The organism is Ruegeria sp. YTSC002 (assembly GCF_059609845.1).
In genome coordinates, this window is the sequence record NZ_JBXWML010000009.1 from 55,519 (window position 1) to 167,725 (window position 112,207).

Sequence of the window (112,207 nt, forward strand, 5' to 3'; positions counted from 1 at the left end):
GCGCGTTGCGGTGGAAACCGCCGCAACCCGCATAGCGCTGCGTTTTTAATCCCGAATCGTTCCGTTTCCGCGCACCAGATATTTGAAACTGGTCAACTGGGCGGCCCCCACCGGGCCGCGGGCATGCATTTTGCCCGTGGCGATACCGATCTCGGCGCCCATCCCGAACTCGCCACCATCGGCGAACTGAGTCGAAGCGTTGTGCATCAGGATCGCGCTATCGAGGCGCTCAAAGAAACGGGCTACGGCCGTGTCATCCTCGGTCATGATACAATCGGTATGGTTTGATCCGTATCGCTGGATATGCGCAATGGCAGCGTCGATATCAGCGACGGGCTTGGCCGCGATCACGCTGTCCAGAAACTCTTTTCCCCAATCCTCCGCCGTCGCGGAAACTGTGCCCTCGACCGCAAGTGTGCCTTCGGCGTGAACTTCGACCCCTGCTTTCAGCAGTGCGGCGATCACGTCACGCCCCAGCGTTTCGGCGATGTCCTGATGGATCAGCAGACATTCGGCAGCGCCGCAGATGCCGGTACGGCGCGTCTTGGCGTTCAGCACCACGTCCAGTGTTTTCTGCGGATCAGCACCCTTGTCGACATAGATGTGCACGATGCCTTCAAGATGCGCAAAGACAGGCACACGGGCCTCACGCTGGACCAGCCCGACCAACCCCTTGCCGCCGCGCGGAACGATGACGTCGACATAGTCGGTCAGGGTCAGCAATTCCTGAACCGCCGCGCGGTCACGTGTCGGCACCAGTTGAATCGCATCTTCCGGCAGATTGGCGGCCTTCAGCCCTTCAACCAGGCAGGCATGAATCGCGGTCGAAGAATGAAAACTCTCGGACCCTCCGCGCAGGATAACGGCATTTCCGGATTTCAGACACAGCGCGCCTGCGTCAGCGGTGACATTCGGGCGGCTTTCATAGATCACGCCGATCACACCCAGCGGGGTGCGTACGCGCTGAATATTCAATCCAGTCGGACGGTCCCATTCGGCCAGCACTTCGCCCACCGGATCGGTCTGATCAGCCACCGCCCGCAAACCATCGACCATGCCCTGAACACGCGCCTCATCCAGCATAAGGCGGTCCATCATCGCCGGGCTAAGGCCCTTCTCGCGGCCGAACTCCAGATCCTTCCGGTTGGCTTCGATGATCTGCGCCCGATTGGCCCAAACCGCGTCGGCTGCCGCAATCAGGGCGGCATGTTTGCGTTCAGAGCTTGCAAAAGCCAGATCGCGCGATGCCGCTTTGGCACGTTTTCCAAGATCAGCCATCAGAGCCGGAATGCTGTCGAAATCTTTCATGTCGCGTGCCTTTCAGGTCGTCTTTTTCAGTATCTACAGGGCCAGATCATCCCGGTGGATCAAGGCCGCACGGCCGGGATATCCAAGGGTCGCCTCGATCTCGGACGACTTGCGCCCCTTGATCGCGTCAGCCTCCTGCGCGGTGTAACGGCTGATTCCCTGCGCCAGCCGGCGAGCTTTGGGGTCAAGGATCGCGACGGGGTCGCCGCGCCCGAAATCGCCGGTCACTTCGACAATACCTGCGGGCAACAGGCTTTTGCCATTTGCCAGCGCGTTGGCAGCCCCTTCATCGATGGTGATTTCGCCACGCGGTTTCATTGCTGAAATCCAGCGTTTGCGCGCAGCATGCGGGTCCAGCGTTGCGGTAAACCACGTCGAATTCGCGCCATTTTCCAGCGTTTTCAGAGGGTTCAGAACCGATCCTTCCGTGATCGCCATCGCACAACCGCCCGCGGTGGCCATCTTGGCGGCCAGCAGCTTTGTCTTCATTCCGCCCTTAGACAGGCCAGAGCCCGCATCGCCCGCCATGGCTTCGATCTCGGGCGTGATCATGTCGATCGTTTCGAAACGCGTGGCCGAGGCGTCCTCGTTGGGGTTGCCCGAATAGAAGCCATCGACATCTGACAGCAGGATCAACTGATCCGCCCCGACCGTTACCGCGATTTGCGCGGCCAGACGATCGTTGTCGCCATACCGGATCTCATCCGTTGCCACGGTGTCGTTTTCGTTGACGATCGGTACGACACCCAAGCCCAGCAAAGTTTCCAGGGTCGCCCGTGAATTCAGATAGCGGCGACGATCCTCGCTGTCTTCCAATGTCACCAAAACCTGAGCCGTGGTAATCCCATGAGGCGTCAATGCCTCTTCATATGCACGCGCCAGACGAATTTGCCCGACGGCAGCGGCAGCTTGCGACTTTTCCAATGGCAATGTCGCCATGGACAGCCCCAAAACGCCGCGTCCCAGTGCAATAGATCCGGACGAGACAAGGATTACATCTGTCCCCTGCCCCTTGAGCCACGCGACATCCTGCGCCAACGAAAACAACCATTCATTGCGCAACTGGCCGGTTTCGCGATCAACCAGCAAAGCTGACCCGATTTTGACAACCAATCGGCGCGCAGAAGTCAGGGTTGCCAAGGCTGCGCCTCCTCAGCGGGTTTCTGACGAACACGATTGTCATCGATCTGGCCGCGCAACGCGCGCAGAACCTCGGTTACACCTTGATGAGCAACGCCGGACATCGTCATCACGGGGCCGCCAACGGCCTCTTCCAGTTCGGCTTTGGCCAGATCACGTTCTTCATCATCCAACGCATCAACCTTGTTCAGAACGGTGATCCGGGGTTTCTGGGCCAGTTCGCCGCCATAGGCCTCAAGCTCGTGAATAATCGTGCGGTAGTCATCGGCAACCGTTTCCGAGGTACCATCGACAAGATGCAGCAGCACGGCGCAGCGCTCGACATGACCAAGGAAGCGATCTCCGATCCCGCGCCCTTCATGGGCGCCTTCGATCAGGCCGGGGATGTCGGCCACCACGAATTCCACGTTGTCGACCCCCACGACACCCAGATTGGGGTGCAGCGTGGTAAACGGATAATCCGCGATCTTGGGCCGCGCGTTTGACGTGGCTGCAAGAAAGGTCGATTTGCCTGCATTCGGCATGCCCAGCAGTCCTACATCGGCAATCAGTTTCAGACGCAGCCAGATCGTACGGTCAATGCCTGCCTGCCCCGGATTTGCACGCCGGGGGGCCTGGTTGGTGGCCGATTTGAAGTGCAGGTTGCCGAAACCGCCATTGCCGCCCTTGGCCAGCAGAACACGCTGGCCCACTTCGGTCAGATCGCAGATGACGGTTTCCTCGTCTTCGTCCAGAATCTCGGTGCCGACGGGCACGCGCAGGACAATGTCATCACCGTCCTTGCCGGTACGTTGCTGCCCCCTGCCCGGCTGGCCGTTCTTGGCGAAGAAATGCTGTTGATAGCGGAAGTCGATCAGGGTGTTCAGCCCGTCCACGACCTCGACCCAGACGGAACCGCCCTTACCGCCGTCCCCGCCATCAGGGCCGCCGTATTCGATGTACTTTTCGCGTCGGAAGCTGACGCAGCCGCTACCGCCGGCCCCGGACCGGATGTAGACCTTTGCAAGATCGAGAAATTTCATGGTCTGTCCCCTACTGCAAAGGCCCCATCGGCCACAAGTCAGAGTTTTTTGCTGTACGTCCAGGTGGGCACATTCGCATCACGCGCCACCGAATAGCTTTCTGCATCGCCAAGATACTGGAACCCGCAATGAGTCAGGACCCGGGCCGAGGCCGGATTGTCCTGAAACACACTGGCAAACATCGTCGCGTTTTTCAGCGGGTTGGCATTTACCAGTGCTTCGACAGCCATAGAGGCAATGCCGGTATTCCAATAGATCGGCGCAACCCAATAGCCGACTTCGGACTGATTCCGATCCAGCCGTTTCAGCGTGATCAGACCAATCAGTTCCGGACCGCCGTCCTTGGTGGCATCCATGACCCAGACGTCCTCGTCCCGGTCCTCGGCCATCGAGCGCGTCACAAAGGCCTCGGTCGAGCCGGGGGCCAAAGGATGTGCGATACTGGTTGTCATACGTGCCACACGCTCATCACCGGCATAGTGCTCGATCAGCCCCATATCCGACCGACGCAGAGGACGCAGATCGAACCGCTCGGTTTCTATGACCGGCTGATTTATTATTGTTTCAAGTTTCATGGGTGTGTTCCTCCTCCGAACAACACGAAAAGTACGGACGCAACCGTAAGGCCTGCCAATGTCCACATCAGATATTTTTCAACGGGTCGTCCTTCAACCGCGTGGGCAATTCTATCGCCCGCAAAAGTCCAGATCGGATGAAGGATCACCTGGCAAAACAACAAACACAGAGCAATCGTAACCGTCGCTTCGAAACTGGGGGTGCCCGCAGCCACGAACCCGGTGAACCCGGCAATGATCATGGCCCAGGCCTTGGGGTTGAGCGGATGAACAATCAGCCCGGCCAGAAAGCCGGGCGCGTTCCCCTCAGCCTGCTGTCGCGACAACCGCGTGTTGGCAATCTTCCACGCCAGCCAAAAAATATAGGCCGCTGACGCGTATTTAAGCACCGTAAACACCGCGGGTGCCTGATCCGCGAGATGCAGCAACCCAAAACCGACCGGCCAAATGATCAGCTGCTTCCCAAGGATAACACCCCCGACAAAAGGCAACGCGGCGCGAAAGCCAAAACGCGCACCAGTACCCAGCAGGACCATGTTGGCCGGTCCCGGCGTGCCGACCTGGCTGGCGGCAAAAATCAGGAAACTGGTGGTTGCGACTGTCATCGGTTTGGTTGATCACGACTGCGTTAAAACGAAAAAGGGACCGGCACTTTGTGCCGGTCCCCCATGAATTTTTCTTAAACCTTCTGGGTTTCGGCTTACTCTGCGGCCTCCGCCACTGGCAGGACCGAAATGAAGGTGCGGTTCTTCAGTCCCTTGTGGAACTTCACGGCGCCATCGGTGGTTGCAAAGATGGTGTGATCCTTGCCCATACCGACGCCTTCGCCCGGCCAGAACTTGGTGCCGCGCTGACGCACGATGATGTTGCCTGCGATGGCGGCCTGACCACCATACAGTTTCACGCCAAGGCGACGACCCGCTGAGTCGCGGCCGTTACGGGAGGAACCGCCAGCTTTTTTATGTGCCATTCTCTCTCTCCTTAGCCTTTGGCCAGCTCTTTGGCCTGCTCAACCCATTCGGGTTTCACTTTGACCGTTTCGATAGCAGCAATCTGCTCGTCCGACAAGGCGGCCAGAGCGGCAAAGCTCTCGATTCCGGCTTCGGCAAGCTTCTTGGCAGCGGCAGGGCCGACGCCGTTCAGCTTGGTCAGATCGTTCGCAGCAGCAGCGGCAGGTGCCTCTGCCTTGGCTTCGGCTTTCTTGGCGGGCTTTGCAGCAGGTGCCGCTTCGCCAGCCGGAGCCGAACCGGTTGCAGCCTTGATGCCCGACTTGTCAGCGCCCGACGACAGGATGTCGGTGATCTTGACCAGTGTCAGCTTCTGACGGTGGCCAACGGTACGCTTCGAGCTGTGCTTACGACGACGCTTGACGAACTTGATGACCTTGTCACCTTTGATCTGTTCGATCACTTCGGCCTGAACGCCTGCGCCTTCGATGAACGGTGCGCCAACGACCGGAGCGTCGCCACCCAGCATCAGAACATCGTTGAATTGAACTTTTTCACCTGCGTCGGCAGCCAGCTTTTCAACGCGGAGGATATCACCCGCCTGAACCTTGTACTGCTTGCCGCCAGTCTTGAGGACCGCAAACATGCGTCTTTCCTTTGTCTAACCGCGTTCTGTGGTCCCCTTACGGGAGTTTCCGGCTCCAAGACACTTGAAAGCCACCTCGAACAGCGCGCCCTTTTCGGGCTGTGTGAATGACCATCAGGACATCCCAAGGGTCAAATAATAACGATACCCGGCGCGGAATACCGGCCGGGATGCGCGCTTATCCATGGATCGCCGGGAAAAGTCAACACCAAAGCGTCGTCAGAGATCAGACGCCCTGAGTGTCTGTGCGATCGCCCGCCCCAAACGGAAAGATATATCGTTGAACATGCGGTCAAAGCCGTCGAACAGCGCCTCATTCAGGGCGCGCCCGGTTTCGGTTCTGGAAAACGCGATATTCTCGCGCATCTGGGTCTCGTCCAGAGGCCGATAGGCCATCAGAAGAAAAGAATAAAGCCACGCCTCGGTTTCAGCTGCGCGGCTCTCTTTCTGTGACAGAAGTTCGGCCAGCAATTCATGATCGTCGCCTTGCGCGTCGATATCAAGACCCTGAAAGAAGCTGTAATCTGAACTCAGCGACCCCTGAACGTTCTTTTCGACAAGGTCATTGGCCTGGATGTACTCATCGACCAACTCGAACCGAGTCGAGTCGCGTTCAACGGACTCATAGGATTCACGGGCCATGTCCTCGATGGCCTGGTCCGACATCGCCTGCCGGGCCGAGTTTTCCAGCGACACGATCGTCTGACCAAGATCGCTTTCGAAAAACAGGATCGCCTGATCAAGCTGCGCAACTGAAAGACCTGCCTCAAAGGCATCCGTCAGGAATTGCTGCATCCAGACCGGGTCGTAGATATCTTTGACCTGCGCTTCAAAATACGCGCCGCCGGTATTGTCCAACAGCGTTTCGTCAAGTTCCTCGCGGTGCCCCTGCCCTTCCTGTACGAGAATTTCCATCACATGCGAAAGGTGCATGGCCTGCGCCAGCCGGTCGACCCTTTGATCGGCCAGCAATTGTGCGCCCCACAGAACAAACGCAATCGTCAGAAAAACGCGGTGCATCAAATATCCTGTGCGGGATGCAGCTCGGCCATTCGGGCCGCAAGAACTTCGAACCGCATGGCCATGATCTCGTATTGGATCGCGTTCAGCAATTCATACACTTCCTGCATCAGGGGTTGCTCCAGCGCCTCGACATACGAGTCGACATCCGCATCGGAAAAGTCCTGATAGGTATAAGCTGCGCCCGCAAGGCTGGACAGTTGCAGCGACTGGCGCATACCGGCTTCGTTCCGCTTCATCAGCGCACGCAATTCATCGGCATCCAGTTGCAGTTCGATGACACCTGATGCGCTGGCTGCCAGAAGAAAACGCACCTGAATTTCTTGCAGGGCCCGCACCGCGGTACCGGTCGAATCGATCGCGTTGTTCATGCGCTTGAAACTTTCGACCCGTTGCGATCCGTCCTTGATCAGGTCTGAAATGATTTTTTGACCTTCCAACTGCTTGGCTTCATCGTCCTCAAGCATATGCGAGGCGTTTTCGGCCTCGACCAGGCGCTGACCCAGGTCGGATGCATAAAAGTCTACCGCGTGCGTCAGCGCCTCATCACTCAGGGTTTGTTCCAGGATGGAAACCGCAGTCTCGTGCATGGCGCCAACATCAAAAACTTCGTCCGCCAGGCGGGCCCAGTCCGAGCCAAATCCCTCAGGGTCGATCCCCAGCATCTGAGGGGCGGACCTCGAGCTCAGCGCGATGCTTTCCAGGGCGACGTCAAACCCGGTTGTGGTCAGAAAGGCCTCTATCCGATCGCGGCTGGCGGCGGAAAGTTCCAAAGGGATCAGAACAAGCGCAAAGAGCGGGGCCAGAAACCAAAAGGCAGAGCGGCGTAGAAACTGTGTCATACCTATCAGACTAGGAGTTTTGCGCTGGCAGGCAACGGAAAAACCCCGGTTTCGCAAAATCCCGAATTTTCTGCTTGCACCCCTGCCCGTTCCTCACTAAATCCCCCCCTCACAGACCCCCGCGGAGAGGTGCCGGAGTGGTCGAACGGGGCGGTCTCGAAAACCGTTGTGGGTGCAAGCCCACCCAGGGTTCGAATCCCTGTCTCTCCGCCACTATCCCAATGCTGGCTCAATGCTGCCTTTTGGGTTCACGATAAACGCCTGAAAATTGGTTGCGCCTGCGGTCCTTTCCCGGCGGATCGCTGCCAAAACAGGGCGCGTCACCTTTGTGCAGGCGTGTTCTTGCCGCGTTTCCAGGGGCAATGAGCATAGCCCGGCTTATACTCTATTCTGCTGAGAATTATTGGGAATTCCCCTTTGTACCTGAGTTATTTTTGGCGCATCCCGGCGACACATTTTCCAAAGGAGACACACATGTCGCGTACTCTCATTCTTGCCATCGTCATCGCCGCAATTGGCGCTGGCGGGTATTTCTATCTGAATCAACCCGAACCCACACCCGCTGAGCGTTTGGAAACGGCGGCAGAAGACGCCGCCGAAGCGGTGACAGACGCGGCTTCATCCGCACAGGACGCTGCCTCTGACGCTGTTGATGCCGCGACCGAACAAGCCGCCGAAGCAGCTTCGTCGTTGGCGGATCAGGCAAGCGAAGCGGCGTCATCGGTTGCGGATCAGGCCGCTGACACCGCCCAGGAGGCCAGCGATCAGGTGGCCGCGCTGGCCGGTCAGGGGCAGGAGTTGCTGAACTCATGGATTCAGGAAGGCAAGCTGGACCCGACCAACTTCGACTATGATGGGATTATGGCATCCCTTCAGGACAGCACTCTGGCCACCGATCTGAAGGATCAGGCGATCAAGATTGTGAATGATATCAAGGACTCGCCTGAAACGATTGTTCAGAAAATTCAGGAACTGACCAACCTGCTGACCCAACAGTAGAGTTTTGAAGGCCGATCCACGGGTCGGCCTTTCCCAAGGGCGCATCTGCGCTGCCCCTACGTTAGGGCGTCGTTGAATTGACCTCCTTCGCGGCTTTTGATTGGCTGTGCCTGACAAACAGCCCGCACCTTGCCCGTACTATCGGGGGCTTTCCAGATATGGTGCGCGCTGTGCTTTAGCCATTTCAAGGATGACCCGATGACCGACCTGCCCCAGACAATGTTCGCCGCAATCCTGAAACATGACGGATATTCCGGCACGGCCACCGGACCGGCCATTGAAAACGCCGCCGACTGGTTGGAAGAAGCCGAGGTTCCCACGCCGGAACCCGGCCCGGGTCAGGTGCTGATCCGGTTGCGCGCGGCTTCGGTCAATCCGTCAGATCTGCATTTCATCAAGGGTGAATACGGGGAGCCGAGGGTCAAGGGATCCCCCGCCGGCTTTGAAGGATGCGGAGACGTCGTGGCCGCCGGCAAGGGCGCCGAAGCCCTGCAAGGGCAACGCGTCGCGTTTGTTGCTGCCGGATCGGGGGCCTGGGCGGAATATGTCGTTACGCAGATGCAGATGTGCATCCCGCTGCGCCCTGATATCTCGGACGATGATGGGGCTGCTCAAATCGTCAATCCAATGACGGCGATGGCCATGGTGGATATGGCCAAGGCCGACGGCGATGCCTTTGTCGTATCAGCCGCGACCAGCCAATTGGGCAAGCTGATGTGCAGCCTTGGCCGCGACCTGGGGTTGAAGCCGATCGCCTTGGTGCGCCGGGCCGAGACGACAGGGATGTTGAAAGACCTTGGCGCGGCCGAAGTGCTGGTGACAACCGATGAAGACGTTGTCGCCAAGTTTGCGGATCTGAGCGCGCAGCTGAAACCGCGCGTGTTTCTGGATGCCGTGACGGACCAGTTGTCTGAACAACTGTTCTGCGCCATGCCCAACCGGGCGCGCTGGATCAGTTATGGCAAGCTGTCTACCGAGGCGCCGACGCTGACGCAGACCGGTCAACTGATCTTCATGAGCAAGCGGATCGAAGGCTTCTGGCTGACAAACTGGATGATGTCGACCCCGCCCGCTGATCAGATGCGCGTCGTGGCCGAGGTTCAGGCCCGGTTTGCCGACGGGCGCTGGAAAACGGATGTTTCGGAACATCTTAGGCTGAAAAATCTTGTGCCAAATCTGGCGGATGCGCTGAAAAAGAGTGACGGCAAGGTGATTATCACGCCATAGTAGAACAAACCCGCGTCACCGCAGTATACGCGCGGGCAGAACGCGACACCGGCAAACCGGTCGAGGGAGGACAGTTTGGATAACGCACAGCTGCTGATCAGCGGACTGGCAAACGGGTGTGTCTATGGCCTGATCGCGCTTGGCTTTGTTCTGATCTACAAGGCGACCGAAGCGGTAAATTTCGCGCAGGGCGATTTCATGATGCTGGGGGCCTTTGTCACCATCGGCCTGACCAATACCGAGTACATGGGTCTGCCGTTCTGGCTGGCCCTGCCGATATCACTGGGGATCATGGGGGCATTGGGATATCTTCTGGATCGCCTGATCATCCGTCGCCTGTTTGGCGAAAGTCAGACAGCCGTTGTTATCCTGACCATCGCCCTGGGCTTTGTGATCCGTTTCGTGGCCGGATTGATCTGGGGGCACGAACCGCAAACACTGCAAAACCCGCTGGCGGGGAAAGATCTGCGCTTTGGCGGCCTTGTGCTGGGGCTGGAGGATGTCGCCGTGATCGTCGTGACCATCCTGCTGACATGGGGCCTTTACGTCTTTTTCAAACGCTCCAAACTTGGGCTGGCGATGCAGGGGGCGTCGCAGAACCAGCTGGCAGCGTATTACATGGGCGTACCTGTCAAGCGGGTTCAGGGGTTCATCTGGGCGCTGGCCGGTGTCGTTGCGGGGATTGCGGGCATTCTGTTCGCCGCCAAGGGCGCGGTGGATCCGACAACCGGATTGCTGGGCATCAAGGCATTTGCCGCCGCCGTTATCGGAGGTTTCGGAAGCCTGCCCGGTGCGTTGGCCGGTGGACTTATCGTCGGCGTGATCGAACCTTTTGCCAGCCGCTATATCGCGGCGGGTTACAGCCAGATCGCGCCATACGCCCTGCTGCTTGCCGTGCTGATCTTTCGCCCCAACGGGTTGTTCAGTCAGGTTCGGGTCAAAAAGGTCTGAGCCATGCGGATCGTCTTCAAAACCGACTACATGCAGGATATCCGCCCGTGGAAAGACCGCTATCAGCTTGTCCTGTATCTGATCCTTCTGACGGTTGTTGCCGTAGCCCCCTGGTGGCTTGACGAGTTCTATCTGGGTGAACTGACCAACGTCCTGATCTGGGCCATTGCCGGGTTGGGCCTGATGATCCTGACCGGGCATACAGGGCAAGTCAGTCTGGGCCACGCGGCCTTTCTGGCCTTTGGCTGCTATGCCAACGTCGCCCTGATAGAAGCCGGGGTGCCCTTTCTGGTTGCTTTCCCGCTGGCGGGCATTCTGACCGGGATAGCGGGCGTGACGGTCGCGATCCCTGCCCTGCGCCTGCATGGCATCTATCTGGCCATCTTCACCATGGCGCTTTCGATCCTGATGGACGACATCATCGTTCTGTCCGAACCCATCACCGGCGGTGTTGCGGGCAAGTATGTCGGCGGGGTCGAAATCTTCGGCCATCTGGTAGACCGCTGGGGAACGCCCGATCAGTTCTTCTGGCTGGTCCTGACCGTCGCCGTTCTGGTCACACTGGGATATATTAACCTGCTGCGCGCGCCTTTGGGCCGCAGCTTCATCGCTGTGCGCGACTCTGAGGTTTCGGCCCAGGCGATGGGAATCGATATCGCGCGGACAAAGATGATCTCTTTCGCCTTGTCCTGCGCGGTGACGGGATGGGCCGGGGCACTGATGGGGTTGTTCGCCGGAGCGTTCAACAACGAAACCTTCAGTGTTCTGATCTCGATCCAATTGTTGATGATGATCGTGATCGGTGGGCTTGGGTCGATCCACGGCGCGTTTCTGGGCGCGATCGTGATCGGGTTCCTGCCGCAGTTTCTGTCTATCTCAAAAGAATATGCCGGCGCTCTGTTCGGTGGCAGTACGGTGGCCATTCCGGGATTGGAGTTCGGCATCTTCGGCATGATCCTGATTGCCTTCATCCTGTTCGAACCCATGGGCATCTATGGCCGCTGGCTGAAAATCCGCACCTGGTTCGAGCTGTTCCCCTTCTATCGAAAGGACATGTTTAAACGGCAGAAGTCTTATCTCAAGACGGAGCGTCTGAGATGAGCTTGCTGGAGTTCGAAAATGTCACCCTCAAGTTCGGCGGCCTGACGGCGGTGGATGACCTGTCATTCGATGTTCGGGAAGGTGAGGTTTTCGCCATCGTCGGTCCAAACGGTGCGGGCAAGTCCACTGTTTTCAACCTGATTTCCCGGTTCTACGATCCCGTTGACGGGGCGATCCGGTTTGACGGGCATGATCTGCTTCAGGTCAAATCGTCCGGCGTCGCCGCCTATGGCGTGGCGCGGACCTTTCAGAATATCGAACTGTTCGAACACGCCACCGTTCTGCAAAACCTGCTGGTCGGGCGGCACCGCCACCGCAGGACAAACCTGATTTCCGAGATTCTGTTCACCCCGTCCGCAAAGCAACAGGAACTGGAAAACCGCGAGAAAGTGGAACGGATCATCGATTTTCTCGACCTGCAAGCCTATCGCGACAAGATGATATCCGGGCTGCCCTACGGCGTACGCAAAGTGGTTGAAGTTGCTCGCGCTTTGGCAACCGACCCCAAATTGCTGCTACTGGATGAGCCGGCCTCGGGGTTGTCCGTCGAAGAGACAACGGACATGCGTTGGTGGATCGATGATATCCGACGGCAGATGGGCATCACCGTTTTGATGGTAGAACATGACATGGGCCTGGTCTCGGGCGTGTCAGACCGGGTTCTGGCCATGGCAGATGGTGCCAAACTGGCGCTTGGAACCCCGGCCGAAGTTCAATCGCACCCGGCGGTGATTGAAGCTTATCTGGGGAAAGCCTCATGAGCGCGCCAATCCTGAAAATCCGAAATGTCGAAAGCTTCTACGGCCCGATAATGGCCATTCGTGGCGTTTCTCTGGATGTTCACGAAGGTGCGATTGTCTCGATTCTTGGCGCAAACGGTGCCGGCAAGACGACGTTGATGAAAACCGTCTCGGGTGTGATGGACCCGGAAAAAGGCACGATCACCTTTGATGGAGACGACATTCAGGGGGCCGAGCCGCATACCGTCGTCCAGCGCGGGATCGTGCATGTACCCGAAGGGCGCGAGGTGTTTCCCCTGCTCACCGTCGATGAAAACCTGAGCCTCGGCGCGTATACGCGATCGGACAAGGCGCTGATCGACCAGGATCGCGAGCTGGTTTTCAGTTACTTTCCCGTTCTGAAAGATCGCCGCACGCAAGAGGCCGGCACCCTGTCAGGTGGGCAGCAACAGATGCTGGCAATCGGACGTGGGCTGATGGCCCGCCCCCGCATCATGCTGCTGGATGAACCGTCATTGGGTCTGTCACCGCTTTTGGTGCAGGAAATATTCGCCATTCTGAAACGTCTGAACGAAGAACAGCATATGACAATGCTGCTGGTCGAACAGAACGCCAATGCTGCATTGGAACTGGCGCATCATGGTTACGTGATGGAGGTTGGGCGCATCGTCATGGACGGCGCTGCGGATGAGTTGCTGAAGTCCGAGGACATCCAGAACTTCTATCTAGGCGTGCGGGAAGAAGGCGCGCGCGAAAACCGCCGTTGGAAGCGCAAGAAGACGTGGAGGTAAGCAAGATGGATGCGACGCCCCTCGCCCCGCAGATCAGGATCAACGGCATTGAGCTTAATGCAACCCCCGGACAACGCCCGTTGCGCGTGGATGGGTGCACCACCATCAGTGCGCTGTTTCAAAGCCGTTGTGCGGAAATGGGGGATCGAACGGCCCATCGTGAAAAGGACTTGGGCATCTGGAAGTCATATTCCTGGGCCGACTACTGGCAGCACGCCAAGTGGATCGGGCTTGCCCTGCGAAAGCTGGGTTTGAAGCGCGGAGACGTTGTTTCGATCCTGTCCGAGGACCGCAAGGAATGGATGTGGTTCGACATGGGCATTCAGTGCGTCGGGGGCATTTCTTCTGGCGTCTACACCACGGATTCCGCCAATCAGTTGCAATATCTGGTCAACGACAGTGGCAGCAAGTTCCTGATCGTCGAGGACGAAGAACATCTGGACAAGTTTCTGGACGTCGAAAGCGAGGTTCCGGATCTGGTCAAGGTGATCATTCTGGAGGGCGAGGGCTTGCATGACCTGACCCATCCACGCTGCATGATGATCGGCGACCTTTACGCTTTGGGCCAGCGGGCCGAACAGGAAGATCCGGGGCGGTTCGAAGCCGAAATCGCACAGGCCAAACCTCAGGACACAGCTTTGCTCGTTTACACATCCGGCACCACCGGCCAACCCAAGGGTGCGATGTTGAGCCATGAAAACATCCTGGCCGGCATTGAGGCCGGTGCCTGGTCATTGCCAACACAGGCCAGTGACGAACAGCTGTGTTTTCTACCGCTCTGCCATATTCTGGAACGCGACGTGTCTGTCTATTACCCTCTGGCCGCCCGCTGCACCGTGAATTTCGCGGAAAGCCCCGAGACGGTGTTTGCAAATCTGCAAGAGGTCTCGCCTTCGACCTTCACGGCTGTGCCGAGAGTTTGGGAAAAGATCCATGCGCAGGTGCAAATCCTGGCGCAGGATGCAACGGCGCTGGGTCGAATGGCATACGGTCTTGCCCTGAAGGCCGGCGCGCGCCGGGCCGATTACGTGAGTTCGGGAAAACCCGTTCCCGCCGCCATCGCGGCCCGGTTCTGGTTCTGGGATCAGTTGGTTCTGAAGAATTTGCGCCGGATGCTGGGTTTGGACAAGCTGCGCCGGGGTGGCACGGGTGCCGCGCCTATCTCGGCGGATTTGTTGAAATGGTACTGGGCCATCGGAGTGCCGATCGTCGAGGGCTTCGGCATGACCGAAACGTCCGGCCTTGCCACACTCAACACCGTGGAAAGCAACAAGATAGGAACCATCGGCAAGGTCGTCCCGGGGTGCGATATCCGTATCTCGGACGAAGGTGAAATTCAGCTCAAGGGCATGAACATCTTTCAGGGCTATTGGCGCAACAACGCCAAGACGGCGGAAAGCTTTACCGCCGACGGCTGGCTGCGCACCGGCGATATGGGGCATATCGACGAGGACGGTTTTGTCACCATCACCGGCAGGTTGAAAGACATCATCATCACCGCCGGCGGCAAGAACATCACCCCGGCCGAAATCGAAAGCCGGCTGAAGTTCAGCCATTACATCTCGGACGCGGTGATCATCGGTGATCGGCGCAAATACCTCACGGCGCTGATCATGATCGATCAGGAAAATGTCGAGAAATATGCGCAGGACCAGAAAATCCCATTCTCGAACTTTGCTTCGCTCTGCGCCGCGGCCGAGGTGCGCGAACTGATCGGTGCCGAAGTGGCCGCGGTGAACAAGGAATTCGCACGGGTCGAACAGATCAAGGATTTTCGCCTGATCGACGTTCTGCTGACCGCCGAGGATGACGAGCTTACCGCCACGATGAAGCTGAAACGCGGCCTGGTCGAAAAGAAACACGGACATCTGATTGAAGACATGTACACTTAGCCAAAGAATTTTCGGGAGGAGAAAGATGAAGAAGTCACTCAAATGGCTGGCCGCAGCCACGGCGTTGACCGCCTCGGCAAGCATCGGTTCGGCTCAGACACAGGGCGTTACGGACGAAGAGATAGTCATTGGGTCCGTCAACGACCTGAGCGGCATCTTTGCCGCAGTGGGTGTTCCGGCAACCAAAGGTGCCAACGTGGTATTCGACCGCGTGAACGAAGCCGGTGGCATACACGGGCGCAAAATCCGCTATGTGGTCGAGGACAACGGCTATCAGATGCCGCGTGCGATGCAGGGCTACAACAAGCTGCTGAACCGCGACAAGGTGTTCGCCATGCTGCAATCGCTTGGCACGCCGATGAACATGGCCGGGTTCAAGCTGTTGGATCCCAAGGGTATTCCCAACGTTGCACCTCTGACCGCCGCGCGTCAGATGTTGCAGGAGCCGATGCGGAACAAGTTCACGTCTTTCTCGACCTACTATGATCAGGCGCGTATCGGTGTGAAATATCTGGCCGGCGAATTTGGATCAAAGACGGTCTGCACCATGTATCTGCCAACAGATTTCGGTGAAGAAATTCTTGAAGGCAGCAAGGCCGGCGCCGAAGAGGCCGGGATCGGTTTTGGATCTGAAACGACCCACAAGCCGGATGAGACGGATTTTGTCGGATCGCTCAGCAAGCTCAAGGAAGAAGGCTGCGATATCGTCACCATGGCGCTTGGGGTGCGTCAGGCGATCACCGTAGTTGGCACCGCCAAGAAGATGGGCCTGACGGACATGAAGTTCCTCGGCACTTCGGCCAGTTTCCTGACTGTCGTGGCACAGGTTCCGGGTGGGGTGACTGACGGGTTCTATGCGGCAGCCTCGTGGCAGGATCTGTGGGCGCGTGCAGATCAACCTGCCCCGGCGGCGTTTATCGAAGAATACAAGGCCGCCACGGGCGAAGACCCGGTTGGATTCGCCATGTTGGGCTATTCCGCCGCCGAAATGATGGTTAAAGCGCTTGAGGCCGCGGGCCCTGACCTGACGCATGACAGCTTTATCGAGGCGATGGAGTCACTGGACTATCAGGATGATCTGGTCGGCAACCATATTTCCTATGGCCCGGACGATCACCAGGGGGCGGATACGGTTTTCGTCAACGTCGTTGAAAACGGCGCGTGGAAGCTGGTTTACGAAGAATAAGATTTCCCGCAAAAACAATGCAAAAGGGCTCGCAATTGCGAGCCCTTTCTTTGTTGGGTTTTCCCGGCGAATTAACGCTTCGAGAACTGGAACGAACGGCGGGCTTTGCGCTTACCGAATTTCTTACGTTCCACAACGCGGCTGTCGCGGGTCAGGAAGCCAGCGGCTTTCAGGGCGCCGCGCAGGTTGGGATCGTACAGTTGCAGCGCTTTCGAGATGCCGTGCTTGACCGCACCGGCCTGACCGGTCAGGCCACCACCTTTGACGGTGGCGACAACGTCGAACTCGCCTTCGACACCAGCAACCTGGAACGGCTGGCGCAGGATCAGTTGCAGAACGGGACGTGCGAAATAGACGTCCTGATCCTTGCCGTTCACGGTGACCTTGCCGGAACCCGGCTTGATCCAGACGCGGGCAACAGCGTCTTTACGCTTGCCGGTGGCGTAGGAACGGCCCAGCTCGTCACGTACGGGTTCACGCACGATGACTTCTTCGGCCACGGTTTCAACGCCTGCGACGGCGCTCAGCTCTTCGAGAGTATTGATCTGATCAGCCATCGGTCATTAGCTCCGGGTGTTTTTCTTGTTCATGGACTTGACGTCCAGAACTTCGGGCGCTTGCGCCTCGTGGGGGTGCTCGGCACCGGCATAAACGCGCAGGTTGGTCATCTGCTTGCGCGACAGGCGGTTGCCCGGCAGCATGCGCTTGACCGCTTGGGTCACGACGCGTTCGGGATGTGCACCTTCCAGGATCTGCTGTTTGGTGCGCGACTTGATGCCGCCCGGGTGGCCAGTGTGCCAGTAGAAGTTCTCTTCGCGCTTCTTGCCGGTCATCTGGATCTTGTCAGCGTTGATCACGATGACGTTGTCGCCCATGTCCATGTTCGGGGTGAACGACGCTTTGTGCTTGCCACGCAGACGCATGGCGACGATCGAGGCAAGACGGCCCAGAACAACGCCCTCGGCGTCGATCAGGATCCATTTCTTGTCGATGTCTGCAGGTGTTGCAGAAAAGGTTTTCATGGCAGGATAGTCCTGTTTGATGTGAAAGACCGCCCCAAGCGAGGCGGCCCGAATTCGATGGATGCGTATCTAGACACCCACGATTGCCACGTCAAGCGACCTAATGCTAATTAAATACTCTTAAAACAATAACTTACAAAATAGGTATTATTTTACCCCATAATTCTGATGTGGAATTCTCCCAATTTCAACACTCTGATACACTAGATAGGAATTGATCGCGTCCAGCCACGGAGAGTTGCATGCAGGATTTGATGTACACAATTGAAAGCTACGTCGCCGCCTGGCAGGAAAAGTCCTCAGGAAAACGGTTTGAGTTCTTGACGCATTGTTTTGCAGAAAACGGTCGATATGTGGATCCAACAGCTGATGTTTCGGGGCGTGAGCGTTTGAATGCTCATATTGGAGAGATTCTTGAAAGCTCGAATGGGCGCGTTGAAATCACCAGCAGTCCGGTTTCGCACCACGATGTCGTTCACTTCACTTGGCATATGGTGGCGCCCGACGGCGCAATCATGGTGGCCGGGCATGATTTCATTCGATTGGACGAAGATGGAAAGATCGCTCATCTGGCCGGATTTTTTGGCGATCCGCCCCCGCTGACCTGAATGCTAGACGCTGATCTGTTCCGGTGGATTGTCCAGCAACGCGCGCAGCCTCAGCATTGCGTCTTCGAACCGTTCCAAAGAAACGTGACCATTCATGGCGATGCGTACTGCATTCGGCGCGCGCCCATCGCGCAGGGCAAATTCATCCGCTGATCTGAGTTGAATACCTTCTCGTTCGGCTGCGCGGCTGAACGCGGCAGAGCGCCACCCCGATGGCAGGTTCAGCCAGACAAAAGGCACGTCAGGAGCCCAGTTCAGATCGAACCCCCCCAGCGCATTGACGGCAATCCGGACATAGTCACCCATCCGCTTGCGCACATCCTGGGCAATTTGGCGGGTACGCGGGTCCGACAGCAGCAACCGCGTGAGTTCGGCCAGGGGTTGAGCCAAGCCAAAATACCCATATTCGGCAGATCGACGCAGATCGACACTGCGATCCTTTGGAGCAATGGCGAAACCCACGCGGAGCGCCGGTGTGAGTATCTTTGAAATGGACGACACGTGCCACCCTCGCTCGGGTGCAAGGGCGCGAAAGCTGGGTTCTTTGGCGTCCCCCATTCGATAGCAATCATCCTCAACGATCTGGACATCAAATTTCCGTGCGATCTCAACGATTTCTTTGCGTCTTTCCAAAGGCGTGTGTGTTGCGGTCGGGTTTTGAACTTCGGGTGACACGCATACCGCCTGCGCCGGGGTTTGGCGCAGAACATGTTCCATTGCTTCGGGATCGATACCCCATTTGTCCATCCGAATTCCGACCACCTCGGCGCGCATCAACTCTCCGGCACGACGGAAACCGGCGTAAGACAGGTCTTCAACCAAAACGACCGGCTTGGGCCCTTGCAGGATGGTTTGAAACACCAAGCATAGCCCATTCTGCCCCCCATGGGTCAGGACAATGTCATCATCGTTCAGTGGGCCCAGCGGAAGATCCGACAGCCAGTCAACCACAGCCTGTCGCATGGGCTGATACGCATCGCGTGTGGGGTAGTTCATGAATAATGCAGGATCGGATTGAGAGACTTTCTGCAAGCACTCGCGGATCAAGGACACCTGCCCCATATCCACCAGCCTGGGGCTGAACAGGCTGACATGGTGGGTGTTCTGCGCCTCGGCCAGATGAAGCTGCCGGGACCAGACATCATCCAGAATCGGAGATTTTGGCGGGGCTACGAATGTACCACGTCCGACCTCGGCTTGTAGCAACCCCTCATTGGTGAGAATCGTATAGGCGCGCGCGACAGTGCCGGGTGTAATTTGCAATCGATACGCCAGCTCCCGCACCGGTGGCAGTTTGGTGCCGATATCCAAAGTTTTGTTATCAATAGCTTTTCGTATTGTGTCGGCAACCAAAGTATACTTTGGCCCCTTGGACTTTGGCAGCGCGCTTGGCCAAATTGTATCCATTACAATTCTTCCTTTGCCTTTGACACAAATTCAAATGTATCAAACTTATGTACCAAGCAATACTGTTTTGTGTCAATACAATTTGAAAGGAATTCCGAGATGACACGCACAATGCACACCCCCGCCCTTCTGCTGCTGAACGACAGCCCACGGCTGCCTCTGCTCGCTGCTCTGGCCGTGCGGTTTGCGGCGGCGGTCACTCAATGGGAACGCCGCCGCCGCAGCCGCGTCAATCTGGGCTATCTGGATGACCGTCTGCTTCAGGACGTCGGGCTGACCCGCCATCAGGCTGGCCGGGAAACAAAGCGCTTTTTCTGGCAGCCCTGACTGATCCCCAGTCCCAATTTATTGGGACCTCTTCCTGGGCCGGGGCCTGTCCCCGGCCTTTTTTATCCGAAATTCGCGGCAGCAGACCCCGCCGGCGGCAGGGAATAGGTCATCGTTGCTCGCGCAACCGGAAGATCACTGCCTTCCGAGTACAAAAGCACATCCCCAACGGCCAGTGTTCTTCCCAGCTTCAACAGACGACAGGCCGCAATCATATCGGCGCCACCATCCGGTTTGCGCAGGAAATCAAAAGAACTGTTGGTGGTAACGGCCAATGACTGACGCCCTTTTCGTGCCAGAACCATCGCATAGACACTGACATCGGCAAGCCCGAACATCGACGGGCCTGACACCGTGCCTCCGGGGCGCAGGTGTTGGTCCTGAACCACAAGGCGCATGGTGATCGTGTCTTCGGTCAAGTCTTCGACGACGAAATCCTTGTGCACCTGAGGGAACACCTCTTTGAGGTATTGTGACAGTTCGTCCCGGTTCATTTCCAAAGCCATACTTCCCCTCCTGCTCTTGCCGACCTAGAGTTGGCCCAACTTGGGATCGGAGGGCAAGATGACAATTCTGGAACGTAACGACACTGGCGCGGTTGCAAGGCTTACGATGAACGCGCCGGACCGGCTGAACGCATTGAGTGACGAGATGCTGGCTGCGCTGCAAGCCGAGCTTGATGCACTGCGCGACGACAGCGCGATCCGGGCCGTGGTCCTGTCGGGGGCAGGAAAGGCGTTTTGTGCCGGGCATGATTTGAAACAGATGACGGCCGGACGCCAGTCGGAAGATGGCGGCAAGGCCTACTTTCAAGATCTCTTTTCCCGTTGCGCCCGGATGATGATGTCGATCCAATCCCTGCCGCAACCCGTTATCGCGCAAGTCCATGGCATTGCGACCGCCGCCGGGTGTCAGCTGGTTGCAACCTGCGACATGGCGGTGGCCGCGGAAGGTACACGGTTTGGCGTCAACGGGGTCAATATCGGCCTGTTCTGTTCCACGCCGATGGTGGCTCTCAGCCGCAACATCCCCAGAAAGCAGGCCTTTGAAATGCTGACCACCGGCGAGTTCATTTCAGCGGAACGCGCCGCCGACCTGGGCTTGGTAAACCGTGTCGTTCCTGAAGAGGCGCTGGAACAAGAAGCCAACGGGCTGGCGGAACTGGTCGCATCCAAGCTTGGCGTGGCCGTGAAGATCGGCAAGGAAGCGTTCTATCAACAGCTGCAAATGCCTTTGGATCAGGCTTATGCCTATACCGGAGACGCAATGGCGCAGAATATGTTGTACCGCGATACAGAAGAAGGCATTTCCGCCTTTATTGAAAAGCGCCCCCCGAATTGGACCCAATGACGCAATTGTTTTGAACATTTTTTGCCACTGTTTTCATTTTAGCACTTTCCAAAAGGGCAACTCTGTGGCAAAGCTGGGTCGAGGCTAAGGCCTCAGTACACTTTTGGGTCGCCGTGGGCGGAAGGTCCCTCCAGCTGGTCTCTCTCACCAGCGCTGACATTCCCGCAGCGGCGACCCCAAGACCCCTCCACCAGATCAATCACAAAAATACGGCAGTTGCGCCTGTCTGTGCCGTGTCCTATGTGGCTGCACATGACACAAGTTTTGCATATCGTGGGCGGTGGAATGGCCGGGTCCGAAGCGGCCTGGCAAGCCGCTGAAATGGGCGTTGACGTGATCATTCATGAAATGCGTCCCACCGTTGGCACCTTCGCACATCAGACAGGAAACCTGGCGGAAATGGTGTGTTCAAACTCATTCCGATCGGATGACGATGAACAGAATGCCGTCGGCCTGCTGCATTGGGAAATGCGGGCAGCCAATGGGTTGATCATGACCACAGCCTATGAACATCGCCTGCCGGCCGGTGGTGCGCTCGCCGTGGACCGCGACCCGTTTGCCGAAACGGTCACCGCAAAACTCCGCGCACATCCGCGTGTGACGGTAACAGACGAAGAAGTGACCACCCTTCCCGATGATGGGCAGTGGATCTTCGCGACCGGCCCTTTGACCTCACCCGCATTGGGGGAAGCCATCCGGGCTGAAACGGGATCGGACGCGCTGGCGTTCTTCGATGCGATCGCGCCCATTGTCTACGCCGACAGCATCGACATGAGCAAAGCGTGGATGCAATCCCGGTACGACAAAGGCGAGACCGAGGAAGAGCGCACGGCTTACCTGAACTGCCCGATGGACCGTGATCAATACGAGGCTTTCATCGACGCCCTTCTGGCTGCGGACAAAACCGAGTTTCACGAAGGTGAGACCGCAGGCTATTTTGATGGCTGTCTTCCGATTGAAGTCATGGCCGAACGCGGACGCGAGACCCTGCGCCACGGTCCGATGAAGCCGGTTGGGTTGACAAACCCTCATGCGCCTGACGTTAAACCTCATGCCGTTGTTCAGTTGCGGCGCGATAACGCATTGGGCACGTTGTTCAACATCGTAGGGTTCCAGACCAAGATGAAATACGGAGCCCAGACCGACGTGTTCCGCATGATCCCCGGTCTGGAAAACGCCAGCTTTGCCCGGCTGGGTGGCATCCACCGCAACACGTTCATCAACTCTCCCACCCTGCTTGATGCGCAGATGCGGTTGAAATCCAAGCCCAACATCCGCTTTGCCGGGCAGATTACGGGCGTCGAAGGCTATGTTGAAAGTGCCGCGATGGGATTGCTTGCCGGTCGCATGGCCGCCGCGGAAATACTGGGTCGTGACTTGCCCGAAGTGCCCAAGGACAGTGCAATGGGTGCGTTGATCCATCACATTACCGGCGGGGCCGAAGCCAAGACGTTTCAACCGATGAACGTAAACTTCGGCCTGTTCCGCCCCGTGGACGGTCTGAAAGGCGGGCGGCGCGGCCGGAAGGACCGGTACAAGGCCTATACCGATCGTGCCAAGACAGAATGGCAAACCTGGTTGGATCAATGCTGACTGGACGCGCGGCGTGATCTCGGCCTAGCATGCCGGGATGAGCGACAAGTTCCTGGACAGCACCTACAATCTCGACACGCCTGAAGACACTGAAACGCATTATCAGAACTGGGCCGCGACCTACGAAAAAGAGGTCGCGGAACAGGGATATGCAACCCCGGGACGGGTGGCCGCGGCTTTGTGGCAATTCCACCCTCACCCCCAAACGCCGATTCTGGACTTCGGCTGCGGAACGGGGCTTTCCGGTCTCGCCCTGCGGGCGGCGGGATTTGAGGTCATCGATGGTATCGACCCCACCCCCAAAATGCTGGAAGAGGCAGAGGCCAAGGGTGTTTACCGAACCCTGACCGGGTTTGACATCACCAAGCCAGCCCCGCTCAGGCCCGGAGCGTATTCGGTGATCACGGCCATCGGTGTCATCGGTCAGGGCGCGGCGCCGCCCGAGACATTCGACCTGTTGATGCATGCCTTGCCAAAAGGTGGGTTGTTGGCGTTTTCCCTGAACGACCATGCGCTGTCAGATCACAAATTCACCTGCCGCGTGACGGATTGGGTCGACATGGGTGCCGCACGTTTGCTATTTCGTGAATACGGGCCGCACTTGCCCGGCATCAACCTTAACTCTGACGTGTATGTATTAGAAAAAGCGTGACTTTCGTAACGCGTTTCGCGCCATCCCCAACTGGCCCGCTTCACCTTGGGCACGCCTATTCTGCGATGATCGCCAGCGACATGGCCAGATCCGAAAATGGACAGTTCTTGCTGCGCATCGAAGATATCGATCGGTCCCGCTCGCGTCCGCACTGGGAGGATCAGATCTACGATGACCTCAATTGGTTGGGGCTGACCTGGCCGGAACCGGTTCTGCGTCAATCAGATCGGCTGAGTATCTATGATCGCCCGTTGGATCGGTTGTGGAAAAAGGGTCTTCTGTATCCTTGCCTGTGCAATCGCAAAGATATTGCCGCCGCCGCAAGCGCGCCCCAGGAAGGCGCGCCCTTGCTTGGGCCAGACGGAATTATCTATCCCGGTACGTGCCGAAAAGCAAACCACGGTATAGACTTACGCCAGAAATCTCATCCAAGAGACCAAGTGTTGCGACTGGACGTTGCCAAAGCCTGTCGAACAATCCGCGATCCGGCCAGGTTCCAATTCTTAGAACTGGGCTCCGGCCCCGGTGGCGAAACAGGAACAATTGCTTTTACCCCGGATGAGATGGAAGCCAGTGTGGGCGATATCGTTCTGGCTCGCCGAGACATGGGCACGTCCTACCATTTGTCCGTCGTTCTTGACGACGCGGCCCAGGGGATCACCCGTGTGGTTCGCGGTCAGGATCTGTTCGAAGCCACCCGCATCCATGTTCTGCTTCAGGTGCTGTTGGATTTGCCTACACCCGAGTATTTCCACCACGATCTGGTCCGCGATGACGCCGGCAAACGGCTGGCGAAACGCGACGATGCGCGTGCGATAGCGAAATACCGGGCCGAAGGTGCCAGCCCGGCAGACATCCGGCACATGGTGGGGCTTTGATCTGGCTCGGTTACTCCATCGGGGCCATCAGTTCGGTCTCGGCCCCGTCCCGCACCGCAGTATAAAAGCACGTCCGGCGGTTGGTGTGACAGGCAGCACCGGTTTGACGCACCAGAACCAACAGGCAATCGCGGTCACAATCGATGCGGAAGTCCACCAGTTCCTGCACATGGCCCGAGGTTTCGCCCTTGATCCAGAAGGACTGACGCGAGCGTGACCAATAGGTCACCCTGCCCGTTTCCAGTGTCTTTTCAACGGCCTGCGCATTCATCCATGCCATCATCAGAACTTCACCCGACACCTCGTCCTGCGCAATTGCCGGAATCAGTCCCGCTTCGTTATATTTCAGAGTCGATGGATCAAACGCGACGGGGTGAGACATGACAAAAACCTTTTGCATCCGTTGGGCTGGCCACTATGTATGAGGAACACACGACGAGGGAAAGCCATGAGCGGCGAGAACGACCTGATCAAGCTGTATTCCGGACGCATTCTGGCGCTGGCGGCGGACATCCCGCATCTGGACCGGTTGGAAAACCCGGATGCAACGGTCAAGAAACGCGCGCCTCTTTGCGGCTCTACCGTGACGGTTGATCTGAAGGTTCAGGATGGTCGCGTCAGTGCCTTTGGACAGGACGTGAAGGCCTGTGCGTTGGGTCAGGCATCCGCTTCGTTGGTTGGCGACGCAATCATTGGCGCAACGCGTGCTCAGGTCGAAGCGGCGCGCGATCAGCTTGCTGCGATGTTGAAAAAGGATGGCCCCGCCCCGGATGCGCCCTTTGACGGTCTCGAGGTTCTGATGCCGGCGCGGGACTACAAGAACCGCCACGCGTCAATACTGCTGGCACTGGACGCCACTGCGGAAGCCATGGCGAAGGCGGAACAGGCCCATTGCGCCTGATTGTAGCTATTTGAGACAAACCCGTTTACCTTCCGCACAGATTTAAGGAGGGATGGGTATTGAATAATCTGCTTGAGCATTTCGTGACCCTTTGGGTCGTCATTGACCCAATTGGTACAATTCCCGTTTTCATTGCCGTCACTGCGGGGCTGGAGGCCGCCGCGCGTCGCAAGACAGCTTTGTTGGCATCGATAATAAGTGCCGGTGTTCTTTTGTTCTTCCTAGTGTTTGGGCAACTGCTGATCGAAGCGCTGGATATCGGTTTGAATTCATTTCAGGTCGCAGGCGGTATCATCCTGTTTCTGTTCGCTCTGACCATGATCTTTGGCGAAAGCAAACAGGAAATAGAACAGCGACAGGCTGAAGAAGATCAGGAAGACAAGTACCACAAGCAGAATCCCGCGATATTTCCTCTTGCCGTTCCATCTCTGGCTTCACCCGGTGCGATGCTGGCGGTCGTCATCCTGACGGACAACCATCGATACAGTGCGGTAGATCAAGGAATTACCGCGTTGGTCATGCTCTCGGTTCTGGTTGTTGCCTTTATTCTCATGCTTCTGGCGGAACCGATCATTCGCCTGATCGGCCATTCAGGAGCAGCGATCATCAGCCGTATCATGGGGATGATCCTGGCCTCGGTCGCGGTCAATTCGGTCCTGTCCGCATTGCTTGAGATTTTCAAAACCGGCCAGCTGTAAAAAAGCCGCCGCACCTTCCGGGCGAAAGGGCGGCGGCAGGCATTGCGTGTCTCGCGTGGGGTCCGGATTACCGCACGGGGCCGAGGCATGGCCCCTCAAGGGGTTTGGGACAGGCAGGTCACCCTTGACTGAAATGGGGATGACAGCGCGGTTTTTTCGGCACGAGATCGCAGGCAGAAAGGCTTAGAATCCAACCGGAAGGTGCAGGGCGACCATCAGGATCACGACCAGAGACATCACGCCCACGGCATCCTGTAGGATTGTCGATTGCGAGCGGCTGAATACAGTCTTGATCTGGGTCAGCATAGGGTCACCTCCGGTCAGAGTTTTAATCCTTTGTTGACCTTTTGTTCTCATATTTACCCGAGTCGGTAAAGAACTTTTTGAGAACATTTGTGAACTTTTTGGAACTTCCTGCCTAACCTACTGAAATCAAACGGATCGCCTGATCCTGTTTCATCAGCCACAAAACTACGCGCGCCGCGCGGCCCCGGTCCGAGGTCAGCTTGGGATCCGCATTCAGCAATGCCCGGGCATCGGATTGGGCCACGGCCATCAAGCCGGCCTGACGCTCCAGATCCGCAATCCGGAACTTCGGCAGACCGGACTGAGCGGTTCCGATCAGATCTCCGGCACCACGCATTTCCAGATCGGTTTCCGAGATACGGAACCCGTCTTCGGTTTCGCGCAGAACCTCCAACCGCTTACGTCCCCCCTCGCTGAGCGGTGGTTGATACATCAACAAACACGTCGATTCCGCATCACCACGGCCCACGCGACCGCGCAATTGATGCAGTTGGGCCAGACCAAAGATTTCGGCCCGTTCGATGACCATGATCGTGGCATTGGGCACGTTGACCCCCACTTCAATGACGGTCGTGGCCACAAGAACCTTGGTGGCCCCATTCTGGAATGCAGACATTGCCGCGTCTTTTTCGGCCGGCGGCATCTGCCCATGAACCAGCCCGACCACACCTTCGCCCAATATGGCACGCAAGCGTTTGAATCGTTCTTCAGCGGCCGTCAGGTCCGAAACCTCTGATTCATCGACCAAGGGGCAGACCCAATAGCACTGCCGCCCCTCATCGATCGCGCGACGCAGGTGGGATACGACCTCGTCCATGCGCTGCGTGCTGACTATCGCCGTCTTGATCGGTTTGCGCCCCGGCGGCTTTTCGTCCAGCACCGACACATCCATGTCGCCATATTGCGCCAGCGCCAGACTGCGTGGAATAGGTGTGGCGGTCATCACCAATACATCCGCGCCCTGCCCTTTTTCCGACAGCTCCATCCTCTGACGCACGCCAAACCGATGCTGTTCATCAACTATGGCCAAGCGCAGCGCTTTGAATTCAACATCACTCTGAAACACGGCATGGGTGCCGACCAGAATTTGGATATTGCCATTTTTCAAAGCCTCAAGCTTGGCGCGCCGCTCTGCGCCCTTGTCACGCCCGGTGAGCAGTTCCAGCACCACTCCGGCCTCTTCCGCCAGCGGGCGCAACCCTTCCAGATGTTGGCGAGCAAGGATCTCGGTCGGGGCCATCATCACGCCCTGTCCGCCTGCCTCGACCGCGATCAGAAGGGCCATGAAGGCCACCAATGTCTTGCCGGCCCCCACGTCACCCTGCAACAATCGGTTCATGCGGGCGTCCGATGCCATATCGGCCGCGATTTCCTCGATCGCGCGGCTTTGCGCGCTGGTCGGACGATAAGGAAGACTGGCCAACACCCTGGATTGCAACGCGCCTGTCCCTACGCTGACGACACCACGGGATTTCCGCTCTCGCTGACGCGCCAGAGCCAACGTCATCTGATGCGCGAACAGCTCGTCATAGGCCAGACGCTGACGCGCGGGCGCAAACGCTGAGACATCATCAGCCCCTTGAGGATTGTGACCGGCTCGAATTGCCGAAATCCAATCCGGCCAGTTTTGCTGTGCCATCTGCGCAGGGTCGATCCATTCCGCCAGCTCAGGCGCACGCGCCAACGCGCTGCGGCTGACCTTGAACGCCGTTTTCTGGGTCAACCCATGTGTCAGATGGTATACCGGTTCAAATTCCGGAATCTCACCGGCTTGCTCGACCGGCAACATATGATCCGGATGCACCATCTGAGCCATGCCGTCGAACAGCTCCAGTTTGCCCGAGATCAAACGGCGCGCGCCCTGAGGCAGCACTTTCTTCAGATAATCCCCGCGCGCGTGAAAGAACACCAGCTGAAAATCGGCCTGACTGTCTTCGACATGTACGCGGTAAGCGCCCCCCTTGTTGCGCGGCGGCCTGTGTGGGCCGACCGTTACTTCGACGGTCAACGTGGCGGGCAGATCGACGCCCTGAATGGTCTCTCGCCGACGTCGGTCGACGACGGCATAGGGCAAGCCGAACAGAACGTCGCGTGGGCTCTCAACGCCGGCCTGTTCCAGGACTTGCGCGGTTTTGGGGCCAACGCCCTCGAGTGTTTCCAGCCCCGCAAACAGCGGGAACAGCTGTTCCGGCCTCCCGCTCATGCGCCTTCGATCAGCTGCAACCAGCCATCCTCATCCAGGGTTTCGATACCCAGCTCTGCCGCTTTCCTGGCTTTCGAACCTGCACCGGGCCCGGCGACCAGAATATCGGTTTTCTTGCTGACGGAACCGGAAACCTTCGCACCCAACGCCTCGGCCCGGGCCTTGGCCTCGGCGCGGGTCATCTTTTCCAACGTCCCGGTGAACACAACCGTCTTGCCAGCCACCGGGCTGTCTGATGCCGGTGCATCAGGTGCGATTATTTTCAATTCCTTGCGCAACGTGTCGAACGCGCGCCTCTCTTCCACGTTCGAAAACGCATCGGAGAGAGACAGACCCAGCGTTGCGCCGATCCCGTCAATTCCGATCAATTCCGACCAGGCGGCATTGGCATCCGGCGGAACACACGCCGCAGCGATGGCAGCATCCCGCGCTTCCTTGACACGCGCCCGACGACCTTCTGCCAGCGCGGCCGCCCGTTCGGCATCTTCCGCCGCATCCGCTTTCCGCTGCGCCAGAGCTGCCGGGCGCGCGGTGTCCAGGGCTTGTGTCAGGGTCTCCCAATCGCGGTAATACAGCGCCAGATCGCGTGCTCCGACTTCACCTACATGTCGAATACCCAAAGCAAACAACAGGCGCGCAAACGGAATGGTCCGCTTTTCGTCGATCGCGGCAAACAGATTTCTGGCCGAGGTTTCCCCCCACCCATCCCGGTTTTTCAGCCGAGCCAGATTGGCCCTGTCACGCTGTTCCAATGTAAAGATATCCGCCGGAGTCTTTATCGGAAGGATCGGATCATCATAGAACATCTCGATCTGTTTCGCGCCAAGGCCTTCAATGTCAAACGCTTTGCGCGAGACGAAATGTTTCAGTTTTTCAACGGCCTGCGCGGGGCAAATCAAGCCACCGGTGCAGCGGCGGACCGCATCGCCTTCTTCGCGGATCGCCTCGCTTTGACATTCCGGACACCGTGTCGGAAAGACAAATGGCTGCGACCCAGGCGGGCGTTTGGACAGATCAACATCTGACAGTTTCGGAATCACATCCCCGGCGCGGTATACCTGAACCCAGTCACCGACACGTATATCCTTGCCATCGCGGATCGTGCCGCCCTTGGCATCACGTCCCGCGATATAGTCTTCGTTGTGCAATGTAGCGTTGGACACGACGACACCACCCACAGTCACTGGATGCAACCGGGCAACCGGGCTAAGCGCGCCTGTGCGACCGACCTGAATGTCGATCGCCTCCAGCCTCGTCCAGGCCAGTTCGGCCGGAAACTTGTGTGCGATCGCCCATCGCGGTGTGGTTGAGCGAAACCCCAAACGCGCCTGAAGCGACAGATCATTCACCTTGTAGACAACCCCGTCGATGTCATAGCCCAAGGTGGAACGTTGCGCTTCGATATCCCGGTAATGCTCCAACATCTCGTGCGTCGTTGCGCACAGACGGGTCAGCGGATTCGTCGAAAAACCAAGTGATTTAAGCCGCTCGATCGCCCCCATCTGCGAGTCGGACAATGGTTCCGAAACCTCTCCCCAGGCGTAAGCAAAGAAACGCAGTGGGCGCGAGCGCGTGATTTCCGGATCCAGTTGCCGCAAAGACCCCGCCGCCGCGTTTCTTGGATTGGCAAAGGGTTTGCCGCCTCGCTCGGCCTGCCGCGCGTTCAACGCCTCGAAATCCGCATGAGACATGTAAACCTCACCCCTGACTTCCAAAACCTCGGGCGCGTTTTGCAGGTGTTGCGGGATATCGGATACCGTGCGGGCATTGGCCGTTACATTTTCACCGACTTCACCATCTCCACGCGTCGCAGCCTGAACAAGCTGTCCGTTTTCATACCGCAATGACAGGGACAGGCCATCAATCTTGGGTTCGGCCGTGTAGGCAAGGCTTTCCCCAGAGCCAAGGCCCAGGTATTTCCGGATCGATCTGTCGAAATCTGCCACGTCCTCATCATCGAAAGCGTTGCCCAGCGACATCATGCGCACGGCGTGCGTGACTTTCGAAAAACCATCAGCAGGCTTTGCACCCACTTGATCCGTCGGGCTGTCGGGACGTTTGAGATGAGGGAAGCGCGCTTCTATCTCGGCATTGCTGCGTTTGAGAGCATCATAGTCGGCATCCGACATGTCAGGCGCGTCAGCCGTGTGATACAGCGTGTTCGCTTTCGACAATAGTTCGGCCAGACGTGCAAGTTCGGCACGTGCCTCATCTTCTGTCAGCTCGGATATGGAAATCGGTTTACTCATGGCCTCGCCCTGTCACGCGTACTTGGACCTCAGTGATAGGGCGAGGCCATGGCCAGGTCCAGACGTGCTGAGCCGTGAGTGCAATGTGCCGCCCTGGACCACCGGCGGCACTGGTGTTTCAAATCAGAGACCGACTGCCATCCGTGTTTCGTCCAGCGTGTTGCTTTGCGGATCTCGCAGCACATAGCCACGGCCCCAGACGGTTTCGATATAGTTCTCACCGCCGGTCGCATTGCTGAGCTTTTTGCGCAGTTTGCAGATGAACACATCGATAATTTTCAGCTCGGGTTCATCCATGCCGCCATAGAGGTGATTCAGAAACATTTCCTTGGTCAGAGTCGTCCCCTTGCGCAGGCTGAGCAGCTCGAGCATCTGGTATTCCTTGCCGGTCAAATGAACGGTCTTGCCATCCACTTCCACGGTTTTTGCATCAAGGTTCACCGCAATACGCCCTGTATGAATGATCGACTGCGAATGCCCTTTGGAACGGCGGATAATGGCATGGATGCGCGCCACCAGTTCTTCGCGATGGAAGGGCTTGGTCAGATAATCATCCGCACCAAATCCAAAGCCTTTGATCTTGCTTTCAGTATCATCAGCGCCGGACAGAATCAGAATCGGCGTTTCCACCCTTGCGATCCGCAACTGGCGCAGAACCTCATGCCCGTTCATGTCCGGCAGGTTCAGATCCAGCAAGATCAGGTCGTAATCATAGAGTTTCGCCAGATCGATTCCTTCTTCGCCAAGATCCGTCGCATAGACGTTCAGGTTCGCATGCGTCAGCATCAATTCGATGCTTTTGGACGTGGTCGGATCATCCTCGACTAGAAGTATGCGCATTTTTCACTGCTCCAATTCGGGTCAATAATTCCAATTGAAATTAAACCTGATCAAGAATGGTTAATCTGACGTTACCGTTGAATCATTTATTCACGCTCTCCTTTAGGTTGTCGATACTTTTTTAGCGCCGTCGCTTTCAACGCCTCGACGCCGTGTTCCGCGACCAAGGAAACCCAACCGTTGAATTCTTCGTCGCTCAGGCCGTATTTCTTTTTTGCGTCAGACAGGCTGATCAGCCCGTAAAGCACGCCGCGCACGACAAGAATTTTGCGTGACGCCACCCATCGCCTTGTGTTCGCCGGCGGTAAATCCGCATGCGTCAAAATGGATCCATCCGGCAGAGCAACAGACCTTGGCCCTTCAACTTTGTGCAAATACATCGCTTTACCCTTCTTGCTGCACCAAAGCTGACCTCAGCCTACTTAAAGTCGCGTGAAACCGCCCCTTGAGAGTGTGTAGAATTTTCTTATATTCTGCCGGTCTTTCTTAACCCGGACTGGAATCTGCAATGGCCCTCGATACCGAGACCCCGCTGAACTCGCTTGGCTTTGCCAAACCGCCCTCGGAAACGCGGGTCGTTGTGGCGATGTCGGGAGGCGTCGACAGTTCCGTTGTCGCGGCCTATCTGGCCGATCAGGGCTATGATGTGGTCGGTGTGACGTTGCAGCTTTATGACCACGGCGCGGCGTTGGCCAAGAAAGGTGCCTGTTGCGCTGGAATCGATATTCATGATGCGCGCCGCGTGGCGGAAGAGCGTGGATTTCCACATTACGTTCTGGATTACGAGAACATCTTCAAGGATGCCGTGATCGACGAGTTCGCAGACAGCTATCTGGCAGGCGCAACGCCGGTTCCCTGCATCCGCTGCAACGAGCGCGTGAAATTCAAGGATCTTCTGGAAACCGCCAAGGATCTCGAGGCAGACTGCATGGCTACCGGCCACTACATTCAGCGCAAGATGGGCGCCAACGGTCCGGAACTGCACAGCGCCGAAGACGCCAATCGCGATCAGTCCTATTTCCTGTTCTCGACCACACCCGAGCAACTGAACTTCCTGCGTTTCCCGCTGGGCCACCTGCCGTCAAAAGACGCAACCCGTGAGATGGCGGCGCAGTATGGGCTGTCCGTGGCGGACAAGCCCGACAGTCAGGATATCTGCTTCGTACCTGACGGCAACTATGCCAGCGTCATCGAAAAACTGCGCCCCGGAGCTGCGGAACCCGGCGAGATCGTTCACGCCGATGGCCGCGTTCTGGCGCAGCACAACGGTGTAATCCACTATACGATCGGGCAGCGTCGCGGTCTTGGCATCGGCGGCCTCAGCGAGCCGCTTTACGTCGTCAAACTGGACGTCGACAAAAAGCAGGTCGTTGTCGGCCCGAAAGAAATGCTGGCAACGCGCGTCGTTCCGGTGCGCGAGATCAACTGGCTGGGCGATGAACCCTTCACGTCACGCGATGAATGGCACCTGTCCGTCAAGGTCCGCTCGACCCGCCCGCCGCGCGAGGCGATCATTCGGCCGCTGTCGGACACCACGGCCGAGGTCGAACTGCTGACCCCCGAGGAAGGTATCTCGCCAGGGCAGGCCTGTGTGTTTTACGCGAACGAGGGCAGCCGCGTATTCGGCGGCGGCTGGATCTGGCGCGGGTATTAAGCTGAAACCGGTTTGACCTCGGGTTCGATCTGAATCTGCAATGCATCGTTGAACCGATTGAACGCACCGCACAAGGCGATGCGCCAGGTCAGTTCGACGATCTGAGCATCCGTGAACCATTCCCTCAGCTCCGCCACTTCGGCATCCCGCATACGGCCCGACCGGATCGTCACGGCTTTGGCATAGCGGACAACCGCCTTGTCACAGGCATCCAGTTCCAGATGATCCTCGACGTCTGGCAGACGCGCCGCACCTTCGGGGCTGAGACCCGCCACCGTCAGCAGCGGTGTGTGATGCGAGACGCAATAATCGCAGGCATTCAGTTTCGAAACCGTCACCATAGCCAGCTCCAACGCACGGCGCGGCAGGTTCTCCTGCTCTCGCAAGGTTGTCAGCATTCCCATGACATGGTTCAGAACCGGAGGGCAATACGCCGCAACGCGGGCCCAGTTGTCAAACGGACCATACGCGCCCAATGCTGCGTGGGATGCGCGCGCGTCGGCGGTCATGTCCTGATCCGACAAAGGGGGAATGCGGGTCATGTCGAAAGCTCCTTTTCTGGGTCACGATACTTTGGACCTGCGCCCCAGCAACAGACCTTGCAGGTCACATATGCGAGACGAAGCGCTCTCTTTGCCGGGTCACAACATATCGGTGGGAGAGTTGAAGAGAATATAGAGCCCGACGCAGACCATGATGTATGGCGCAATCCGATCTAGCCGGGCAACGCGTGGGCCAAGGCTTTTGGCGTGGGGCGCCCCCCATGCCGCAACAACAACCAGCAAGGCGGCTGCGCTGGCCGCACCGATCAACGCAACAACCCGATAGGACGGCGCCGAGTCGGCAAGCAGAGGGGTCATTACCGCAAAACTGTCTATCGAGAGGCTCAGGAAAAGCGTCACCACCGAAGTCACCGCCCCTTTTGACTCCGCACCTTCGGTGTCCGCCTCACGAAACTGATGCCAGATTCCGCGCAAGCCAAACACCAGCGGGACAAGGCCAAGATAGCCGATCCAAAACGGAAGGCCGCTCTGGTTCAGGCCCACGGCCACGGTCATGGCCAGGGAAAGTACGATCGTCTGAGCGACGGCAAAGCCCACGATCGCACGGCGCTGTTCCATCACCAGAATCAAGCCCAACAAGACAGCCAGATTGTCCAGATTGGTAGAGATCATCGCGATCCCCGCAGAGACTGCAAACAGCGCGTGATCAAGCATTGCTTGGCTGCATTCTGTTCAAAACCGCCCGCGCCGCGCGCAAGCCGGGTGCTTCGCCCCCACGCCCCAACCTGTCCATGGTCAGGTTCATGGCATGCTGTTGCGCATCGGGTGCGTCGGCTACCTTTCGCAAGGCTTCGGCGATTTTTTGAGGCTGACAATCATCCAGCAGGCATTCCGGCACGGCGCGTGTTTCCGAAACCAGATTGACCAGTGTAACGGTGTCCAGCTTGACCATCCGTTCCGCCATTTTCTGCGTTAGCCAGTTGAGTTTGTATGCAATTACCATCGGCGTATTCTGCGCCGCAAGTTCCAGCGAAACCGTTCCCGAAGCAGCAAGGGCAAGATCTGCGGCGCCAAAGGCTGCTCGTTTGTCGGCCATGGCTTGCTCTGCACCCACCTTGCGGGGGTCCAGCACCACGGGGGTGCCTGGCCATTCTGGTACCAGGTCATTTATCAGATCGGTTGTCGCACCTACGGTCGGGATCACCACGCGGTAATTCGGGTGGTCATCGAAAAACAACCGCAACGCGCCGCCGAAAGACTCTGCCAGACGTTCGATCTCACCCCGCCGAGACCCGGGCAAGGCCAGCAGGATCGGCGCATTGCCCAGATCAAAGCGGTGGCGAAAGGCGGCAATCTCGTCAGGCGTGGCAATCGGTTCGCCTACCACAGGATGGCCGACAAAGTCGCATTCCATCCCTGCCCGCTCCATGTACGCAGGTTCAAAAGGAAGAAGCGCCAGCACATGGTCGATGACCTTTGCCATCTTATCTGCACGCCCGGGGCGCCAGGCCCAGACGCTGGGGGCAACATAATGCACGGTTCGGATGTTGCTGTTGGCTTTTACGATTTTGGCGACGCGCAAGCTGAAATCCGGGCTGTCTATGGTGATTAGAACATCCGGTTTCGTGTCCAGCACCGCCTGTGCCGTCTCGGATATCCGCCGTTTCAGGTGAAAAAACTTCGGCAGCACTTCGACAAGCCCCATGACCGAGAGTTCGGACATCGGGAACCGGCTGCGCAGGCCCTGCGCTTGCATCAGCTGGCCTCCCACACCGTCGAATTCAACCTCAGGCACCAGGGTTTTCAACCCCTCCATCAGCGCGCCGCCCAACCGGTCGCCCGAAGGTTCACCGGCGACCAGAAAGACACGCATCAGACCGCCCGCTCGCGAATATAGAGAAACAGACCCAGACGGTTGCATTCAGCGATGACACGCTCTTTTTCCAGAACCAGTACACCGCCTTTTTCCAAAACGATCCCGGACAAACCTGCCGCAACCGCGTCGGCAACGGTTTCCGGCCCGATGGCGGGCAAATCTGCGCGCCGATCCTGATCGGGTTTGGGGCCTTTGAACAGAATGCCCCCGCCAGCGTCGGGGCGTTGGGTCAGGGATTGCAGCATCCACGCAGTACCGAACACCCCCTCGATGGCCAGCGCCTGCCCTTTGGACACGGCACAGGCCTGCCCCGTATCCGCCGCCCCCATTGCCCGAAGAATCCCGGCGGCGCGGTCAGCGTCGGCCATGTCAGCGTCCGAGGGCTGAGCCTCGGTCAGACATCCCACAGGCGGCAACAAACCGGGCGCGATCTCATGCGCGGCCCTGAGGCTGAGGCCGGCCCCTTCAAGAATTCCGATCACCGCGCGCAAAGCTCCGTCATCCCCGGACAGGATGGCCTTTTGGATGATCGGAACCAATGGCAGCGTCGCGGCGTCGATGCGCGAGGGGTCGATTGGCGGGCGCCGAACAGCGCCGGCCAGACAGATATCGGTCACGCCCCGAGCCTTCAGGTCAGCGATGAAACTGCCCAGCTGTTCCAGAGGAAACACGACATCTGCGCTCAGGGTGTCCGGCAGAAACCCCTCCATCGCGCAGATCAAAGGGCGTTCTGCCAACTGCGCAACAACTTCGGTTGGCAGCGCCCCGGTTCCCGCAATCAACGCAAGCATGACCCTATTTCCTCGGGGTCAGGAAGGATCGGTCACTGTGACCGGTGACGAAATCCACGATCTGCTGCACATAGTCGCTTTCGTTGCCTTCACCGATCCGGCTGGCGCGATCCATAAAGGTGCCTTCGCCGTCGGACAATTCCTTGAAGGCCGCACGCAGCGCCGAGATATCTTCACGCGATACTCCCTTGCGCTTGAGACCGACGAGGTTCAAGCCATCCAGCTCACCCCTCGACGCCTGTACCAGGCCGTAAGGAATAACATCTTTCGGCACCATGGTCAGCGCGCCAATAATGGCCCCGCGTCCAACGCGCACCCATTGATGCAACCCCGAAATGCCACCGACGATCACGTCGTCTTCGACGATACAATGCCCGGCGGCGCCGGCATGGTTGACCATGATCACTCTGTTGCCGATCTGAACGTCATGGGCCACGTGAACACCCGCCATCAACAGGCAATCATCACCGATCCGCGTGACCCCTCCGCCGCCGTCGGTACCGGTATTGATTGTCACATGCTCGCGAATGCGGTTGCGTTTGCCAATCTCAAGCCGGGTGTTTTCGCCGCTGAATTTCAGATCCTGAGGGATCTCACCAATCACCGAGAAATGGAACACGACGGTATCGTCGCCGATCGAGGTGTCGCCCGTCACGACCACATGCGATTTCAACTCGACCCGATCGCCCAGTTTCACCTGTGGGCCCACGTGGCAGAAGGGACCGATGATACAATCCTGTCCAATCTGCGCGCCATCTTCAATAATTGCGCTGGGATGGACTCCGTTCATGTTGTTTTTTCCATATCCCAGTCGACATAGGCCGAGAATTCCGCCTCGGCGGCGACTTCGCCTTCGACAGTTGCGCGGCCGCTGAATTTGAACAGCTTTCCGCCTTTTTTCCCACGCACGGTTTCCACATGCATTTCCAGCACATCACCGGGCACGACCTTGCGGCGGAATTTGCACTTGTCGATGCTCATGAAGTAAATCAACAGTTCGGTGTCGATGACGTCCATTCCCACACCCAGCATCACACCGGCGGTCTGCGCCATTGCCTCGACAATCGTGACACCCGGCATGATCGGCGTACCGGGGAAATGCCCCTGAAAATGCGGTTCGTTCATGGTGACATTCTTGATTCCGCGCGCCGACTGATAGCCCGAAATATCTACCACCTTGTCGACAAGCAAAAACGGATAGCGGTGCGGCAGAATCCTCTGGATCAGCTGAATGTCTGCGCTTTTGGTTTCTGTGCTCATGGTGCAGATATCCCGTTTTGGATGTTTCTTTTTTTGCGTGGTTAGCAATACAGCACTGCAAGGGCAAGCGAACCTATTCGCCCTGCCCCTCTTGCAAATCGCTTCCATCACCAATCGCGGCGTTTATTCGGAGGATCGCGGCTTCGGTGATGTCGGACGTGCTGACGACGACATTGGATCGCTCGATCATCACGCTGGCCCCAATTTCGCGCAACAGATCGACAAGTACGGGGCGCACGATCTCGGAAAAGGTCTGCTGGGCTTCTTCGCTGCGACGGGCGAGAACGTCCAGCTTTGCCCTTTGCCCCTCGCGATGGGACTGAACCTTGAGATCAAACGCCTCGGCCAGGGGGCGGAACTCGTCGGCCGTCATGATGGCGCGCTGCTCGGTGAGTTCCTTTTCTTCGCGGCTCAGTTCCGCAACAATCCGTTGGTTTTCTTCGGCCAGTAACGCGCTTTCCTTTTCGATTTCGCGCAAAACGCGCTGTCCGAAGGCAGACTTGGCAAACAGCTCTTCACTGGACAGGGTGACCACACTGGCTTGAGGCACACCAAGCTGCTGAGCAGCTGCCAAAGGCGCCAGGACCATCGTCAAAAATGCACACAGGGCCCAAAGCGGGCCCCGTGTTCTGCCAAGCAATCTGTTCAGCATCGCGGATCAGAACCGGGCCTGGATCGTAAAGTCAAAGTTCTGCTCCTTGTCGAAAGATTCTTTCTTGAGAGGCTGCGAAAAGTTGAACTGCAACGGCCCGAACGGAGTTTCCCACAGCACCGAAATGCCGATCACGTGGCGGATCGATCCGTTTGCACCGACAATAGTTGAACCTGCCGTATTGACGTTGTCGATGTTGTAGAGGTTGCCGACATCATAGAACAGGCCACCACGCAGCCCCAGTTCCTCGGGCAGTCCTAGCGGGAAATCGGTTTCGAACCGAGCAACCCAGTAATAGTTGCCCCCGATTGCGTCATCCTGACCGTTGGACAGGTCACGCGGTCCGATACCCGCTGGTTCGAAACCCCGGAAGGTATTGGGCCCCAGCACGAACCGGTCCACAGTGCGGCTGAAATCGTTTCCGCGCCAGTGCAGAGCGCCCAGCTCCATCGTTGCCCGAAGCACCACCTCTTCGTTCCATACTCGGGTTTGCGCGATACCACGCGCCGTGGTCTTGAAGTATTTGTTGTCCCCACCAAGTCCGGCGGCATCAACGCCAATCTCGAACAGAAAGCCGGTATTGGGGTCCAGACCGCCGAGACGGCTGTCATAAATGTAAGACAGTCCCAAAGAGCTGGACGTCCGTTTGCCCTGCGCGATTTCAGAAGCAATCACCGCACCGTTAACTTCGTTGTCCTGCTGCGTCATCTCGCTGCGGTCCCAGCGATAACGGAGCCGCAACGCCGACAATTCACCAATCGCATAGGTCAGCTGTGGTGCAAAGAAAAGACTGCTTGTGTCGTAACTTGCAAACCCGGAATTGGTGGCCGACAGCCCCAGACCAATGTCAAAGCGCAGCTTGCGGCCCAGCAGGTAAGGCTCGGTGAAGCTGAGCGTGTATTGTTCCGAGTCCTGCGCGGTCGAGATCGACACACCGAGGTTCTGGCCACGACCCAGGAAGTTGGATTCGTTCAGACCGACCGCAATCCCGAAACCGTCCGTAACCGAGTAGCTGCCGCCAAGGCTCAGCGAGCCTGTGGGTTGTTCTTCAACGTCCACATCCAGAATGACCTGGCTGGGCGACGATCCTTCGCGCGGTTCGACTTCCGCGACAGCGAAGAAACCCAGGGCATTGATGCGCTCGGCGGCCTGACGGATTTCGCGGGGATTGAACGGGTCTCCTTCGACGGTGTCGAACTGACGGCGGATCACCCTGTCAAGGGTGGTTGTGTTGCCTTCAATATCGATCCGCTCGACAAAGATCCGAGGACCTTTTGTCAGGACAAATTCGATATCCAAAGTCAGATCGCGGTCATTGCGTGTGACACGTGGTTCCACCCGAAGGAAATCCACGCCTTGTTTCAGACCCAGACGTTCCTGGCGTGTAATGGAGTTTTCAACCAGAGACGGTGTATAGGTTACGCCGGGCTTGATCTTCAACGCGTCCTGATAAGGGGCCGGATCCACGCCCGGAATCTCACTGACGGTCGTGATCTTACCGAACGAGAATTTCTGGCCTTCGGTTACATTCATCACCAGGAAAAACGCATCCCGTTCACGGGTAAATTCGACGTTGGCGCTGTTCACGCGGAAGTCGACATAGCCTCGTGACAGGTAGAAGTCCCGGATGACCTGCTTGTCGAACTCGATACGATCGCCGATGAACGTGTCGTTCCGGAAGAACGTCCGCAGAAACGTTGCCTGCTTGGTTTCCAGAACGCGGCGCAAGCGTCGGTCGGAAAAGGCACGGTTGCCGACAAAGCTGACACGTTCCACCTCGATGGTCGTGCCTTCGGCCACTTCAAAAACCAGATCAACCCGGTTGTCGCTGCGGCGGATAATCCGAGGGATCACGGTCGCGGCAACACGGCCTTGGGCTGAATACACTTCAGCAATCATATCGGCGTCAGACTCGGCCACCTGCGGGGTAAAGACGCGGCGCGGCTGAGATTCGATGACGTCCAGCAGAACGTCGTCCTTGACACGGGCGTTGCCCTCGATGCTGATCTGGTTGATCGTCGGATATTCCTGAACCGTGATGACCAGCGTAGACCCCCGCGGCGTCAGTTCGACTGTTTCAAATACACCACTGTCAAGCAAACGCTGATAGGCATCATTGAGCTGGCCCGCAGTTACGGTCTGGCCAGGTTCGATTCCCGTTCGGGCGATGATCGTACCGGTTTCAATCCGGCGATTGCCCTCAACATCAAACGAATTGATCGTATAATTTTGCGCCTGTGCTGCATGCGGAAAAGTCATTAAGCTTGCAGCAACAAAAAGGAAAAGAACCGCTAGCGCCTGCCACAAAATATTGTTTGTTGGCATTTGCTGCCCGCAGGATGTGCCCGCCCCTCGCCTGTCAGTCATTTTATGCTCTACCCAGAATTTAAGACTTTAATGCTGAGTAGCGGGATTGAATGAGCTTGTCAAAAGGCGAAATCGAAGCAACCGCGCAGACTGCCAGTCAATTTGTCGACGTTGATTTCAGCAAGAATCACATGGCCGCCAGATAGGCGGCACCTGCCATAGCCAAAGCCGTTACCGCAAAGCTCAGCAGAACATCCCAATTCAACACGAACAGGAAGCTAAAGCTCTGATACGATTTTTTCAGCGTTTTGGTCATGGCTTTTCCCTCAGACGCAAAGAGAATAGCGCCCAATTAAGGCGATAATGCGGCTCAATTTTGCACCGAGCGCCACAATCAGCAGAACAGATCGTTGCTTACTGAAAACAGCATGAGGGTGAGGATTATCGTGATCCCTAGCCCCATGAGCACCCGCAAGGCCCCGTCACTGGGTGGTTTCCCTGCAATGGCTTCATAGGCGTAGAACACGAGATGCCCGCCATCCAATGCCGGGATCGGAAACAGGTTCAGCAATCCGACCGCCGTCGACAGAACCGCGATGAAGAAAATGAAGTTCTGCGCCCCCTGGCTGGCCATTGCCCCCGAGGTTTCGGCGATTCCGATCGGCCCCGAGATGTTGCAGGTGCTGATTGCACCCGTCACCATGTGCCACATGCCCGACAGCGACCCTTCGATAATGCGACCCGTCTGCCTGACACCGCCGGTCAGTGAATCCAGAATACCAGCCGGTTCAGTTGCCGGCTCCAACATCATGCCCCCGATGATCCCAATCCGCCAATGGGTGACGAAACCGCCTTCCGGCTGAGGTTCATCCGTGCGTCGGGGGGCCAATGCGAATTCCAGCTCGGATCCATCCCGCCAGACGTCCAACAGCAGAACCCGGCCGTCGGACCCCTCGACAAAATCCTTCAGCTGCTCGAAGGCAAAGATCGGTTCCCCGTTCACCGCCGTAATGACATCGCCTTGTTTCAGTTGAATATCCATCGCCGCGCTGCGTGGGGCCACTTGGCGGATCAGGGGTGGAAACATCCATGGTGCTTGAACATCCAGGGTTTCACCGTCCCGGATCACCGTGTAGTCCAGAACCGGTTCCACGGGCAGCGCCTCGATAAAGTCCTGCCAGGCCCCCTCTTCATCATAGTCAGGTGTCGGAATACCGGCGATGGCCGTGATCACGTCACCTTCTCTCAGTTCCTGCACGGTGCCGGGCAAAGGTTGCAACGATCCGACTGTCAGCGGCTCTTTCGATACGCCGTGGGACCAGAAGATCAGGCCGAAAACCAGAATGGACATTGCAAAATTGAAAACAGGCCCGGCCGCGACCGTGGCGGCACGCGCCCACAAAGGGGCGCCGTGCATGGTGCGGCGCAGCTCTTCCGGGCTTTGGGTTGCGATGCCTTCCATCGCCTCTTCATCCTTGCCGGATGCGGCATTGGCATCGCCCAGGAACTTTACATAGCCCCCAAACGGCAGCAACGCGATCTGCCATCTGGTTCCCCGCTTGTCGATACGGCTCCACAGAACCGGGCCAAACCCGATCGAGAAGACCTCGGCATGGATACCGGACCAGCGCCCCACAATGTAATGTCCGTATTCGTGCACCGCGACGATGACCGACAACGCGATGACAAACGCAACTATCGTCCACAGAAGGTTGCCAAATTGGGGGATTAGCGAAAGTACGTCCAAAATTCTATCCTGCTCGTTCCACCACAGTGTCATCGACCCACTTACGTGCCAGATGGTCGGTTTGCTGTACGTTATCAAGGGTCATCGGGGCATCAATAAGGCTGTCTGACGCGTCAAACCTGTCCAGGACCGCGGAGACGGCATCAGCCATATCCAGAAACCCGATCCGGTGTGCGATGAAATGATCCAGCGCACGTTCCTTCGCGGCGTTGAAAACAGCGCCTGCAAGGCCGCCACGCTCCATCACGTCCCGCGCGAGCTTCAGGGCCGGATACCGCGCCAAATCCGGTTCATTGAAACGCAATTGCCCCAGCTGGGCCAAGTCAAGCCGCTGTATCGGCAAGTCCCGTCTTTCGGGCCAATGCAGCGCGTAGCCGATTGCGTGGCGCATATCGGGTGCCCCCATATGGGCCATCATCGCACCATCACGATACCCGACAAGGGCGTGTACTATGGATTCCGGATGCACCAGCACTTCGATCTGATCCGGCTCGACACCGAAATACTCTTTTGTTTCGATGACTTCCAACGCTTTGTTGAACATGGAGGCGCTGTCGATCGTGATACGCTGCCCCATATCCCAATTCGGATGGCTGGAGGCCTGTTCCACAGTCGCGTTTACCAGTTCACTCAGGGGCCAATCACGGAACGCCCCGCCACTGGCGGTGATGATCACACGCTCGACTGTTTCAACGTCTTCACCGACCAGCGCCTGAAACACCGCCGAATGTTCGCTGTCGACCGGCAGCAATCGCGCACCATGCTGTTTGGCCGTTTCCAGAACCAATGACCCGGCGCAGACCAATGTCTCTTTGTTGGCCAGTGCCAGGGTCGTTCCCTGTTTCAACGCTTCGATTCCCGGTGCCAACCCGGCCGAGCCGACAATGGCCGACATAGTCCAATCCGCCGGACGCGCAGCAGCCTCGACGATGGCGCCGGGGCCCGCAGCCGACTCGACGCCACTGCCGGCCAAAGCGGAACGCAGGTCATCAAGCCGGTCTTCATGAGCGGTGACGGCAATATCGGCACCCAACCGACGCGCATCATCCGCAAGTTTTTGAATATTGGCGCCACCGGTCAAAGCCACGACGTCATACTCGGACGGTGCGCGCGAAATCAGATCAATCGTATTCTGCCCGATCGACCCGGTGGCCCCGAAAACAGATACCTTTCGCATTACATTTCACCCGGCGAATAGATCAGACCTGCGATCAGAACAAACAGCGCGGCGCCCATCATGCCATCAAACCGATCCAGAAAGCCGCCATGACCCGGTATCAGGTTCGAACTGTCTTTGACGCCGAACTTACGTTTGACCGCGCTTTCGACAATATCACCGGCCTGGCTTGCCATTGAGGCCAAAACGGAAACAACGACAAAAGCGAATCCAAAGCCGGCCATGCTTGCAAAAACCGCGCCGACACATGCCGCGGCGGCCCACCCGCCGGCGGTTCCCGACCACGTCTTCTTCGGGCTGACTTTGGGCCAGAACTTCGGGCCGCCAACCGCCTTGCCCACGAAATAGCCCGCGACATCCGTGGCGACCACGACCGCGATCAGCCAAACCATCCAGCCAAAACCGAAGCTTTCCCGGATCGAAATGAAACCCAGCCCGGCCCCGACGATCCAGACCACAAACAGCCCGAACAGTACCTTCGAGCGACTGATCTGCCCCACACCCACAAGCGCTGGCGCGAGTATGACCGGCAAAGTATAAATCGGCGGCAGATGATAGCTGAGAACCACGGTGACGCTTGTCAGAATTCCCAATTGAACGGCCACGCCGCGGGCCTGCGGGTCGATCATCCGAACCAATTCCCACGTCATCAGACCACAGGCTGCGGCGATGAAGGTTTCGAACCACCACCCGCCAAGCCAGACCTCGATTGATCCGATCACGACCAGAACAGCAGCAGAAAGAACCCGTGTTGTCAGGTCAGACCATCGGCCGTCTCTCATGCCAGAACCGCTCCGAACCGCCGATCTCTTGAGCCGTAATTCTGGCACAGACGGGCCAGTTCATCAGCAGTGAAGTCCGGCCAGAGCGTATCGATGAATTCGTATTCCGAGTAAGCCGACTGCCACAGAAGAAAATTTGAAATCCGCGCTTCACCGCTGGTTCGAATCACAAGGTCGGGATCAGGAAGAACACGCGTATCCAGATACTTGGGAAGGGTTTCTTCATCCACCTCTTCGGGTTTCAGCCGCCCTTCTGCCACATCCCGCGCCAGACGCTTGGTGGCGCGCGCGACCTCGTCGCGCCCACCGTAATTCAGCGCGACGGTCAAATGAACCAGATCGTTGTTTTTGGTTTCTTCTTCCAGCGAGTCCATCAATTCGATCAACTTGGAATCCAGTCGGACCCGGTCTCCGATGAACCGAACCCGGATGCCATTATCCGCAAGTGTCCGGGTTTCCTTGATGATATAGCGGCGGAACAGGTTCATCAGACCAGCCACCTCGACCTGGGTCCGCTTCCAGTTTTCAGTCGAAAACGCGAACACCGTCAGGTACTTGATCCCCAATCCCGGGCAGGCCTCGACAACCTCGCGCACGCGCCGCGCACCGGCATGGTGGCCGAACAGCCGGGGACGGCCGCGCGCCTGCGCCCAACGACCATTGCCATCCATGATGATGGCCACATGGCGCGGGCCGGACTCCAGCTCGGTTTGCGGGTCTTTTGGCATCAGTCCGGCTCAGACCTGCATGATTTCGGCTTGCTTGGTTTCAAGCGCAGTATCCACGGCCTTGATCATCTCATCCGTCATGTCCTGAACTTCACTTTCCCAAAGCTTCTGGTCATCTTCCGACATGCCGTCCGCTTTGGCCTTCTTGATCTGATCCATGCCATCGCGACGGACGTTGCGGATCGCAATGCGCGCGCTTTCCGCATATTGACCCGCGACCTTGCTCAATTCGCGGCGGCGTTCTTCGTTCAATTCGGGTATCGGCAGCATTATGATGGTGCCGTTCAATTGCGGATTGATACCAAGGCCGCTTTCGCGGATGGCCTTTTCCACCTTACCGACCAGTGACTTGTCCCAGACGTTTACAGTAACCATACGCGGTTCGGGCACGTTCACGGTGCCCACCTGGTTGATCGGGGTCATCGAGCCGTAAGCGTCAACCATGACAGGTTCCAGCATCGACGCCGAAGCACGCCCTGTTCGCAATGATGCAAATTCGGTTTTCAGATTGGCCATTGCGCCATCCATGCGGCGCTGCAGATCATCGGTGTCCAGTTCGAAGTCGTCAGACATTCTGCTCACTCCCCGTCTTCAGGTACTCTTTGGATGGGTCTTACGCCATCGCAATTGGGATGTATAGCAATCATGATCGGGAATTGTATCAATGGCCAGAGGTGTTGCGACCAATTCGGACAAACATCGTTTTTCCGGAACCTGGCCGAGTTCCTCCGGCCAGGTCGAGTTCATGGGTCAGCCTCAGGCGTTCACGTCCACCACGACACGCCCCTTGACCTGGCCCTTCAGAATGTCGGCGCCCAATTGCGGCAGATCGGACAGACCGGCCGGTTGAACCATCGCTTCAAGCTTGTCCATCGGCAGATCCGTGGCGATCCGTTTCCACGCGCGCACCCTGTTGTCATAGGGCTGCATCACGCTGTCGATGCCCAAAAGGTTCACGCCGCGCAGCAGGAACGGAATCACTGTCGCAGGCAAATCAGCGCCCCCTGCCAAACCAACCGCGGCAACGGAGCATCCGTATTTCATCTGGCCCAGAACACGCGCCAGCATGGCACCGCCCACAGCATCAACGCAGCCCGCCCAGGTTTCGCTTTCAAGGGGGCGTTTTGTGGTCTCGTTCAGGTCGTCGCGCGGCACAATGGTCGTCGCACCAAGTGATTTCAGATAGTCCCCGGTTTCGGGCCGTCCGGTGACCGCAGCGACCTCATAGCCCAAATTGCCAAGAATGGCCGTGGCCACCGACCCGACACCGCCCGCGGCCCCGGTCACCAATACCGGTCCACGATCCGGGGTCAGCCCATGATCCTCCAGCGCCATGACCGCCAGCATCGCAGTGAACCCGGCAGTGCCCACGGCCATTGCCTGACGCGTTGTCAGCCCATCGGGCAGCGGCACCAGCCAATCGGCCCGCGCGTTGGCTTTTTGCGAATAGCCGCCCCAGTGAGCCTCGCCCACGCGCCATCCGGTCAGAACAACCTTGTCACCGGGTTTGTAGCGGTCATCCGATGAGGCTTCGACCGTGCCGGCGTAATCAATGCCCGGGACATGTGGATAGGCTCGCACCAGCCCGCCCCCTTTCGGAGACAGGCACAGGCCGTCCTTGTAGTTCACCGTGGAATATTCGACCGCAACCGTGACATCACCATGTGGCAGGTCATCCACCGACAATTGTTTGATCGAGCCGGTGGCAATTCCGCTCTCTTCATCCTTGTCCATCACAAGTGCATTGAACATCTGTCATTCCTTTCGTGTTCAGCGACCAGCCCATGTCGTCAGCTGGTTCAAAATATCCCGAGGTCGACGCGGCAGCGTCCTTGGCTCTGCTAGTTCCAGAAATGCGATTGCACGGTCGCGCGGCGCATCCCGGCCGGTGTTTCCACTTCCAGTTCCGTCCCGGCATCCCAATGGCTCAGGCGCACCATACCGATCGCCACATTGGTTTCAAAATCCGGAGACCAGGCCGCCGAAGTCACCTGCCCCACACGCTTTCCGTCCGCAAACATACCCCAGGGACGATCGCAACCCGGCACCGGATCACCATCAATGGCGATAGGTCGGATTTGCTGCACCGGCCCTTCCTTGGCGACACGCAACAGAGCGTCCCGACCGATGCAGCCGATCGCGGTGTGCGTGTTGCAGAACTTTCCCAGACCGCATTCATGCGGGGTGTTGTCATCGGTCATGTCGTTCCCATAGGACAACAGACCGCCCTCAATGCGTTCGATCAGGTTCGGGCAACCCGCGCGCACGTGCAGGTCTTCGCCGGCGGCAAACAGGGCGTTCCACAAAGGCATGCCGATATCGCCACCTTCCACGTATATCTCGAAACCACCCTGTTTCGAATAACCGGATCGCGCGACGGCCAGATCGCGCCCCTCGAACTCGAACATATCAAATTTGAAGAAACGGATGTCCCGCACGCGGTCCCCGAAGACACGGGCCATCAGCTCGTCCGCCTTCGGGCCCTGAACGGCAAGCGGCGACACGTCCGGTTCGTCCACCAGCACATCCAGACGGTAGCCAACGGCGATACCCTTGACCCAGAGCAACAGATCGCTGTCTGCAATCGAGATCCACCAGCGGTCTTCAGACAGCTTCACCGCGACCGGGTCGTTCAACATGCCGCCTGTCTCATCAACGATAGGCACATAGAAACACTGCCCCGGAAGCATACCGCGCAGATCACGCGGGGTCAGCATCTGCATCAGGCGCGCAGCATCAGGGCCACGCAATTCAACCTGCCGCTCGCACGACACATCCCAGACCTGCACATGGTTCTTCAGGTGCCGGTAATCGGCTTCAACGCTTTCAAAAACCGTCGGCAACAACATACGGTTGTAGACCGTATAGCCCTTGACCCCGGCAGCTTCGACCCCTTCAGAGAACGGAGTGCGCCGCAAGCGGCGTGACGCGGAAATCTGTGGCATTCATACCTCCTGAGGCATAAAGACGATATCACTCACAGGCGCTTCCGAGCCCGTTTCGGTCAGCATTTTATGCACTTGTCCCCTGTGGTGGGTCTGATGATTGAAGAAATGGATCACGCACAACGCGTAAGACATTGTGACATCAGCCTCTTTCGCGGCGGAATACCACGTGAACGAGCCGGTCAGGGGATCATCCCCCAACCCTTCGGCCCAGTTCAGGATACGCGCGTCGATCTTTTCGCGTAACGCCAACCAGCTTTGCAGGTCCGGGCACAGGTATACACTTTCATGGATACCCCCGCCGGCCTTGTGAATAGTGCCATCTGGCCCGTCGCGCTTTTCGAAACGCGACATCCACATCCAGTCGCCCCACAACAAATGGTTTACGGTGCCCATGATCGAGCCAAAGAACGCCCCGCGTTCAAGGGTCAGTTCCTTCGGTGTCAGAGATTGCAAAAACTCTGCCAACTGCTTGTTCTGCCAGTGATTGTACCGCGCCATTTCCTGCGCATACGCGCCCGTGATCATCATTTTGGCCCGTGCCAGTCGATGGGGCAGATTTCAGCGGACTTGCCGCCAAAGTCCCAGACCCGGCCATAGTCGCGCACCTTCGATTTGGTGCCACGCGCCACGATGATGTCAGGTCCCATCCAGTATTTGGAGTTTGAAACCATCACCGGATGCTCCGGATCCTTGCCCGCAAGCATCTCGATCTCGCCCTGGATCTTGCGACCAATCGCGATCCGACGTTTGTTTCCGTCACGCTCAATCTGGACCGGAGCTCGTTCCGCGCCAATGATCTCGCTGACCAGCATGGTAAACAGACCGGTGGTGCCGCCCGCCTGACCGCTGAAGATTTGCAACAAACCGTTATAAGCCTTGCCGCTTGCGCGCTCGTCGACATAAGCGGCGACTTTCCACTGGCCTTCACCCATCCGGCCCGGAATATCGACCAGCAACCCGACATTCAGACCCGACAGATCCTCGCCTTCATAGTGGCCCTCATCAACGATGATACCCATCCACGCATGACAATGACCTTCCGTCGGAGGATGCGCGCCCAGTGACACCACGCAGGGGCAGAACACGTCACATGAACAGTTCAGGATCAGCTCGCCCTTGATGGCCCATTCCGTCGGGCTCATTTCACGCCGCTTGGGATTGGGCATGCGGCTGTCGATGCGCTGGCTGACAGGTAGCCTATCGGCGTCTTGTTTTCTGTTTTTAGCCATAGGCTTATCCTCCGTAGCTAATTGGGTACACGAGCAGAAAAAGACCGCCCGCAATTAATACAAATCCCATTGGACGGGTTACAGCGTGCCCGATCTGAGGGAGTTTCTCCAAAACCATGAACAGGGTTGCGAGCCCCATCCACAACAGGCTCATGACACCGCCGACAAAGCCAAGTGCCATGAAGCCCCAGCAACAGCCGACGCAAAAGGCACCAAGACCCAGGCCCATACGTAAACCGCCTGAAAAACCGGTTCTCCAATGTCCCAGGAAATAGGTCATCGGAGCATGGCAAACACCGTGGCAAACCTCTTTGACGCGGGAAAACTGAAAGGCGCCCACGGCAATCATCAAGCCGCCCGCGACCCAGCCGGATTTGGCAATACCCAACATATCGACAACGCCACCAAACAGCAGAAGCAGTTGCATTCCTGCGATCAGAGCCGCAAACCCGACCCAGACGACGGAATACCCGGCCAGAACCCCCAGCCAGCCGGCGCGGCTGCCATTTGCACTGCGGATCAGGTCATCGTAACTGCGCAGGGTCGGAATCAGGGTCGGCAGCATCATGGCCGCCATCATGATCGCCCACATTGAAAACAGCGGACCGAACTCGGCCATCGGCATGTACATATCCATGCGCGGATCCATCGCGGCCATCGCCTGCCCCATCGGCCCGGGACGACCGATCAGATCGAGGTCCATGTCCCGGCTCATCGAGAACATGACCCACCACGCCCACAGGATCAGAACATAAAAGCCCAGCCACATTCCGCTGCGCAGCCACGTACGACTCACTTCGGCCTCCCGACTCAACTCCCTTGCTTTTCAAATGTCAGACTTTTAAATGTCAGACAAATAAAAATTTGCCCAAGGTCGTCTGAAGATGAAAACCGCGCCCCGAAAAACCGCAGACCTGTCTGCCCAGATCGCCCAGGCCATTCGGGATGCGATCGTTTCGGGTGAGCTGATCGTGGACGCGCGCCTGCCCTCCGAAGCCGAACTGTCGGATCAGTTCCAGGTCTCTCGCCCCACAGTGCGCGAGGCGCTGAAACGACTGGCAGCGCAGTCGCTGATCCGCACCCAACGCGGCGCTTCCGGCGGGGCGTTTGTCAATCGCCTGAGCTTTGAGGATGCCTATTCTCAGCAAGTCACGACTTCGACATTGCTGCTGTCGATGAATGCGGTCAGCTTCGATACCGCATGCGAGGCGCGATATGCCCTGGAAAGGGCCTGTGCGCCCTTGTCCGCGCAGCGGCGCACGGCAGATCACCTGGCGACCATGCGGGCGGAAATATTCCGCCAATCCCAACCGGGCCTGACGGACGAAGCCTTTTGCGCCTCGGACGTGACTTTCCATCGCGCGCTGGTGGATGGGGCTGGAAACCCGGTCCTGTCTTATCAGCTGGCGGGCGCCGTGGAAGCGATGCAGCCCTTGATGAACATGATCACCTTCACGGCGCGGTCCCGCGAAGAGATCATCGGACTGCACAGCAGAATAGTGGACGCGCTTGAGGCAAAAGACGCGGACACCGTAGACTCCGCCCTGATCGGTCTGGAACGTTACACACGACGGCTGGCCCATGACGTGGCCAAGAGCAAACGTAAACCCAACTGAGGGCGGCATTCGAAACAAGATCAGAACAAGGGGCACACGAGCAGGCAGATTGTCATCCGGCGGCAAGACCGGAACTCTCAATATGAATTGAAGATCAATGACTTACGGGAGGACGTTATGAACCAAAGACCGGACCCAAGTTTTTATCCATCCGCAAAACTGGCGATGGAGGGCCCCGCTGAGACACTTGCATTCACGCTGATGCTCAGCCCTGACTTTTCACAACCCGACGGACTGGCGGTTGTGAATGTCGATCCAAGCTCGGACGATTTCGGAAAGATCGTGCATCAGGTGATCATGCCCGAAAAGGGCGACGAGTTTCACCATTTCGGTTGGAACGCCTGTTCTTCGGCCCTGTCGCCGCTCAGCGGTCACGCGTTTCTGGAGCGGCGCTATCTGATCATCCCGGGCATCCGGTCCAGCCGGATTTATGTCATCGATGTCAAAAACCCGCTCGAAGCCAAGATTCACAAGATCATCGAACCCGAAGAAGTCTTTGCAAAGACAGGGTATTCCCGTCCGCACACGATCCATTGCGGGCCCGAGGGGATCTATGTCAGCACCCTTGGCGGTGGTGGCCCCGACGGCACAGATGGCCCTCCGGGCATTTTCATCATGGACTGCGAGACCTTCGACATCATCGGGCGCTATGAGATCGAGCGCGGCGTACAGGACAAGCATTATGATTTCTGGTGGAACCTGCCGCGTGACTACATGGTCAGTTCCGAATGGGGCCTGCCACCGCAATTCGAAAACGGGCTGGTGGCCGAAGACCTGTTGTCCAATAAATACGGCCACCGCATCCATTTCTGGAACCTTCGAAACCGGACGAATATTCAAACCATCGATCTGGGTGAAAACCATCAGATGGCCTTGGAAATCCGCCCCGCTCATGATCCCGTAAAGCAATACGGGTTCTGCGGCGTTGTCGTCGATACAACGAACCTGCAAGGTGCAATCTTCACCTGGTGGCGCAATGAAGACGGCACGTTCGAAGCCAAGAAGACCATAACAATCGATCCGCAACCCGCTGATCCCGATGATCTTCCCGAGCTTCTGAAGGGCTTCTCTGCCGTTCCGCCGCTGGTTACCGATATCGACCTGAGCCTGGACGACAAGTACCTCTACGTCGCCTGCTGGGGTACCGGCGAGATGCATCAATACGATGTTTCCGACCCGATGAACCCCACCCTTGCCGGCAAGGTCGAAATTGGAGGGATTGTAAAAAAGACCAAACATCCCAACGGCCAGACGTTCGGCTATGGTCCACAGATGGTCGAAATCAGCCGCGACGGCAAACGCGTCTACTGGACCAATTCGCTCTATTCCACGTGGGACGACCAGTTCTACCCCGAGGAAGGCGGTGCGGCCATGGTCAAAGCTGATGTCGGCGAGAATGGCGGGCTGACGCTGGATCCGAAGTTCTGGGTGGAGTTCCCCAAGGGCTATCGCAGCCACCAGATCCGGTTGGAGGGCGGAGACTGTTCAACCGACAGCTTCTGCTATCCGTCGGTCTGAGTTGGAATTTTTGATGTCATCAACGGCTGGCCTGTGGCTGGCCGTTGTTCTGAGCGGCGCCTATCACGGCCTGAACCCCGGCATGGGCTGGCCGCTGGCGGTGTCTTCGGCTTTGATGGAACAACGCCAATCCGCCCTGTGGAGCGCACTCGCGGCTTTGGCTGGCGGGCATTTCGTGGCCATGCTCGGCGTACTTCTTCCTTTTGCCCTGATGGCCGTACTGGTCGATTATCAAAATGAAATCCGTATCGGCGCGGCCCTGGTCGTCATTGGCATGGGCCTGTACATCGCGATAACCCGCCGTCATCCCCGCTTTCTTTCGCGGATCCCGCCAAGCAGGCTTGCGCTTTGGTCTTTTCTGGTGGCGCTTGCCCACGGGGCCGCCCTGATGCTGGTTCCAATCTATCTGGGCCTGTGTGCCGTGGATGAACTGGACGCGGGACATCAAGCGATTTCCCAGATCATGACGACGAACACCCTTTTGGTTCTGGGCGTCGCCGCGCTGCATACGGCCGCCATGGTTCTGGGTGGCGGGCTGTTGGCCTTTGCGGTCTATCGTTGGCTTGGCCTGCAATTCCTGTCGCGCAGCTGGTTCAACCTGGAGCTCATCTGGGCCCTGAGCCTCATTCTGGTCGGTGGTCTGGGTCTTTGGTCCGCACTCGGCTGACCTTGTACTTTGTTTTGAAACGCGCTTTGTCTGCATCAAGACAAAACGGAGCTTCCGAATGCAGGACCAAACCCGCCCAACCGATGTGCTGCGTCAGGGTAAAATCGACGACTGGACGGCCGCCACGACCCATGCCTTCACCCGCGAACTGTCTGACGGCACCCTGCCCGAGGATAAAATGCGCTGGTACCTGCAACAGGATTATCAGTTCGTCGACGGCTTCGTGCGTCTTTTGGCCAGCGCCATCGCGCATGCGCCGACCCTTTCAGACAGCGTCCCGGCCGCGCAGTTTCTGGCGGTGATCACAGGCCCCGAGAACACCTATTTCCTGCGCGCGATGGACGCTTTGGGCACTGAGCCCAGCACCGAGCCCGCGCCCGCCACACGGGCGTTTCAGGATCTGATGGCCGAAGCCGCAGCCTCTGGCCGTTATCAGAACATGCTGGCGGTACTCGTCGTGGCGGAATGGGTTTACCTGAGCTGGGCCAGCCCGGAAAACCCGCCCAAAGACGGCTTGCCGTTCTGGTTTGCGGAATGGATCACGCTACATGCGGGCGAAGGGTTCGAAAGCGTCGTGGAATATCTGCGCAGTCAGTTGGACAACGTCTGGCCGACGCTGGATGCGGCTGAACAGGCCGAGGTCACGCGACTGTTTCATCGCGCCATCGAGCTGGAACGTGATTTCTTTGACGCCGTCTACGCGGCCTGAACCCAGGAGGCCGCCATGGTCGCAACTCTGAACGTCATTGCAGCATTGCTGACCATCGGGTTCGGCGCGTTCGGGTTTCTAGCCCCGGCCCACACCGCGTCGGCCCTGGATCTGGCCCCGACCAACAGCACGATGGGGTTGTCCGAGATGCGCGCCTCGGTCGGTGGTTTGTTTGTTGTGACCGGGATCGCCGTTATCTGGCTGAACAACCCAATGGCCTATGTCATGCTGGGCATTGTCTATTCCGGTGCAGCGCTGGGCCGATTTGTGTCGGTCGCGCTGGACAATCCCCCCTTGGCCAAGGCGTTGATCTTTGGGGGAATCGAACTGGTTCTGGCGGTTTGGCTTATCTCTGCAAACTTCAACAAAGCCACCTAACGGATTGGAAATATAGGATACGGCAGACTTCATTCTGAGTTTGCATCCATCCATCACCTCACCTATATAAGAGATGTCCTTCGGGACTATGGACATAAACGCGCTCGTAATAAGCGGATCGGACCCGGGGGCGGTACCCGGCGGCTCCACCATACACCTTCTGGGGGCATCCTTCGTTTGGGGATCACTTTCAGAACCGGGGGGCCGAAATAGGATCGACGAACGTCTAAAGGGGTTAGCTTTGTCCCGGCTGTCTGCCACCGTTACCGGCGAAAACAGTACAATTGCAAACGACAATCGTGCTCCGGTTGCAGTTGCTGCGTAAGCAGTAGCAAGACCGAAACTTAAGCCCTTGCGCCTAGCCGCGTAAGGCGGGGTTCGCAGGTACCTGGCAACAGAAACCTGCATTAATCCCCCACATGTCTGAATTTATTTACCCGTCCCTTGGCGGATTCAGAGTTTATTCATTCCTTTTTGCCATCGTGCCAGCACTTGGACAGGAGAACTGGGATGACGAATTCAGAGATACTCAGAAAGTGGTACTCCGAAGTTTGGGAAAATGGAAACACCGAAGCGATTGATCAGTTCTTCGCGCCCGAAACGATGGCCGAGGGGCTGATTCCGGAAATGCAGGTCGGTGCGGACGATTTCCGGGATCTGGTCATGGCGTTCCGCCATATTCTGGGGGACATCAAGGTCGAGTTGCCCAAGATCATCGAAAACGGCGACTGGGTGTCTGCCATTCTGCATGTTCGTACTTTTCGGGCCGACAATGGCGCGCCACTGGAAGTCACGGGCCAGGTCATGGCACGGTTCAAAGACGAAAAGATGGTCGAGGCTTACAATCATTTTGACTTCATCTCGTTTTTTGAAGAACTGGGCCAGTTTCCATCGGACACCCTGCCCGTATGCATGACAGGGCAGCGCCTGGACTGGGCGTGAATACAACGCAATCTTGACCCCCATGACCCTTGCGCGGTAGCAAGTGCCATGGGGTAAGATTGCGAACGCCCCGTGAGGCGACAGCCCAAGTTTCGCATGTATCCGCGGTTACAAGGAAACATGCCATGGCATCGCCCAACTCTATTTCCCCCAAGCAACTTCTGCGTCTGATTGGCACTCCGAATGCGCCCGTTCTATTCGACGTCTGCCTGAATGACGATTTTAAAGATGATCCCTATCTGATCCCCGCGTCAGTCCGGCACCCGGCCACAGATCTTCGGGGGCTTTTGTGCAAGATCTCCGGCCGCTCGGCCGTGATTATCTGTCAAAAGGGCAAAAAGCTGAGCCAGGGCGTTGTATCCTGGTTGCGCAGCGAAGGGCATCAAGCCGAATATCTGGAAGGTGGAATGCAGGCCTGGCGCGAATTGACCGACGCGCCACGTGTACCCGCAGCCCGCATTCCTGAACGGATTGGAGGCCATACGCTGTGGGTCACGCGCCACCGACCAAAGATCGACAGAATCGCATGTCCCTGGCTGATACGCAGGTTTGTTGATCCCGACGCCAAATTCCTGTTTGTGGCACCCGGCGAAGTCGAAAGCGTTTCGACTGCTTTCGGGGCGTCACCATTTGATATCGAGAACACGTTCTGGAGCCACCGGGGCGACAATTGCACGTTTGACACCATGTTGGATGAATTCGATCTTCACTCTCCTGCACTGGACCGGTTGGCGACGGTCATCCGGGCAGCGGACACGAACCGGCACATGCTTGCGCCCGAAGCGGCGGGATTGTTGGCGGTGTCGGTCGGGCTTTCAAGGCAGTATCGTGATGACCATGAAAACCTGGAGGCCGGGATAACCCTTTACGACGCGCTGTATCGCTGGGCGCGCGATGGGTTTGACGAAAGCCATGACTGGCCCACCGGGCGAACGTCATGACACCGACACTGGCCGAGATTACCAAGGTCTTCAGCAGGATCGGCCTGCTGTCTTTCGGCGGTCCTGCGGCTCAGATCTCCTTGATGCATCAGGAATTGGTCGAGCGTCGACCCTGGCTGGATGAACAGACGTACCTGCGCGCCCTGTCTTTGTGCATGTTGCTACCGGGTCCCGAGGCGATGCAGCTGGCAACCTATGCGGGGTGGCGTCTGCGCGGTGTTGCCGGCGGGCTGATTGCCGGCAGCTTGTTCGTGTTGCCCGGCGCGGTGGTGATTGCGGTTCTGGTCGCGCTCTATTCAGCGTTTGGCGATGTCCCCTTGGTGCAGTCGGCCTTCACGGGCATCAAGGCAACCGTCATCGTGATCGTTTTGCAGGCGCTTCGCAATCTTTCGCGCAAAGCATTGAACGATCGAGAGCATCGGACAATCGCAATTCTGTCCTTCCTGTCCATTTTTCTGCTGAACCTCCCGTTTCCGGCGATCATTTTCGCTGCCGCTTTCTGGGGCTATGTGACCTTCAAAGGATCCGTTGAAACGCCGAAACGAGAAGGAACACCACAACTGGCGCAGTCTCTGCGAACGATTGCTGTCTGGTTGCCACTTTGGTTGGGCCCGCTTGTCGCTCTGAGCGTCACAGGCCATCAACTGCTGAGCGAGCTGGGCTGGTTTTTTGCCCGACTCGCCGTTGTGACCTTTGGCGGCGCATATGCCGTATTGGCCTATATGACCCAAACCGTTGTCGACCAGTACCACTGGATCAGCACGGATCAGATGATTGATGGGCTGGGTCTGGCGGAAACGACTCCGGGGCCGCTCATACTTGTCACTCAGTTTGTCGCCATGCTGACCGGGCAACTGACCAGCGGGTTCACCTTGGCACTTGCCGCTGGCGCGGTTGCATTGTGGGCGACGTTCGTTCCGTGCTTTCTTTGGATTTTTCTTGCGGCCCCATATCTCGACCGTCTGGCCGCGCGTCCCCGCCTGTCCGCGGCCCTGCATGGAATCACCGCGGCCGTCGTCGGAGTGATTCTCAACCTTTCCGTGTGGTTCGCCCTGAATGTTCTTTTCGAATCGGTGACTGAAAAATCATGGGGTCCTGTGGCAATCCCCACGCCGCAGTTATCCGCGTTGGATATTACCGCAGTAAGTCTAACTATTCTTGCTGGGGCCTTGATTTTTCGACTGAAATTAGGGATGGGAACTGTATTGGTTCTGATGTCGGTGGCCGGGCTGGTTGCACACAATATCTGATCAATCCGGTCATACCCGCCCTTTCGTTTCCGAACAAAACCCCTATGCTGAGCATAACCACTTTTGAGGATCACACATGTCGCAAGGCATCGATTATGGAAACCTGATGCACACCGCCATGCGCGGCTTGATCAAAACAGTGCTGAAGGAAGTTTCTGAAACCGGTCTACCCGGGGCGCATCACTTTTTCATCACCTTCGACACACGTGAAGATGGTGTAGAAATCGCCGACTGGCTGCGTGAACGCTATCCCGAAGAAATGACAATCGTCATGCAGCACTGGTTCGAGAACCTCGAAGTCGGAGACGTCGGCTTTTCCATCACTTTGAACTTTGGCGACGCCCCGGAACCGCTGTACGTCCCCTATTCCGCAATCAAGACTTTCGTGGACCCATCCGTGGAATTCGGCCTTCGCTTTGAAAGCCCGGAAGACGAAATCGAAGAAGATCAGATCATCGAAGACGACATCGAAGTCGAAGAAGAAGAAATTCATCACGATGCGGATATCGTGTCGCTGGACAGCTTCCGGAAATGAAGCTTCAAACCCCGCCCGGCGCGGGGTTTATCGTTTCATCAGAAAAGTCTCGACCGACCGGGATTTTTGACCATCTATGAATCGTGAAAACGCAAGGTTCAGCCCGCCCTCGGCCAGCGTACGGTCGAATTGCTGCAACTCATATCCTCCGTCCTCATCTATAAACAACGAAAACACAGTCAGCGTGTCGCCGACAATGCGGCCCCATACAAACGGCTCGCCCTTCATCGGGTCCAATGGCACTTCGTGACCAAAGACATTGCGCTTCATCGCCGCCGAAAACACATCAGGGCGGTCTGACGGAACAAAATCTATCGAGAATTTCTGGTCCTTAACACGTCCGTCCGGCTTGTATGTCGTCGTCCGCCAACTGACGTTGAAGCCGTTCTTGGTCTCGACGATGGAAACGCTCATGTCGCGGGGCGTTGTCGTGCCATCCGCGTCCACTACTTCGGCTGAACCGACATAATCTCCTATGAACGGTGTAATCTCTGCCGCGCGGGCCTGCAAACTCAGAATCGACAGCCACAAAGCGCAAACTGCAAGTATCGCGGCAGCTTTCTCAAGCTTAAGGCGATGTAAATTTGGCATTTTATCCTCCTGGGCGGTCATTTCTCTATTGTAGCCCAGAGGTGTCCGCAAACAATGCACATTCCCCGCCAATAACGATTAAAGTGACGCACCCTGCGCCTATACCTTTGACGTCCTTGAGTTTAAGGTGCGCGCAACTGGCCGATTGCGTCACGGCGTGGCTGCGGCTAAACGGCATACAACTGCATACCAGACGGAGTGACCGATGTCTCAAACCCGCACAGAATCCGACAGCTTTGGCCCGCTCGAGGTTCCTGCCGACAAATATTGGGGCGCGCAGACGCAGCGCTCGATCATGAATTTTCCCATCGGCTGGGAAAAGCAGCCGGTCGCCATCGTGCGCGCGCTGGGCGTGATCAAGAAAGCCTGCGCCATGGAAAACAAGGCAACGGGCAAGCTGGACGCAAAGATAGCAGATGCGATCATTCAGGCCGCAGGCGAGGTGATCGAGGGCAAGTTCGACGACAACTTCCCGTTGGTCGTGTGGCAGACGGGTTCGGGCACCCAGTCGAACATGAATGCGAACGAGGTCATCGCCAACCGAGCCATCGAGATTCTGGGCGGAAAGATCGGATCCAAAGACCCGGTACACCCGAATGACCACTGCAACATGGGACAGTCGTCGAACGACACCTTCCCAACCGCCATGCATATCGCAACAGCGATGAGCGTGCGTGACGTGCTGCTTCCGGGGCTTGAGAAACTGGCGTCCGGGCTCGAGCAGAAGGCCCAGGAATTCAAGGACATCATCAAGATCGGCCGAACCCATACGCAGGACGCGACACCGCTGACACTGGGTCAGGAATTCAGTGGCTATGCCCACCAGGTTCGTCAGGGGATCGCACGTGTACACGCGGCAATGCCGGGGATTTATGAACTGGCCCAGGGCGGTACGGCCGTTGGCACCGGCCTGAACACCCAGCACGGCTGGGACAAGGCCGTCGCAGGCCATATGGCCCAGATCACCGGCCTGCCCTTCGTGACGGCACCGAACAAGTTCGAAGCGCTGGCCGCCCATGATGCCATGGTCTTCCTGTCGGGCGCTTTGGCGACGATTGCCGGCAGCTGCTACAAGATCGCAAACGACATTCGTTTCCTGGGCTCCGGGCCTCGTTCCGGCCTGGGTGAGCTGATCCTGCCGGAAAATGAGCCCGGCTCGTCGATCATGCCCGGCAAGGTAAACCCAACGCAGGCCGAAGCGCTGACGCAGGTCGCCGCGCATGTGATGGGCAACAACGCGGCGATGAATTTTGCCGGGTCGCAAGGTCATTTCGAATTGAACGTCTACAATCCGATGATGTCCTACAACCTGCTGCAATCGATCCAGTTGCTGGGGGATGCCACCGACAGCTTTACCGAGCGGATGCTGCTGGGCATCAAAGCGAACGAGCCGCGCATCGACAAACTGATGAAGGAATCGCTGATGCTGGTCACGGCGCTTGCCCCTACAATCGGTTATGACAATGCGACCACCGTTGCGAAAACCGCTCATAAGAACGGCACCACCCTCAAGGAAGAAGCCATCGCACTGGGCTTCGTGGACGAAGCGACCTTTGATGCCGTCGTCCGCCCCGAACAGATGATCGGCCCGAAAGACTGATGGGCAAGCCGGTCAATCTGAACCGGTATCGAAAAGAAAAAGCGCGGGCCGTGAAAAAGGCCCGCGCCGACCGGAACGCCGTCGCGTTTGGGCGAACGAAAGCTGAAAAAGAAGTCGTGAAGCTTCAACAGAAAAAACAAAAGCGCGACCTCGACAATCATGAGCTGGACGAATGAGCGGCCGCCCTGTCAAACGCTCTTTGACCCTGAAAGGGCATCGAACCTCGGTATCACTCGAGGATGAATTCTGGCGTGCTTTTCGCGAGATCGCTCAGGAACAAGATAAGCCAATCAATGTCTTGGCGGCTGAGATTGATGTGGAGCGCGACCCGGAAACGGGTCTTGCATCGGCCATACGCGTCTTTGTGCTGAACTGGTTCCGAAACCCTGATTGAGACTTGTCACGCCGTCGCCTCGACGTGTAACGTGAGCGGGAACAAAAAGGGTACAACCATGAGCGACACCATTACCGGGCCGGATGGGCAGCAAAGATGCACATGGTGTCAGGCCGCGCCTGAATTCTTTGAATATCACGACAATGAATGGGGTTACCCTGTCGACGATGACCGACGGTTGTTTGAAAAACTGTGCCTCGAGAGCTTTCAGTCAGGCCTCAGCTGGCGGACAATCCTGAACAAGCGCGAAAACTTCAGGAAAGCCTTCTGCGGATTTGATTTCAACAAGATGGCCGCGTTTTCTGATGCAGATGTGGAACGCCTGCTACAGGACGCCGGGATCATCCGTCATCGCGGCAAGATTGAAGCGGTGATCAACAATGCGCGTTGCGCGCAGGACCTTGTGGCGACAGAAGGATCTCTGGCGGCTTATGTCTGGCGTTATGAGGCTGAAACGCCTCCGCCCCCGCAAACAGCATCCACATCACCCGAATCCGTGGCCATGTCGAAGGATCTCAAGAAACGGGGGTGGAAGTTTGTCGGCCCTACAACCGTGTTTGCGTTCATGCAGGCCATGGGGTTGGTCAATGACCACGCCGAGGGCTGCATCGGCAGAAAAAAAGCGGCACAGATGCGCCGCTCTTTCATCAAACCTGCCTGACGGATCAGACCGAGGCTTTGTAAATCTTGTCGATGTTGCCACCCAAGGCCGCGTTGAATTCGGCATCTGACTGCTGCTTCGACAGACCTTCGGTCAAAGCCCGCGAGAAGGATGCGATCATCTTGCCGTTTCGGCTCAACAGGTCGCAGGCTTCTTCCGTCGAATAACCGCCCGACAGGGCCACAACCCGCAATACCCGCGGGTGGTCTGCCAGCGCGTCATACAAGTTCGCCTTTGTCGGGATCGTCAGCTTCAGCATCACTTCCTGACCCTCGGCCAGTTGATCGAGGTTTTTGAGGATTTCAGCCTTCAGGATGTCTTCTGCTTCGGCCTTGGTTTCCGAATGGATGTTCACTTCGGGTTCCACGATCGGAACCATACCGGCATCGGTGACTTCGCGGGCGACGTCGAACTGTTGCGCAACCACCGCCGCGATGCCGTCGGCATTCGCTTCGTGAATGACCGAGCGTTCCTTGGTGCCGAACACACCATCGGCCTTGGCCAGGGTCTCGGCCAGACCGGGGATCGGTTTCATCATCTGAACGCCGTTTGCCTGTTCTTCCAAGCCTTTGTCGATCTTCAGGAAAGGCACGATACCTTTGACCGACCACAGGTAATCGGCAACCTTGCGGCCTTCGATCTCTTCGCCCAGGGTACGTTCGAACAGGATTGCACCAATCACTTTGTCCTTTGTGAAATCGTCGGCCAGAATGATGCGGGCACGCATCTTCTGGATTTCACCGAACATCTCTTCGTCTGAGTTGTAGTCGGATGCCTCGACACCATACAACGCAAGCGCTTTCGGGGTTGATCCGCCGCTTTGATCCAGTGCCGCGATAAAGCCCGTGCCGTTGATCATCTGCGCGCGCTGTTCTGCTTTGGACATATTGTTTTCCCGTTCAATGATGATTCCGATGTTCCTCCCCGCATACAACAGGGCGTGAACCGATGGTAGGTTGTTAGCGCTCAAACAGGCGCAACCATATGCCATCTTTGGATCGAACCGTCAGATGCGCGACCGGAACAGGTGTTTTTCCCGGGATTGTTTCGAACCTGAAACGGCGCAAGAGCATCGACAGGATCAGCGGCCCTTCGACCATTGCAAACCCGGCCCCGGTGCACACTCGGGGGCCCGCAGAGAACGGGATGTAAGCGTCGCGCTGGCAGCGCTTGCCGTTTTCCGTGCCCCAACGCATAGGATCAAAACCGTCCGGATTGTCCCACAAACGCGCCTGACGGTGCAAATGCCACGGGCTGATCACGATTTGCGCGCCAACCGGCACATCCCGGTTACGGAACCGTTCGGGGCACGTGGCCTCGCGAACCATCATGGGCACCGGAGGATAAAGACGCAGCGCTTCGCGAAACACATCCCGGCTGATCCGGAGTTTTGAAACACAGCCAAATGAAGGATCATCCAGAACGGCGGCCTCATCTGCAACCTTCTGTTGCCATTCCGGGTAAAGGGCCATCAGGTACAGCGTCCAGGCCAAGGCTGACGCACTGGTTTCATGCCCGGCAAGAAAAAAGATCGCTACCTGATCAACCATCTCGTCGGGGTCGAAGAACTGTCCGGTTTCGGGATCAGCCGTCGTCATGATCTTGGTCGCAAGATCATCAGGTGCCGTTCCGTCCTTGATGGCCTTTGCGCGTGTTCTGGTCAGTTCGGCAATCAGCGCCCTGATATCCCGCGCGTTTTGTTTGGTCGCCCTGGAATGAAACCGGGGCAGCCACTTTGGCAATGGAACAAAAGCCGCGAGATTCAGCAAAGGTTGCGCGCGTTGATAGGCCCGGAACTTTTCGAACACCTGGCTGGCGATAGCGTTGTCGATGGGAACGGAAAACAGGGTGCGGAATATGACGTCCGCCGCCGCATGGCTTGTCTGTTCTTCGAATTCGAGTTCCCCGCCGACACAAGGTCGCAGCCGTTCCACACACGCCTCGGCAGCGGCCAGCATGGCCGGGAATGTATCCTTCAGACGCCCGCCTTCGAACGCGGGATCGATAATCCGCCGCTGTCGTTTCCAGACCTCGCCATTGGTCAGAAACACCGAATTGCCAAGCAACGGCCGCAGGCCTTCGCTGATCCTGCCGGATTTGGGGAAATCGTCAGGCCGTTTCCTGAGAACGGTTTGAATCAGGTCCGGTTGATTGATCAGGAACGATCGGAAGAACGGGGTTTTGAATTCTGCCATCCACGCGCGATACAACCGGGCTGGCTGCGCCGACAGCAGGTCATGTCTGAACAGTTTCACATAGCGCAGCAAAGAAACCTTATCAGGGCGCGGGTCTGGCTTGGGCGGGGTCATGGGCGTACCGAGGTGAACTTGGACACAGGCGTCTCGATGCGGCTGCGCGAAGCCTCACGATCCGCAAACCTTTGCTTCAGCGTCAAAGGGCCAGCCGTTATCCGGAAATAGTCATAGCTTCCCGGCTTGTCGAACGCGCAAAGGTACTGAAAGTGCAGGCGAAAAAACCGCCATCGCAAAACCTTCCAGCGTTCCGGAGACAAGGTTTGCGTGAAAGCCGCCGACAGGACCAGCGGCCAACGTTTGTCGGCGTCGGCCACGCCCGTGACCGCAACCGGATCGCAAAGCGCAAAGGCGCAGCCATCACCGGGGGCCGAGACATCGATCCAGGTGAGTTCGGACCGCGTGGACAGGAAATGCAGATCGGACCGCAAATCGTATGCCCGAGGCAGAAACGAAACCATCGGAACCACCTGCCCCAAGCTGAGGAAAGACAGTGCTGCCCGCCGCTCCTGCACGTTCGTTTTTCGGATCAGCCCGGCCAGAACAGACGCCCCAAGATGCGCGCCCGAGCTGTGGCCAACGACCAGCACCTCATCCACATCGGACTTCAGCGCAGCTTCGATCGTCTCTCGGAACGAAGCCAACCTGTCCCTTAGCTCGACCGGCATTTGCCCGTTCAACTGCGCTGAATAGGCGTAATCATGCATCAGGTAATACGCAAACAGCCGGTTGTCGACCTTGCGAAACCATAACAACAGCGCAACGGCTGCGGCCGCTCCCGGGAACAGCCCCCACCAACCGGCCATGGCTATGCATGCCCATGCCACCGCAAGCGCGATCAGCAGCTGAGACACCAACATCGCCACTGGATACAACGCCGCGATCACCGGGCCCTTGCGCAATCGCATCAGACGCCACAACGTACCGGTTGATATGTAAATCCACGCCGTGCGGGCCAATTGCCAATAGGTCGCCGGGATCGAGACCGACATGCTGTCGCGCACGATGTCGGACCACACCAGAACCTCGAATTCCGTTTCAACGGTCAGGCCATCTTGTTCCGAGGTCACGCGCCAGCCAAAACGTCCGTCCGTTGTCTTTGGGGCGATTGCGATCTCGTACCCCGAGATCCGGGCCTGTTTCTGAGACTCGGTGCGATACAGCTCGCGATATCGCCGGGGCGGCATCGGATCATAGCCGGGAATATAGAACACCCGACGTCTGCGCACCTGCGGCTGATTTTTGTGACTGCTCATGCCCTGACCTTCTGATGCGCAGGTTAACGCAGGCTTGAGGTCAAGGTAAGTGCGTCAGTTGATCACCCGAAGTTTGCCAGCGCCGGAAAAGTCTCCAGCAACCACCAGCTGAAGCGGGTGAAAAGCCCGGTTATCAGCATGATGCCCACAAACAACAGCAGGCCGCCCATGACCTTCTCGATCGTGCCCATATACGGTTTGATCCGGTTCATCACGGTCATCGAGCGATTCAGGAACATGGCTGCCAACAAGAACGGAATACCCAAGCCCGCAGCGTAAACACCCAGCAGAAACGTGCCACGCGCGACCGACGCTTCGTTCGCCGCCAATGACAGGATCGCCCCCAGTTGTGGCCCAATGCACGGGGTCCAGCCGAATGCAAAAGCAAGGCCAAGGATATAGGCACCAAAGACCGAACCACCGGAATCGCCGGTTTCAATCCGTGCTTCGCGATCCAGAAAAGGAATCCGGAAGACATTCAGAAAGTGAAGGCCAAAGACGATGACGACGGCACCGGACAGCTTGGCGAACAGCACCTGATTTTGCAGAACAAACGCACCAAAGGCCGATGCGGTAAAGCCAAGCAGCAGAAAGACGGTCGACAGGCCCATGACAAAGAACAGCGCCGACATGGTCGCCTTGCGCCGCGCGCGGGCCTCGTCCTGCATCTCATGTATGGTAACGCCGCTCATATACGCCAGATAAGGCGGTACGATGGGCAATACGCAAGGCGACAGAAAGCTGATCAAGCCACCCAGTAGCGCGACGAACATGGCGGGCAGAAGTCCCGCGTCTATGATTTCGATTCCGAACATGTTTCTGCACATATGTGATGAAGAGCGATCCGTCACGGGGCCAAACGGTCACATCCTCGTGCACGGAATCTGGACAATATTACAACTTCACCCTATCCCGAAAATCATGTCAGAAATTTCAGATACCCTGGACGCCTTGGGCCTGTTGTGCCCCTTGCCCGTCCTGAAAGCCCGCAAACGACTGAAATCCATGCCGGACGGCGCCGTTCTGCGGGTTCTGGCCGATGATCCTGCGGCCATCGTGGATGTTCCGCATTTTTGTGCCGAGGCCGGGCATAGACTGCTTTCGCAGGACACTGACGGCGCACATCAGATCTATCTGATCCAAAAATCCAGCTGACCTTTGTTTCAGGTCAAAAAAAGGCGGGCCAATCAGCCCGCCTTTTTCGTTAACTTCCCAGCGACCACCAACCGCGTCGTTTGGGCTTGGCCGGTACAGGCTCAGGCTCTTCCGCTACGCCTTCAAGCACTGGCTCGGTTGTTGCTTCTGCTGGCCCGTCTTCGGCAGGATCGTCGGTTTCCGTAATTTCAGAGGCTTCTACAGCTTCCGCAGATGGCTTTTCCGCCTCATCCGCTTCTTCAACCGCTGGTGCCGCATCCACACCGTTTGCAGGTTGCTCTGCCGACAGCGAAGCATCAGCCTGTACTTCGGCTGGTTCGGCGACCACCTCGACCTGCTCCGCCACGTACTCGGCGCTTTCGCTCGCGATGCTCTCACCGGTTTCCTCGGCTGCCGGTTCTTCGGTCACGGCGTCCGCTGTCATGACGGCAGGTTCTTCAGACTGTTCCGCAACTTCTTCGGCAACCGCGTCTTTCTTGCGACGACGCGGGGCGCGTTTGCGCTTGGGCTTGGCCGGTTTTTCTTCCTCCGAAGCCTCAGCTTCAGCCGGTTCAGCATTTTCAACGACAGGCGTATCGCCCTCTGCGTCTTCTTGTGCGGGCGCTTCACCCTCTTCAGCGATCTGCTCGGGCGCATCGCCATTGCCCGAGCCTTTCTTGCGGCGACGACGGCGGCGCTTGCGCTTGGGCTTTGCCTCTTCTTCGGTCTGAACGGTTTCCTCTTCGGCCTCTTCCGCGTCCGATGAATCGACAAGATCCATCAGTGACGCATCAACAGAAACAACGGGCGCCGTGGCCTCGGGAACGATCCGGCTGGCCGTCTTGAACTTCTCCATCGAGAAGTCCGGGCTGACCAAATGGATATCCCCTTCGATCCTCACCGAAAGCCCATACCGCGCTTCGATCTGCGCAATATGTTCTCGTTTCTGGTTCATCAGGAAGTTGGCGATGCTGACAGGGCAGCGCACCAAGACTTCGCGCGAACGGCGACGGGTACCTTCCTCTTCGATCTGACGCAGGATCGACAAGGCCATGTTGTCGTCCGAGCGGATCAGGCCGGTGCCGTGACAGGCCGGGCACGGCTGTGTCGTTGCCTCGATCATGCCGGGGCGCAGACGCTGACGGCTCATTTCCATCAAGCCAAAGCCCGAAATACGCCCCACCTGGATTCGCGCACGGTCGGTTTTCAACCGCTCTTTCATGCGCTTTTCAACGGCCGCATTATTCTTGCGCTCATCCATATCGATGAAATCGATCACGATAAGACCGGCCAGATCACGCAGGCGCAACTGGCGTGCAACCTCTTCAGCGGCCTCAAGGTTGGTCTTGAGTGCGGTTTCCTCGATCGACCCTTCCTTGGTGGCACGGCCCGAGTTCACGTCGATCGCCACCAGCGCTTCCGTCACGCCGATCACGATATAACCACCGGATTTCAACTGTACGGTCGGGTTGAACATCCCCGCCAGATAGCTTTCCACCTGATAGCGCGCGAACAGTGGCAGCGCATCTTCATACCGTTTCACGTTCTTGGCGTGAGACGGCATGATCATCTTCATGAAATCCTTGGCGATGCGGTACCCGCCCTCGCCTTCGACCAAGACTTCGTCGATATCGCGGTTGTAAAGATCTCGGATCGACCGTTTGATCAGATCGCCTTCTTCATAAATCTTTGCCGGCGCGATGGATTCCAGTGTCAGCGCCCGGATCTGTTCCCACAAGCGCTGAAGGTATTCATAGTCGCGCTTGATCTCGGACTTTGTTCGCTTGGCCCCGGCGGTTCGAATGATCAAACCCGCCCCGGTCGGCACATCGATATCCGTTGCGATCTCTTTCAGTTTTTTCCGGTCCGCCGCATTGGTAATCTTGCGGCTGATGCCACCGCCACGTGCGGTATTGGGCATCAAAACACAATACCGTCCTGCCAGCGAAAGATAGGTCGTCAGCGCAGCACCCTTGTTTCCGCGCTCTTCCTTGACAACCTGCACCAGCAGAACCTGACGTACTTTGATGACTTCCTGTATCTTGTAACGACGCGGACGCGGTTTGCGCGGCGGCCGAATGTCTTCGCTGTCATCCTCATCGGCAACCGATTCAATCGATGCGTCTTTAGATGCAGCGTCCGTGCTTTGGCTGTCGCTACCGTCCTCATCCGCGTCCAGTTCATCATCCGCAGCTTCAACAAGTTCTTCTGTTTGCTCGGGCTCGGATTGGGCTTCTTCCCCTTCCGATTGAACCTCTTCACCGGTTTCCACTGCCTCTTCGGCCTGGTCCTCCGCGTCGTCGTCCGACGCCTCGACAGCCTGTTCAGTGGCTTCCTCGGCTACGTCGTCTAACGCAGCCTCATCCGATGCGGTTTCGGTTGCGTCATCAGTGGCCGGCGCGTCATCGTCAACTGGCTCCTCTACCGGAGTTTCAGCGACGACTTCCATCGGCGACGTTCCTTCCGGAACCTCAACACCTGCTTCTTCACCCTCGTCCAGATCGATGGTTTCCATGCCGGTTGGTTCGGTCGAAACCTCCATCGTTTCAACCGGATCATCCGATTTCACGTCAGCAGCCTTCGAGCGAGACCGAGACCGCCGCTTCTTGGATTTGGCCTCTTCTGCCTCATCGCGCGCCTTCATTGCCTCGGCATAGGCGCGCTCTTCCTCCATCAGCGCCTCACGGTCGGCGACGGGGATCTGGTAATAGTCCGGATGGATTTCCGAGAATGCCAGGAAACCATGCCGGTTCCCGCCATAGTCTACAAAGGCCGCCTGAAGCGATGGCTCAACCCGAGTTACTTTTGCAAGATAGATGTTGCCGGCAAGCTGGCGTTTGTTTTCGGATTCAAAATCGAACTCCTCGACCTTGTTTCCGTCAACCACCACGACGCGGGTTTCCTCCGCGTGGGTGGCATCGATAAGCATTTTCTTAGCCATTTGTCCTTGGTGCACCGCGCCAAACGCGTTGTCCTGACCTGTCCAGGCGGACAGGCGCTTTTGGGGAGGTGTCTTGTCAGGGCGATATCAGACGGCGCGCGGCAGGGTCTGGCGCTGTGGCCCCCTGCCCGTTCTCTCAATCGTTGCGCGCGCGTCATCGCGGTTCTTCTCCGACAGGTGCGTCTGAACGCTGCCTGCCCATTTATTCCTTTCGCCCGGGGATCCCGGGCTCAGGTACTCCACTGCCCCTTCAGGGGCATAATCGGTCTGCTGAACCGCGAGGTCTTGACCCTCACCAACGGATCAGCAGCGAAACTCAAAGATTCGGGACTTGCAGGCGTCAAATTCGCCCGGCCCGTTCCGCCACAATAAAAGCAACCCTGTGGAAAAGACAATGGGCAAACTGCATTCCGCCCCCAAACCAACGGTGCAGCCCCCTTCATCTGGCCAAAAATATCCCGGGGGAGGCGCCACAGGCGACGGGGGCAGAGCCCCCAAATCGCATCGCTTACAGATAGTCCGACCGCTGAAGGCCGTATTTGGCCATCTTCTCGTTCAGCGTCCGGCGAGGAAGGCAAAGCTCGTCCATGACGGACGCAATCGAGCCTTTGTGCCTGCGCATCGTGTTGTCGATCAGCATTCGCTCGAACGCTTCGACATATTCCTTCAACGGCTTGCCCTCGGTCGTCATCACCGGCTGCATCTCTTCGTGATCGGACATCAACAGAGACGCGATGGTGCCCGAGCCACGGCGCGACTGAAGCACCGCCCGTTCGGCAATGTTGATCAACTGACGCACATTGCCGGGCCAAGGGGCCTGCAACAGTTGCGCAGCCTCCTGCGCGCTCACCTGGGGTGCATCGCAACCGTATTCCTCGGCAAACTGCTCACTGAGGCGGGTGAACAGGGTCAGGATATCTTCGCCCCTCTGCCGCAACGGCGGCATTGTGATGCGCAGCGCCGCCAGGCGATAGAACAGGTCCGGGCGCAGCACGTCTTCCGACGTCTTGCCCGCCTCCTGCAGGTTCGAGATGGCAACGATCCGGGTCTCCGCAGGTGTGCCCTGCTCGTTCATCACGCTCAGCAGCTTGGCCTGCAACGTATCGCTCAACGCTTCCACATCTTCCAGAACCAGCGTTCCGCCCCGCGCCTCTTCGATGGCAGGCAGTTGCGCATCCTCTGGCATCATGGGGCCAAAGAGACGCTTGGCCAGTGCATCCTCTTCAAGCGCGGCGCAGGACACCAGGACAAATTTCTTGCCTGCACGGCTGCCAACGGCATGAAGCGCGTGAGCCACAAGTGTTTTCCCGGTACCGGTTTCACCGTCGATCAACACATGGCCGTCGGCCTGGCCGAGATCCAGAATATCCTCGCGCAGCCGCTCCATGACCGGGCTGGCACCGATCAGCTTGTTCATGATCTGCGTGCCACCGGACAGCTCGCGCCGCAGCGCACGGTTGTCCAGTGTCAGTCGGCGCGCATTGCTGGCGCGTTTGGCCAGCTCGGACATACGGTCTGGATTGAACGGTTTTTCAAGGAAGTCAAACGCGCCAACCCGCATCGCCTCGACCGCCATCGGAACATCGCCGTGACCGGTGATCATGATCACCGGCAGGGTGCTGTCGGCTCCCATCAGCTTTTTCAGAAGCTGAATGCCATCCATACCCGGCATCTTGATGTCCGAGATCACGATCCCCGGATAATCCGGCCCCAGAACCTTGAGCGCATCTTCCGCGCTGGCAAAGGTTTCCGTGTCATATCCGGACAAAGCAAGCCATTGGCTGATCGATTGGCGCATGTCCTGTTCGTCATCCACAATGGCAATTTTCATGGCCTGTGCCATAGTCATTCCTCGTTATTCCGCGGCCTCGAGGCCGTCGCTTCCCAGTGCTGGCAACTGCATTTCAAACACCGCACCGCCGTATTGGCCGTTGCGCGCAGTCAGCCGTCCCCCATGGTCGTTCACGATCCCCGACGAGATGGCAAGCCCCAGCCCAACTCCATCTCCGGGTTGTTTGGTGGTATAGAACGGTTCGAACAGGTTCTCGATATCTTCGATCCCATGCCCGTTGTCGCGCACGGTCAGCACAGCCGTGTCACCCGCCGCCAGGATGATTTCCACATCCGGCTCTGCCACTGATTTGGTGGCGTCCAGCGCATTGCGCAAGAGGTTGACCATCACCTGCTCGATCCGCATCCGGTCCCCCATCACCACCACCGGTTCTTCCGGCAGGATCTGGGTGATCTTCACATGGCGCTGGCGCAGCTGCGGTTCCATCATCGACAAGGCCGAGGCCAGCGCTTCGCCAAGATTTACAGGTGAAAACGCATCCGCCCCCTTGCGGGCGTAAGATTTGAGCTGCCGCGTAATCGCCCCCATCCGTTCAATCAGACCATCGATGCGCCCGAAACTTGCCAACGCTTCTTCCGGCCGGTTTCGACGCAACAGCAGACGGGCGCCGGCCAGATAGGTTTTCATTGCAGCCAGCGGTTGATTCAGCTCGTGACTGACGGCCGCTGACATCTCACCCAGAGCAGCAAGTTTCGAGCTTTGGGCAAGGGTCTGTTCGGCCAAATCCAACGTCTTTTCAACCCGTTCGCGCTCAGCGATTTCCCGCTGTAGCCTGGCGTTCAATGCGCGAAGCTCTGCCGACTCGCGCTGAAACAGGGTCATGCGCAACGTCGCGCGTCGGCTCAGCGCGTAGAACGCCAGTGCCAGAAGAATCGCAAAGCCCATGATCTCGAGCGCCAGAACGCTGTTCACTTTCTCGCGGATCGAGGCATAGGTCGTGAATGATGTCATTTGCCAGCCGCGGAACGGGATGCGCGTTTCCAGACGCATTACCGCCTCGCCTTGAAGGTAGGCGTCAGGCGGCAAAGCGGTCCAGTCGGTCGTTGCGCGAATGGCCCGCTGGATCGCCCCTTGCGGCGGTTGACGCAGCAGGGCCGCCCCCTCATCCAGACCCCGCCAGCGCGGTTCGGTGGACAGAATGATGGTTCCGGTGCTGTCAGTGACCATCACCGCATCCGAAATACCGGCCCATGCCTGTTCAAACTTTTGCAGATCAACTTCGACAACGATCACGCCAAGTATTTCCGCGCTGTTTTCAAGCCGGCGGGAATAGACAAAGCTGTATCCGCCGGATTCCTTGGGAATAACGGAAAAGATCGTCGCATTTGACCGGATCGCGTCCACAAAATAAGGAATATTCCGGTGCGCCTCACCCAGCCTGTTCCGGTCCGTCGCCGCAACCGTTCGCCCGTCTCCATCCAACAGCATCAACGACGCCGCACCGATTTCCTCTACGAACGAAATCAAACGCTGCGTCGACAGCGAATAGTCCCTGGATTGCAGTGCCGAAATCAGGGTCGGGTCCCGCGCCAGCAACTGGGGCACGATCGAGTTGCGGCGCAGTTCGCTCAGCAAATTGCCGGAATACAGCGCAAGGCGCAGCTCGGCCCGGTTGCGGGTGGATTCGGTGAACCTGTCGGTCAACAAGCGGTTGGTGGTCCAAACCGTTGCGATTGTTGCCACCATCAAAACAAGAACAGCCAGCCGCAGCCGCCACCCCAACGGGGCGCCGCGAAACGGTTTCAGCAGCTTTGACCAGCCTGATCGCACGTCCGAGTTCATGATCAGACGTTACGCGCGGGCGCGCGTGACCTCAAGTCACGCCGCTTCAAACACACCTGACAATGCGCGGAACAGCGCCGCCCCGTCGGTGCCGCCATGCCCTTGATCGGCCGCGCGTTCGGGGTGCGGCATCATGCCCAGAACACGACGGTTTTCGGAAAGGATCCCCGCGATATCACCGACCGAGCCATTGGGGTTCTCGGTATAGGTGAATGCGATCCTGTCCTGATCTCTCAACGCCGCCAGCGTTGCGTCATCAGCGAAATAGTTGCCGTCGTGATGCGCGATCGGAATACCTATCACGTCGCCCGCATTGTAGCCGCCGGTAAACACGCTGTCGCTGGTTTCAACTTTCAGGCCCACAGTCTTGCAGATGTATTTCAACCCGGCATTGCGCAACAGCGCCCCCGGCAGGATCCCCGTTTCCGTCAGAACCTGAAATCCGTTGCAAATCCCCAAGGCGTAACCGCCGCGTTCGGTGTGATTGATCACGGCCTTGCAGATCGGAGATTTCGCGGCAATTGCACCACAGCGCAAATAGTCGCCATAGGAAAAACCACCTGGGACGCCCACGATATCAATGCCTTTCGGCAGCGCGGCATCCTTGTGCCAGACCATGTCGACCTGAAAACCGGCCTGCTCGAAAGCGACCGCAAGGTCTCGGTCACAGTTTGATCCGGGGAAAACGATTACGGCTGCGCGCATGGCGGGCCCTCCTACGAGACAAAATCGGTGACGACCGCAACGCCCGGAGGGGTTGGATGGTCAAAGGCGGCAAGCTCGGCGCTCACCTGGTTGAGAGATATTTTTCGCGTGACCAACGGGCTCAGGTCAATTCCGCCGCCCGCGATCAGCGACAGCAAAGACGGATAGCGCCAACTTGGCATGCCGCGCGTTCCGAAGACGGAAAGCTGACCGGAATAAAGAACATCCATCGGTAACGCCATCTGCGTGTGATCCCCGGCTGGCATCCCGATCTGCACCATGCGCCCCATTTTACGCAGGGAACGCATTGCGGAAACGGTCGTCACTTCAACGCCAAGCGCCTCGATCGCGACATGGGCACCGCCACCGGTGAGATCCTTCACCGCCTGCGGCGCATCGCAGGTTGCCGCATTGACCACCGCGTCAGCGCCCAGAGCCTTGGCATAATTCAGTTTATCATCCGTGATGTCGACAACCACGACACGTGCGCCAAGCGCCTTGCCCAGCAGCAAAGTGGAAATCCCGACACCACCGCCGCCGAAGACGGCAATCCATTCACCGCCCTGCACCTGTGCCCGTCCGACCAATGCCTGCCAGGCTGTCGTCACGCGGCATCCCAACGCGGCCGCGATGTCCGGCGCTATGCTGTCCGGCAAGGGCGTCAGGTTCGCATCGGCATGGGCCACCGCGACATATTCCGCAAAAGCGCCGTCACAGGTGAACCCCGGTACAACCTGATCGGGGCAGATCGTCTGATGACCCTGCGCACAATCCGGACACCGGCCGCAAGCCAGAATGAAAGGTGCGATCACCCGATCCCCGACACGCCACCGGGTGACGCGCGCGCCGACGGAAACCACCTCTCCGCAATACTCATGCCCGGGGGTGATGGGCAAGACGACGTCCGGGTCCGAACCAGACCACGCGTGCCAGTCTGACCGGCACACGCCGCAGGCCAGCACCCGCACGACCACGCCGTCCTCCGCAGGTGCGGGGTCCGGGATCGTCGTTACCTCGAGCGGCTGTCGGGAGGTGATCAGACGCGCGGCCCGCATTCCATCAGACCAGTTCGATCTCGTAGCGTTCGATAACCGTGTTGGCCAACAGCTCTTCGCACATCTCGGTCACATCTGCTTCGGTCGCGCCGTCGGCCAGTTCAAGGTCGATCACCTTGCCTTGGCGGACACCTTCGACCTGATCAAAGCCCATTGCACCCAATGCGTGCCGAACTGCTTCGCCCTGCGGGTCCAGCACCCCGTTCTTGAGCATCACATGAACCCGTGCTTTCATTTTGGCAACTCCACCTGCGGCCCGCAATCCGAGGCCCATTTCGTTGCGCGGGGGATAGCGCGCCAAATGGCTTTCGACAACCCTGTTTGCAAAGCAGTTTGCCGCAGCAATCCAACTATCCGCCTTCTTTGGCCAATCCCGGATAATGCGCGTCAATCGCATGGAACGTGCCGGTCAGAACCATCTCGACCGCGACGGCGACCAGAAGGATTGCCATGATCCGGGTCAGGACATTGATCAATGTCTCACCCAACAGGCGCGAGATCTGATCTGCGAACAACAATCCCAGCCCCACGATCGCGCAGGCAATAAGGATCGCCGAACCCAGCGTCACGATTTCGGCGCCGTTCGACAGTTGGTGCGAAAAAACGATCGTGATGGCAATCGTGCCCGGCCCGATGGTCAAAGGTATCGCCAGCGGTACGACGGCGAAATTCAGTTTCCGCTCGTGCCCGTCTTCCATCGCGGCCTGATCGCCCGGTGGCCGGTCTTCGGCCTTCAACATCGACATCCCGATACCGAAAATGATGATCCCCCCGGCAATCCGGAAAGCCGGCACATCAATGCCGAACACCCCAAGCACTTCTTCCCCGATCACGACAGCGGTCAGAGCAATGACGGTAACCGAGATCATGACAACAACCGCAACGTGGCGGCGTTCAGCCGCCGAGCAGTTCTTCGTCATGCTCAGAAAAATCGGGATGTTGTAAAGCGGATTGAAGATTGCAAGCACGGCGGCCAGAAACTTCAGAAATACTGTCTGATCAAACAGTTCCGCCATTTGACACCCATCCTGAACCTTTTGCGCCTGCCCGTGGCAAACATGCTTGGGAAACGGGAAGCTGTCAAATTCAACCGCGAACGAAAAGGCGCCGCAAACACGGTTGCGGCGCTTTGGCGAGGTTCCGACCCAACCCTGCTCAGTTGATCAATGTCGGTTTGGTGACATTGTTGCTGGGCAGGACACCCAGTCGGCGTGCAACTTCGGAATAGGCGTCGGTCAAACTGCCCAAATCGCGGCGGAAGACGTCCTTGTCCAGTTTCTGGCCGGTTTCGATATCCCACAGGCGGCAGCTGTCAGGGCTGATTTCGTCAGCAACGATCAGTCGCTGATAGTCGCCTTCAAACACGCGGCCGATCTCGATCTTGAAGTCGACCAGACGAATGCCCACCGCCAGCATCACACCGCTCATGAAATCGTTCACCCGCAGGGCGAGGCTGAGGATATCGTCCATGTCCTGCTGGCTGGCCCAGCCAAAGGCGGCGATGTGTTCTTCCGTGACAAGCGGATCACCCAGCGAATCGTCCTTGTAGCAGTACTCGACGATCGGGCGCGGCAGTTGCGTGCCCTCTGCAATGCCCAGGCGCTTGGACATCGATCCGGCGGCATAGTTGCGCACGATCACTTCCAGCGGAACGATTTCGCAGTTGCGAACCAGCTGTTCACGCATGTTCAGGCGGCGAATGAAGTGGTTCGGAATGCCGATCTGGGTCAGGCCGGTCATGAAGAATTCGGACAGGCGATTGTTGAGCACACCCTTGCCGTCAATCACGTCCTTCTTTTCCGCGTTGAAGGCGGTGGCGTCATCCTTGAAATACTGGACGATCGTGCCCGGTTCGGGGCCTTCGTACAGAATCTTGGCCTTGCCTTCATAGATTTTCTTGCGACGCGCCATAAGCGACCTTTCCACTCTGCACAGAGGGAATGAGTCCCCTCACGTTGGCGTCCTCATAGTCCAAGCACCCTTTTCCCGCAAGTTCATGTACCCGAGAGGCTTTGACGCAGCGCAAATCCCTTGCGCAAGAGACGTCGTATAGTCATATCATCAGGAAAGAAGATGTAACCCAAGAGGTCCTTACCCTATGACCACGTTCGACGAACGCGAAAACGCCTTTGAAGCCAAATTTGCCCATGATGAAGAGATGCAGTTCAAGGCACAAGCCCGCTGCAACAAGCTTTTGGGTCTGTGGGCTGCTGAAAAACTGGGTAAATCCGGTGCCGACGCCGATGAATATGCAAAGACGGTCGTGATTTCCGACTTCGAGGAAGCCGGGCACGAAGATGTCGTACGCAAGGTTTCGGGCGATCTGGGCAACCTGTCCTCGGACGAGGAAATCCGCGCAAAAATGGCCGAGCTACTGCCGGAAGCCAAGGCACAGGTCCTGAGCGAGACCAACTGAGCCTAGGGCGTCTGACTCATGATCTTCATGAGTTTTATGAATTTGATTTGACGCCTTGGTCATGAGACACGGGGCGTCTCTTTTTTTAACGGCGTTTTGCGCCTTTTCCTGGAACAACCGTATGACAAACGCGCTGAGCAAGCTTCTGGAATCCAATGACGCCATTCTGGCCGATGGTGCCACGGGAACGAATCTGTTCAACATGGGCCTGCAATCTGGTGACGCTCCCGAACTCTGGAACGTGGATGCCCCGGACAAGATCCGGGCTCTGTATCAGGGGTCGGTTGATGCAGGCAGCGACCTGTTCCTGACAAACACATTCGGCGGCACGGCGGCACGGCTGAAACTGCATGACGCGCACAACCGCGTGGGCGAGCTGAACCGCATCGGCGCCGAGCTGGGACGCGAAATCGCCGACAAGGCCGGACGACCAGTCGTCGTTGCAGGATCGGTCGGCCCAACCGGGGAAATCATGGAACCGGTCGGCAGCCTGTCGCACGCGGAAGCCGTGGAAATGTTCCACGAACAGGCGGAAGCGCTGAAAGAAGGTGGCGTGGATGTTCTGTGGGTGGAAACCATCAGCGCCCCCGAAGAGTTTCGCGCCGCCGCCGAAGCCTTTGCCCTGACCGACATGCCCTGGTGCGGCACAATGAGCTTTGACACGGCCGGACGCACGATGATGGGTGTCACCTCGGCCGATCTGGCCCAGTTGGTCGAAACCCTGCCGAATCCTCCCATCGCCTTTGGTGCAAATTGCGGCACCGGCGCGTCCGACATTCTGCGCACCGTGCTGGGCTTTGCCGCGCAAGGCACTGAACGCCCACTGATCTCGAAGGGCAATGCAGGCATTCCGAAATACGTGGATGGTCACATCCATTATGACGGAACGCCTGAACTGATGGGGCAGTATGCCGCCATGGCGCGGGATGCCGGCGCGACCATCATTGGCGGGTGCTGCGGAACCATGCCCGACCACCTGCGCAAGATGCGTGAGGCGCTGGACATCATGCCGCGTGGTGAACGCCCGACGCTCGATCAGATCACTGATGCGCTGGGTCCGTTCACATCCGCCTCGGACGGGACGGATGACGATGCGGCACCGGAACGCCGCACACGCCGCCGCCGCCGCGCATGATGTCAGCCTGATCAGCGCCCTTCGAATTTCGGAGGGCGTTTTTCCATGAAGGCCACGACACCTTCGGCAAAATCCCTGGAGCGGCCACATTCGCCTTGCAGGTGCGCCTCGGTCGCAAGCTGCTGTTGCAGGGTGTTTTCATACGTTCCGCGAATGGCCCGCTTGATCGCGCCGTAGGCGGCCGTGGGTCCTTTTGCCAGATACCCTGCCCTTTTGCGCCAATGATCGGCGAAAGCGTCATCCGGCACGGCTTCCCAGATCATGCCCCATTCATCCGCCTGCTTTGCAGTGATCTTGTCGGCAAACAAGGCCGCGCCCATCGCTTTGGCCAACCCCATCTGACGGGGCATGAACCATGTTCCCCCGGCATCGGGAAGCAGACCGATACGGGCAAATGCCTGAAGAAAATAGGCGCTTTCCGTGGCAATCACCACATCGGCACAAAGGGCAAGGTTCGCGCCTGCCCCGGCCGCCGGTCCGTTCACCGCGGCAATCGTGGGTACCGGGCAATTGTGGATCGCTTCCAACATCGGTTCGTATTCATCGCGCAGCGACCGTTCCAGATCGATCTTGCCGGTTGAAGACGCATCACCCAGATCCTGCCCCGAACAAAACGCGGGACCAGCACCGGTGATGACGACACAGCGCGCCTTGACCGCTGCATCTTTCATGGCGTGCGTAATTTCTGCGCGCATCTGGGTGGTCAGCGCGTTCATCTTGTCCGGCCTGTTCAGCGTCAGAACTGCCAGACCGTCTGCAATCTCCAGAGCAACCTTTTCGTAATTCATGAAAACCCTCCCGTCGCGCCATGTGTTTTTGCACACTTACTGGCCCGGACGGGACGGGAAAAGCAGAACCACGCGTCAGTCTTCAAGAATTTGACGCAGACGTTCTTTTTCGTCCTCACTCAACGCGACAGAGTCCACCGAAGCACGGGCCTTGGCCCGGGTGCGGAGAAAGTTCAGCCCAACCGCGGCAGCGATCAACAGCATGATTGGCCCGGCCAGCCACAAAAACAGGTTCGAGCCGCTGGCAGTCGGTTTCAGAAGTACGTATTCGCCATACCGGTCAACGATAAATGCGATCGCCTGTTCATCCGTATCCCCAGCCACCAACCGTTCCCGCAACAACACGCGCAGATCACGCGCCAGATCCGCGTTGCTTTCGTCGATGCTCTCATTGCGGCACACGAGGCAGCGCAGCCCGGCGCTGAGATCCCGCGCCCGCTGTTCCAGAACCGGATCATCCAGCACTTCGTCGGGCTGCACCGCAAAGACGGGTGTTGCGAGCATCATCACAATCAGAACAAGGCGTTTCATTCCGCAGGTACTCCGCCGACCGGGGTTTTTCTTGCGCCTGCGGCCACACGGAAGCGCCTGTCACACAGGCTCAGGACACCGCCAAGCGCCATTAGGATACAGCCGCCCCAGATCCAGTTTGCCAGCGGCTTGATATAAGTTCGCATCACCCAGCCACCATCTGCCTGTCGATCGCCGATCACGACGTAAAGGTCCCCGAGGAAACGATAATCGATAGCCGCTTCGGTCGTGGGCATCCGCGCAACGGGGTAATCCCGCTTTTCGGGATGCAATGTCCCGATCGGGCGGCCATTCTTTTCAATCAGAACATCCGCCGTGGTCGAGAAATAGTTCGGCCCTTCAACCTGACGGACGTCTTGCAATGTCAGCGTGAACTGTCCGACTTCGAAAGGTTGGTTGAGTTGGGCGACGCGAATATCCTCGTCCTCCCACGCAGTCAGACCTGCGATGGCAAAGATGGTAACTCCCAGCCCGGTATGAGCGACGGCTTTACCCCAATCCGCCCCCGGCAGACGGAGCAAGCGTTTCAGGCTGCCATTGCGCCCCGTACGGCTCCACAGATCAACGATGGCGCCAAACGTAATCCACGCCCCAAGGAACAGACCCACCGGCCCCAAAGCGCTGCGGCCGGTCTGCATCGCCCAAACCAGCAAAGCAATCGCCAAGGCCAGACCAAAGGCATAGCGCAGCGACCAGGCCGTTTTTCCAATCCGTCCCCGTTTCCACGGCAACATGGCCCCAATGGGAAGGATCAATCCCAACAAAACCATGAAAGGAGAGAATGCTGCATTGAAAAACGGAGCCCCGACCGAGAGTTTGCGATCAAACATCATCTCGGCCACCATCGGCCACATGGTGCCGACAAAGACCACGAAACAGCTGACCGCCAGCAGGACATTGTTTACGATCAGCGCGCTTTCGCGGCTGACCATGCCGAAGACACCCTTGGCCTCCATCGCCTGCGCCCGCGCGGCAAACAAAGTCAGCGCCCCACCGATGAAAACCACCAGAATGAACAGGATGAACACCCCGCGTTCCGGGTCATTGGCAAAGGCGTGAACCGAGGTCAGCAACCCCGAACGAACGATGAATGTCCCGATCAGCGAAAACCCGAAGGCAATGATTGCCAGCAGGATGGTCCAGCTTTTCAGCGCCTCGCGCTTCTCGACAACGATTGCCGAATGCAGCAGTGCTGCCGCCAGAAGCCACGGCATGAACGAAGCGTTCTCAACCGGGTCCCAGAACCAGAAACCGCCCCAGCCCAGCTCATAATAGGCCCACCAGGACCCCAGCGCGATACCGATGGTCAAAAACACCCAGGCAGCAAGTGTCCATGGGCGAACCCAGCGGCCCCATGCCGCATCGATACGCCCTTCGATCAGCGCGGCGATGGCAAAACTGAATGCCATGCTCAGCCCCACATAGCCGAGATACAGAAATGGCGGGTGGAAGGCCAAACCGGGATCCTGCAACAGCGGGTTCAGATCCCGCCCGTCAAACGGCGCAATTGCCAGCCGGTCAAACGGGTTCGAAGTCAGCAGAATGAATGCGAAAAACGCGACCGCGATGGATGATTGTACCGCCAGCACACGCGCCTTCAGGCTTGGGGGCAACCCGCCCCCGAAGAAAGCTGCCATCGCTCCGAACAGAGTGACAATCAGCACCCACAGCAGCATCGACCCCTCGTGGTTCCCCCACGTCCCGCTGATCTTGTAGATCATCGGCTTGGCCGAATGACTGTTTTCGACCACGATCCGCAGCGAAAAATCCGACATTATGAAAGCCCAGATCAGCGCACCGAAAGAAAATGCAGTCAGCAGGAACTGGACGATGGCAGCAGGCTCGGCAAAAGCCATCCAGCCGGTCCAGTTTTTTGACGCACCGATCAGAGGCACCACGCTTTGCACGATGGCGACGAAAAAGGCGAGGATAAGGGCGAAGTGGCCAAGCTCTGTAATCATGCCCCGGAATATACTCCGAGGCCGAACCGGGGGCCATTAACTTTCGCATGATCCGGGGGCACATAGTGTCGCGGGTCAAAGCCCCCGAAGCTTGCGCCAATCGGTCAACGCTGGATTCACGTCAGGAATCGAGGCGTTCTGTATCAGGTTGGCATCGGGGCCGGGGTTGGCGACGCCCGGGCTGTCGCTGCGCATGGCCCGCACCGTTTCTATGTTCTCCATGACCGTCGGCAGGCGTTGCATGGCTGCGCCTATATCCCGCTGAAAATCCTGCATTTTGCTCTGATGGCGCGCGCCAAAATAGAAAGACACAATCACGCCCAGCAACCACCAAAGAGGTTCCGGCACCAGTGCAATGCCCTGCATGCGTTCGGCAAACCAAAGTGGATCCACCATTGCGGCAACAAACAATCCCAGCGTTCCAAGCGCCAATGCCGGGCGCGGCAACCGGTTCACACCATCCATGACGCGGTCGAACAGGCCTTTTTGAGGAACCACGAACTCTCCGCCGAACTGCATCATTGCCTGGCTTTGCAACGCTGTTGCTCTCTCAGCACGGGACTCGGCGTTTTCCCGGTATATTTCAACCGTCTCACGCACAGCGTTGCGACCGCCCCCGAACAGCAGTGCCAATACCCCCGAGATCAACCCCATGCCGCAACCCTTTCCTTGAATTCACTTTCCGTCAGACGATAGCGTGGCGACAGAAACTCTTCGGCCCGTTTGATCCAGCCTCCTTTGCCACCAGATCGGGTGCGCGCGTATTTTCTGGATGCCGGGCGTTTGTCGGCGAGCCGAAAATAATAGTTCCGCCGCGCCACGCCGTACGCATCGCGCAACGCGTTGGGATCAGGTCGGGCCGCGTCTTCGCACGCCTGCGCCGTTTGCGTGCCGATCACGCCATCTACCACGACGTCAAACCCCATTTCACGCAAAAGCCGTTGCAGGATTGTTACTGCTTGCGCACCGGCATTGACGTACATGTCAAAGACAGGGGCGTGCAGAATATCCGGCAACAGCGCGATGCGTGGCTTTTCAAAGTAGTGCTGAACAAAGATATCGACCGCCTCGCGCTGAGTAAGCGCCCGGACATCCGCCACGTCAACCAGCCCATCGCCGGACAGATCCAGTCCAAGCCTGCGCATCGTGTGGATCGTGACACCATATTTGGTTGCCCCGCCCGGATCGTCCGGGTCATTCACGAATTCGCCTTCCCGACGCACAATTTCCTTGGCAATCTGCCGAACCGTTTGCATAGCGCCCTCATTTCGCTGAATGGCACTGACGATCCCGAAAAAGAATTAACAAGCCTGAACGACCAAGGGCGCTGCCCGCATCCCGCGCGCAACGCCCTCAACATGGATATTGGTCAGGTCAGCTTTCTTCAGCCTCTTTGTAGACGCCCTGCTCTTTCAACGCGTCCACGACTTCCTTCGGCATATAGGTTTCATCATGTTTGGCAAGAATTTCAGTGGCTTCAAACACACCGTTCACGTAACGCCCGGTGCCGACCATGCCCTGATTTTCCGAAAACAGATCAGGCAGAACCCCGGTGAAAGAAACCTTGACGCTTTCGCCGCCGTCGGTGACGACAAAATGTACGGTTTCGCCCTGCCCACGGATGATCGAACCTTCTTCGACCAGGCCGCCAATCCGAAAGACCTCGGTCGGCTTGGGCGGTTCGGCAATCACCTGGCTTGGCGAGCGGAAAAAGTTGATCCCGTCGCGCATGGCATAGCCAATCAACGCCGTCGATGCCACCAAGGCAACGATAGCTACCAGAATGACTTGTACTCGGCGACGTTTCTTGAGCGTTTTCATACCGTCCTCATGGGAATAACGGTGCCATCATCAGGCCCCGGGTTTCAATCTCACCTAACATCAGGTTGGCGTTCTGCAAGGCTTGGCCGCTGCTACCTTTTGTCAGGTTATCCAGCGCCGCGATCACGATCGCGCGCCGTTCGATCCGATCTGCCACAACACCGATATGACAGAAGTTGGACCCGCGCACATGGTGGGTCGACGGTGTCTCGCCCATCGGCAGCATCTGAATGAAAGGCTCATCCGCATAAGCTTTTGCAAGCGTTTCATAGATGCTCAGCGGGTCACCTTTTACGTAGGTCGTGGCCAGAATGCCCCGGTTTGCAGGGATCAGGTGCGGGGTGAACTGCACATGAACCGTACGCCCGGCCAGTTTGGAAAACTCCTGATCGAACTCACCCAGATGCCTGTGGGTCCCGCCGACGGCATAGGCGTTGGTGCCCTCACTCAGTTCGGCATGCAGCAGGTTTTCCTTCAGCGACCGCCCTGCCCCGGAAACAGCGCATTTCAGATCCAGCACGATATCGTCCAGATCAATCACCCCGGCAGAAACAAGCGGCCGCAGAACGTATTGACCGGTTGCCGCGTTGCACCCTGTGCCCGCCACCAGCCGCGCGTCCCGGATTTCGTCGCGGTAGAACTCGGTCAGGCCATAAACGGCCTCTTCCTGCTGCGCGAGCGCGGTATGCGGGTTTCCGTACCACTTTTCATATTCGTCCGGGTCAGTCAGCCGGAAGTCAGCAGACAGGTCGATGATCTTCAGATCCTTGGGCAGCGCACTGATCACTTCCTGGCTGGTCTTGTGCGGAAGGGCACAAAAACACAGATCGATCCGGGAAAAATCGATCTCGGAAATCTTGCACAGATCCGGCAGGTCCATGTGGCGCAGATGGGGGAAAACCTGCGCCATGGTCATCCCCGCCTTGCGTTCGGCGGCCAGCGCGACGATTTCCATGTTCGGGTGCTCGGCGATCAGCCGCACCAGTTCCGCACCGGTGTAGCCCGAGGCGCCCAGAATTGCGATTTTATGGGTCATGTCAGACCTCTTCTCAACGTGTGTCACATGTTACGACCGCCGATGCGACGGTCTTGGAATAATGAAAGCAGAACGGGCGCGTCCTTGACCTAAGTCAGGCGGCTTCGAATGTGATTTGTCGTCGGAGGAACTGGGTCGCCCGATCGCTCACCACATTGGGTTTCCCCGTCGTAAGGAAGCCTCCCGGGCCGGTACCCAGCATGTTGGGGTGGCGATGCAGGTAATCCGCAAGGCTTTCAGCAACCAGCTCTCCCTGGCTGTAGACCTGCACGTCAGGTCCCAATGCCGCCTGAAATGCTTCGGCCATGAGCGGGTAATGCGTACAGCCCAGAATGGCCGCCTGCGGTTCGGGCATCTTGCGCTTGAGGGCTTCCACATGGCTGCGCACCAACGCCTCGGCAAGGATCATGTCACCGTCTTCGATGGCATCCACGACGCCACCACATGCCTGCGCCTCGACATCCACGCCAATTGCCCGGAACGCCAGCTCGCGCTGAAAGGCACGGCTGGACACAGTGGCGGGCGTGGCGAACAAGGCGACATGCTTGACCGCCACTTCGCGTGGTGGGGAGTTGTCGCCCCATTGCCGTTCGGTCAGGGCTTCGATCAATGGGACAAAGACACCGAGAACCCTTTTGCCGTCGGGCACGCCTTCTTCCTGCATCCGACGCAGCGCCGCCGCGCTGGCGGTGTTGCAAGCCAGAATCACCAGATTGCAGCCGCGATCCCAAAGGTCCTGCACGGCCTTTCGGGTCAGCTGATAGATGTCCTCGGCATCGCGCACACCGTACGGGGCATGCGCGCTGTCCGCGTAATACAGGAAATCAACGTCAGGCAGACGTGTCTGCGCGGCGCTCAGGACGGTCAGACCGCCCAATCCGGAATCAAAGATACCTACTGCCATTAGCCCCTTCAGGCGCGATGCCGTTCCTCAAATTCATAGCCATAGTCATAAGACTTCAGCGGTGTCGGAGACAGCTCATACGTCGCTTTGCGCAGGAAATCCATCATCTTGCGCGTATCCTTGCCCAGCGGATCCAGAATGTCGCGCCCGATAGGCGTGCCAATCACCACTTTGACCGGGGTATCGACACGCTTTTTGAACTCCTTGATCAGCAGACCCATGCGCAGTGTGTTGTGCATATGGCTTGCTATCTGAAACAAACGTGACGTGTGCCCGTCGAAGAACACCGGAACGACGGTGGCATTGGATTTCGCCACCATGCGGGCCGTGAAACCGCGCCACCCCGGATCCATGGGATGCGCGAACGGATTGACGCCGGTGCTGACCGTACCCCCAGGGAAAATCCCGATCGCGCCGCCATCGCCGAGGTAATTCAATGCGGTTTTCCGCGTATCCAGATTCAGTTTCACCGCTTCTTTGGTTTCATCAAACGAAACAGGCAAAACGATACGGTTCAGGTCTTCGGCCTTGCGGAAAACGCGATTTGCGAGAATCCGGAAATCACCACGGGTCTGCGACAATATATGCCCCATCATCAGCCCATCCAGAATTCCATACGGATGGTTTGCGATCAGGATAAGCGGACCCTCTTTGGGGATATTCTCCAGTGCGCCACCAACGACATCCAATGTCAATCCATAGCGATCGACCATGACCGACCAGAAATCCCGACCCTTTGCAACTTCTTGTTCGTAGCCGTCCGCCCGTTTGATCAGACGCAACCGTCCCGTGGTGTTCTCCATCAGCCTGATGACCAGCCGCCCCCCCTTGGTTTCGGCGGAATGCGCATACGAGATGTCACGAACGACATGACGGCGAGAAGACATGTAGGGCTCCGTTTTGCTGCGCGCAAAATAAATGCAAGCAACAGGTTTGACCAGCTATCGTGACACCCTTGTGACGAATTACTCTGCCGCGGCTTGCAATTCAGGCCCACCGCTGCGGATGACCGCCAGCAGCTCCTCTCGCCGTTTGGCAGCCTTGGCCTCATTTTCCCGCAGAACCGGCCCAAATCCGCGGATATCCAGCGGCAAGCGGGCCAGGGCGGCAATCGCATCACGGGTGCCCTGCGACACAAGGGGCAGAACCTCGCGCATATCCTTTTCATACTGTCGGATCAGGGCGCGCTCCATCTTGCGTTCGGATGAATACCCGAAAATGTCCAGTGGTGTGCCGCGCAATGCCTTGAGTTTGGTCAACAGTTTCAACGCAGTCATGATGGATTCGCTGAAGGCACGCTTTTTCGGCCTGCCGTTGCTGCCCGATCCTCCGAATATCGGCGGGGCCAGATGGAAGGTCATCTTGAAGTCACCATCAAACTCGGCCGCCGCTTTTTCCCGACTGGTCAGAAGAAGGCGCGCAACTTCGTATTCGTCCTTGTACGACAACAGTTTGTGATAGCCTTTTGCCACCGCTTCGCGCACATCCGCGTCCTCAACACTGTCCACCAGCTTGCGGTACCGCCTGGCCAGCCGTGCACCTTGATAGTCCGTCAGGTGCTGCGCGCGAAACGCGATGATCTGGTCCAGTGTCTTGGGCATCTCGGCCACGGTTGGCGAAAGGATGGATTGTACTTCGTCTGGATGCAGAACCGCCCAACGGCCGACATCAAACGCGCGCTTGTTGCGTTCGACCGCTGCGCCGTTCAACTCGATGGCCTCGAATATCGCCTGATGGCTGACCGGCAACAGTCCGCGCTGCCAGGTCGCGCCGAAGATCATCATGTTGGAATAGATTGAATCCCCCATCACCGCGCGCGCCAGTTCGGTCGCATCAAACAGCGAAACATCTTCTTTCAGCCGCGCTTGCAGGGCCAGTTCCAGCTGATCCACCGGAATGCGGAACTCGGTATCACGCGTGAAGTCGCCCGTCACCGTTTCGTGGCTGTTAACGACGGCCCCCGTACGCCCGGTGCGCGTCAGGCCCAACGTCTTGGCGCCGGCCGAGACCACCAGATCACCGCCGATCAGCGCATGGGCCTCGCCTGTGGCGACGCGTATCGCGCTGATGTCCTCGGGGCGGTTGGCCAATCTACAGTGGATGTGGACTGCGCCGCCTTTCTGCGCCAGGCCCGCCATCTCCATCATGCCCGCGCCTTTTCCGTCGATCTGCGCCGCCTGCGCAAGGATCGCGCCAATGGTGACGACCCCCGTACCGCCAACGCCGGTAATCACGACGTTGTGCGTACCGGTGATCTTCGGCAGATCCGGCATCGGCAGATCCGGCAGATCAATTTCGGTCGTCGCCTCTTTGCGGATTTTCGCGCCCTCAAGCGTCACGAAAGACGGGCAGAAACCGTTCAGACACGAGAAATCCTTGTTGCAGCTCGATTGATCTATGGCCCGCTTGCGGCCCAGCTCAGTCTGTTTGGGAACGATCGACACGCAGTTTGACTGTACACCGCAATCGCCACAGCCTTCACATACATCGGTGTTGATGAACACCCGCTTGTCGGGATCGGGGAATGTACCGCGCTTGCGTCGGCGGCGCTTTTCGGCGGCGCAGGTTTGAACATAAACGATGACCGATACGCCCTCGATCTCGCGAAACTTCTCCTGCACCTGCATGAGGTCGGCACGCTCGTATGTCTGGACGCTGTCGGGCAGAGCCTTGAAGTTGACGTCTTCCTTTTCGTCATAAACCAGGGCCACTTCTCGGACACCCATTGCCTTGACCTCGGCAACGATCCGTTCGGCCGTCAGGCCGCCTTCATTCTCCTGCCCGCCGGTCATGGCGACCGCGTCGTTGAACAGGATCTTGAAAGTGATGTTGGTACCTGCGGACAACGCGGCCCGGATCGCCTGAACGCCCGAATGATTGTACGTGCCATCGCCAAGGTTCTGGAACACGTGCTTGGTCGTCGAAAACGGCGCCTCGCCGATCCAGTTGGCGCCTTCCCCACCCATTTGCGTGAATCCGGTCGTCTCGCGATCCATCCATTGTACCATGTAGTGACAGCCGATGCCGGCATAGGCGCGGCTGCCTTCCGGTACCTTGGTCGAGCTGTTGTGCGGACAGCCGGAACAGAAATACGGAAGACGCGTCGCGATTTCCTGCGCGTTGTCAGCCCGGCGCGCTTCTGACAAAGACGCCAGCCCGGCCCGGATACCATCGGTCTCTCGACCCTCTTCAATCAGGATTTCGCCCAGCTTTTCAGCGATCATGATCGGGTCAAGCGCACCGCGCGTCGGGAACAGTTCTTCCCGGTGCAACGCCCCGGCCCCGCCTTTGTACCAGCCATAGACCCGGCGTCCGCGCCGGTCGTCAAAGATGGCCTCCTTGACCTGAACCTCGATCAGCTTGCGCTTTTCCTCGACGATCACGATCAGATCCAGCCCCTCGGCCCAGTCGTGGAATCCGGCCATATCCAGCGGGAAGGTCTGCCCCACCTTGTAGGTGGTAATGCCCAGACGCTCGGCCTCGGCTTCGTCGATATTCAGAAGCGAAAGCGCATGTGTCAGGTCCAGCCAGTTCTTGCCAGCCGCGACAAAGCCGATCTTGGCGCCGGGTTTACCCCACATCCGCCTGTCCAGCTTGTTCGCGTGCGAAAACGTCTCGGCCGCGAACCTCTTGTAGTCGATGACACGCGTTTCCTGCATGTGCGGCGTGTCCCCCAACCGGATGTTCAATCCGCCATCCGGCATATCGAATTCAGGGATGACCACCTGCATCCGGTCCGGACTGCCATCCACGACCGAGGTGACTTCGATCGTGTCCTTCATCGTCTTCAGGCCGACCCAGACACCCGCGAATCGGCTGAGTGCAAATCCATAAATGCCATAGTCGAGGATTTCCTGAACGCCGGCAGGGCTGACGATCGGCATATACATGTCGACCAGCGACCATTCGGATTGATGCAGCACCGTCGAGCTTTCGCCGGTATGGTCATCCCCCATCGCCATGAGCACACCGCCATGTTTGGCTGTACCCGCCATGTTTGCGTGGCGCATGACGTCACCGGACCTGTCGACGCCCGGACCCTTGCCATACCAAAGCCCGAATACCCCATCGAATTTGCCGTCGCCGCGCAGCCCCGCCTGCTGGCTGCCCCAAAGCGCGGTGGCTGCCAGGTCTTCGTTCAAACCGAACTGAAACGTGACATCGCTTTCGGCCAGCGGCTTCTGGGCCCGCATCATTTGCTGATCTACGGCCCCCAAAGGAGACCCGCGGTATCCAGTGACCAATCCAGCGGTGTTGAGACCCGCTTGCCGGTCTCTGGCCTTTTGCATCAGCATCAAGCGCACAAGCGCCTGTGTTCCGTTCAGAAGAACCGGGCTTTTTTCAAGATCAAACCGGTCGTTCAGCGTTATCTGTGGCTGGCTCATCAGACGTCTCCCCTCGTCAGATCAGTGTGCTTTACTTGGGTTCATTTTAGGTCATAATTTCTGACCTGTATAGAATTTATCCACTGATATGTAACGATTTCGTCCTTTGAATGTAGAACTTGTTACCTATTTCATATAGGGCTTCTGAAAGATAACGAAAGTTGCGGCGATGGATTGGGACAAGCTTAGAATATTTCACGCGGTGGCGGATGCCGGCAGCCTCACGCACGCCGGAGACAAGCTTAATCTGTCTCAATCCGCCGTAAGCCGACAGATCCGCGCATTGGAAGAGTCTCTGGATGCCACACTGTTCCACCGCCATGCACGGGGGCTGATTCTCACCGAACAGGGCGAGTTGTTGTTCGACGCCACATCCGCCATGTCGAAACGGCTGGATGCAGCAGCGGCGCGCATTCGGGACAGCGAGGAAGAAGTCTTTGGCGTTTTGCGGGTCACGACGACCTTCGGCTTTGGCACACTCTGGCTGGCACCGCGTTTGCCCAAACTGTACGAGCAATACCCTGATCTGAACATCGACCTGATGCTTGAAGAACGCGTTCTGGATCTTCCGATGCGCGAAGCGGACGTCGCCATCCGCATGAAAGAGCCCAGCCAGGCCGACCTGGTGCGCAAGCGCCTGATGACAGTTCAGATGGTACTATATGCAACCCAGGACTATATCGAAAGCCACGGCGGCATGTTGCAGTCCCTGGAAGAGATCAAGAACCACCGTCTGATCTGCCAGACCCCTGCGGCACCGCAGGTTGGGGCCGGCGCAGCCATGGTGCGCCACCTGATGACCTACAATCCGGCATCCTTGTTGACGGTAAACAACTATTTTGGCGTGCTTCAGGGCGTTTTGCACAATCTGGGCATCGGTGTTCTGCCCGATTACGTAACACAGGATTTTCCGCACCTCGTGCCCATTCTGTCAGACATCGAAGCCGCAGATGTTCCGGTCTATCTGGCCTACCCTGAAGAATTGCGACACTCAAAGCGCGTTGGCGCGTTTCGCGACTTTGTTCAGGACGAAATCATCGCGCAGCGCAAGCAATTGAAACAGATGGGAAAATTGTAGCTATGCGCAAACAGCATATCGGACATGAATAGATTACAGGGTTAATTGTCTTGAACGTTAACAAACTGACCCCTAAATGAGCACTCGAAGGCGGTGATGCTGAAACGCTCATCATCTTCATACCTCCCTGTTGGACTACGGCCGAGCTTATAGCTCGGCCTTTTTTTGGCCGGACCCTGCATTAAGTCAGCGAAAGCTCTGGGAAAAATACACGCATAGGAATATGATCCCCAAAAAACGATACAAATTCGTGTTTGAGGGAAAATACATGTTCCACCTACCCCGCCTCGTTCTGGCGATCATCTCCGCGTTATTCATGGCAGTGCCACTATTTGCACAGGACTCCGGTTCAACTTCTACTGTGACCATTCCGGAAGACCTGACACCCGAGCAGGTCGACGATCTTGTTGCTCGCATGTCCGATGATCAGGTTCGCGCAATTCTATTGGAACGCCTTGATGCCGTGGCGGAAAAACAAGCCGCCGAAAAAGCAAACGTAGAAGACCCGTTGACCGAGATAAGCGAGATCTGGGCTGAAATGGTCGCGTCCTGGACACATGTCCTGACCACGCTTCCCAACATAGTGACGGCGCAGATTACCGCGTTCAGCAATTTTAGCGATACGTTCGGATCGACCGGTGTCTTTACACTTATAGGGCTTGTCCTCTCTGTGCTTGTTGTCGGGTTCATTGCGGAAAAGCTGTTCATTTTCCTGACCCGACGCTGGCATGAAGCAACCGAAGCCGCGGGCGAGGCCGACCTTTGGGGCGCCGTCAGTTACCTGTTTCGCCGGTTCTGCCGCGAAATCGCCGGTCTGATCGTATTCTATGTCGTGATCCGCGCGGTTGGCCGCGGTCTTCTGACGACTGAACAGATCACCTATGCTGCACCGTTTGTATTCTATCTTATCTGGGTGCCGCGTTTGGGCGCGGCTGCGTCACGGTTTGTTCTGGCGCCGGAGAAGCCGCAATTCCGGTTGGTCAATATCGACGACCACTGGGCCAAGTACCTGCATCGCAACCTGATCGGATTGTTGATCCTGATCGGATTCACGCTGTTCGTCGTTCGGTTCAACGCGCTCAATGGCATCACGGGTGACGATACCCGCATTGGCTTCTGGCTGAACGCGGCAATTCACGTCTATATCGCCGTAATCGCCTGGACCGCGCGTGAAGGTCTGTCACAGATGATGCTGGGGACGGACCCGGATCACACGAAATTCGATGAAGAAGTCGCGCACTATTACCCCTATTTTGCCATCGGCGTTTCGGTGGCAATCTGGCTTCTGGTCGAATTCCTGGTCGCACAGCGTGATCCAGCGACATTGAGATTGCTGACCGGCGGCGCGCATTTCACGACGATGTTCTGGCTGTTGATTGCCCCTGCGCTGGATACGCTGATCCGTGGTCTCGTGCGGCATTTGCAACCGCCCATGTCGGGCGAAGGCCCTCTTGCCGAACGCGCCTACCGTTCCGCGAAACGCAGCTATATCCGGATTGGTCGCGTTATCGCGGGCTTGGTCGTGGTCTTCATGATTGCACGCGCGTGGCACCTTGACCTGCGCAATGTCGCGTCGGCCGGTGTCAGTGCCGAAGTTGGCGGTGCCGTGATCGAATTCCTGCTGATCATCGCCGTTGGCTATATCCTGAACGAGGTCGTCTCGCTGTGGATCAACCGCCGATTGGCCAGGGAACAGACTGCGGCCGAGGCGCTGGACGAAGAAGCAGGCGGTGAAGGCGGCGGCGCCGGCGGTTCTCGTCTGGCGACGGTTCTGCCCCTGATGCGGATCACGGCCCAGATCACGATTGCCGTGATTTTTGGCCTGTTGGCGCTGGGCGCATTGGGCATCAATATCACACCGCTTTTGGCCGGTGCCGGTGTTCTGGGTCTGGCGATCGGTTTTGGTGCGCAAAAACTGGTTGCTGACATCGTGGGCGGCGTTTTCTTCCTGATAGACGATGCCTTCCGCGTCGGAGAATATGTCGACGTTGGCGGCACGATGGGAACGGTCGAGAAGATCTCGGTTCGCTCGATGCAACTGCGTCACCACCGAGGTGCCGTGCATACGATCCCGTATGGTGAGATTCAGAAGCTGACAAACTTCAGCCGCGACTGGGTCATCATGAAGCTGAAATTCACCGTGCCGTTCGATACCGACCCCAACAAGGTCAAGAAGATCTTCAAGAAGATCGGTGCCGAAATGATGGAGGACGAAACCCACAAGGATGGCTTCCTGCAACCGTTCAAATCGCAGGGCGTGTTCGACTTCGACGATGTCGGCATGATCATCCGTGGCAAGTTCATGGCCAAACCCGGCAAGCAGTTCACCCTGCGCAAAGAGATCTTCAACCGGGTCAAGGCGGCCTTCAAGGAAAACGGCATCGACTTTGCCCGCCGAGAGGTGCGCGTGGCGATACCGGGGCAGGAAGAGGCCGAAAACCTTACCCCGGAACAGAAGGCCGCTGTAGGCGCCGCAGCCGCAGCTCAACTCAACAAAGACCAGGGGTCAGCGTAACCGTCACGGTTTACGCCTTGGATTTTGCGCCAGTACCGTGGTGCATTCCTTCGGAACCGGCAGTGATGCCGGTTCCGTTTTTCTTTGAAAGACGCAACCTGCGCCGTCTTGACCCTTTCCACACGCGCGCGCTTGCCCTACAAGGCGCGCAATCTCGGCCCACTTGGACACAGGACAGAAGATGCAAGAGCCCGCCATCACACCCGATCTGATTGCCGCACATGGGCTCAAGCCCGAGGAATATGACATGATCCTCGAGATCATCGGGCGTGAACCTACTTTCACCGAGCTTGGCATTTTCTCGGCCATGTGGAACGAGCACTGTTCCTACAAATCTTCGAAGAAATGGCTGCGCACCCTGCCCACCTCTGGGCCTCAGGTGATTTGCGGACCCGGTGAAAACGCAGGCGTGGTCGATATTGGCGACGGTCAGGCTGTGGTCTTCAAGATGGAAAGCCACAATCACCCGTCTTACATCGAACCCTATCAGGGTGCGGCAACCGGCGTGGGGGGCATCCTGCGCGACGTCTTCACCATGGGCGCACGCCCCATCGCGTCCATGAACGCATTGTCCTTTGGCGAACCCGGCCACCACAAGACCCGTCAACTGGTCAACGGCGTGGTCGAGGGTATCGGCGGCTATGGCAACTGCTTCGGCGTGCCTTGCGTCGGTGGCGAAGTCCGCTTCCACCCTGCCTACAACGGTAACTGCCTGGTGAATGCATTTGCAGCCGGTCTGGCCGACAGTGACAAGATCTTCTATTCGGCAGCCTCGGGCGTGGGTATGCCCGTCGTCTACCTGGGTGCAAAAACCGGTCGCGACGGCGTGGGCGGCGCAACCATGGCATCCGCCGAGTTCGACGACACCATCGAAGAAAAGCGTCCCACCGTTCAGGTCGGCGACCCCTTTACCGAAAAACGCCTGATGGAGGCGACGCTGGAACTGATGCAGACCGGTGCGGTGATCTCGATCCAGGACATGGGCGCGGCGGGCCTGACCTGCTCGGCCGTTGAAATGGGCGACAAGGGTGGCCTTGGCGTGCGCCTTGATCTGGAAAACGTCCCACAGCGCGAAGAAAACATGACAGCCTATGAAATGATGCTGTCCGAATCTCAGGAGCGTATGCTGATGGTCCTCAAGCCCGAGCTTGAGGCCGAGGCCCGCGCCGTGTTCGAAAAATGGGATCTCGATTTCGCGATCGTCGGCGAAACCATTGCCGAAGACCGCTTCCTGATCATGCATAACGGTGAAGTCAAAGCCGATCTGGTTCTGTCCAAATTGTCTTCTACCGCGCCGGAGTATGACCGCCCATGGGAGCCTACGCCAGAGGCAGAAGAACTGGCCGAAGTGCCTCAGATCGACCCGATTGACGGGCTGCGCGCCCTGCTCGCTTCGCCCAACTACGCAGGCAAGCAGTGGGTCTATGAACAGTACGACACCATGGTGATGGCGGATACCGTCCGCACGCCGGGTCTGGGTGCGGGCATGGTCCGCGTCCACGGGACCGACAAGGTGCTTGCCTTCACATCCGACGTGACCCCGCGCTATGTGCGCGCAAACCCTTTTGAGGGCGGCAAACAAGCCGTGGCCGAGGCCTATCGCAACCTCACCGCCGTCGGAGCCAAGCCGCTGGCCACCACGGACAACCTGAACTTCGGCAACCCCGAAAAGCCCGAGATCATGGGCCAGTTTGTCGGTGCCATTCAGGGCATCGGCGCCGCAGTCGGCGCGTTGGATATGCCGATCGTGTCGGGCAACGTCTCTCTGTACAATGAGACCGATGGACAGGCCATTCTGCCGACCCCCACCATTGGTGCAGTCGGCCTGTTGCAGCACTCGGACGAAGTCATCGGCAACGAGGTGCGCGAAGGTCATGTCGCGCTGGTGATCGGTGAAACCAAGGGGCATCTGGGTCAGTCCGCCCTGTTGGCCGAGGTGTTCAACCGCGAAGACGGCGATGCACCTCATGTCGATCTGGATGCCGAAAAGCGCAACGGTGATTTCATCCGCGCCAACCGCGAGATGATCAAGGCCTGCACCGACCTCAGCGATGGCGGTATCGCTCTGGCTGCCTTCGAACTGGCAGAAGCCGCAGGCGTTGGCGTATGTCTGGACGATGCGCCGACTGAGTTCCTGTTCGGTGAAGATCAGGCCCGCTATCTTGTTGCCTGCAACTTCGATCAGGCCGAGGCATTGATGATTGCGGCCGGTCAGGCCGGTGTTCCGCTGAATGCGGTTGGTCGTTTCACCGGCGAGACGGTCAGGATCGGCAGCTCGGAAGCCTCGCTTGATGAACTTGCCGCGATTTACCGCAACAGCTTTGCCGAGGCCGTGGCCTGACAACGCGACACGAAAACCAATCGAAACTCGCGCTGTGAACCGGTGCGGGTTTCGTTGTTATTGCATGTGCCGGTGCCCTTGCACGCCCGGTTCATGCGCTCTACATCTTGGGAAAGACCTTCTGGAGTTACCTACATGCCGATGAGTGCCCACGAAATCGAACACCTGCTGCGCGAAGCCTTTCCTGATGCCGAGATTCAGGTCGGCGGCCAGGATGGTGTTCATATGTCTGCCATGGTGGTGGATGAAAGCTTTCGCGGAAAGAACCGGGTACAACAGCAGCGTGCCGTTTATGCCGCGCTGAAAGGCAAGATGGATGGCCCGGACGGAGAATTGCACGCGCTGGCGCTGACCACCAAAGTGCCGGAATAAGCTTCTCGGCTTCTTTCGAGGCGAACATATGACTCTCCCTTTGGAGAAACGAACAGGAAACGCAAAATGACCGATGTGAAAACCCAGATCGACGAAACCGTCAAAGCCAATGACGTGGTGCTGTACATGAAAGGTACCAAGGAAATGCCGCAATGCGGGTTTTCCTCGCGCGTGGCCGGCGTTCTGAACTATATGGGCGTCGAATACACCGACGTGAACGTGCTGGCCGACGAAGATGTGCGTCAGGGCATCAAGGATTATTCCGACTGGCCGACCGTGCCGCAGCTGTATGTCAAGGGCGAATTCGTAGGCGGTTGCGACATTATCACCGAAATGACCCTTTCGGGTGAACTGGACACGTTGTTTGACGAAAACGGTGTCGGCTACAACAAGGAAGCAGCCGACAAAATCCGCGAAGCAAACGCGTAATCCGGCCTACCGGCTGGAACAGTCCTGATAAATCACCTGCTCATTGGCGGCGCCTGCCGCCAAATAGCTGATTGATGCGTTCCAGCCTTTTGAGCGCAGGATATAGGTTCCTTCGGCTCCGAGAGACTCATAGCGGATGCCCGACCCGCTTTCGACCTGGCGCATCGCAACCAGAGTGTTGTCCACCATCGTCGCCGCCGCGCCTGAACCGTCGGGCGCGTTGAAATAGGTCACCGGCAACGGAACTCCGTTCTCACAGGTAAAGGTGACAGACAGAATGTCGATTTCGGCGAGCGCCGCCGTTGCCGGGAAAACAAGCAGAGCACCGCAGAAGAGATTGCGCAGGTGCGTCATTGTGCTGTTTTCTCCTCAACCACCGAAGCCAGCGCTTCTGCACGTGCCGCCAGTTCTGCCAGCGTATCCGTGACGGATGGCGGGACGACCGCGACTTCAATGCGCTCGGGCTCCGGCGCAGGCGCGTTCCTCAGCGATTGAAGCTCGGCCTCGGCCTCGGCCAGCTTGGCCTCTAACGCCTTGACCTTATCTTCCGTTGCCGCCGTTTTGTCGGCCAGCAGCAACCCCGCCATCAGCAACATGCGGGCTTCCGGCATCCGCCCGATCTGATCGGACAGTACCTGCGCTTCGTCATCCAGCATTTTGGCAGCCGCGTGCAGAAAGGGCTCTTCCCCGTCCCGGCAGGACACGTCAAAACCGCGCCCGCCGATATGAATTGTTACCTCGGGCATTACTCTACCTCACCTTCTACAAGTTTCGCCTGCGACAGCAGAGGTTCCAACCGTGCCAACACGGCCTGCGCTTCGGCGGCATCCGAAGCCTGCGCGGCACGTGTCGCCTCCAACTCGGCGACGGTGGCGCGGTTCAGCAATTCAGCATCCGTCAGCCCTTCTGCGGCCGCAGAACGCAATTCTTCGACCGAATTCCGCAACTGTTCGTTCGCCTTGCGCATACGTTGCAGATCGTCATCCAGCCGGGACATCGCAGCGCCATGGCTGGCCCGTTCGGCCCGCAGCATCTCGAGCTCTGCGCTCAGTTCATTGACCCGTTCCGTATCTTCAAGTTCGGCCTTGAGGCGGTTGTTTTCCGCCTCAACTTCTTTTGCCTGAGCAAGCAATTCACGCAATTGCTCAAGCTCGGCCTTCAACGCCGAAGGATCTTCGATGCCGTCAAGTTCGGCACGCAGCCTTTCGTTCTCGGCCTTCAACGCTTCCAGTTCAGCACTGTTGTCCAACGCCGCCTTGGCCTCGGCCAGCTCGGCGCGGGCTGCTTCAACAGACGTGATTTTTGCTCTGGCTTCTTCCAACTCTGCGCGCAACGCATCTGTTTCGTCAGAGTCGGCTGGGGCTGTCCTCAACTCTTCCAGATCGGCACGCAGCCCGTCCACTTGCTGTTCGTGCTGCTCCTTCAGGGTTTTCAGGCGTTCCTGAAGCTGCGCATTGGCGACTCTTTCGTCTTCAAGTTCGGCTTGAAGCCTCTCACTTGCCTCAGCATTCCGGGACGCACCGCCCAACCCCTCGACGCCCGCACTGATACGGTCCATCGCCGCAACAATGCGGTGCTGTAGTTCCTCTAACTGGCTCATGCCCCTGTCACCTCTTTATCAAGGTTCATTCTGTCGCGAAGTGATCCGAATCAAAACCGAATCCCGCCTGCTGACAGTCTAACGGAATGCGACAGAAAATACCCACTGTTTGGTTTCAACCACTTGGGCCGCACTCTTCACCCGCCCGGTGCAATCAAGGCCCAGTTCCGCTTGCACTTTGGGTGCTGAATGGTATTGAGCCCGCAATCTGCTTTTTATCCAAAGGAACAACGCCCGTGGACCTGACTGCGCTGCGCAAAGCCAACCCCGAACACTGGGACAAAGCTGCGGCAATCCGCACCCTGACCCTTGACGCCGTCGCCGCCGCAAATTCCGGCCATTCCGGAATGCCCATGGGCATGGCCGATGTTGCGACCGTTCTGTTCGAAAAGCACCTGAAATTTGATGCCTCGGCCCCGAACTGGCCGGACCGCGACCGGTTCATCCTGTCGGCTGGCCATGGTTCGATGCTGGTCTATTCGCTGCTCTACCTCACCGGTCACGCCGATGTGACGCTGGACGAGATCAAGAATTTCCGCCAGTTGGGCGCAAAGACCGCGGGTCACCCCGAAAACTTTCTGATCGACGGTGTTGAAACCACCACCGGGCCTCTTGGTCAGGGCATTTCCAACGCGGTGGGCTTTGCCATGGCCGAGGAAATCCAGCGCGCGCATTACGGCAAGAAAGTCGTGGATCACTATACATACGTGATCGCGGGCGACGGCTGTCTGATGGAAGGCGTCAGTCAGGAAGCGATCACATTGGCCGGCCGCCACGAGCTGAGCAAACTGATCGTCTTCTGGGACAACAACAACATCACCATCGACGGCACCGTCGATATTGCCGATCGCACCGATCAGGTCCGCCGGTTTGCGGCCTCTGGCTGGCATGTGATTGAAATCGACGGCCATGACCCCAAAGCCATCGATGCGGCCATTGTTCAGGCGAAAAAGTCCAGGAAACCAACCATGATCGCCTGTGAAACGCATATCGCTTTGGGTCATGCGGCGCAGGACACTTCGAAAGGTCATGGCGCACTGACAGATCAGGATCAGCTGAAAGCCGCGAAAGAGGCCTATGGCTGGCCCCACGGCGCTTTCGAAGTTCCTGGCAACGTCAAATCCGCTTGGGAAGCCATTGGCGCACGTGGCGCAGTCGAGCGTGCCGCTTGGGAAGAACGTTTCGCACAATTGTCCGAGCGCAAGCAGGCCGAGTTCAACCGCGCCTATGCGTTTGAGGCCCCCAAGCGACTGGCTGGTGCCATTCGTGCGTTCAAAAAGCAGATGTCCGAAGAACAGCCGAAGCTGGCCACCCGCGCCTCTTCTGAGAAGGTTCTGAACGTCGTGAACCCGATCATGACCGAAACCGTTGGCGGCTCGGCTGACCTGACCGGATCGAACAACACCAAGTCGGCTGATATGGGTGTCTTCCTGCCGGAAAACCGCAAGGGCCGCTATATTCATTACGGTATCCGCGAGCACGGCATGGCCGCAGCGATGAACGGTATGGCCCTGCATGGTGGCATCCGCCCCTATGGCGGTACGTTCATGGCCTTCACCGATTATGCCCGCCCATCGATGCGTCTTGCGGCTCTTATGAAGATCCCGTCGGTTTTCGTGATGACCCACGATTCGATCGGTCTGGGCGAGGATGGACCAACCCACCAGCCGGTGGAACACCTGGCCATCTCGCGCGCGACGCCGAACACCTATGTGTTCCGCCCCGCCGATACGATCGAAACCGCCGAAGCTTGGGAACTGGCACTGACCTTCAAAGACAGCCCCTCGGTGCTGTCGCTGACCCGCCAGGGCGTGCCGACCGTGCGCAAGGATCACAAGACCAAGAACCTGACCGCACAAGGCGCCTATGTTCTGGCCGAGGCCGAGGGCAAGCGCCAGGCGATCCTGATTGCAACAGGTTCAGAGGTTTCGCTGGCAATGGAAGCAAAGGCGATGCTCGAGGCCGAAGACATCGGCACCCGCGTCGTCTCCATGCCCTGCATGGAGCTGTTCGCACAGCAGGACGAAGCCTATCGCAAGCGCGTACTGCCCGCCGGTCCGGTTCGCGTCGGCATCGAGGCCGCCGTGCGCGCCGGTGGCTGGGATCGCTGGCTGTTGGGCGAGCGTGGCCGCGAAGCCAAGGCAGGCTTCATCGGCATGTCCAGCTTTGGCGCCTCGGCCCCTGCCGGTGAGCTGTACAAGCATTTCGGCATCACGGCCGAAGCAACCGTTGCCAAAGTCAAGGAATTGTTGGGGCAGTAAATCAGTCCCATCTGATCGAGCAAAGGGCGGCCCTGGCCGCCCTTTTCATTTTGGTTTCAATACGTATCGGACTTGCTGAACAGGGGAATGATGACCTTGGTCGCCACCGGGATCAAAACCAATCCCCAGGCCAGACCGAGAACCCCATCCATCGTCGCCTTGGACAACCATTTCACCGCAGCCGTCCAGCCCTCAGGTGCGGAATACGCAATCACCTTGGCCAAGTCGTAGATCTGATGCTGCAACCAGCCAAATCCAAGCACCTCCATCCCGTGGATCACAATCGAGCCGCCGACCCACAGCATCGCCGCGGTTCCCACAATCGACAGGGTTTTCATCACCCCGGGCATCGCTTTGACCAAGCCGCGGCCCATACCACGACCAACGGGAGTTGGAGCGTTATTCGCCAGAAACAGCCCCACGTCATCCATCTTCACGATCAACGCCACCGACCCATAGACGGCCACCGTCACGCCGATCCCGACAACGGCCAGCGTCGCGGCCTGCATCCACAGGTTCGGGGCTTCGATTGCCGCCAATGCAATGGTCATGATCTCGGCAGACAGAATGAAATCAGTTTTGATGGCGCCCTTGACCTTTTGTTCCTCCAGATGGCCCGGATCGCGGTTCTTCATGTCTTCCTCAATGACATGGCTGCCATGAGGAAACAGAACGTGAAAAATCTTCTCGGCCCCTTCGAAACACAAATATGACCCGCCAAGCATCAACAAAGGCGTGATCAGCCACGGAGCAAAATTGGCCAGCAACAAGGCCACAGGCAGCAAGAGTATGATCTTGTTGAAGACCGAACCGCGCGCGATGCGCCAGATGATCGGCAATTCCCGCGCCGGTGCAAAGCCCTGCACGTATTTCGGTGTCACCGCCGCGTCATCAATGATCACACCAGCGGTTTTGGCCCCCGCCTTGCCTGCTGCTGCAACCACATCATCCACTGATGCCGCCGCAACCTTGGCAATGCCAGCCACATCGTCCAACAGGGCCAAAAGACCACTCATCGCGTTTCCCTTCACATCTGCTGCTGCAAACCGGACCCTACCTGATACAACGGCTAGCGCAAGCGTTAGCGCAACCGGCGCAGGTTTGCGCTAACACCTTAAAAATATGCCGTTTTTGCCCTTTTGAGATTCCCTTTTCGCCGCTATATGGCCCTGAAAGCAAGCGCATCTGGAGACGTCATATGACCATCAAGGTCGGTATCAATGGTTTTGGCCGTATTGGCCGCTGCACCCTGTCGCACATCGCCGCGTCCGGGCGCAACGACATCGAAGTGATCAAAGTCAACGCAACTGGCCCGTTGGAAACCTCGGCGCATCTGCTGAAATATGACAGTGTTCACGGGCGGTTTCCGCGCGACGTCACCATTGACGGCAACACCATGGATCTGGGTCGCGGCCCGATGCAGATGTTCTCGACCTACGACATGACCGAGTTGGACTGGGAAGGCTGTGACGTGGTTCTCGAATGCACCGGCAAGTTCAACGATGGCCTGAAGGCCAAAACGCATCTGGAACGTGGCGCTGGCAAGGTTCTGCTGTCTGCTCCGGGCAAGAACGTGGACAAGACCATTGTCTTCGGCGTCAATCACAACACGCTGGCCGCCAATGACAACATGGTCTCGAACGGTTCGTGCACGACCAACTGCCTCGCCCCGCTGGCCAAGGTACTGGACGAAGGCGTCGGCATCGAACACGGCATCATGACCACCATCCACGCCTATACAGGCGACCAGCCTACGCTGGACCGTCGCCACAGCGACCTCTACCGGGCCCGCGCTGCGGCAATGTCGATGATCCCGACCTCGACTGGCGCGGCCAAGGCGCTGGGTGAAGTTCTGCCAAACCTGAAAGGCCGTCTGGACGGTTCCGCCATTCGCGTTCCGACCCCGAATGTTTCGGCGGTAGACCTGACGTTCCGTGCCTCACGCGACACCTCGACGGCGGAAATCAACGCGATCGTCGAAGAGGCCGCCAAAGGCCCGATGCAGCGCGTTCTGGGATATGAGCCCGCTCCGCTGGTGTCGACCGACTTCAACCACACCGAGGAAAGCTCGATCTTTGCACCGGATCAGACCCGCGTTGTCGATGACCGCATGGTCCGCGTTCTGGCCTGGTATGACAATGAATGGGGCTTCTCGGTCCGTATGGCCGACGTTGCTGTTGCAATGGGCCGCCTTAACTGACCCTTCGGACTTCGCTTGTACCTTGATGCCCGCTCAGGTTATCTGAGCGGGCATTTTACGTTCGGGACAGCCATGACCAACCAAATCGCTATCTGGCTCGGCCTTCTTCTGCTCGGCGGTATCATGCTGGATGTGGCGCTGTATGGCACCGAAGATCTGCTTTTCCTCGGAAAGAAGCTTTACGACTTCCTGGACTGGCTCGCTTTCTGGCGGTGACTGAGGTTTTCCTTGACATTTCGCCTGATCTGGCTTTGTTAGCGCTAACTCATCTTGCTGAGACATTTGGACGGAGCAGACCATGACCTTGAAACTGGCGATCAACGGATTTGGACGGATCGGGCGCGGGGTTCTGCGCGCGGTGATGGAAAGCGGACGTACGGACGTTGAGATCGTCGCGATCAACGATCTTGGCAAACCCGACATGAACGCGCATCTCTTTGAATTTGACAGCGTTCACGGCCGCTACCCCAACCCGGTCACGCTCAGCGATGCAGGTCTGGACGTGGGTCGTGGTCCAATTCGGCTGAGCAGCGAGCGCAACCCCGAGGATCTGCCCTGGTCAGATATTGACGTCGTTCTGGAATGCACGGGTGTGTTTCGTACGCGCGAGGCGGCGGAACGTCACTTCAAAAACGGATCCCGGAAAGTTCTGATCTCTGCCCCTGCAAAGGGCGACGGCGGTGTGAAAACCATCGTCTTTGGTGTCAACGATAGCGAACTGACCGCCGAGGATCTGGTGGTCTCAAACGCGTCCTGCACCACCAACTGTCTGTCTCCTGTTGCTGCGGCTCTGGATGCCGGCCTTGGTATCAAGCACGGCAACATGACCACTGTTCACGCTTACACTGCCAGCCAGCCGGTGCATGATACAGTTGGAAAAGATCCCTACCTGTCCCGAGCAGCGGCGCTGTCGATGATCCCCACGACAACCGGTGCGGCCGCTGCCGTGGGCCTGGTGCTGCCGCAACTCAAAGGGAAACTGACCGGTCAGGCCATCCGTGTTCCAACCCCGAATGTCTCGGTCGTTGATCTTGTGGCCGAGGTTTCACGCCCCACGACCGAAGAAGAGGTCAACCAGCTGTTCGTCGATGCGGCTGCCAAAATCCCCGGCGTGCTTGCCGCGGAAAGCCGCCCTCTGGTCTCCATTGACTTCAATCACGATCCGCACAGCTCGACCGTTTCACTGGCTGAAACCAAAGTCACTGATGGCACATTGGTTCGTGTGCTGGCGTGGTATGACAACGAATGGGGCTTTTCGAACCGGATGCTGGATACGGCGTCCGCAATGGGTGCCCTAGCCTAAACGCTGTTTCAGCGCATCATTGACTCGGGGCGTGACGAATTTCGACACGTCGCCGTTCAACCGGGCGATTTCCTTCACCAGTTTGGACGCGATCGCCTGATGGCGCGCTTCGGCCATCAAAAAGACGGTCTCGATCGAATCGTCCAGAGCCCGGTTCATGCCGACCATCTGAAACTCGTATTCGAAATCGGCGACCGCCCGCAGGCCCCGTACGATGATTTGCGCGCCTACATCCCGCGCGCAGTCAATCAGAAGGTTTTCGAAGGGATGCGCGATGATTTCGGTTCCGGTCTGTTCTGAAAGCCGGGCGCATTCCGCCTCGATCATGGCCACGCGCTCTTCCAGCGAGAACAGAGGGCCCTTGTCCCGGTTGATGGCCACACCGATAACCAGTTTGTCCACCAAAGCTGCCGCCCGACGGATGATATCGATATGCCCCATCGTGATGGGATCAAAGGTTCCAGGATACAATCCAACCCGCATCGCGCCCTCCTGCGCAACAAAATTTCTGCGCAAGCAAACATAACTTTGCTGCGGGTGCAAGTGATTGCTTGGGCAAGCCTTGGCGTCAGTGCCCCATTATCATGCCCTCGAGGGCATCTTTTTCCATCGCAAGTTCGGCAAGCTGGGCCTTCACCACATCACCCAAAGTGACAATGCCTACGAGTTTTCCATCTTCAACCACCGGCATGTGGCGAAAGCGCCCCTCTGTCATGCGGGACATGATGTCTTCCACGGTGGTCTGGCGCGTCGCCGTGACAAGGTTCTGCGTCATGTACGACTTTACCGGTTGGTTCAGACAACCGCTGCCGCTGGCCGCCAGTTCCCGGACGATGTCACGTTCCGACAATATGCCGGCCGCGGTATTGCCACCGTCGTCGGAAACAACGACCGTACCGATGCGCTTGTCCGCAAGAATCTTCGAGGCCTCTGAGATTGTCGCCGTTGACGCCACGGTCACGACACCATCTGTCGCTTTGGACTTCAGGATGGCCTGAACTAGCATGAAGAATACCTCCGGAATAATAACACTTATTCCAAAGCGTTGCGCGATTGCCGCGACCTGTCAAGCGTCGGGGCCTGCTTCCAAACGAAGCACTTCATCGCGAATGCCGCGTGTCAGGGCATCAGCAAAGCGGTTCAACCGCTCGTTGCGCTGGTCTCCCTGATGCCGGACCAGATAGAAGCTGCGCGTCAAACTCACTTGATCCGTCAGGATTTTCCGAAGCCCCGGGTGGAACGGCAAGGTGAAATCATGCGCCACGCAAACGCCAGTTCCCAGGCAGACCTGCCGCAGTTGAACCGACACCGAATTCGATGCAAGAGCGACACGGTCAACGCCAATATCATTCAGGTAATCCAGTTCCCGGTCAAAGATCATGTCGGGGATATAGCCGATCAACCTGTGGCCCTTCAGGTCAGCGATGCTCCGGATCGGATCATGTCGCTTCAGATACTCTTCGGTCGCGACCATGTGCAGCTTGTAGTCGCTGATTTTCTTCACCAGCAGCTGACCGGCGGTCGGCGCACTGACCGTAACCGCCATATCCGCCTCGCGACGGGACAGGTTGATCACGCGCGGAAGCGCAAGGATCTGAATGTCCAGATCAGGGTTTGCGTCGCTGATTTTGGCACACACCTGCGGCAGCAGATAGTTGGCACTGCCGTCCGGCGCACCAATCCTGATTTGCCCGCTTAGCGTTTTCGTCGGTCCTGTTACCGCCCCGGCCGCCGCGCGCATCGCCTCTTCTGCGTGCAGCCCATGTTCCAACAGCCGCTGTCCCGCCGGGGTCAGAACATAGCCTTGCTGCGACTTGGTGAACAATGTGGAATCCAGCGTCGCCTCCAGGCGCGCAATGCGCCGACCGACGGTGGCAGGGTCGATCTTCAGGATGCGACCAGCGGAAGACAGGCTTTCCTCGCGCGCGACAGCCAGGAAAATCCGCATGTCATCCCAATTTGGGGTCATTTTGATCCCTTTTGCATTTTTGCAAAACTCTTTTGAGACATTGCCTCTGTTCGCCGGATTTCTGCAAGCCTATTCTGCGCGCAAATCTATCGGAGGAGCTATTGATGCAAGACCTGACCCATTTCCTGAACGGCGAAATGGTCGCCGGAACGTCCGGTCGTTTCGACGACGTCTACAACCCGGCAACGGGCGAAGTTCAATACAAGTGCCCGATGGCCAGTGCAGCGGAAACCACCGCCGCGATCGAGGCCGCCGCCGCCGCCCAGCCCGCATGGGGCGCAACCAACCCGCAAAAACGTGCGCGCGTCATGATGGCCATGGTCGGCCTGATGAACCGCGACATGGACAAACTGGCCGAAGCGCTGAGCCGCGAGCACGGCAAAACCATTCCAGACGCCAAGGGTGATTTGCAGCGTGGTCTGGAAGTGATCGAATACTGCATTGGTGCGCCACAGATGCTGAAGGGTGAGTTTACCGACAGCGCGGGTCCCGGAATTGACATGTATTCCATGCGTCAGCCTTTGGGTGTTGTCGGCTCGATCATGCCGTTCAACTTTCCGGCCATGATGCCGCTCTGGCACGTTGGCCCTGCTCTGGCTTGCGGTAACGCCGTTGTTCTGAAACCGTCCGAACGCGACCCGTCCGTGCCCCTAATGCTGGCTGAACTGTTCGTCGAAGCCGGCCTGCCCAAAGGCGTTTTCCAGGTCGTAAACGGCGACAAGGAAGCGGTTGATACCATTCTCGACAGCGAGATCATTCAGGGCGTCAGTTTTGTCGGCTCAACCCCGATCGCGCAGTATATCTACAGCCGCGCAACGGCGAACGGAAAACGCGCCCAGTGCTTCGGCGGCGCCAAGAACCACATGATCGTCATGCCCGACGCTGATCTGGATCAGGCCGCTGACGCGCTGGTTGGTGCCGGTTTCGGTGCGGCAGGCGAACGCTGCATGGCCGTTTCGGTGGCTGTTCCCGTGGGCGAAGAAACCGCGGACGCACTGATCGAAAAACTGGTGCCGCGCATCGAAAAGTTGAAAGTTGGTCCCTACACTGCCGGCGATGATGTCGACATGGGCCCGGTTGTGACCGCTGCCGCGAAACAGCGCATTCTGGGCCTGATCAACTCAGGCGTCGAACAGGGTGCGAAACTGGTTGTCGACAACCGCGACTTCAGCCTGCAAGGCTATGAGGACGGCTTCTTTGTCGGCCCGCACCTGTTCGACAACGTGACCCCCGAGATGGACATCTACAAACAGGAAATCTTTGGCCCGGTTCTGTCCACCGTGCGCGCGGGTTCGTACGAAGAGGCCCTTAAACTGGCGATGGATCACGAATACGGCAACGGCACCGCGATCTTTACCCGTGACGGCGACACCGCACGTGACTTTGCCAGCCGGGTCAATATCGGCATGGTGGGCATCAACGTTCCGATCCCGGTTCCGCTGGCCTATCACACCTTTGGCGGTTGGAAGAAATCCATGTTCGGAGACCTGAATCAGCACGGCCCGGACAGCTTCAAGTTCTACACCCGCACCAAAACCGTGACCGCACGCTGGCCGTCGGGCATCAAGGAAGGTGGCGAGTTCAACTTCAAGGCCATGGACTGATCCCACAGTTTCCTGACGCTTGAAGCCCGGCCCGTTCAACGGCTGGGCTTTTTGCATCTTTCCGCCGAAAAACCTGCTGTCGTCCGCCCGGTCACAGGAAATTCAAGTGGTTCACTCTGGAAAAAACCAACCAATGCCCATATTTTGGCGCCAACAGATTACCGAGCAGTGAACTTATCGGAGGCAAACTTGTCCCAATCCCGTATGACCCGTCGCTCTGCCTTGCTGGGCGTGGCCTCTTTGGTGGCAACACCTGCCCTTGTTCGGGCGCAAAGCACGGATGCTTTCCCGGAAACGGAAGACGCGATCAGTACGCAATTGCCGGTCCGGCGCAACATATCGTCCTTCTCGCAGCAGAACTGGCAGGACCATTTCGATGAATTGGGCGTCGGGTGCCTGTTGGCCGATATCACCAGCCGCGCCGTCCATTACTGGGGGCCTGACGGCACCTACAAACTGTACCCAAGCTCCGTACCCATGAGCGAAGAGCTTACCAAACGCGGGTACACGAAAGTCGTGCGCAAAACCGAATTCCCAAGCTGGACCCCCACGGCATCGATGCGCGAACGGGACCCTTCGCTGCCGCTTCGGATGGAAGGTGGCGACCCCGGCAACCCGCTGGGAACCCGCGCCATGTATCTGGGTTGGCCTGCATATCTGGTTCACGGAACGCACGACACGCGAAAGATCGGTCGCCAAAGCTCGTCAGGTTGCATCGGCCTGTACAACCAGCATGTCGAAGAACTGTATCCGCTGGTCAAGGTCGGAACACAGGTTCGTCTGGTCTGATCCCCCTTCTGACAAGCCAAAGCCCCGGTCGATCGCCGGGGCTTTGTTGTTTTCGGAACCCGGCGTTTATTCCGGCAGGATCACCGCGTCGACGACGTGGATCACTCCATTGCTGGCTTCAATGTCTGCCTGCACGACTTTGGCGTCATTCACTTTCACGCCGTTTTTGGCATTGACGCTCAATCGATCGCCCTGAACGGTCAGAACCTTGGCGCGTTTGCCTGCGATATCACCGGACATAACCTTGGCCGGAACCACGTGATAGGTCAGGATGGCGACCAGTTGATCCTTGTTTTCGGGTTTCAAAAGCGTCTCGACAGTGCCTTCAGGAAGCGCGGCAAAGGCTTCGTCCGTGGGTGCAAATACGGTGAACGGACCTTCCCCTTTCAGCGTATCAACCAAACCTGCGGCCTGAACGGCGGCAACCAAAGTGTTGAACGACCCGGCGGCAACGGCGGTGTCGACGATATCAGCGGCCTGAGCCTTGAGCGGCATGGCGAATGCAAGTGCGGCGGCTGCGCCCATGAATGTACGACGGAACATGGCTGTCTTCTCCTCTCCAGCTTGTTATGGAAAGGGGTACGGGGCTTTTGCCGCAATGGATCACTCTGGTTTCAGTTTTCCTTGAGCTGCACCCAGATGCTCTGCGCCCGCCCCTCGGCCAGGAACGGCAAGGCGGCAACGGCATCGGGCCGATCCTGTTGCAGGTAATATCCCGGCCAAAGCATTGAATACGCGCCAGATTGAAGCAAGCTGTGCAACACGTACTGCTCTCCCCAACCTGGGCAGTCATAGAAGAAGCGCTTGGGGTATTCGTAGGGCAAAAACACGTCGTGAACGTGGATCACCACGCCGGTGTTGAGCGAAGGTATGATGCGGCAGAACAGATGGGCGACATCGTTGCTCATCCGCACAACATGGCTGGAATCGATGAACAGAATGTCTCCGGCCTCCAGCTCTGCGAACAGGGCCGGGTCTGTATCTTCAAGACGTTTCTGTTCGAACCGGTCGACCACATGGGCGATATCGGCGCGTGGGTACGGATCAACAGCGGTAATGGTGGTATCCAGATTGCCGTCGATGATTCCCTGACGGGTCACCCGGGTGGAATTGCCGCATCCGACCTCGATCACGCGTTTGGGCTGAAAGCGGCGGATCATCAGATACAACGCATCCGCATCCGGGCTGTCATAGTAACCATTGCCGGTACGATAACCGGTCTGGTTGCGTGCGGGATCTTTCAGCGCCTCAAGGGCTGTTTTGTGACGCTCGTATTCCGCCACAAGTTGAGAGATGTCGAACCCCTCCATCCCCGGCGACAACGCATAGGCGGGGCGCGTCAACCCTCCTGCCGCTTCGAAGGCTTCCAGCCGCGCCCGTTCATCCTGTTCCGTAACTCTGTCGACCAGTTTCACCCCCAATTCTTCAAGGGCTGCGTTGATCTTCGGGAATTTTCTGGGTTTCAAGGCGCTGGCTCCGCGATCTGTGATGCAGTGTTCCTTACCGTTGCAAACCGTTTCACTGCAAGGGCAAGCCGGGCAAACCCTTGGCAAAACGAAAATTTCCGTATTCACTGATGGAACTGACAACTGGGAGGGGCCCCATGCAGCAGGAATTTACACTCGGGATCGAAGAAGAATACCTGTTGGTGGATCGTGACAGCCTGCAATTGTCCGAAGCCCCCGAAGCGTTGATGGCGGCCTGCCAAAGCGATTTCGAAGGTCAGGTCAGCCCCGAGTTCCTGCAATGCCAGATAGAGGTTGGAACCAGACCACACACCACGGTCGCTTCAGCGCGCGAAGATCTGAAGCGGCTGCGGTCATGCGTGTCGAAACGGGCGGGTGAATACAACCTGTCCCCTATCGCCGTCTCGTGCCATCCCTTCGCCAACTGGAAAGATCAACACCACACCCGGAAAGAACGGTATGACGCGTTGCAACACGCACTCGGCGGCGTTGCCCGGCGGATGCTGATCTGCGGGATGCATGTTCATGTTGGGGTCGAAGACCCTGCGCTTCGGGCCGACCTGATGCCGCAACTGTCATACTTTCTGCCGCATCTCCTGGCGCTGTCCACATCTTCGCCTTACTGGAACGGCGAGGATACCGGCCTGTCTTCATACCGGCTGACGGTGTTCGACAACCTGCCCCGCACCGGGCTGCCGCCAGTTTTTGCCAGTTGGAGCGAGTATGAACGGACCACGGGTATTCTGGTCGAGCTTGGCGTCATAGAAGACACCACCAAGATCTGGTGGGATCTGCGCCCTTCGCATCGTTTCCCGACTTTGGAAACACGGATCATGGATGTTCAGCCCCGGCTGGAGCACACGTTGTCTTTGGCGGCACTGGTGCAGGCATTGACCCGGATGCTGTGCCGCCTGAAAGACCGCAACCTGCGCTGGCGGCAATATGATCGTTTCCTGATCGGCGAAAACCGCTGGCGCGCTCAACGATACGGAGTGGGTGAAGGGCTGATCGATTTCGGCGACCGGTCGGTCAAGCCCATGTCTGAACTGATCGGCGACCTCATGGGGTTGTTGGCTGAAGACACCGAAGCGCTTGGCACGATGACTGAACTCGCACGGCTCAGGCAGATTGCTGAAAACGGCACCTCTGCCACGCGCCAACGCCGTATTCATGCCGAGGCAACAGCGCGGGGGGACGATCCGGGGCAAGCCGTCGTGCGCCACCTGATCGAGGAGTTTCACGCCGATCTCTGAACGTTTCCGGCTTGTGATCCGTTTCAACCGACTCATTGTTGCGCCTGCAAAATTTCTGTAAGAATTCAGAAATAAACAACCGTTCAATTCATTGCCGACGGGAGGGAGCGTCATGGATTTCGCACTCAGCGAGGAGCAAACAGCCATATTCGACATGGCGCACGCGTTCGGGCAGGAAAACATCGCCCCCTTTGCGCGCCAGTGGGAGGCAGACGGAACCATTCCCAAAACCTTGTGGCCCCAGATAGGCGAACTTGGTTTCGGCGCGCTTTACGTATCCGAGGAAAGCGGAGGCTCAAACCTGACCCGCCTGGATGCCACGCTGGTTTTCGAGGCCCTGTCGATGGCCTGTCCTTCGGTCGCTGCCTTCCTGTCGATCCACAACATGTGCGCCAAGATGTTGGACAATTTCGCGGATGACGACCTCAAGGCACGCATCATGCCGGATGTTCTGAGCCTGAATACGGTTCTGAGCTATTGCCTGACGGAACCCGGTTCCGGCTCTGACGCGGCGGCGCTGAAAACCCGCGCCGAACGGACCAACGAAGGTTATACGTTGAATGGCACCAAGGCGTTCATCTCGGGCGGTGGCTATTCGGATGCCTATGTTTGCATGGTACGCACCGGTCAGGATGGGCCCAAGGGGATCTCGACCGTATATGTCGAAGACGGCACGCCGGGGCTGAGTTTTGGGGCGCTGGAACAGAAAATGGGCTGGAAAAGCCAACCCACCGCGCAGGTTCAGTTCGACGACTGCAAAATTCCCGCAGGCAACCTCGTGGGCACCGAAGGCGACGGCTTCAAATACGCGATGATGGGCCTCGATGGTGGGCGGCTCAATATCGCGGCCTGTTCTCTTGGGGCTGCCCAAGCCGGGCTTGATATGACCCTGCAATACATGTCCGAGCGCAAGGCGTTCGGCCAATCCATCGATCAGTTCCAGGCGCTTCAGTTCCGTCTGGCGGATATGGAGATCGAATTGCAGGCCGCCCGCACCTTCCTGCGTCAGGCGGCGTGGAAACTGGACAACGGCGCGCCCGATGCCACGAAATTCTGCGCCATGGCCAAGAAATTCGTGACCGAAACCGGATCGAAGGTGGTGGATCAGTGCCTGCAACTGCATGGCGGGTACGGATATCTTGCGGATTACGGCATCGAAAAGCTTGTGCGTGATCTTCGCGTGCATCAGATTTTGGAAGGCACGAATGAGATTATGCGCGTGATCGTTTCACGCCAGTTGCTCGCCAATCGCTGAGGCCCCGATGTCAGATATTGAAATCCGCACCACAGGCCGTGCCGGTCGCATCACCCTGACCCGTCCTCATGCGCTGAACGCGCTGAGCTATGACATGTGCATGGCCATCGACACCGCGATGCGCAACTGGCGGGAAGACGATGCCGTTGACCTGATCGTTCTGGACGCCGAGGGGGAAAAAGCCTTTTGTGCGGGGGGTGACATCGCCGAACTTTATGAAACGGGCACCAAGGGCGATTATGCCTATGGTCAGAAGTTCTGGCGCGACGAATACCGTCTGAATGCCCTGATCTTCGAATATCCCAAACCGGTCATCAGTTTTCTTCAGGGATTTACCATGGGCGGAGGTGTCGGAATCGGCTGCCATGGCAGCCACCGCGTCGTCGGAGAAAGCTCCAAGATTGCAATGCCGGAATGCTCGATTGGCTTGGTTCCGGATGTCGGCGGGTCTTTGATGCTGGCCCTTGCACCGGGGCGACTGGGTGAATTCCTTGGGACCACGGGCTTCAGAATGGGGCCTGCGGACGCGATCTTTGCGGGGTTTGCCGACCATTTCATACCGCAATCGCAATGGTCTGATCTGATCGAATTGCTGGAGGCGTCTGGAAATGCGGAACTGGTGGCCGAACATGCCGAAACACCACCCAAGGGCGAATTGGCAGAGTTGCAAACCGAAATCGACATGCATTTTTCCGGTGAAACTCTGGGCGACATCCTGATCAGCCTGCGCAATGACGATCAGGAATTTGCAGACAAAAATCTGGAAAAAATAACGAAAAACGCGCCGCTTTCCGTGGCCTGCACGATCGAGATGCTGCACCGTCTGCGTGGCCCCTCGCTGACCATGCGGCGCGCGTTGGAGATGGAATACCGCTTTACCCACCGGGCGATGGAGCATGGTGACTTTCTGGAAGGCATCCGCGCGCAGATCATAGACAAAG

Annotated in this window: 118 protein-coding genes, 1 tRNA gene and 1 other RNA gene (2 of these 120 running past the window's edge); 50 read left to right on the forward strand and 70 right to left on the reverse strand. The window is 58.0% G+C overall.

The features are described from left to right. Positions 1-49, forward strand: partial view of a histidine phosphotransferase family protein gene (locus AC2FFD_RS16320; RefSeq protein ID WP_496873565.1) — the 3' end only. 548 nt of this gene lie to the left of the window's left edge; the window shows 49 of its 597 coding nt (coding positions 549-597); its start codon lies off the left edge, out of view; the stop codon is at positions 47-49. On the opposite strand, the gene AC2FFD_RS16325 is transcribed toward AC2FFD_RS16320, so the two are convergent. The 9 genes from AC2FFD_RS16325 to AC2FFD_RS16365 all read right to left on the reverse strand — a co-directional run bounded on the left by AC2FFD_RS16325 (position 46) and on the right by AC2FFD_RS16365 (position 7,500). Further along, entirely contained in the window at positions 46-1,308 is a 1,263-nt protein-coding gene (locus tag AC2FFD_RS16325; protein WP_170344310.1) for a glutamate-5-semialdehyde dehydrogenase, read from the reverse strand. The two genes, AC2FFD_RS16320 and AC2FFD_RS16325, sit on opposite strands and share 4 nt — an antisense overlap. Before the next feature lie 33 nt (positions 1,309-1,341). Beyond that, positions 1,342-2,448, reverse strand: coding sequence for a glutamate 5-kinase (gene proB, locus AC2FFD_RS16330; RefSeq protein ID WP_170344311.1), 1,107 nt, complete (start codon positions 2,446-2,448; stop codon positions 1,342-1,344). Next, positions 2,436-3,470 carry a GTPase ObgE gene (gene obgE, locus AC2FFD_RS16335; RefSeq protein ID WP_170344313.1) on the reverse strand — a complete coding sequence of 345 codons (1,035 nt, stop codon included), beginning with the start codon at positions 3,468-3,470 and terminating at the stop codon, positions 2,436-2,438. The genes proB and obgE overlap by 13 nt, the downstream gene beginning before the upstream one ends. Before the next feature lie 38 nt (positions 3,471-3,508). Continuing rightward, the gene (locus AC2FFD_RS16340) at positions 3,509-4,045 is read right to left on the reverse strand and encodes a GNAT family N-acetyltransferase (RefSeq protein WP_152457964.1); all 537 of its coding nucleotides are present in this window, start codon (positions 4,043-4,045) and stop codon (positions 3,509-3,511) included. Further along, positions 4,042-4,650 (reverse strand): LysE family translocator, encoded by a 609-nt coding sequence (locus AC2FFD_RS16345; RefSeq protein ID WP_152457963.1) that lies wholly within the window; start codon positions 4,648-4,650, stop codon positions 4,042-4,044. Before AC2FFD_RS16345 ends, AC2FFD_RS16340 begins: the two co-directional genes overlap by 4 nt. Before the next feature lie 95 nt (positions 4,651-4,745). Further along, the gene (rpmA, locus tag AC2FFD_RS16350) at positions 4,746-5,015 is read right to left on the reverse strand and encodes a 50S ribosomal protein L27 (RefSeq protein WP_039535512.1); all 270 of its coding nucleotides are present in this window, start codon (positions 5,013-5,015) and stop codon (positions 4,746-4,748) included. 11 nt (positions 5,016-5,026) lie between these two features. Next, the gene (locus tag AC2FFD_RS16355; RefSeq protein ID WP_496873566.1) at positions 5,027-5,638 is read right to left on the reverse strand and encodes a 50S ribosomal protein L21; all 612 of its coding nucleotides are present in this window, start codon (positions 5,636-5,638) and stop codon (positions 5,027-5,029) included. Between the two features lie 219 nt (positions 5,639-5,857). Beyond that, on the reverse strand, positions 5,858-6,658 hold the full coding sequence (locus tag AC2FFD_RS16360; protein WP_496873567.1) for a DUF2059 domain-containing protein: 801 nt from the start codon (positions 6,656-6,658) through the stop codon (positions 5,858-5,860). Then, positions 6,658-7,500, reverse strand: coding sequence for a DUF2059 domain-containing protein (locus AC2FFD_RS16365; RefSeq protein ID WP_496873568.1), 843 nt, complete (start codon positions 7,498-7,500; stop codon positions 6,658-6,660). The genes AC2FFD_RS16360 and AC2FFD_RS16365 overlap by 1 nt, the downstream gene beginning before the upstream one ends. 123 nt (positions 7,501-7,623) lie before the next feature. On the opposite strand from AC2FFD_RS16365, the gene AC2FFD_RS16370 reads away from it, so the two are divergent. From AC2FFD_RS16370 to AC2FFD_RS16410, 9 genes are all read left to right on the forward strand, one after another. Beyond that, positions 7,624-7,713: transfer RNA gene (locus tag AC2FFD_RS16370), tRNA-Ser, on the forward strand. 261 nt (positions 7,714-7,974) lie between these two features. Beyond that, positions 7,975-8,499 (forward strand): hypothetical protein, encoded by a 525-nt coding sequence (locus tag AC2FFD_RS16375; protein WP_496873569.1) that lies wholly within the window; start codon positions 7,975-7,977, stop codon positions 8,497-8,499. Positions 8,500-8,697: 198 nt separating this feature from the next. Beyond that, complete coding sequence (locus tag AC2FFD_RS16380; RefSeq protein ID WP_496873570.1) at positions 8,698-9,726, forward strand: alcohol dehydrogenase catalytic domain-containing protein; 1,029 nt, start codon at positions 8,698-8,700, stop codon at positions 9,724-9,726. A gap of 75 nt (positions 9,727-9,801) precedes the next feature. Next, positions 9,802-10,677 carry a branched-chain amino acid ABC transporter permease gene (locus AC2FFD_RS16385; protein ID WP_170344324.1) on the forward strand — a complete coding sequence of 292 codons (876 nt, stop codon included), beginning with the start codon at positions 9,802-9,804 and terminating at the stop codon, positions 10,675-10,677. Positions 10,678-10,680: 3 nt separating this feature from the next. Further along, entirely contained in the window at positions 10,681-11,778 is a 1,098-nt protein-coding gene (locus tag AC2FFD_RS16390) for a branched-chain amino acid ABC transporter permease (protein ID WP_496873571.1), read from the forward strand. Then, complete coding sequence (locus AC2FFD_RS16395) at positions 11,775-12,539, forward strand: ABC transporter ATP-binding protein (protein WP_496873572.1); 765 nt, start codon at positions 11,775-11,777, stop codon at positions 12,537-12,539. Before AC2FFD_RS16390 ends, AC2FFD_RS16395 begins: the two co-directional genes overlap by 4 nt. Then, positions 12,536-13,309, forward strand: coding sequence for an ABC transporter ATP-binding protein (locus tag AC2FFD_RS16400; RefSeq protein ID WP_480487537.1), 774 nt, complete (start codon positions 12,536-12,538; stop codon positions 13,307-13,309). The genes AC2FFD_RS16395 and AC2FFD_RS16400 overlap by 4 nt, the downstream gene beginning before the upstream one ends. A gap of 5 nt (positions 13,310-13,314) precedes the next feature. Continuing rightward, positions 13,315-15,201, forward strand: coding sequence for an AMP-dependent synthetase/ligase (locus AC2FFD_RS16405; protein WP_496873573.1), 1,887 nt, complete (start codon positions 13,315-13,317; stop codon positions 15,199-15,201). 25 nt (positions 15,202-15,226) lie between these two features. Further along, the gene (locus AC2FFD_RS16410; RefSeq protein WP_496873574.1) at positions 15,227-16,387 is read left to right on the forward strand and encodes an ABC transporter substrate-binding protein; all 1,161 of its coding nucleotides are present in this window, start codon (positions 15,227-15,229) and stop codon (positions 16,385-16,387) included. Between the two features lie 71 nt (positions 16,388-16,458). Here AC2FFD_RS16410 and rpsI read toward each other — a convergent pair whose 3' ends face one another. Then, positions 16,459-16,944 carry a 30S ribosomal protein S9 gene (gene rpsI, locus AC2FFD_RS16415; protein WP_152457951.1) on the reverse strand — a complete coding sequence of 162 codons (486 nt, stop codon included), beginning with the start codon at positions 16,942-16,944 and terminating at the stop codon, positions 16,459-16,461. Positions 16,945-16,950: 6 nt separating this feature from the next. Further along, positions 16,951-17,409 carry a 50S ribosomal protein L13 gene (gene rplM / locus AC2FFD_RS16420; protein ID WP_152457950.1) on the reverse strand — a complete coding sequence of 153 codons (459 nt, stop codon included), beginning with the start codon at positions 17,407-17,409 and terminating at the stop codon, positions 16,951-16,953. A gap of 242 nt (positions 17,410-17,651) precedes the next feature. On the opposite strand from rplM, the gene AC2FFD_RS16425 reads away from it, so the two are divergent. Further along, positions 17,652-18,017: a nuclear transport factor 2 family protein gene (locus AC2FFD_RS16425; protein WP_496873575.1), complete on the forward strand. Its 366-nt coding sequence runs from the start codon at positions 17,652-17,654 to the stop codon at positions 18,015-18,017. A 3-nt stretch (positions 18,018-18,020) separates the two neighbouring features. On the opposite strand, the gene AC2FFD_RS16430 is transcribed toward AC2FFD_RS16425, so the two are convergent. Continuing rightward, complete coding sequence (locus AC2FFD_RS16430) at positions 18,021-19,424, reverse strand: aminotransferase-like domain-containing protein (protein WP_496873576.1); 1,404 nt, start codon at positions 19,422-19,424, stop codon at positions 18,021-18,023. Between the two features lie 99 nt (positions 19,425-19,523). Here AC2FFD_RS16430 and AC2FFD_RS16435 point away from each other — a divergent pair, with 99 nt between their 5' ends. Beyond that, a complete protein-coding gene (locus AC2FFD_RS16435) occupies positions 19,524-19,751 on the forward strand; it encodes a DUF1127 domain-containing protein (RefSeq protein WP_117868993.1) in 228 nt (75 codons plus the stop codon). 62 nt (positions 19,752-19,813) lie between these two features. On the opposite strand, the gene AC2FFD_RS16440 is transcribed toward AC2FFD_RS16435, so the two are convergent. After that, positions 19,814-20,257: a PaaI family thioesterase gene (locus AC2FFD_RS16440; RefSeq protein WP_170344338.1), complete on the reverse strand. Its 444-nt coding sequence runs from the start codon at positions 20,255-20,257 to the stop codon at positions 19,814-19,816. Between the two features lie 58 nt (positions 20,258-20,315). Between AC2FFD_RS16440 and AC2FFD_RS16445 the strand changes: the two genes are divergently transcribed. From AC2FFD_RS16445 to gluQRS, 4 genes are all read left to right on the forward strand, one after another. Continuing rightward, complete coding sequence (locus AC2FFD_RS16445; RefSeq protein ID WP_170344339.1) at positions 20,316-21,101, forward strand: enoyl-CoA hydratase; 786 nt, start codon at positions 20,316-20,318, stop codon at positions 21,099-21,101. A 252-nt stretch (positions 21,102-21,353) separates the two neighbouring features. Further along, positions 21,354-22,694: a methylenetetrahydrofolate--tRNA-(uracil(54)-C(5))-methyltransferase (FADH(2)-oxidizing) TrmFO gene (trmFO, locus tag AC2FFD_RS16450; protein WP_496873577.1), complete on the forward strand. Its 1,341-nt coding sequence runs from the start codon at positions 21,354-21,356 to the stop codon at positions 22,692-22,694. Between the two features lie 37 nt (positions 22,695-22,731). Further along, positions 22,732-23,346 (forward strand): class I SAM-dependent DNA methyltransferase, encoded by a 615-nt coding sequence (locus AC2FFD_RS16455; RefSeq protein WP_496873578.1) that lies wholly within the window; start codon positions 22,732-22,734, stop codon positions 23,344-23,346. After that, positions 23,343-24,224 carry a tRNA glutamyl-Q(34) synthetase GluQRS gene (gluQRS, locus tag AC2FFD_RS16460; protein ID WP_496873579.1) on the forward strand — a complete coding sequence of 294 codons (882 nt, stop codon included), beginning with the start codon at positions 23,343-23,345 and terminating at the stop codon, positions 24,222-24,224. The genes AC2FFD_RS16455 and gluQRS overlap by 4 nt, the downstream gene beginning before the upstream one ends. A gap of 10 nt (positions 24,225-24,234) precedes the next feature. Here the strand turns inward: gluQRS and hisI are convergent, their stop codons facing one another. Next, positions 24,235-24,624: a phosphoribosyl-AMP cyclohydrolase gene (gene hisI, locus AC2FFD_RS16465; RefSeq protein WP_425078239.1), complete on the reverse strand. Its 390-nt coding sequence runs from the start codon at positions 24,622-24,624 to the stop codon at positions 24,235-24,237. Positions 24,625-24,672: 48 nt separating this feature from the next. Here hisI and AC2FFD_RS16470 point away from each other — a divergent pair, with 48 nt between their 5' ends. Further along, positions 24,673-25,125 carry an iron-sulfur cluster assembly scaffold protein gene (locus tag AC2FFD_RS16470; RefSeq protein WP_425078238.1) on the forward strand — a complete coding sequence of 151 codons (453 nt, stop codon included), beginning with the start codon at positions 24,673-24,675 and terminating at the stop codon, positions 25,123-25,125. 59 nt (positions 25,126-25,184) lie between these two features. Further along, on the forward strand, positions 25,185-25,823 hold the full coding sequence (locus tag AC2FFD_RS16475; RefSeq protein ID WP_170344345.1) for a MarC family protein: 639 nt from the start codon (positions 25,185-25,187) through the stop codon (positions 25,821-25,823). Positions 25,824-26,006: 183 nt separating this feature from the next. On the opposite strand, the gene AC2FFD_RS16480 is transcribed toward AC2FFD_RS16475, so the two are convergent. The 5 genes from AC2FFD_RS16480 to sciP form a co-directional block, all read right to left on the reverse strand. Next, positions 26,007-26,129 carry a hypothetical protein gene (locus tag AC2FFD_RS16480; protein ID WP_256367496.1) on the reverse strand — a complete coding sequence of 41 codons (123 nt, stop codon included), beginning with the start codon at positions 26,127-26,129 and terminating at the stop codon, positions 26,007-26,009. Positions 26,130-26,241: 112 nt separating this feature from the next. Beyond that, the gene (gene recG, locus AC2FFD_RS16485; RefSeq protein ID WP_496873580.1) at positions 26,242-28,332 is read right to left on the reverse strand and encodes an ATP-dependent DNA helicase RecG; all 2,091 of its coding nucleotides are present in this window, start codon (positions 28,330-28,332) and stop codon (positions 26,242-26,244) included. Then, on the reverse strand, positions 28,329-30,581 hold the full coding sequence (ligA, locus tag AC2FFD_RS16490) for an NAD-dependent DNA ligase LigA (protein WP_496873581.1): 2,253 nt from the start codon (positions 30,579-30,581) through the stop codon (positions 28,329-28,331). Before ligA ends, recG begins: the two co-directional genes overlap by 4 nt. A gap of 123 nt (positions 30,582-30,704) precedes the next feature. Then, positions 30,705-31,421 carry a response regulator transcription factor CtrA gene (ctrA, locus tag AC2FFD_RS16495; RefSeq protein WP_152457936.1) on the reverse strand — a complete coding sequence of 239 codons (717 nt, stop codon included), beginning with the start codon at positions 31,419-31,421 and terminating at the stop codon, positions 30,705-30,707. Between the two features lie 86 nt (positions 31,422-31,507). Continuing rightward, complete coding sequence (sciP, locus tag AC2FFD_RS16500; RefSeq protein ID WP_170344350.1) at positions 31,508-31,801, reverse strand: CtrA inhibitor SciP; 294 nt, start codon at positions 31,799-31,801, stop codon at positions 31,508-31,510. Positions 31,802-31,929: 128 nt separating this feature from the next. Between sciP and mnmA the strand changes: the two genes are divergently transcribed. Then, on the forward strand, positions 31,930-33,075 hold the full coding sequence (gene mnmA, locus AC2FFD_RS16505) for a tRNA 2-thiouridine(34) synthase MnmA (protein WP_170344352.1): 1,146 nt from the start codon (positions 31,930-31,932) through the stop codon (positions 33,073-33,075). Here the strand turns inward: mnmA and AC2FFD_RS16510 are convergent. The 19 genes from AC2FFD_RS16510 to AC2FFD_RS16600 form a co-directional block, all read right to left on the reverse strand. Then, positions 33,072-33,617 (reverse strand): carboxymuconolactone decarboxylase family protein, encoded by a 546-nt coding sequence (locus AC2FFD_RS16510; RefSeq protein WP_496873582.1) that lies wholly within the window; start codon positions 33,615-33,617, stop codon positions 33,072-33,074. The genes mnmA and AC2FFD_RS16510 overlap by 4 nt on opposite strands. A 99-nt stretch (positions 33,618-33,716) precedes the next feature. Further along, positions 33,717-34,292, reverse strand: a complete 576-nt coding sequence (locus tag AC2FFD_RS16515) for a hypothetical protein (protein ID WP_152457932.1) — start codon at positions 34,290-34,292, stop codon at positions 33,717-33,719. Further along, positions 34,285-35,451, reverse strand: a complete 1,167-nt coding sequence (gene lpxB / locus AC2FFD_RS16520) for a lipid-A-disaccharide synthase (protein WP_496873583.1) — start codon at positions 35,449-35,451, stop codon at positions 34,285-34,287. Before lpxB ends, AC2FFD_RS16515 begins: the two co-directional genes overlap by 8 nt. After that, positions 35,451-36,245 (reverse strand): LpxI family protein, encoded by a 795-nt coding sequence (locus AC2FFD_RS16525; protein WP_496873584.1) that lies wholly within the window; start codon positions 36,243-36,245, stop codon positions 35,451-35,453. The genes lpxB and AC2FFD_RS16525 overlap by 1 nt, the downstream gene beginning before the upstream one ends. Positions 36,246-36,249: 4 nt before the next feature. After that, positions 36,250-37,035: an acyl-ACP--UDP-N-acetylglucosamine O-acyltransferase gene (gene lpxA / locus AC2FFD_RS16530; RefSeq protein WP_496873585.1), complete on the reverse strand. Its 786-nt coding sequence runs from the start codon at positions 37,033-37,035 to the stop codon at positions 36,250-36,252. Continuing rightward, positions 37,032-37,505, reverse strand: coding sequence for a 3-hydroxyacyl-ACP dehydratase FabZ (fabZ, locus tag AC2FFD_RS16535; RefSeq protein ID WP_152457928.1), 474 nt, complete (start codon positions 37,503-37,505; stop codon positions 37,032-37,034). The genes lpxA and fabZ overlap by 4 nt, the downstream gene beginning before the upstream one ends. 73 nt (positions 37,506-37,578) lie before the next feature. Next, a complete protein-coding gene (locus AC2FFD_RS16540) occupies positions 37,579-38,094 on the reverse strand; it encodes an OmpH/Skp family outer membrane protein (protein ID WP_496873618.1) in 516 nt (171 codons plus the stop codon). A 69-nt stretch (positions 38,095-38,163) separates the two neighbouring features. Next, positions 38,164-40,416 (reverse strand): outer membrane protein assembly factor BamA, encoded by a 2,253-nt coding sequence (bamA, locus tag AC2FFD_RS16545; protein ID WP_496873586.1) that lies wholly within the window; start codon positions 40,414-40,416, stop codon positions 38,164-38,166. 235 nt (positions 40,417-40,651) lie between these two features. Next, positions 40,652-40,780, reverse strand: coding sequence for a hypothetical protein (locus AC2FFD_RS16550; protein ID WP_256367495.1), 129 nt, complete (start codon positions 40,778-40,780; stop codon positions 40,652-40,654). A 78-nt stretch (positions 40,781-40,858) separates the two neighbouring features. Beyond that, positions 40,859-42,211: an RIP metalloprotease RseP gene (gene rseP, locus AC2FFD_RS16555; protein WP_496873587.1), complete on the reverse strand. Its 1,353-nt coding sequence runs from the start codon at positions 42,209-42,211 to the stop codon at positions 40,859-40,861. Between the two features lie 4 nt (positions 42,212-42,215). Continuing rightward, positions 42,216-43,388: a 1-deoxy-D-xylulose-5-phosphate reductoisomerase gene (dxr, locus tag AC2FFD_RS16560; RefSeq protein ID WP_496873588.1), complete on the reverse strand. Its 1,173-nt coding sequence runs from the start codon at positions 43,386-43,388 to the stop codon at positions 42,216-42,218. Then, positions 43,388-44,170 (reverse strand): phosphatidate cytidylyltransferase, encoded by a 783-nt coding sequence (locus AC2FFD_RS16565; RefSeq protein ID WP_425078229.1) that lies wholly within the window; start codon positions 44,168-44,170, stop codon positions 43,388-43,390. The genes dxr and AC2FFD_RS16565 overlap by 1 nt, the downstream gene beginning before the upstream one ends. Further along, a complete protein-coding gene (gene uppS, locus AC2FFD_RS16570) occupies positions 44,167-44,898 on the reverse strand; it encodes an undecaprenyl pyrophosphate synthase (protein WP_170344372.1) in 732 nt (243 codons plus the stop codon). The genes AC2FFD_RS16565 and uppS overlap by 4 nt, the downstream gene beginning before the upstream one ends. A 9-nt stretch (positions 44,899-44,907) precedes the next feature. Beyond that, positions 44,908-45,471: a ribosome recycling factor gene (frr, locus tag AC2FFD_RS16575; RefSeq protein ID WP_170344373.1), complete on the reverse strand. Its 564-nt coding sequence runs from the start codon at positions 45,469-45,471 to the stop codon at positions 44,908-44,910. Between the two features lie 183 nt (positions 45,472-45,654). Beyond that, positions 45,655-46,650, reverse strand: coding sequence for an acryloyl-CoA reductase (gene acuI, locus AC2FFD_RS16580; protein ID WP_496873589.1), 996 nt, complete (start codon positions 46,648-46,650; stop codon positions 45,655-45,657). Positions 46,651-46,739: 89 nt separating this feature from the next. Further along, positions 46,740-47,843, reverse strand: coding sequence for a dimethylsulfoniopropionate demethylase (locus AC2FFD_RS16585; RefSeq protein ID WP_496873590.1), 1,104 nt, complete (start codon positions 47,841-47,843; stop codon positions 46,740-46,742). Further along, positions 47,844-48,374 carry a DinB family protein gene (locus AC2FFD_RS16590; RefSeq protein ID WP_496873591.1) on the reverse strand — a complete coding sequence of 177 codons (531 nt, stop codon included), beginning with the start codon at positions 48,372-48,374 and terminating at the stop codon, positions 47,844-47,846. Next, positions 48,371-49,075: a DUF1326 domain-containing protein gene (locus AC2FFD_RS16595; protein ID WP_117869020.1), complete on the reverse strand. Its 705-nt coding sequence runs from the start codon at positions 49,073-49,075 to the stop codon at positions 48,371-48,373. The genes AC2FFD_RS16590 and AC2FFD_RS16595 overlap by 4 nt, the downstream gene beginning before the upstream one ends. A gap of 4 nt (positions 49,076-49,079) precedes the next feature. Next, complete coding sequence (locus AC2FFD_RS16600) at positions 49,080-49,844, reverse strand: DUF2182 domain-containing protein (protein ID WP_496873619.1); 765 nt, start codon at positions 49,842-49,844, stop codon at positions 49,080-49,082. 115 nt (positions 49,845-49,959) lie between these two features. Between AC2FFD_RS16600 and AC2FFD_RS16605 the strand changes: the two genes are divergently transcribed. From AC2FFD_RS16605 to AC2FFD_RS16650, 10 genes are all read left to right on the forward strand, one after another. After that, positions 49,960-50,691, forward strand: coding sequence for a FadR/GntR family transcriptional regulator (locus AC2FFD_RS16605; RefSeq protein ID WP_480684375.1), 732 nt, complete (start codon positions 49,960-49,962; stop codon positions 50,689-50,691). 117 nt (positions 50,692-50,808) lie between these two features. Then, positions 50,809-52,209 carry a selenium-binding protein SBP56-related protein gene (locus AC2FFD_RS16610; protein WP_257600692.1) on the forward strand — a complete coding sequence of 467 codons (1,401 nt, stop codon included), beginning with the start codon at positions 50,809-50,811 and terminating at the stop codon, positions 52,207-52,209. 13 nt (positions 52,210-52,222) lie between these two features. Continuing rightward, entirely contained in the window at positions 52,223-52,876 is a 654-nt protein-coding gene (locus tag AC2FFD_RS16615; protein WP_170344381.1) for a hypothetical protein, read from the forward strand. 58 nt (positions 52,877-52,934) lie between these two features. Next, a complete protein-coding gene (locus AC2FFD_RS16620) occupies positions 52,935-53,585 on the forward strand; it encodes a TenA family protein (protein WP_496873592.1) in 651 nt (216 codons plus the stop codon). Positions 53,586-53,600: 15 nt separating this feature from the next. Then, the gene (locus AC2FFD_RS16625) at positions 53,601-53,963 is read left to right on the forward strand and encodes a DUF4345 family protein (RefSeq protein ID WP_170344383.1); all 363 of its coding nucleotides are present in this window, start codon (positions 53,601-53,603) and stop codon (positions 53,961-53,963) included. Positions 53,964-53,999: 36 nt separating this feature from the next. Then, positions 54,000-54,372, forward strand: a transfer-messenger RNA (tmRNA) gene (gene ssrA, locus AC2FFD_RS16630). Positions 54,373-54,473: 101 nt separating this feature from the next. Then, entirely contained in the window at positions 54,474-54,905 is a 432-nt protein-coding gene (locus tag AC2FFD_RS16635; RefSeq protein WP_170344384.1) for an ester cyclase, read from the forward strand. A 125-nt stretch (positions 54,906-55,030) separates the two neighbouring features. Next, the gene (locus AC2FFD_RS16640) at positions 55,031-55,846 is read left to right on the forward strand and encodes a chromate resistance protein ChrB domain-containing protein (protein ID WP_496873593.1); all 816 of its coding nucleotides are present in this window, start codon (positions 55,031-55,033) and stop codon (positions 55,844-55,846) included. Further along, positions 55,843-57,096 (forward strand): chromate efflux transporter, encoded by a 1,254-nt coding sequence (gene chrA / locus AC2FFD_RS16645; protein WP_496873594.1) that lies wholly within the window; start codon positions 55,843-55,845, stop codon positions 57,094-57,096. The genes AC2FFD_RS16640 and chrA overlap by 4 nt, the downstream gene beginning before the upstream one ends. 76 nt (positions 57,097-57,172) lie before the next feature. After that, positions 57,173-57,631 (forward strand): SspB family protein, encoded by a 459-nt coding sequence (locus AC2FFD_RS16650; RefSeq protein ID WP_170344387.1) that lies wholly within the window; start codon positions 57,173-57,175, stop codon positions 57,629-57,631. 27 nt (positions 57,632-57,658) lie between these two features. Here the strand turns inward: AC2FFD_RS16650 and AC2FFD_RS16655 are convergent, their stop codons facing one another. Beyond that, the gene (locus AC2FFD_RS16655) at positions 57,659-58,222 is read right to left on the reverse strand and encodes a hypothetical protein (RefSeq protein ID WP_425078221.1); all 564 of its coding nucleotides are present in this window, start codon (positions 58,220-58,222) and stop codon (positions 57,659-57,661) included. Positions 58,223-58,427: 205 nt separating this feature from the next. Between AC2FFD_RS16655 and fumC the strand changes: the two genes are divergently transcribed. From fumC to AC2FFD_RS16675, 4 genes are read left to right on the forward strand one after another with little or no spacing between them, the layout of a single operon-like run. Continuing rightward, complete coding sequence (gene fumC / locus AC2FFD_RS16660; RefSeq protein ID WP_496873595.1) at positions 58,428-59,822, forward strand: class II fumarate hydratase; 1,395 nt, start codon at positions 58,428-58,430, stop codon at positions 59,820-59,822. Further along, positions 59,822-59,998: a DUF4169 family protein gene (locus AC2FFD_RS16665; RefSeq protein ID WP_170344391.1), complete on the forward strand. Its 177-nt coding sequence runs from the start codon at positions 59,822-59,824 to the stop codon at positions 59,996-59,998. The genes fumC and AC2FFD_RS16665 overlap by 1 nt, the downstream gene beginning before the upstream one ends. Further along, a complete protein-coding gene (locus AC2FFD_RS16670; RefSeq protein WP_170344392.1) occupies positions 59,995-60,216 on the forward strand; it encodes a ribbon-helix-helix domain-containing protein in 222 nt (73 codons plus the stop codon). Before AC2FFD_RS16665 ends, AC2FFD_RS16670 begins: the two co-directional genes overlap by 4 nt. 58 nt (positions 60,217-60,274) lie before the next feature. Next, positions 60,275-60,877: a DNA-3-methyladenine glycosylase I gene (locus tag AC2FFD_RS16675; protein ID WP_496873596.1), complete on the forward strand. Its 603-nt coding sequence runs from the start codon at positions 60,275-60,277 to the stop codon at positions 60,875-60,877. A gap of 4 nt (positions 60,878-60,881) precedes the next feature. Here AC2FFD_RS16675 and AC2FFD_RS16680 read toward each other — a convergent pair whose 3' ends face one another. The 4 genes from AC2FFD_RS16680 to AC2FFD_RS16695 all read right to left on the reverse strand — a co-directional run bounded on the left by AC2FFD_RS16680 (position 60,882) and on the right by AC2FFD_RS16695 (position 65,200). Further along, positions 60,882-61,763, reverse strand: a complete 882-nt coding sequence (locus AC2FFD_RS16680) for a fructose bisphosphate aldolase (protein WP_170344395.1) — start codon at positions 61,761-61,763, stop codon at positions 60,882-60,884. Positions 61,764-61,836: 73 nt separating this feature from the next. Further along, a complete protein-coding gene (locus AC2FFD_RS16685; RefSeq protein ID WP_496873597.1) occupies positions 61,837-63,186 on the reverse strand; it encodes a cytochrome P450 in 1,350 nt (449 codons plus the stop codon). Next, positions 63,183-64,385 (reverse strand): hypothetical protein, encoded by a 1,203-nt coding sequence (locus tag AC2FFD_RS16690; protein ID WP_496873598.1) that lies wholly within the window; start codon positions 64,383-64,385, stop codon positions 63,183-63,185. Before AC2FFD_RS16690 ends, AC2FFD_RS16685 begins: the two co-directional genes overlap by 4 nt. Positions 64,386-64,447: 62 nt before the next feature. Next, positions 64,448-65,200 carry a cytochrome c biogenesis CcdA family protein gene (locus AC2FFD_RS16695; RefSeq protein ID WP_210092321.1) on the reverse strand — a complete coding sequence of 251 codons (753 nt, stop codon included), beginning with the start codon at positions 65,198-65,200 and terminating at the stop codon, positions 64,448-64,450. A gap of 106 nt (positions 65,201-65,306) precedes the next feature. On the opposite strand from AC2FFD_RS16695, the gene AC2FFD_RS16700 reads away from it, so the two are divergent. Beyond that, a complete protein-coding gene (locus tag AC2FFD_RS16700; RefSeq protein WP_210092320.1) occupies positions 65,307-65,540 on the forward strand; it encodes a sulfurtransferase TusA family protein in 234 nt (77 codons plus the stop codon). Between the two features lie 49 nt (positions 65,541-65,589). On the opposite strand, the gene AC2FFD_RS16705 is transcribed toward AC2FFD_RS16700, so the two are convergent. The 8 genes from AC2FFD_RS16705 to purC form a co-directional block, all read right to left on the reverse strand. Further along, positions 65,590-68,460, reverse strand: a complete 2,871-nt coding sequence (locus tag AC2FFD_RS16705; protein WP_496873599.1) for an Rne/Rng family ribonuclease — start codon at positions 68,458-68,460, stop codon at positions 65,590-65,592. Between the two features lie 508 nt (positions 68,461-68,968). Beyond that, positions 68,969-70,303, reverse strand: a complete 1,335-nt coding sequence (locus AC2FFD_RS16710) for a sigma-54-dependent transcriptional regulator (protein WP_050603452.1) — start codon at positions 70,301-70,303, stop codon at positions 68,969-68,971. 12 nt (positions 70,304-70,315) lie between these two features. Continuing rightward, positions 70,316-71,998, reverse strand: coding sequence for a sensor histidine kinase (locus AC2FFD_RS16715; protein WP_371809329.1), 1,683 nt, complete (start codon positions 71,996-71,998; stop codon positions 70,316-70,318). Between the two features lie 132 nt (positions 71,999-72,130). Continuing rightward, entirely contained in the window at positions 72,131-72,799 is a 669-nt protein-coding gene (gene purQ / locus AC2FFD_RS16720; protein ID WP_425078215.1) for a phosphoribosylformylglycinamidine synthase subunit PurQ, read from the reverse strand. Positions 72,800-72,810: 11 nt separating this feature from the next. Next, positions 72,811-73,854: a zinc-dependent alcohol dehydrogenase family protein gene (locus AC2FFD_RS16725; RefSeq protein ID WP_496873600.1), complete on the reverse strand. Its 1,044-nt coding sequence runs from the start codon at positions 73,852-73,854 to the stop codon at positions 72,811-72,813. A gap of 4 nt (positions 73,855-73,858) precedes the next feature. Next, positions 73,859-74,089, reverse strand: coding sequence for a phosphoribosylformylglycinamidine synthase subunit PurS (gene purS, locus AC2FFD_RS16730; RefSeq protein ID WP_496873601.1), 231 nt, complete (start codon positions 74,087-74,089; stop codon positions 73,859-73,861). A gap of 115 nt (positions 74,090-74,204) precedes the next feature. Then, on the reverse strand, positions 74,205-74,870 hold the full coding sequence (locus AC2FFD_RS16735; RefSeq protein WP_496873602.1) for a MarC family protein: 666 nt from the start codon (positions 74,868-74,870) through the stop codon (positions 74,205-74,207). 139 nt (positions 74,871-75,009) lie between these two features. Beyond that, on the reverse strand, positions 75,010-75,765 hold the full coding sequence (purC, locus tag AC2FFD_RS16740) for a phosphoribosylaminoimidazolesuccinocarboxamide synthase (RefSeq protein WP_117869044.1): 756 nt from the start codon (positions 75,763-75,765) through the stop codon (positions 75,010-75,012). 187 nt (positions 75,766-75,952) lie between these two features. On the opposite strand from purC, the gene AC2FFD_RS16745 reads away from it, so the two are divergent. Together AC2FFD_RS16745 and bmt are read left to right on the forward strand one after the other, a co-directional pair. Next, the gene (locus tag AC2FFD_RS16745) at positions 75,953-76,270 is read left to right on the forward strand and encodes a DUF1476 domain-containing protein (protein ID WP_480684385.1); all 318 of its coding nucleotides are present in this window, start codon (positions 75,953-75,955) and stop codon (positions 76,268-76,270) included. A 121-nt stretch (positions 76,271-76,391) separates the two neighbouring features. Further along, entirely contained in the window at positions 76,392-77,405 is a 1,014-nt protein-coding gene (gene bmt, locus AC2FFD_RS16750) for a betaine--homocysteine S-methyltransferase (RefSeq protein ID WP_496873603.1), read from the forward strand. An 11-nt stretch (positions 77,406-77,416) separates the two neighbouring features. Here bmt and AC2FFD_RS16755 read toward each other — a convergent pair whose 3' ends face one another. The 10 genes from AC2FFD_RS16755 to AC2FFD_RS16800 form a co-directional block, all read right to left on the reverse strand. Further along, the gene (locus AC2FFD_RS16755; RefSeq protein WP_496873604.1) at positions 77,417-78,193 is read right to left on the reverse strand and encodes an enoyl-CoA hydratase-related protein; all 777 of its coding nucleotides are present in this window, start codon (positions 78,191-78,193) and stop codon (positions 77,417-77,419) included. 75 nt (positions 78,194-78,268) lie between these two features. Then, on the reverse strand, positions 78,269-78,724 hold the full coding sequence (locus AC2FFD_RS16760) for a cytochrome c-type biogenesis protein (RefSeq protein ID WP_425078214.1): 456 nt from the start codon (positions 78,722-78,724) through the stop codon (positions 78,269-78,271). After that, positions 78,721-80,685: a heme lyase CcmF/NrfE family subunit gene (locus tag AC2FFD_RS16765; RefSeq protein ID WP_496873605.1), complete on the reverse strand. Its 1,965-nt coding sequence runs from the start codon at positions 80,683-80,685 to the stop codon at positions 78,721-78,723. Before AC2FFD_RS16765 ends, AC2FFD_RS16760 begins: the two co-directional genes overlap by 4 nt. A gap of 75 nt (positions 80,686-80,760) precedes the next feature. Further along, entirely contained in the window at positions 80,761-81,339 is a 579-nt protein-coding gene (locus tag AC2FFD_RS16770; protein ID WP_496873606.1) for a holin family protein, read from the reverse strand. Beyond that, positions 81,330-81,941, reverse strand: a complete 612-nt coding sequence (locus AC2FFD_RS16775) for a holin-associated N-acetylmuramidase (RefSeq protein ID WP_496873607.1) — start codon at positions 81,939-81,941, stop codon at positions 81,330-81,332. Before AC2FFD_RS16775 ends, AC2FFD_RS16770 begins: the two co-directional genes overlap by 10 nt. Positions 81,942-82,059: 118 nt before the next feature. Continuing rightward, positions 82,060-82,506, reverse strand: a complete 447-nt coding sequence (gene ccmE, locus AC2FFD_RS16780) for a cytochrome c maturation protein CcmE (protein WP_170344431.1) — start codon at positions 82,504-82,506, stop codon at positions 82,060-82,062. A gap of 7 nt (positions 82,507-82,513) precedes the next feature. Next, positions 82,514-83,542, reverse strand: a complete 1,029-nt coding sequence (gene argC / locus AC2FFD_RS16785; protein ID WP_257600670.1) for an N-acetyl-gamma-glutamyl-phosphate reductase — start codon at positions 83,540-83,542, stop codon at positions 82,514-82,516. A 94-nt stretch (positions 83,543-83,636) separates the two neighbouring features. Continuing rightward, the gene (locus AC2FFD_RS16790; RefSeq protein ID WP_170344434.1) at positions 83,637-84,446 is read right to left on the reverse strand and encodes a glutamate racemase; all 810 of its coding nucleotides are present in this window, start codon (positions 84,444-84,446) and stop codon (positions 83,637-83,639) included. An 8-nt stretch (positions 84,447-84,454) separates the two neighbouring features. Next, complete coding sequence (locus tag AC2FFD_RS16795; protein ID WP_170344436.1) at positions 84,455-85,333, reverse strand: lysophospholipid acyltransferase family protein; 879 nt, start codon at positions 85,331-85,333, stop codon at positions 84,455-84,457. 78 nt (positions 85,334-85,411) lie between these two features. Next, positions 85,412-88,831: an indolepyruvate ferredoxin oxidoreductase family protein gene (locus AC2FFD_RS16800; protein ID WP_496873608.1), complete on the reverse strand. Its 3,420-nt coding sequence runs from the start codon at positions 88,829-88,831 to the stop codon at positions 85,412-85,414. 169 nt (positions 88,832-89,000) lie between these two features. Between AC2FFD_RS16800 and AC2FFD_RS16805 the strand changes: the two genes are divergently transcribed. The 5 genes from AC2FFD_RS16805 (at position 89,001) to grxD (ending at position 95,566) form a co-directional block, all read left to right on the forward strand. After that, a complete protein-coding gene (locus AC2FFD_RS16805; RefSeq protein ID WP_170344440.1) occupies positions 89,001-89,909 on the forward strand; it encodes a LysR family transcriptional regulator in 909 nt (302 codons plus the stop codon). 268 nt (positions 89,910-90,177) lie between these two features. After that, positions 90,178-92,424 (forward strand): mechanosensitive ion channel family protein, encoded by a 2,247-nt coding sequence (locus tag AC2FFD_RS16810; RefSeq protein WP_496873609.1) that lies wholly within the window; start codon positions 90,178-90,180, stop codon positions 92,422-92,424. A gap of 181 nt (positions 92,425-92,605) precedes the next feature. Next, positions 92,606-94,765 carry a phosphoribosylformylglycinamidine synthase subunit PurL gene (gene purL / locus AC2FFD_RS16815; protein ID WP_257600665.1) on the forward strand — a complete coding sequence of 720 codons (2,160 nt, stop codon included), beginning with the start codon at positions 92,606-92,608 and terminating at the stop codon, positions 94,763-94,765. A 135-nt stretch (positions 94,766-94,900) separates the two neighbouring features. Next, positions 94,901-95,137, forward strand: a complete 237-nt coding sequence (locus AC2FFD_RS16820; RefSeq protein ID WP_117869058.1) for a BolA/IbaG family iron-sulfur metabolism protein — start codon at positions 94,901-94,903, stop codon at positions 95,135-95,137. 66 nt (positions 95,138-95,203) lie between these two features. Then, positions 95,204-95,566, forward strand: a complete 363-nt coding sequence (gene grxD / locus AC2FFD_RS16825) for a Grx4 family monothiol glutaredoxin (RefSeq protein ID WP_171116094.1) — start codon at positions 95,204-95,206, stop codon at positions 95,564-95,566. A 6-nt stretch (positions 95,567-95,572) separates the two neighbouring features. Here the strand turns inward: grxD and AC2FFD_RS16830 are convergent, their stop codons facing one another. From AC2FFD_RS16830 to AC2FFD_RS16840, 3 genes are read right to left on the reverse strand one after another with little or no spacing between them, the layout of a single operon-like run. After that, entirely contained in the window at positions 95,573-95,920 is a 348-nt protein-coding gene (locus tag AC2FFD_RS16830) for an MliC family protein (RefSeq protein WP_425078206.1), read from the reverse strand. After that, positions 95,917-96,312 carry a cell division protein ZapA gene (locus AC2FFD_RS16835; protein WP_117869062.1) on the reverse strand — a complete coding sequence of 132 codons (396 nt, stop codon included), beginning with the start codon at positions 96,310-96,312 and terminating at the stop codon, positions 95,917-95,919. The genes AC2FFD_RS16830 and AC2FFD_RS16835 overlap by 4 nt, the downstream gene beginning before the upstream one ends. Next, complete coding sequence (locus tag AC2FFD_RS16840; protein ID WP_496873610.1) at positions 96,312-97,166, reverse strand: hypothetical protein; 855 nt, start codon at positions 97,164-97,166, stop codon at positions 96,312-96,314. Before AC2FFD_RS16840 ends, AC2FFD_RS16835 begins: the two co-directional genes overlap by 1 nt. A gap of 236 nt (positions 97,167-97,402) precedes the next feature. Here AC2FFD_RS16840 and tkt point away from each other — a divergent pair, with 236 nt between their 5' ends. Further along, on the forward strand, positions 97,403-99,427 hold the full coding sequence (gene tkt, locus AC2FFD_RS16845; protein ID WP_496873611.1) for a transketolase: 2,025 nt from the start codon (positions 97,403-97,405) through the stop codon (positions 99,425-99,427). Positions 99,428-99,483: 56 nt separating this feature from the next. On the opposite strand, the gene AC2FFD_RS16850 is transcribed toward tkt, so the two are convergent. Then, entirely contained in the window at positions 99,484-100,443 is a 960-nt protein-coding gene (locus AC2FFD_RS16850) for a DUF808 domain-containing protein (protein ID WP_257600660.1), read from the reverse strand. A 182-nt stretch (positions 100,444-100,625) separates the two neighbouring features. On the opposite strand from AC2FFD_RS16850, the gene gap (AC2FFD_RS16855) reads away from it, so the two are divergent. The 3 genes from gap (AC2FFD_RS16855) to gap (AC2FFD_RS16865) all read left to right on the forward strand — a co-directional run bounded on the left by gap (AC2FFD_RS16855) (position 100,626) and on the right by gap (AC2FFD_RS16865) (position 102,930). Next, a complete protein-coding gene (gap, locus tag AC2FFD_RS16855) occupies positions 100,626-101,627 on the forward strand; it encodes a type I glyceraldehyde-3-phosphate dehydrogenase (protein WP_152457871.1) in 1,002 nt (333 codons plus the stop codon). 72 nt (positions 101,628-101,699) lie between these two features. Then, entirely contained in the window at positions 101,700-101,843 is a 144-nt protein-coding gene (locus AC2FFD_RS16860) for a hypothetical protein (RefSeq protein WP_170344457.1), read from the forward strand. Positions 101,844-101,925: 82 nt separating this feature from the next. Continuing rightward, positions 101,926-102,930 (forward strand): type I glyceraldehyde-3-phosphate dehydrogenase, encoded by a 1,005-nt coding sequence (gene gap / locus AC2FFD_RS16865; protein ID WP_496873612.1) that lies wholly within the window; start codon positions 101,926-101,928, stop codon positions 102,928-102,930. On the opposite strand, the gene coaD is transcribed toward gap (AC2FFD_RS16865), so the two are convergent. From coaD to AC2FFD_RS16880, 3 genes are all read right to left on the reverse strand, one after another. Beyond that, positions 102,922-103,413 carry a pantetheine-phosphate adenylyltransferase gene (gene coaD / locus AC2FFD_RS16870; RefSeq protein WP_257600657.1) on the reverse strand — a complete coding sequence of 164 codons (492 nt, stop codon included), beginning with the start codon at positions 103,411-103,413 and terminating at the stop codon, positions 102,922-102,924. The two genes, gap (AC2FFD_RS16865) and coaD, sit on opposite strands and share 9 nt — an antisense overlap. A gap of 85 nt (positions 103,414-103,498) precedes the next feature. Continuing rightward, the gene (locus tag AC2FFD_RS16875) at positions 103,499-103,936 is read right to left on the reverse strand and encodes a CBS domain-containing protein (RefSeq protein ID WP_496873613.1); all 438 of its coding nucleotides are present in this window, start codon (positions 103,934-103,936) and stop codon (positions 103,499-103,501) included. A 60-nt stretch (positions 103,937-103,996) separates the two neighbouring features. Then, the gene (locus tag AC2FFD_RS16880; protein ID WP_152457867.1) at positions 103,997-104,899 is read right to left on the reverse strand and encodes a LysR family transcriptional regulator; all 903 of its coding nucleotides are present in this window, start codon (positions 104,897-104,899) and stop codon (positions 103,997-103,999) included. Between the two features lie 104 nt (positions 104,900-105,003). On the opposite strand from AC2FFD_RS16880, the gene AC2FFD_RS16885 reads away from it, so the two are divergent. Both AC2FFD_RS16885 and AC2FFD_RS16890 read left to right on the forward strand, forming a co-directional pair. Next, positions 105,004-106,503: a CoA-acylating methylmalonate-semialdehyde dehydrogenase gene (locus AC2FFD_RS16885; protein WP_170344463.1), complete on the forward strand. Its 1,500-nt coding sequence runs from the start codon at positions 105,004-105,006 to the stop codon at positions 106,501-106,503. Positions 106,504-106,707: 204 nt separating this feature from the next. Further along, a complete protein-coding gene (locus AC2FFD_RS16890; protein WP_171116564.1) occupies positions 106,708-107,292 on the forward strand; it encodes a L,D-transpeptidase in 585 nt (194 codons plus the stop codon). A gap of 66 nt (positions 107,293-107,358) precedes the next feature. Here the strand turns inward: AC2FFD_RS16890 and AC2FFD_RS16895 are convergent, their stop codons facing one another. Beyond that, positions 107,359-107,835, reverse strand: coding sequence for a fasciclin domain-containing protein (locus AC2FFD_RS16895; RefSeq protein ID WP_170344465.1), 477 nt, complete (start codon positions 107,833-107,835; stop codon positions 107,359-107,361). A 71-nt stretch (positions 107,836-107,906) separates the two neighbouring features. Continuing rightward, positions 107,907-108,758, reverse strand: coding sequence for a class I SAM-dependent methyltransferase (locus tag AC2FFD_RS16900; protein WP_480684404.1), 852 nt, complete (start codon positions 108,756-108,758; stop codon positions 107,907-107,909). Positions 108,759-108,895: 137 nt separating this feature from the next. Between AC2FFD_RS16900 and AC2FFD_RS16905 the strand changes: the two genes are divergently transcribed. The 3 genes from AC2FFD_RS16905 to AC2FFD_RS16915 all read left to right on the forward strand — a co-directional run. Beyond that, positions 108,896-110,011 (forward strand): carboxylate-amine ligase, encoded by a 1,116-nt coding sequence (locus AC2FFD_RS16905; protein WP_171725914.1) that lies wholly within the window; start codon positions 108,896-108,898, stop codon positions 110,009-110,011. A 112-nt stretch (positions 110,012-110,123) separates the two neighbouring features. Then, the gene (locus tag AC2FFD_RS16910) at positions 110,124-111,266 is read left to right on the forward strand and encodes an acyl-CoA dehydrogenase family protein (RefSeq protein WP_171725308.1); all 1,143 of its coding nucleotides are present in this window, start codon (positions 110,124-110,126) and stop codon (positions 111,264-111,266) included. 7 nt (positions 111,267-111,273) lie between these two features. Continuing rightward, positions 111,274-112,207, forward strand: partial view of an enoyl-CoA hydratase/isomerase family protein gene (locus AC2FFD_RS16915; RefSeq protein ID WP_496873614.1) — the 5' portion only. Its footprint extends 107 nt past the window's final position; 934 of the gene's 1,041 nt are visible here — the first part of the coding sequence; the start codon lies at positions 111,274-111,276; its stop codon lies beyond the right edge, outside the window.

Coding starts and splice junctions, on each gene's coding strand:
- AC2FFD_RS16770 (WP_496873606.1), bottom strand. CDS start 81,339: ATGGGGTTGATCTCGGGGGTATTGGCACTGCTGTTCGGGGGCGGTCGC.
- AC2FFD_RS16765 (WP_496873605.1), bottom strand. CDS start 80,685: ATGATTACAGAGCTTGGCCACTTCGCCCTTATCCTCGCCTTTTTCGTC.
- rpsI (WP_152457951.1), bottom strand. CDS start 16,944: ATGGCTGATCAGATCAATACTCTCGAAGAGCTGAGCGCCGTCGCAGGC.
- argC (WP_257600670.1), bottom strand. CDS start 83,542: ATGACCCATAAAATCGCAATTCTGGGCGCCTCGGGCTACACCGGTGCG.
- coaD (WP_257600657.1), bottom strand. CDS start 103,413: ATGCGGGTTGGATTGTATCCTGGAACCTTTGATCCCATCACGATGGGG.
- AC2FFD_RS16595 (WP_117869020.1), bottom strand. CDS start 49,075: ATGGCTAAAAACAGAAAACAAGACGCCGATAGGCTACCTGTCAGCCAG.
- bamA (WP_496873586.1), bottom strand. CDS start 40,416: ATGACTTTTCCGCATGCAGCACAGGCGCAAAATTATACGATCAATTCG.
- bmt (WP_496873603.1), top strand. CDS start 76,392: ATGACAAACGCGCTGAGCAAGCTTCTGGAATCCAATGACGCCATTCTG.
- gap (WP_152457871.1), top strand. CDS start 100,626: ATGACCATCAAGGTCGGTATCAATGGTTTTGGCCGTATTGGCCGCTGC.
- AC2FFD_RS16440 (WP_170344338.1), bottom strand. CDS start 20,257: ATGGCTTTGGAAATGAACCGGGACGAACTGTCACAATACCTCAAAGAG.
- purQ (WP_425078215.1), bottom strand. CDS start 72,799: ATGCGCGCAGCCGTAATCGTTTTCCCCGGATCAAACTGTGACCGAGAC.
- AC2FFD_RS16395 (WP_496873572.1), top strand. CDS start 11,775: ATGAGCTTGCTGGAGTTCGAAAATGTCACCCTCAAGTTCGGCGGCCTG.
- AC2FFD_RS16775 (WP_496873607.1), bottom strand. CDS start 81,941: ATGCAAACGGTTCGGCAGATTGCCAAGGAAATTGTGCGTCGGGAAGGC.
- AC2FFD_RS16325 (WP_170344310.1), bottom strand. CDS start 1,308: ATGAAAGATTTCGACAGCATTCCGGCTCTGATGGCTGATCTTGGAAAA.
- AC2FFD_RS16675 (WP_496873596.1), top strand. CDS start 60,275: ATGAGCGACACCATTACCGGGCCGGATGGGCAGCAAAGATGCACATGG.
- AC2FFD_RS16670 (WP_170344392.1), top strand. CDS start 59,995: ATGAGCGGCCGCCCTGTCAAACGCTCTTTGACCCTGAAAGGGCATCGA.
- AC2FFD_RS16715 (WP_371809329.1), bottom strand. CDS start 71,998: ATGGTGGCAACAATCGCAACGGTTTGGACCACCAACCGCTTGTTGACC.
- obgE (WP_170344313.1), bottom strand. CDS start 3,470: ATGAAATTTCTCGATCTTGCAAAGGTCTACATCCGGTCCGGGGCCGGC.
- ligA (WP_496873581.1), bottom strand. CDS start 30,581: ATGAGTAAACCGATTTCCATATCCGAGCTGACAGAAGATGAGGCACGT.
- AC2FFD_RS16620 (WP_496873592.1), top strand. CDS start 52,935: ATGCAGGACCAAACCCGCCCAACCGATGTGCTGCGTCAGGGTAAAATC.
- gap (WP_496873612.1), top strand. CDS start 101,926: ATGACCTTGAAACTGGCGATCAACGGATTTGGACGGATCGGGCGCGGG.
- AC2FFD_RS16515 (WP_152457932.1), bottom strand. CDS start 34,292: ATGCTTGATCACGCGCTGTTTGCAGTCTCTGCGGGGATCGCGATGATC.
- AC2FFD_RS16480 (WP_256367496.1), bottom strand. CDS start 26,129: ATGCTGACCCAGATCAAGACTGTATTCAGCCGCTCGCAATCGACAATC.
- lpxB (WP_496873583.1), bottom strand. CDS start 35,451: ATGCGTGTCTTTCTGGTCGCCGGTGAACCTTCGGGCGACCGGTTGGGC.
- AC2FFD_RS16625 (WP_170344383.1), top strand. CDS start 53,601: ATGGTCGCAACTCTGAACGTCATTGCAGCATTGCTGACCATCGGGTTC.
- AC2FFD_RS16605 (WP_480684375.1), top strand. CDS start 49,960: ATGAAAACCGCGCCCCGAAAAACCGCAGACCTGTCTGCCCAGATCGCC.
- AC2FFD_RS16425 (WP_496873575.1), top strand. CDS start 17,652: ATGCAGGATTTGATGTACACAATTGAAAGCTACGTCGCCGCCTGGCAG.
- AC2FFD_RS16665 (WP_170344391.1), top strand. CDS start 59,822: ATGGGCAAGCCGGTCAATCTGAACCGGTATCGAAAAGAAAAAGCGCGG.
- AC2FFD_RS16830 (WP_425078206.1), bottom strand. CDS start 95,920: ATGACGCACCTGCGCAATCTCTTCTGCGGTGCTCTGCTTGTTTTCCCG.
- trmFO (WP_496873577.1), top strand. CDS start 21,354: ATGACACAAGTTTTGCATATCGTGGGCGGTGGAATGGCCGGGTCCGAA.
- AC2FFD_RS16430 (WP_496873576.1), bottom strand. CDS start 19,424: ATGGATACAATTTGGCCAAGCGCGCTGCCAAAGTCCAAGGGGCCAAAG.
- AC2FFD_RS16705 (WP_496873599.1), bottom strand. CDS start 68,460: ATGGCTAAGAAAATGCTTATCGATGCCACCCACGCGGAGGAAACCCGC.
- AC2FFD_RS16355 (WP_496873566.1), bottom strand. CDS start 5,638: ATGTTTGCGGTCCTCAAGACTGGCGGCAAGCAGTACAAGGTTCAGGCG.
- AC2FFD_RS16365 (WP_496873568.1), bottom strand. CDS start 7,500: ATGACACAGTTTCTACGCCGCTCTGCCTTTTGGTTTCTGGCCCCGCTC.
- AC2FFD_RS16835 (WP_117869062.1), bottom strand. CDS start 96,312: ATGCCCGAGGTAACAATTCATATCGGCGGGCGCGGTTTTGACGTGTCC.
- AC2FFD_RS16445 (WP_170344339.1), top strand. CDS start 20,316: ATGACAATTCTGGAACGTAACGACACTGGCGCGGTTGCAAGGCTTACG.
- hisI (WP_425078239.1), bottom strand. CDS start 24,624: ATGCAAAAGGTTTTTGTCATGTCTCACCCCGTCGCGTTTGATCCATCG.
- AC2FFD_RS16565 (WP_425078229.1), bottom strand. CDS start 44,170: ATGAGAGACGGCCGATGGTCTGACCTGACAACACGGGTTCTTTCTGCT.
- AC2FFD_RS16635 (WP_170344384.1), top strand. CDS start 54,474: ATGACGAATTCAGAGATACTCAGAAAGTGGTACTCCGAAGTTTGGGAA.
- AC2FFD_RS16470 (WP_425078238.1), top strand. CDS start 24,673: ATGAGCGGCGAGAACGACCTGATCAAGCTGTATTCCGGACGCATTCTG.
- rplM (WP_152457950.1), bottom strand. CDS start 17,409: ATGAAAACCTTTTCTGCAACACCTGCAGACATCGACAAGAAATGGATC.
- AC2FFD_RS16550 (WP_256367495.1), bottom strand. CDS start 40,780: ATGACCAAAACGCTGAAAAAATCGTATCAGAGCTTTAGCTTCCTGTTC.
- AC2FFD_RS16805 (WP_170344440.1), top strand. CDS start 89,001: ATGGATTGGGACAAGCTTAGAATATTTCACGCGGTGGCGGATGCCGGC.
- AC2FFD_RS16600 (WP_496873619.1), bottom strand. CDS start 49,844: ATGTGGCTGGGCTTTTATGTTCTGATCCTGTGGGCGTGGTGGGTCATG.
- AC2FFD_RS16390 (WP_496873571.1), top strand. CDS start 10,681: ATGCGGATCGTCTTCAAAACCGACTACATGCAGGATATCCGCCCGTGG.
- AC2FFD_RS16690 (WP_496873598.1), bottom strand. CDS start 64,385: ATGAGCAGTCACAAAAATCAGCCGCAGGTGCGCAGACGTCGGGTGTTC.
- AC2FFD_RS16685 (WP_496873597.1), bottom strand. CDS start 63,186: ATGACCCCGCCCAAGCCAGACCCGCGCCCTGATAAGGTTTCTTTGCTG.
- AC2FFD_RS16810 (WP_496873609.1), top strand. CDS start 90,178: ATGTTCCACCTACCCCGCCTCGTTCTGGCGATCATCTCCGCGTTATTC.
- AC2FFD_RS16795 (WP_170344436.1), bottom strand. CDS start 85,333: ATGTCTTCTCGCCGTCATGTCGTTCGTGACATCTCGTATGCGCATTCC.
- mnmA (WP_170344352.1), top strand. CDS start 31,930: ATGGCCCTCGATACCGAGACCCCGCTGAACTCGCTTGGCTTTGCCAAA.
- AC2FFD_RS16435 (WP_117868993.1), top strand. CDS start 19,524: ATGACACGCACAATGCACACCCCCGCCCTTCTGCTGCTGAACGACAGC.
- AC2FFD_RS16510 (WP_496873582.1), bottom strand. CDS start 33,617: ATGACCCGCATTCCCCCTTTGTCGGATCAGGACATGACCGCCGACGCG.
- AC2FFD_RS16850 (WP_257600660.1), bottom strand. CDS start 100,443: ATGAGTGGTCTTTTGGCCCTGTTGGACGATGTGGCTGGCATTGCCAAG.
- AC2FFD_RS16680 (WP_170344395.1), bottom strand. CDS start 61,763: ATGTCCAAAGCAGAACAGCGCGCGCAGATGATCAACGGCACGGGCTTT.
- grxD (WP_171116094.1), top strand. CDS start 95,204: ATGACCGATGTGAAAACCCAGATCGACGAAACCGTCAAAGCCAATGAC.
- AC2FFD_RS16890 (WP_171116564.1), top strand. CDS start 106,708: ATGACCCGTCGCTCTGCCTTGCTGGGCGTGGCCTCTTTGGTGGCAACA.
- AC2FFD_RS16650 (WP_170344387.1), top strand. CDS start 57,173: ATGTCGCAAGGCATCGATTATGGAAACCTGATGCACACCGCCATGCGC.
- AC2FFD_RS16640 (WP_496873593.1), top strand. CDS start 55,031: ATGGCATCGCCCAACTCTATTTCCCCCAAGCAACTTCTGCGTCTGATT.
- AC2FFD_RS16745 (WP_480684385.1), top strand. CDS start 75,953: ATGACCACGTTCGACGAACGCGAAAACGCCTTTGAAGCCAAATTTGCC.
- AC2FFD_RS16615 (WP_170344381.1), top strand. CDS start 52,223: ATGTCATCAACGGCTGGCCTGTGGCTGGCCGTTGTTCTGAGCGGCGCC.
- AC2FFD_RS16695 (WP_210092321.1), bottom strand. CDS start 65,200: ATGTTCGGAATCGAAATCATAGACGCGGGACTTCTGCCCGCCATGTTC.
- purS (WP_496873601.1), bottom strand. CDS start 74,089: ATGAAAGCACGGGTTCATGTGATGCTCAAGAACGGGGTGCTGGACCCG.
- purC (WP_117869044.1), bottom strand. CDS start 75,765: ATGGCGCGTCGCAAGAAAATCTATGAAGGCAAGGCCAAGATTCTGTAC.
- purL (WP_257600665.1), top strand. CDS start 92,606: ATGCAAGAGCCCGCCATCACACCCGATCTGATTGCCGCACATGGGCTC.
- AC2FFD_RS16820 (WP_117869058.1), top strand. CDS start 94,901: ATGCCGATGAGTGCCCACGAAATCGAACACCTGCTGCGCGAAGCCTTT.
- fabZ (WP_152457928.1), bottom strand. CDS start 37,505: ATGAGCACAGAAACCAAAAGCGCAGACATTCAGCTGATCCAGAGGATT.
- sciP (WP_170344350.1), bottom strand. CDS start 31,801: ATGTATTTGCACAAAGTTGAAGGGCCAAGGTCTGTTGCTCTGCCGGAT.
- AC2FFD_RS16405 (WP_496873573.1), top strand. CDS start 13,315: ATGGATGCGACGCCCCTCGCCCCGCAGATCAGGATCAACGGCATTGAG.
- dxr (WP_496873588.1), bottom strand. CDS start 43,388: ATGCGAAAGGTATCTGTTTTCGGGGCCACCGGGTCGATCGGGCAGAAT.
- AC2FFD_RS16790 (WP_170344434.1), bottom strand. CDS start 84,446: ATGGCAGTAGGTATCTTTGATTCCGGATTGGGCGGTCTGACCGTCCTG.
- AC2FFD_RS16735 (WP_496873602.1), bottom strand. CDS start 74,870: ATGGCGGAACTGTTTGATCAGACAGTATTTCTGAAGTTTCTGGCCGCC.
- fumC (WP_496873595.1), top strand. CDS start 58,428: ATGTCTCAAACCCGCACAGAATCCGACAGCTTTGGCCCGCTCGAGGTT.
- AC2FFD_RS16525 (WP_496873584.1), bottom strand. CDS start 36,245: ATGCTTGCGTTGATTGCGGGAACCGGGGCGCTGCCAACCGAAGTTGTT.
- lpxA (WP_496873585.1), bottom strand. CDS start 37,035: ATGAACGGAGTCCATCCCAGCGCAATTATTGAAGATGGCGCGCAGATT.
- AC2FFD_RS16895 (WP_170344465.1), bottom strand. CDS start 107,835: ATGTTCCGTCGTACATTCATGGGCGCAGCCGCCGCACTTGCATTCGCC.
- AC2FFD_RS16655 (WP_425078221.1), bottom strand. CDS start 58,222: ATGCCAAATTTACATCGCCTTAAGCTTGAGAAAGCTGCCGCGATACTT.
- AC2FFD_RS16885 (WP_170344463.1), top strand. CDS start 105,004: ATGCAAGACCTGACCCATTTCCTGAACGGCGAAATGGTCGCCGGAACG.
- recG (WP_496873580.1), bottom strand. CDS start 28,332: ATGAGCGGGAGGCCGGAACAGCTGTTCCCGCTGTTTGCGGGGCTGGAA.
- AC2FFD_RS16725 (WP_496873600.1), bottom strand. CDS start 73,854: ATGCGGGCCGCGCGTCTGATCACCTCCCGACAGCCGCTCGAGGTAACG.
- AC2FFD_RS16800 (WP_496873608.1), bottom strand. CDS start 88,831: ATGAGCCAGCCACAGATAACGCTGAACGACCGGTTTGATCTTGAAAAA.
- AC2FFD_RS16610 (WP_257600692.1), top strand. CDS start 50,809: ATGAACCAAAGACCGGACCCAAGTTTTTATCCATCCGCAAAACTGGCG.
- ctrA (WP_152457936.1), bottom strand. CDS start 31,421: ATGCGCATACTTCTAGTCGAGGATGATCCGACCACGTCCAAAAGCATC.
- AC2FFD_RS16755 (WP_496873604.1), bottom strand. CDS start 78,193: ATGAATTACGAAAAGGTTGCTCTGGAGATTGCAGACGGTCTGGCAGTT.
- AC2FFD_RS16700 (WP_210092320.1), top strand. CDS start 65,307: ATGTCAGAAATTTCAGATACCCTGGACGCCTTGGGCCTGTTGTGCCCC.
- AC2FFD_RS16860 (WP_170344457.1), top strand. CDS start 101,700: ATGACCAACCAAATCGCTATCTGGCTCGGCCTTCTTCTGCTCGGCGGT.
- ccmE (WP_170344431.1), bottom strand. CDS start 82,506: ATGAAAACGCTCAAGAAACGTCGCCGAGTACAAGTCATTCTGGTAGCT.
- AC2FFD_RS16910 (WP_171725308.1), top strand. CDS start 110,124: ATGGATTTCGCACTCAGCGAGGAGCAAACAGCCATATTCGACATGGCG.
- AC2FFD_RS16905 (WP_171725914.1), top strand. CDS start 108,896: ATGCAGCAGGAATTTACACTCGGGATCGAAGAAGAATACCTGTTGGTG.
- AC2FFD_RS16360 (WP_496873567.1), bottom strand. CDS start 6,658: ATGCACCGCGTTTTTCTGACGATTGCGTTTGTTCTGTGGGGCGCACAA.
- rpmA (WP_039535512.1), bottom strand. CDS start 5,015: ATGGCACATAAAAAAGCTGGCGGTTCCTCCCGTAACGGCCGCGACTCA.
- AC2FFD_RS16760 (WP_425078214.1), bottom strand. CDS start 78,724: ATGAAACGCCTTGTTCTGATTGTGATGATGCTCGCAACACCCGTCTTT.
- AC2FFD_RS16340 (WP_152457964.1), bottom strand. CDS start 4,045: ATGAAACTTGAAACAATAATAAATCAGCCGGTCATAGAAACCGAGCGG.
- AC2FFD_RS16540 (WP_496873618.1), bottom strand. CDS start 38,094: ATGGTCCTGGCGCCTTTGGCAGCTGCTCAGCAGCTTGGTGTGCCTCAA.
- frr (WP_170344373.1), bottom strand. CDS start 45,471: ATGTCTGACGACTTCGAACTGGACACCGATGATCTGCAGCGCCGCATG.
- AC2FFD_RS16840 (WP_496873610.1), bottom strand. CDS start 97,166: ATGAGCCAGTTAGAGGAACTACAGCACCGCATTGTTGCGGCGATGGAC.
- AC2FFD_RS16375 (WP_496873569.1), top strand. CDS start 7,975: ATGTCGCGTACTCTCATTCTTGCCATCGTCATCGCCGCAATTGGCGCT.
- chrA (WP_496873594.1), top strand. CDS start 55,843: ATGACACCGACACTGGCCGAGATTACCAAGGTCTTCAGCAGGATCGGC.
- AC2FFD_RS16400 (WP_480487537.1), top strand. CDS start 12,536: ATGAGCGCGCCAATCCTGAAAATCCGAAATGTCGAAAGCTTCTACGGC.
- AC2FFD_RS16875 (WP_496873613.1), bottom strand. CDS start 103,936: ATGCTAGTTCAGGCCATCCTGAAGTCCAAAGCGACAGATGGTGTCGTG.
- AC2FFD_RS16455 (WP_496873578.1), top strand. CDS start 22,732: ATGAGCGACAAGTTCCTGGACAGCACCTACAATCTCGACACGCCTGAA.
- AC2FFD_RS16590 (WP_496873591.1), bottom strand. CDS start 48,374: ATGATGATCACGGGCGCGTATGCGCAGGAAATGGCGCGGTACAATCAC.
- acuI (WP_496873589.1), bottom strand. CDS start 46,650: ATGTTCAATGCACTTGTGATGGACAAGGATGAAGAGAGCGGAATTGCC.
- AC2FFD_RS16410 (WP_496873574.1), top strand. CDS start 15,227: ATGAAGAAGTCACTCAAATGGCTGGCCGCAGCCACGGCGTTGACCGCC.
- AC2FFD_RS16710 (WP_050603452.1), bottom strand. CDS start 70,303: ATGGCACAGGCCATGAAAATTGCCATTGTGGATGACGAACAGGACATG.
- AC2FFD_RS16880 (WP_152457867.1), bottom strand. CDS start 104,899: ATGACCCCAAATTGGGATGACATGCGGATTTTCCTGGCTGTCGCGCGC.
- AC2FFD_RS16345 (WP_152457963.1), bottom strand. CDS start 4,650: ATGACAGTCGCAACCACCAGTTTCCTGATTTTTGCCGCCAGCCAGGTC.
- AC2FFD_RS16585 (WP_496873590.1), bottom strand. CDS start 47,843: ATGCCACAGATTTCCGCGTCACGCCGCTTGCGGCGCACTCCGTTCTCT.
- AC2FFD_RS16380 (WP_496873570.1), top strand. CDS start 8,698: ATGACCGACCTGCCCCAGACAATGTTCGCCGCAATCCTGAAACATGAC.
- uppS (WP_170344372.1), bottom strand. CDS start 44,898: ATGCCAAAAGACCCGCAAACCGAGCTGGAGTCCGGCCCGCGCCATGTG.